Below are 115,343 nucleotides of genomic sequence, written 5' to 3' on the forward strand. Positions count from 1 at the left end.
CGGCGTCCGGGTGAACTCGTGGTCCTCGGTGCGGGACTCCGTCCTCTTCGACGGCGTCCAGGTCGGCCGCAACGCCACGGTGAACAAGGCGATCCTCGACAAGAACGTCGTCGTCGAGCAGGGCGCAACCATCGGCGTCGACCACGAGCACGATCGTGCGCGCGGCTACACCATCACCCCGGGGGGCATCACCGTCGTCCCCAAGGGGAAGACGGTCACGAGGTGACGGCGGGCCCCTCGTCCGCCGGCCTGCGGCCGGTTCCGACCGTCCCCGCCGGGGGCGGCACGGCGCTGCGCGTCACGCTCGTCTCCCCGCGGCCCGTCCCGGAGTCCCTCGTCGCCCACGTCGCGGACCTGCTCGCGGCCCGCGCCGGCGAGGTCGCCTCCACCCACGGCACACTCGGCCCGCTGCGCACGGTCGGCTGGGCCCTCCGCCTCCCCTCCCCCGTCGGCCGCGAGGGGGGTTCGTCGTCGTCGTTGGTCGAGAGTGCGGGTCAGGACGATGTGCACGACGACGAACGACCCGCCGGCGGACCCTCGTCCTTCGCCCGCACGGCGCTCGCGCTGCGCGACGAGATCCGCGGTCCGGCCACGGCCCTCGGCGTCGACGTGGCCGTCACCACCGGCGACCTGGCCGAGGAGGGTCCCGGGCTCGTCCTCACCGACGTCGACTCCACGCTGTTCGCGAACGAGGTCATCGAGCTCGTCGCCGCGCACGCCGGGGTCGAGGCCGAGGTCGCGGCGGTGACCGAGCGGGCGATGCGCGGCGAGCTCGACTTCCGCGAGTCGCTCGACGCGCGGGTCGCCCTGATCGCCGGGCTCGAGGCGGAGCCGGTCCTCGAGGCGGTGCGCGGCGCCGTCGAGCTCTCCCCCGGCGCCGCGGACATGTTCCTGCGCGCGCGGGACGCGGGCGTTCCCACGGGCGTGGTCTCGGGCGGGTTCGTCGAGGTCGTCGGTCCCCTGGTCGAGGATCTCGGCGTACGGTTCGTCGCGGCCAACCGGTTCGAGATCGATGACGGGAGGCTGACCGGGCGCACGATCGGCGACGTCGTGGACCGGACGGCGAAGGCCACGCACGCCCGCGCCTGGACCGCCGAGGCCGGCGTGCCGATGAGCCGGCTGCTCGCCGTCGGCGACGGCGCCAACGACCTCGACCTGCTCGGCGCGGCCGGGCTCGGCGTGGGCTACGGGAGCAGGCCGGTCGTGCGCGAGAACGCCGACGCATTCATCAGCAGCGACCGGCTCGACACCGCGCTCGCGCTGACCGGCGTGGCCGACCCGATCGCCTGACCGAGCCTCTCCGGTCGAGAGTGCGGGTCAGCTCGTCGACTGGTCGAGAGTGCGACTCAGCTCGTCGACTGGTCGAGAGTGCGGCTCAGGCCGAGGGCCGGACGAGTGCCCGCAGGTGGGCGGTCCGCGCGTCCAGGTCGGACCACGTGGTGGGGACGTCGAGCACGCAGGCGGTCGCCGTCGGGACCCCGAGGGAGACCTGGAGGGCGAGGGAGTCCTTGCGGTCGTCGTGCAGGTGGGCGGCGAGCGAGGAGATCGTCGGCTCGTGGCCCACGACGAGCAGCACGCCGGGGTCGCCCTCCGTGTCGCGCACGAGGTCGAGCAGGCCGCGCGCGGCGTACTGGTAGATCTCCGGGACGTCGCGCCGCTCACCGACCTCGACCCCCTCGCGCAGGAGCGTGGCGGTGGAGGCCGCACGCGCCGCGGTCGAGACGAGCGCGACGTCGATCGCCCCCACCTCGGCCGCGAGCAGCGGACCGAGCGCCCGCGCCTGGCGCTCGCCGCGCCCCGAGAGCTCGCGGGAGGCGTCCCCCGCCCGCCCGTGCTGGGCGGCCTTCGCGTGCCTGAGCAGGATGAGCGTCCGGGTCATCACTGACCCATGGCGTGCACGCCGCCGTCCGCGTGCACGATCTCGCCGGTGGTCGAGGGCAGCCACTCCGAGCACAGGGCGACCACGGTGCGCGCGGTCGGCTCGGCGTCGGTGACGTCCCAGCCGAGGGGGGCGCGCTCGTCCCAGGTCGACTCCATCTGGTCGAAGCCGGGGATCGACGTGGCGGCGGTCGTCCGCACGGGGCCGGCGGAGACGAGGTTGACGCGGATGCCGTCCGGCCCGAGGTCCCGGGCGAGGTAGCGGGCGGTCGCCTCGAAGGCGGCCTTGGACACGCCCATCCAGTCGTACACGGGCCACGCGTAGGAGCCGTCGAACGTCAGGCCCACCACGGCGGAGCCCGGCGCCATGAGCGGCTTCGCGGCCACGGCGAGCGACTTGAGCGAGTACGCGGAGACCTCGAGTGCGGTGGCGACGTCCGCCCACTCCGCCTGGAGGAAGTTCCCGCCCATCACCGACTGCGGGGCGAACCCGATCGAGTGGACCACGGCGTCGAGGTGGTCGACGTGCTCGCGCACGCGCGAGTCCAGCGCGGCGAGGTCGTCCGCGTCGGTGACGTCGAGCTGGACGACCGGCGCCTCGGTGGGCAGGCGACGCGACGTGACCTCGGTCAGCCGCATCTGGCGGCCGAAGGACGTGAGCACCACGGTGGCGCCCTGCTCCTGCGCGAGCCGCGCCACGTGGAAGGCGATGGAGTTGTTCTTCAGCACGCCGGTGACGAGCACCGTCTTGCCCTCCAGCAGTCCCATGGGAGTCCTCTTCTCGTTCGGGGGGAGTGACCGCGCGGACGCGGCCGGGGTTCGTGGGGCCGGTGCCCCGTGGTCAGCGGCCCACGGTCAGTGCCCCATGCCGAGTCCGCCGTCGACGGGGATGACCGCGCCGGAGACGTAGCCGGCCGCCGGGGAGGCGAGGAACTCGACGACGCCGGCGACGTCGTCGATGTCCCCGAACCGGCCCGCGGGGATCGCGCCGAGGTAGGTCTCCTGCTGGGCCTCGGGCAGCACCCGGGTCATCTCGGTGTCGATGAATCCCGGGGCCACGACGTTGGCCGTGATCGAGCGCTTGCCGAGCTCGCGGGTGATCGAGCGCGCCATGCCGACGAGCCCGGCCTTGGCGGCCGAGTAGTTGACCTGGCCCGGCCCGCCGTAGAGGCCGATGACCGAGGAGATGAGCACGATCCGACCTCGGCGCAGCCGGATCATCCCCTTGGACGCCCGGCGGGCGATCTTGAAGGCCCCGCCGAGGTTGGTCTGCAGGACCTCGTCGAAGTCCTCGTCGCTCATCCGCATGAGCAGCTGGTCGCGGGTGATCCCGGCGTTGGCCACGACCACCTCGACCGGGCCGTGGGCCTCCTCGGCCGCCGAGAAGGCAGCGTCGACGTCGTCGGTGCTCGCCACGTCGCCCGCCAGGGCGAGCGTGCCCTCGGGGCCGCGGCCGGAGCGGGAGAGCACCGCCACCTTGTCCCCCAGGTCGACGAACCGGCGGGCGATCGCCTCGCCGATCCCCTGGGACGCCCCGGTGACGAGCACGCTGCGGGGTTCGTACGTGTTGCTCGCGGTCACGTCATCTCCTCGATGCTTGCCGTACGCACCCGGGACACGCTAGCCGATGAGCTCCGGGGCTTCGCGCCACCGTCCGGTGCGCGGCCCCGGTCGCGCAGGTGGCAGCCGTGCCCCGGGAGGTCGGCGTAGCCTGGTGGGATGACCAGGGTCCGGCGCGCAGGAGCCGCACCCGCGACCCACTCCTCGGCGCGCGTGCGGGGGCGTCGGCGTGCCGAGCCCGTGACGATCACGGGCGCCGCCCCGTCCCTGCAGGAGGACCTCTCCGGCCGGATGCGCCGCTACTGGCTGCTCATGGGCGTCCGGATCGCGTGCCTCGCCTCGCTCGTCGTCGTCCCCCGCCAGTGGTGGTGGGTGTCCATCGGCCTCGCGCTCGCCGCTCCCCTGCTCGCCGTGCTCGTCGCCAACTCGGGCCGCGAGGGCGGGGGGCCGAGCGCCGGACGCACGGGTCGGGAACTCGTCACGCTCCAGCCCGACGACGACGCAGCCTCGCCGTCCGCCGACGCCCGGCGCGCCCCGACCTATCACGTGCGCCCCGGGGAGTTCCTGCGGTGACCGGCCAGGACATGCCGGGGCCGCGGGGCGTCGGCCGGTGGGCCTTCCTGCGCACCCCCCGCTGGCTGGGGCTCATGGCCGTCAGCGTGCTGGCCGCCCTCACCTGCGTGTGGCTCGGGACCTGGCAGCTCGACCGGCACGAGGAGAAGGTCGAGCGGCGCGACGCCGTCGAGCAGGCCGAGGCCGCCGCGCCGGTACCCGCCGAGGAGCACGTCGGCGACCTGCTCGTCGACGAGTCCGACACCTGGCGGTACGTCACCGTCACCGGCGAGTGGGTCGAGGGCACCACGCTCGGGCTGCGCAACCGGCCGGTCGAGGGCACGCCGGCCGTCCACGTGGTCGACCTGTTCGCCACCGAGCTCGGCGGGCAGGAGGTCGTCCTGCCGGTGGACCGGGGCTGGCTGCCCTCCGAGGTCGACATGACGCCCGCCGACCTGCCGCGCCCGCCGGACGGGGAGGCCACGCTGACGGTGCGGCTGAGGCCGGCGGAGCACGGCTCGACCCGCGAGCCGGCCCCGGGGTGGCTGTACTCGATCGAGGAGGACGCGCTGCGCCGCTCGCTCGCGGCCCTCACCGATCCCGCGCCCGGGGCGATCGCGGTGGCGGACGGGGGTGTCGGCGTCGTCTCGGGGTTCGGGGAGCTCATCGACTCCGAGCCCGCGGCGGCGGACGGCCTCTCCGGGCTCCCGCGGCCGGACGTCTCGCTGCGCAACCACCTCAGCTACGCGTTCCAGTGGTTCGTGTTCGCGATCGGGTCGCTCGCGATCGTGCCGCTGCTGGCGCGCCGCGAGGTCGACGAGGCCGACGAGGAGCTGCTCGCCGGCACGCCCTACGCGCGCGGGGGCGCCCTGTCCGCGCGCGCCGGGAAGAAGGTCTCCGACGCCGAGGAGGAGGACGCCTGGCTCGACGCCGCAGAGTCGGCCGAGGGTGCCGGTGCGGGTGCGGGTGTCACGGCGGACGATCAGGGCGCGAGCCCGGATCAGGACGGGTGCCCGGATCAAACCGCGCAGGCCGGCGGTCAGGCCAGCGTGACGAGCTCGAGGTAGTCGGCCGACCAGAGGTCCTCATCGCCGTCGGGCAGAAGGAGGACCCGCTCGGGGTTGAGCGACTGGACGGCGCCCTCGTCGTGGGTCACCAGCACGACCGCGCCAGTGAAGGTCGCCAGCGCGCCGAGGATCTCCTCGCGCGAGGCCGGGTCGAGGTTGTTCGTGGGCTCGTCGAGCAGCAGCACGTTGGCCGATGAGACGACGAGGACCGCGAGCGCGAGCCGGGTCTTCTCGCCACCGGACAGCACGCCGGCGGGCTTGTCGGCGTCGGACCCGGAGAAGAGGAACGACCCGAGGACCGAGCGGACCTGCGTGTCCGTGAGGTCCGGCGCCGAGCTGCGGAGGTTCTCCACGACCGTGCGGTTCGTGTCGAGGGTCTCGTGCTCCTGCGCGTAGTAGCCGATCTTCAGGCCGTGGCCGGGGATGACCTCGCCGGTGTCCGGCTGCTCCACGCCGCCGAGGATCCGCAGGAGGGTGGTCTTGCCGGCGCCGTTGAGGCCGAGGATGACCACCTTCGAGCCGCGGTCGATCGCGAGGTCCACGCCCGAGAACACCTCGAGCGACCCGTACGACTTCGACAGGTCCTGCGCGGTGAGCGGGGTGCGGCCGCAGGGGGCGGGATCCGGGAAGCGGAGCGCCGCGACACGGTCCTGGACGCGGGTCGCCTCGAGTCCCGAGGTCAGGCGCTCGGCGCGGCGGATCATGTTCTGCGCGGCGACGGCCTTCGTGGCCTTCGCGCGCATCTTGTCCGCCTGCGCCATGAGGGTCGAGGCCTTCTTCTCGGCGTTGGCGCGCTCGCGGCGGCGGCGCTTCTCGTCGACCTCGCGCTGCTTGACGTAGGCGTCCCAGCCGAGGTTGTACGTGTCGAGCTCGCCGCGGTTGGCGTCGAGGTGCCACACGGTGTTGACGGTCTCGCGCAGCAGGTCGACGTCGTGGGAGATGACGACGAAGCCGCCCTGGTAGCTCTTGAGGTGCTCGCGCAGCCAGACGATCGAGTCGTGGTCGAGGTGGTTCGTCGGCTCGTCGAGCAGGAGCGTGTCCGCGCCGGAGAAGAGGATCCGGGCGAGCTCGACGCGGCGGCGCTGACCGCCGGACAGGGTGTGCAGCGGCTGGTCGAGGATGCGGGTCGGCAGCGCGAGTGCCGACGTCATCGCCGCCGCCTCGGACTCCGCGGCCCAGCCGCCGAGGGCCTCGAACTCGGCGTCGAGACGGACGTAGCGCTCGGTGGCCTTCGCGGCCTTGTCCGGGTTCGACAGGTCGCCCATCTCGCGCTCGGCCTTGCGCAGGCGCCCGAGCAGGGTGTCGATGCCGCGGGCGGACAGGACGCGGTCGCGCGCGTGGACGTCGAGGTCGCCGGTGCGCGGGTCCTGCGGGAGGTAGCCGACGGTGCCGGAGCGCGTGAGGTCACCGGTGTGCGCGACGGTCGAGCTCGTGGCGTCGGCCCCGGCGAGGAGCTTGGTCAGCGTGGTCTTGCCGGCGCCGTTGCGTCCGACGAGCCCGATCTTCATGCCGGTGTCGATGCGGAACGTGCCCGAACGGAGCAGCTCGCGGTCGCCGATGGACATGGAGATGTCGCGGGCGGTGATCATGGGGGCCTTTCGTGGGGCGGGCGTGCCGGCGGAGGACATGTGGTGCGCGGTGGGCCGGACGCAGGGCCACCAGCCATCGTAACGGCGGGCGCACGCGATTTCCGGGCGGCACCTGTTCCGTCGAGCACCCTCCGTCGCGTTCGCCGAGATTGCGGTTCGTGCTCGTCGAGATTGCGGTTGGTGCCCGCCGAGATTGCGGTTGGTGCTCGCCGAGATTGGGCGGTTTCAAGTGGTTGTTGCAACGAGTAGGTCGTTGAGTCGTTTCGCTGGAGTCTGCCAGCCCAGTGTCATGCGTGGTCGTGTGTTGAGTTCGCGGGCGACGGCGTCGAGGTCGCGCTGGGCGTAGGTGCGGAAGTCGGTACTCGAGCGGGGAAAGTACTGCCGCAGCAGGCCGTTGGTGTTCTCGTTCGAGCCTCGCTGCCAGGGCGAGTGCGGGTCGCAGAAGAAGACCCGGCAGTCTGTCGCCAGCGTGAAGTGGGCGTGCTTGGCCATCTCAGCGCCCTGATCCCAGGTCAGAGTCGCGGCCAGCTCGGCCGGCAGGCGGCCCATCGTGTCGATCAGCACGTCGATCACCTGCTCGGAGACCCTGCTCTCCGGTAGAGCGCCGAGCATGACGTACCGCGTGGAACGCTCGACCAGGGTGATGATCGCCGACGCGCTACGCGCACCGATGATCAGGTCACCTTCCCAGTGCCCGGGCACGGCCCGGTCTTCGACCTCGGCCGGCCGGGTGCTGATGTTCAGGCCATGGGTCCAGGCCTTGCCCGAGTGTGCCGCCCGCGCGAGGCGGGACTGGGGGCGCCGCCTGGTCCGCCCGGTACGGAGTGCGACCTGGCGTGCGATCTCGCTGCGCAGCCCGCCACGAGCTTGGTAGTAGATCGCTTGGTAGATCGTCTCGTGGGACACCCATCGCTCCGGCCGGTCGGGATACTCCTGACGAAGCCAGTGTGCGATCTGCTGCGGAGACCACCGCTGTTCGAGCTTGTCCCGCACCAGGGGCCATAGCCGGCCGCGACCCGAGGTCACCCCGCGGCGGCGATCGCCGGTCAACTTGCCGGGCCTGGGCCTGCGGGCCCGCTTGTCGGCCCTGCGCTGCGCGTTCCGGCACGAGTACGCCCACCGGTAGGCGCCACCACGACCGGCGGGATTGGCCTGCCGGCGTCCCGCCGGGGAACGCGTCCCGGGTGTGTCCAGGTGAGCGCCCCGGTAGGAGTTATTGCGAGTGACCTCGCGCCACACCGTGGTCCGGTGACGACCGATCCGCTCAGCGATCTGCGGGAACGTCAATCGCTGACCGAACAGCGCCTCGATCTTCGCCCGCTCCTCAAGTGTCAATCTCTTCCCAGCCATCCGTACACCCTCCCAAGGCGCACGTTGCAACAACCGATTGAAACCGCCTTGCGGTTGGGGCCCCAACCGCAATCTCGACGACGAGCTACGCGTGGTGCATGTCTGCGCACGAGCGCTCGCGCGTGGCGGCGGTCTCGAGCTGGATCGTCGCGTGATCGAACGACACGGGGAAGTGCTCGCGCACGCACGCTCGGATCGTCTCGAGGATCTCGGGGGCGTGACCGGAGGCGAAGCAGTGGTCGTCGACCACCACGTGCGCCGAGATCACGGGCATGCCGGTGCCGATCTCGGAGGCGTGCAGGTCGTGCACCTCGCGGACGTGCTCGAGCTCGAGGAGATGAGTCCGCACGTCGTCGAGGTCCACCCCGCGCGGCGTGTACTCGAGCAGCACCCGCCCGGTGTCCCGCACGATCCGCAGCGCGCGCGGCACGATGAGCGCCACGATCACCAGGCCCGCGATCGTGTCGGCCCGCTCGAAGCCGGTGACGCGGATGACGACCGCACCGACGATGACGGCCACCGACCCGAGCGCGTCCGCAAGCACCTCGAGGAACGCGGCCCGCATGTTTCGGTTGGCCTCCCGCCCACCGCCGAGGACCGCGAGGGCGGCGAGGTTCGCGACGAGCCCGACGACGCCGAACACCACCAGCTCGGTGGCCGCGATCTCGGTCGGAGCGGCAAGACGGCGCACCGCCTCGACCGCCGCGTAGACGCCGACGGCGAGCAGGAGCACCGCCTGGCCGAGCGCGGCGATCACCTCGGCGCGGGCGAAGCCCCAGGTCCGCTCGCTCGTCGCGGGTCGGGCCATCATCGTGGCGGCAAGGACGGCGACCACGAGGCCGACCGCGTCCGCCGCGGCGTGCGCCGTGTCGGTGAGCAGGGCGAGGCTGCCGGTGACCGCGCTGCCGACGAGCTGGGCGAGAACGATCCCGACGGTGAGGACGAGGGCGACGATCAGGCGGAGCCGCAGCCTCGGGTCGGCCGACGCCGCGGCCGGGTCGACGCCGTGCGCGTGGCCGTCGTGGCTCACGAGGCCGCCCCGGCGCTCCCCCGGCCCCGCTCGGCGGTGCCGGCGTCGTCGTCGGAGCTCGGTGCCACTATGTCGTCGGGGCTCGGTGCCGCCTCGTCGTCGTGGCTGTGCTGCACCGCGCCGGGGGCGATACCGGCCGCGACGAGCAGCGCGTCCGCCCGCGCGCGCAAGTCGGCGAGCCGCTCCGGGTCGGCGATCGCGAACCACGACGCCCGCCCCTCGGCGCGGACGGTGACGAGCCCGCAGTCGCGCAGGCACGCGAGGTGCTTGCTCACGGTGGACTGGGCGAGGTGCATGTGGTCGACGAGGTCCCGCACGCGGTGCTCGCCGGTGGTCAGGTGGTCGAGGAGGGCGAGTCGCGCGGGCTCGGCGAGCGCGTGGAAGAGCAGGGCGTGCGCACCGGTGGCGCTCGTCGTCGTCGGACCCTCTTCTTTCATCGCCATAAGGCGATGCTAGCGCTTCCAGGCGATGCTGGCGAGGGTTCGAGCCGTGCAGCAGACCCTTCGTCGAGATTGCGGTTGGGGCCCCAACCGCAATCTCGACGAGCACCAACCGCAATCTCGACGCACCGCTCCCCCGCACCACCAATACGGGGCCGACGCCCGCCGACCTCGCTACTGTTCGCTCGGGAGTCGCGCGGCCCCGACGGGGTGGTCCCGCCGGCAGGCGCGCGGCAGCGACCAAGGAGGAGCCGGCATGACGTTCCGGGACTCGGCGAGCGGCAGCGGCGGCAGCGAGGGCGTGCGCAGGCGCGGACGTGGACGCGGCGGCGCCGCGGCCGCGGGCGGTGGCGGGCTGGCCGTCGTCGCGCTGGTCATCTACCTGCTCACGGGGCAGGACCTCGGCGGCCTCATGGGCGGCGGAGGGGGCGGCGGCGGTGCGGCCCCGGCCGAGGAGGAGACGCTCGGCGACTGCACGGGCGCGGACGCGAACACGGACGTCGACTGCCGGATGGTCCTGACCTGGGGCTCGCTGCACGACGTCTGGGCGGTCACCCTTCCCGAGCAGGCCGACCTCGAGCACCGCAACCCCGAGTTCATCCTCTTCCAGGACTCGGTGGGAACGGGCTGCGGGAACGCGACCTCCGCCGTCGGGCCGTTCTACTGCCCGCCCGACGAGAGCGCGTACATCGACACCGGCTTCTTCGACCAGCTCGAGACCCAGCTCGGCGCGGAGAACGCGCCGCTCGCGCAGATGTACATCCTCGCCCACGAGTACGGGCACCACGTGCAGAACGAGACCGGCGTGATGGCCACGGCGAACCGCACGGACACCGGCCCGCAGTCCGACGGCGTGCGGCTCGAGCTGCAGGCCGACTGCTACGCGGGCATCTGGGTCAACCACGCCTCCACCGTCCCGCAGGAGGAGACCGGCGAGCCGATGCTGGTCGAGCCCACCACCGAGGAGATCCAGGACGCGCTCGACGCCGCCTCGGCCGTCGGCGACGACCGGATCCAGTCCGGCGCCGGCCAGGAGGTCAACCCGGAGACGTGGACGCACGGCTCGTCCGAGCAGCGCATGCACTGGTTCACGGTCGGCTACGAGGGCGGCACGATGCAGGACTGCGACACGTTCGCGGTCGGTCAGATCTGAGCGGGCGGCTCACCTCCCGCACCCACCCGCACGACGACGAGGAGCGCCCGCTGATCGGGCGCCCCTCGTTCGTGCGTGCGCGGCTGGTCGCGCGCCTGGCCGTGCCTCGTCACTGCCCCTGGGAGATGACGCAGGAGTCCTCGCCCGGGCCACCGAGGCCGCCGTCGATGAGCAGCAGGCCGCCGGTGGCGTCGGCGCCCGAGGTCGGCTCGTCGAACCAACGCTCGCCCGCTCCGTCGTCGACGCCGAACCGCCACATGCCGCCGTCGGTCGCCGTGGGCTCCACCTCGCCGCCGACGGTGGCCGCGGTGATCCACAGCGACTCGTCCTGGACCGCGCCGCTGACGGAGGTCCCAGGCGCGTCGACGATGCCGACGAGCGTGCCGCCCTCGACATCGAGCACCGCTGCCTGCTCGGCGCCGTTCTCGCCGTGGACGCTGACGACGGCGTAGCCCTCGTCGTACGTGATCCCGCCGGCGACCAGGCCCTCGCCCTCGATCGTCGCGACCTGGCGGGGGTCACCGTCCCGGTCGACGTCGACCGCCTCGACGACGATCCCGACGTCGGTTGCCCGGGTGGTCAGCACGGTCGGGCCGTCGGCCGCCGCGGTCGAGACGCCGCGGTTCCCGGGGGACGAGTACGGCTCCGACATGACCCCGAGGTCGGTCGTCTCTCCGGAGAACGTCGCGTGGTAGAGCGCGCCGTCCTCGGCCTGCGTGACGATGCCGAAGTCCGAGACGCCGACGATGTCCTCGCCGATCGGGCCGTCGGAGGTCGAGGCGACCTCGGTCGCGGCGCCGCCGTTCGGGTCGAGCTGCATGAGGCGGATGCCCTGGTCGCTGCCGGCGGTCCACACGATCGTGTCGGCATTGCTGTCGGGGTGCGCCATCATGTCGAGCGGCTCGGCCAGACCGATGTCGGTCTCCGTCTCGAGCGTGTACTCGACGGGCGTGGCGTTGCCGTCGTGGTCGTGCTCGACCAGCGTGGCGTCGTCGCCCGCCATGCTCCAGGCGTACGGCTGCCCGAGCGGACCGGCGGCGACGACCTCGTTCGTTCGCGCCACCCCGTCCATCGAGCTGTCGGACGCCGGGACCGTCCGGTGGTCCTCGAGCTCGCCGAGCGGGGCCTCCGCCATGTCGAGCTCCTGGGTCCACCCCGGCTCGAGCTCCGCCCCGTCCGGTCCCACCACGGTGATCGGGGGCTCGCCGGTGGCGTCGCTCTGGTCCGCGGGCGCCTCGGCGCCGTCCTCCGGGGCGCCGTCGGTCGGCGCACCGTCCTCCGGGGCGCCCTCCTCCGGGGCCGGCGGCTCGGAGGGCTGGGTGTTCTCCCCGCCGTCGCCCGGCGCGGGTGCGGGCGCGGGCGCCTGCTCCTGCTGGCCGTCGCCGGGAGCGGTCCCGGCCGGGTCGCCGGCGCAGGCGCCGAGCGTGAGCGCCACGGCGGCGAGCAGGCCGGCCCCCCGTGATCGGGCGGACGGTGGTGCGGGCCGTCAGTCGTCGTGTCCTGGTCATGATGTCCCCCTCATGGTCGGTCGCGGCTCGGACGAGCTGCGGCTGATCGGCCGGTCATCGTGGTGATGACCACGTTCTCGACGCTAGGGAAGGGCCGGTGGTCCCCGCAGGCCCGGGACGGGGCAGGTCTGGGGGCGGGAGAACTCCCCCGGCCTCTCTCCTCAGCCGGCCCTCCCACCTGCGCCGACGCACGACGACGAGGGGTACCCGCGGTCCGGGCACCCCTCGTCGGTGCGGTCGTCACTGACCCTGCGAGATGACGCGCGAGCTGTCGCCGAGGCCGCCGAGACCCTCGTCGACGAGCAGCTGCCCACCCGAGGCATCCGCGCCGGAGACCGGCTCGTCGAGCCACATCTCGCCCTCGGCGGTCTCGGGGTCGAGCCGCCACATCGCGCCGGAGGTGGCGGTCGGCTCGACCTCGCCGCCCACGGTGGCCGCGGTCATCCACAGCGAGCCGTCCTGGACGGCGCCGCTGACGGACGCGCCCTGGCCGTCGAAGACGCCGGCAACCTCGCCCGAGGCCACGTCGAGCACCACGGCCCGGTCGGCCTCCTGCTCGTCGTAGACGGTGACCACGGCGTGGCCCTCGTCGAACGTGACGTCGCCGCCGGTCAGGCCCTCGCCTTCGATCGTCGCGATCTCGGTGGGCTCGCCGCCGCTCTCGACGTCGAGCTGCTCGACGACGACGCCGCCCTCGTCCGCCCGGGTCGTGACGACGGTGCTGCCGTCGTACGCCGCGGTGCGCGCCTCGCCGATGCCCGGCAGGCTGACCTCCTCGGCGGAGGCGGCGAGCTCGGTCGTCTCGCCGTCGTAGGTCGAGTGGTGGAGCGAGCCGTCCGCGGACTCGGTGACGACGCCGCCCTCCGAGACTCCGACGATCGTCTCGCCGAGCTCGCCGTCGGCGGTCGACGCGACCTCGGTGGCCACGCCCTCCTCCGGGTCGAGCTGCATGAGGCGCGTGCCCTCGTCGTTGCCGGCCGTCCACAGGACGGTCCCGTCGTTCGGGTCCGGGTGCGCCATCATGTCGAGGGGCGCGGCCTCGCCGATGTCGGTGTCCTCGTCGAGGGTGTAGGCCACCGGCTCCGCCGCGCCGTCGTGGTCGTACTCGACGAGGGTCGCGTCGACCCCCGTGCCCGTCCACGCGTAGCTCTCGGAGCCCGCGCCGACGGTGCGGATGGCGTTCGTGCTCGGCGACCCGTCCTCGGCGGTGTCGGTCGCCGGGATCTCGTCGAACGTGTCGAGCTCGGCCTCGGCGGAGCCCTGAAGTCCGGGACCCATCGTCCAGCCCGGCTCGAGCTCCTCGCCGTCCGGGCCGACGACCGTGAGGCCGCTCGGGTTCGGCGCGTCCGGCCCGTCCTCGGCCGGAGCGGCGGTCTGGTCGGCGGTCGCGGGGCCCGCGGCGCCGAGCGTGATCGCCACGGCGGCCAGCAGGCCGGCCCCGGCGGTCGGCCGGATCGTGGTGGTGTGTGTCCGTCGCGTCGTGGTCATGGTGCTCCCTTCGCTTCGGTCGCGGCGCGCTCGATCTGCGCCACATCTGTGGGTCATCGCCTGGCATCCGTTCGATGACCACGTCTTCGACGCTACGAACCACCGGAGCGTCGATGCAGGTCCGGCAGGGGACAGTTCTGGTGGCGGGAGAACTACCCGCCGATCAGGTCGCGTCGTCGCATCGTCCCTGGTAGGGGGCTCGAGGAGGCTCGACGCGCAGAGATGACGACGCGACGATGGGGCACCGTGCACGCGAACTGCGGGCCCGGACACGACGAGGGGGCGCCCGCCGTGCGGACGCCCCCTCGTGGGTGTGGTGCGGCTGAGCCGCCCGGTGCTACTGGACCTGCTCCAGCGCGCCGGAGATGTCCGTGACGTCCATCCGGGTCGAGCCCTCCGGGTCGTCCCCGGTACCGGGGCCGGTCGAGACCATGGTGCTGCCGTTGAGCTCGACGGTCGTACCGGTCGCCGCGCTGACGGACTCGACGTCACCGGCGAAGGTGTCGTAGAGATACGTGCCCCGAGCGGTCCCGTCGTGGTCGCTGACGCCGATCGCGACGGCTCCGCCCTCGACATCCACGTTGGCCCCGCCGTCCATGACGACCTCCCGCAGTTCCTCCGAGCTGGTGTCGTAGACGTACGCGAGGTCGTTCCCGCCACTCTGCACGGTGAAAGCGATCTGGGCCTCGCCCACGGCGACTGGGTGGTCCGCGACGGCCACGTCCGTCACCTCCCCGCCGGGCAGGTCGACGTCGAGGACCACCTCGGGGTCCTCGGCGTCGGGGCGGTCACCGACCCGCATGATGCTGGTCGTACCCTCGAGGTCGATCGCCGTCCAGACCGTGTGCGCAGCTACGGAGTCGACGTTCGTCGCGGGACCGAGGTCGAGCGGCTCGATGAACATCTCCGAGTCGGCGAGCCACAGGGTCGGACCGCGGTGGTCCTCCATGGGGTACGCCATGAAGGCGACCCGGCCGTCGTGTGCGGCCAGCTCGTCGTCGTGCACCAGCTGCGTTCCCTCGACCGGCACCTCGGACGAGTCGACGAGCGTGCGGGTCTCGCCCGTGCTCGGGTCGTACTCGACGTAGCTCCAGCCCTCCTCCGCCTGGACCGAGTTCACGGGCGAGCGCGTCGACGACGCGAACGTCAGCGTGCCGTCCTCGCCAACCGCCATCGGTCCGCTGGGGTACTGCGACTCCTCGGTGTCGGCGGGCATGTCCACCTGGGTGAACTCGCCGTCAGCACCCGCGGCGATCTCCTCCTCCGACTGCTCACCGGTCGACGGGTCGAACGTGCGCTGCACGAGGGTGGCGTCGCCGGACTGCCCCTCGGGCGGGGTCTGCCACTCGTAGGTGCCGAAGGGATCGTCGGAGGGGGTGATTCCAGTGACAACCGTGTCCGGTCCGCCGGTGACGGCGGAGAAGTGCTGCTCGGGCTGCAGCGCGGGCAGCGAAGGGTCGGCGGTCTGGCTCTCCGAGACGGCGACCGGAGCGCCCTCGCCGTTCGTGAACGTGATGCCGCTCGCCGCAGCGACACCACCGTCGGTCGCGCCTCCTTCCGGCGCGGCGTCCTCGCCCTCGGCGGGTGCGGCATCCTCGCCCTCGGCGGGCGGAGCGGCGTCGCCGGACCCGGCCTCGGGTGCGGTCCCCGCGTCGGGCGCGGCACCGGCGTCCGGCGCTGCCTCGGCGCCGTCCTCGGCACCGGCGACGGGCGGACCGTCGGCCGGCACGTCCTGGCCGGCGCAGGCGCCGAGGCCGAGAACGACGGCGGCGCCGAACGGCAGGACGGCGAGTCGGTTGATGGTCGGTCGGCGGTCGGTCGATCGGATCGTGCGGCTCATGGTGTCCCCCAGTAGGTCGTTGCGCCGGTCCCGGCGCTTGTCCTCGGCCACCTCGCTGATGGCCATGACCACGACGGTAGGAACGGACCTGAGGCGTGCGCAGGCTCACCTCGGGGCAGTTCTGGGGGCGGGACAACTCCCCCGCATCGGCTCCCGGACCTGGCCATACGCCAGGAAACGGCATCTTCGTGCGGCTCCCGCGGGGTGACGCGCGGTCTCGACACAACCGTCGAACGGGCCGGGGGGACCTCGGCCCATCGGCGCGATCTGCGCCCGGGCGGCCGGCCTGCAGGTCCGACACCCTCGGTGGTCGAGAGTGCGGGTCAGCCTCGCCCCGAGTGGTCACGAGTGCGGGTCAGTCTCGCCCCGACGCACAGACGCACAGACGGCGAGCGTCAGGAGGCGGACCACGCGAACCTGGTGTCCCCGTCCTCGCCGCTGCCGAGGGTGGAGAGGAGCGTGGTGCCGGCCGCCCGGAGCCCGGTGTGGCCGCGCCCCTCGTCGTACCCCGTGACCGCGCCGTCGGCGAGATCGATGGCGAACAGCCCGCCACCGGTCGACGCACCACCCGACTCGTCGGACGTGGCCAGGCCGGACCACAGCGCCCCGTCGACGACGACGCTGCTGACGGTGCCCGAGCCGGGGGCGACCGCACCGGTGTAGGTGCCGTCCGTCGTCGAGAGCACGACCGTGCCGAGCGGGTCGCCGGCCGCGCCGTCCACGACGTCGACGCTCGCGTGGTCCCCGCCGGCGGAGACCTGCGCCTGCGGGTCGGCGGCGTCGCTCTCGATCGTTGCCCGGGAGTCCTCGACGAGGATGCCGTCGGGCGAGCTCGAGAGGTCGACCGTCGAGACCTCGACGCCGGCGTCCGTCACCTCCGCGCTGACGAGCGTGGACCCGACGACGTCCCACCCGCCGGGCCCTGCGGTGGCTGGCAGCTCGGTGGGCGTCTCGCCGGTCAGCAGCAGGTACAGGGCGTCGGTGCCGTCCTGGACGACGACGCCCCCGTCGGAGACCCGGAGGCCGCTGGGCTCCTCGATGTCGCCGTCCACCGACGACACGAGCTCGACCGCCGCCCCCGCGTCGGGACCGAGGCTCATCACGCGCCACCCCTCGGAGGAGGTGGCGAGCCAGGCGATCGTGCCGTCGTCGCCCACGTCGGTCAGATGCGCCTCGGCGACGCCGATGTCCGTGTCGTCCTCCAGCGTGTACGGGATCTCCTCGATCGTCCCGTCCTCGTCCTCCCGCACCATCGTGTGGTCCGCGTCCTCGTCCGTGCCGGTGACGTGCCAGGCGACGACGCCGCCGTCGGGTGCGGGGGCGACGTCGGTGCGCCGGGTGTCGTCGTCGACCTCGGACGGCAGCTCCCGGCCGGCGCCGGGCAGCTCGGTGGCGGTGCTCGACCCGAGGCCTGCGACCCACCCCGGGGAGAGCTCCGTGCCCTCCATGTCCGTGACCGTGAGGGGGTCCCAGTCCGGCGGGGCGGACGCGCCGTCGGACGGTGTGTCGATGTTCGCGTCGGCGCTGCCGCTCTCGGCCGGCGCCTCGGCCTCCGCGCTCGGCGCACCGGTCGCCTCGTCCGGCGGCGCGACGGCCTCCGGCTCGGGCTCGGCGTCGGCCGAGTCGTCCGAGGACCCGCACGCCCCGAGCAGGAGGGCAGGGGCCAGGACGAGGGCGAGGGCCGCGGGGCGGCGGGTCGCACGCGCCCGCAGGGACACATCGGTGGTCGTGGTCGTCGTGCGCACGTCGCTCCTCATGGATGGTCCTCCGCCGGTGCCGTGCACAGTGTCGCCCGTCCGGCGCCCCCCGCGCACACCGTGGGCGGGGACGAGGCCCCGGACCGACGACGACGGCTGGCATCCGGACGACAGGACGTCGCCCCCGGACTCTGCGCCGGCAGGAGGTGTTCCTGACCGGGCGTCACCCCACCGGCTCGACCCAGACGAGCGCGGGTCGGGGGTGGACCGGGATCACCTCGTTGGCCACGACGGCGAGGCCGCTGGACTCCAGGCTGTTCGCGGGGAAGTCGGACCGGGCGAGCGGTGTCCCGCCGGCCAGGTCCACGGAGTAGATGCCGGAGGCGGCGGACTCCTCGTCGTCGCCGGCCGCGACCCACAGGTCCTCGCCGGCGACCACACCGCCACCGAGCGGGGAGTCGGCGATCACGCCGCCCACGAACCGGCCGTCGTCCAGGGACAGCACCAGAAGCCCGGAGGAGGAATTGTCGACGGGCGCCCCCGAGACGTCCTCGACCATGAGCACGACATGGTCCTGGGCGACGACGAGGGACATGACAGCCACCGTGTCGGGAAGGTCGAGAGTCGCGATCATGCGCGGCTCGGCGGAGGGGTCGGTGACGTCGAGCGCCGTTACTGCGAGGCCGTCCGTCCCTCCGTCCTGGACCGCGACCACGTGGCCCGATCCGGCGTCCCACGCGCCGGCTGTCGAGAGCTCGAACGGCAGCTCGCTCGGGGTCTCGCCGGGGCGGACGACGTGGCCCCCGACCTCGGGGTCGTAGTCGGCGAGGACGAGCACCCCGTCGGTCAGCCAGATCCGGGTGGCCTCGATCCCCGTGCCCTCGGAGGCGACGAGCTCGGTGGCCGTCTCCGCCCCCGGGTCGAGGGACATCACGCGCCAGGCCCCGGAGTCGTCGGTCGCGCGCGCGAGCCACGCGATCGAGCCGGGCCCACCCGCGGCGTCATCGACCACCGTCTGCTCGGGGTCCGCCACCCCGATGTCGGTCTCCCCGTCGAGCTCGTAGACCAGGTGCTCGGTGCTGCCGTCCGGGAGGTGCCGGAACAGGTTCCACGTGCCCGGGCCGCCGGCCCCCTCGTCCCAGCCGACCACGGTGCCGTCGGGCGCGAGGGCCCGCGAGGCCGGTGCCTCACCCGACCGTCCGCCCGGGACGAGCTCCCAGGCCCCGGGCAGCGGCTCGTCCGCGGCCGCGGCGAGCGGAGCCACCCAGCCCGGCGTCTGCTCGGCGCCGTCCACGTCCAGCACCCGCACCTCGTGCACGTCGCCCCGCACCACGTCGGCCGAGGACCCGTCCGTCGGACCCTCGGAGGCGGAAGCGACCGCGTTTGTGGGTGCCTCGGGCGCCGCGCTCGCCGACCCGGTGGCCGCCTCGTCCTCCGCAGCCGTGGCCGACTCGCTCGGACCCGCCGTGGGCCACGCGGTCGTCCCCGCTCCGTCCCCGTCCTGGTCGTCGGCACCGCCGCAGGCCCCGAGCAGGAGGACAGCGCCGAGGCCGGCCGCCGCCGCTCGCCGGGCACCGCGCGTCCCGCACGCCTCTCGTGCCACGTCGTCGGTAGCCGTCGTCCTGCGCACGTCGCTCCTCGTCGAGATTCGTCAGGTGTCCGCGCATTCTCACCCGGTCCGGGTCGCCGCACACACGATGGAGCGGGGACCCGGACCCTCGGATACCACCCCTCGGGAACGACGACGAGCCGGCACCCGTTCGGGTACCGGCCCGTGCCGCACTCTCGGTGAGTGCCCACCACGATCTCGGTGCGGCTCAACCGCAGTTTCGGCGTGCACCAACCGCAATCTCGGCGTGCACCAACCGCAATCTCGGTGGGCACCAACCGCAATCTCGACGAGAGGGGTCAGACGTTGAAGCCGAGCGCGCGCAGCTGCTCGCGCCCCTCGCCCGTGATCTTGTCCGGGCCCCACGGCGGCAGCCACACCCAGTTGATGCGGTGCTCGGTGACGAGCCCCTCGAGGGCCATCGCGGCCTGGTCCTCGATGACGTCGGTCAGCGGGCAGGCCGCGGACGTCAGGGTCATGTCGATGCTCGCGTGGTTGGACTGGTCCACGGTGATGCCGTAGACGAGGCCGAGGTCGACCACGTTGATGCCGAGCTCGGGGTCGATGACGTCGCGCATCGCCTCCTCGACGTCGGCCGCGAGGGTCGCGGTCGGGCCCGCCGGTGCGGGCGCGGCCATCTCGCCGGTGTAGGTCTGCGCCTCCGGGGTGCCCGGGGCGTCGGTCGTCTCGCTCATGCGTCCTCCTGGGTCAGTGCCTGGGCGAGCGCGTCCCGCAGGGCCATCCAGCCGAGCAGGGCGCACTTGATGCGTGCGTGGAACTTGGCCACCCCGACGAACGCGGTCGCGTCGCCGAGCCGGTCGGATCGTTCGTCGTCGAGGTCCTCGCCCCGGTTGTGCATGAGCTCCCGGAACGTCTCGTGCAGCTCGTCCGCGGTCCGGACGTCCTTCCCCGTGACGAGGTCGGTGAGCACCGAGATCGAGGCCTGCGAGATGGAGCAGCCGTGGCCGTCCCACCCGATCTCCTCAACGACCGGGGCGCCGTCGGTGTTCCCGAGCCGCACGCGCATCGTCACCTGGTCGCCGCAGGTCGGGTTGACCTGGAACGACTCCCCGTCGAAGGGGTCGATGAGCCCGGCGCCGTGGCGCTCGCGCGAGTGGTCGAGGATGACCTGCTGGTAGAGCTGCTCCATCGGTGACGGCATGTCAGCCCCCCAGACCGAAGAACGGACGGACACCGGCGAGGGCCTCCGCGAACGCGGCGACGTCGTCGGCACTGGTGTACGGGCCGGCCGACGCACGCGTGGAGGCGTGGACGCCGAGCCGCCGGTGCAGCGGCTGCGCGCAGTGGTGCCCCACGCGCACGGCCACCCCGGCCGCGTCGAGCACCTGGCCCACGTCGTGGGGGTGCACACCGTCGACGTCGAACGCCACGGTGGCCAGCCGGTCCCGGGCAGAGTCCGGCCCGAGCAGCCGCACGCCCTCGACCCCGCGGACGGCGTCGAGCAGGAGCGTCGCCATCTCGGCCTCGTGGGCGGCGACCGCCTCCATGCCGAGGTCGCCGAGGTACTGGGCGGCCGCGGCCATGCCGATAGCCTGGGCGATCATCTGCGAGCCCGCCTCGAAGCGCGCGGGCGGCGGCATGAAGGTCGTCGTCTCCATCTGGACGATCTCGACCATCGAGCCGCCCGTGAGGAACGGGGGCATCGCGTCGAGGACCTCGCGGCGGCCGTACAGCGCGCCGACCCCGGTGGGGCCGAGCATCTTGTGGCTGGAGAACGCGGCGACGTCCACGCCGAGCGCGGCCAGGTCGACCGGCAGGTGCGGCACGGACTGGCAGGCGTCGAGCACGGTGAACGCGCCGACCTCCTTCGCCCGCGCGAGGATCTGCTCGACCGGGTTGATCGCGCCGGTGACGTTCTGGGCATGCGCGAGCGCGACGACCTTCGTGCGCTCGGTGACGACGTCGAGGGTCGAGAGGTCGATGCGGCCCTCGTCGGTCAGGCCGAGCCAGCGCAGGGTGGCGCCCGTGCGGGCGGCGACCTCCTGCCACGGCACGAGGTTCGCGTGGTGCTCGGCCTCGGTGACGACGATCTCGTCGCCCTCGCGCAGCACGAACCGCTCGGCGCCCGCTCCCCCGCGGCCCGCGGTGGCGTTGATGAACGCGTACGCCACGAGGTTGAGACCCTCCGTGGCGTTCTTCGTCCAGACGATCTCGTCCGCGCGCGCGCCGACGAACGCCGCGACGGTCGCGCGGGCGTTCTCGTAGAGCTGCGTGGACTCGTCGGCGAGCTGGTGCGCGCCCCGGTGGACGGCGGCGTTGGACCGCTCGTAGAAGTGCGTCTCGGCGTCGATGACGACGCTCGGCTTCTGCGCGGTCGCGCCCGAGTCGAGGTAGACGAGCGGGCGGCCGTCGGCGAGCGTGCGGTCGAGGATCGGGAAGTCGGCGCGGACGGCGGTCAGGTCGAAGCCCGGCAGTCCGTCGGCGCGCGCGCCCGCCCCGGCAGCGGTGCTGCCAGGGGCGGGCGCGGCGGCGGTGGTGCTCATCGGATCGGTCAGGCCCCCACCGGGCTGAACCGGTCGTAGCCCTCGGCCTCGAGGCGGTCGGCGAGCTCGCGGCCGCCCTGCTCCGCGACGCGACCGTCGACGAAGACGTGGACGAAGTCCGGGTCGATGTACTTGAGGATCCGCGTGTAGTGCGTGATGAGCAGGATCCCGGAGCCGACGTCGGAGTGGACGGCGTTGACGCCCTCGGACACGACGCGCAGCGCGTCGACGTCGAGGCCGGAGTCCGTCTCGTCGAGGACGGCGAAGCGCGGGCGCAGGAGGCCCATCTGGAGGATCTCGTGCCGCTTCTTCTCACCGCCGGAGAAGCCGTGGTTGACGTCGCGCTGGGCGAACGCCGGGTCCATGCGGAGCTTCTCCATCGCGGAGTTGACGTCCTTGACCCACGTGCGCAGGGCGGGCGCCTCGCCGTCGATCGCGGTCTTCGCGGTGCGCAGGAAGTTCGAGACCGTGACGCCGGGGACCTCGACCGGGTACTGCATGGCGAGGAACATGCCGGCGCGGGCGCGCTCGTCGACGCTCATCTCGAGGATGTTCTCGCCGTCGAGGAGGACCTCGCCGTCGGTCACCGTGTACTTCGGGTGGCCGGCGATCGAGTAGGCGAGCGTGGACTTGCCGGAGCCGTTGGGGCCCATGATCGCGTGGATCTCACCGCTGTTGATGGTGAGGTCGACGCCGCGCAGGATCGGCTTCGGGCCGTCCGTCGTCTCGACGGACACGTGGAGGTTCTTGATCTCCAGGGTGGACATGTGTGCTGTTCCTTTACGTAGCTGGCGGCCGCTCAGGCGGCGTTGACGATGGTGTCGGGGTCGACGAGGACGTCGTCACCCTCGAGCGCGAGGGCGTAGACGGTGACCGGCACGGTGGCGGGCAGGGACGTGGGACGGCCGGTGCGCAGGTCGAAGGCCGACCCGTGCTTCCAGCACTCCAGCGCCCCGTCGAACACCTCGCCGTCGGAGAGCGAGATCCGCTCGTGGGTGCAGATGTCGTCGAGGGCGTGCAGGCTGCCGTCCTCGTCGCGCGCGAGCGCGATGCGCCGCTCGCGGCCGTCCGCCCCGGGGACGGTCACGAGCGTGACGTCCCCGGGTGCGAGGTCGGCCGCGGAGGCGGCGCGGGTCAGGGTCACGCGCTCCTCGCCATGGTGAGGTCGAGCTCGGCCTCGATGGCCCGGGTCAGGCCCTCCTCGACCTCGGGCACGCCGATCTGCTTGATGAGCTCGGCGAAGAAGCCGTGCACCACCAGGCGGCGGGCCTCCTCCTCGGCGATGCCGCGGGCGCGCAGGTAGAAGAGCTGCTCGTCGTCGAACCGGCCGGTCGCCGACGCGTGGCCGGCGCCCTCGATCTCGCCGGTCTCGATCTCGAGGTTCGGCACCGAGTCGGCGCGGGCCCCCTCGGTGAGCACGAGGTTGCGGTTGAGCTCGTAGGTGTCGGTGCCCTCGGCCTCCTTGCGGATGAGGACGTCGCCCACCCACACGGAGTGCGCGCTCTCGCCCTGCAGCGCGCCCTTGTAGGTCGCGTTCGACTTGCACGACGGCACGGCGTGGTCGACGAAGAGGCGGTGCTCCTGGTGCTGGCCCGAGTCCGTGAAGTACAGGCCGAGCAGCTCGAGGTCGCCGCCGGTGCCCTCGAAGCGGGCGGTCGTCGAGACGCGGACGACCTCGCCGCCGAGGGTGACGACGACGTGCTTGACCGTGGCGTCCTTCGCGACCTGGATCGCGTTCTCCGCGAGGTGGATCGCGTCGTCCGCCCACTCCTGGACGGAGACGAGCGTGACGTGCGAGCCCTCGCCGGCATCCAGCGTGATCCGCTCGCCGTACGTGGCAGAGCCCGTGTAGCGGACGACGACGATGGCGCGGGCGTTGGCGCCCACCTCGACGACGACGTTGCCCCACACGAGGTCCGAGACCGACGCTCCGCTGAGGTTGACGATGACCGGCGTGTCGAGCTCGGTGTTCGCCGGGACGGACACGAGCGAGGCGCCGCCGGCGTGCTCGATCGCCGCCGCCGCGGGGCGGTCCCCGGGCAGGATCCGGGTGCGGGAACGGGCGTCCTCGGCCGAGATCTCGGTGAGGGTGACGCCGTCGGGCAGCTCGGTGTCCCACGTGAGGTGGGCGGAGCTCGGCTCCGCGGCGAGGATCTCCTGGAGGGCGTCGACCGGGGTGAAGCGCCACTCCTCCTCGCGCCCGTGGGGCACGGGGAGGTCGGCGAGGTCGAACGAGGCGGCGCGGGCGGCCCGCGAGGACTCGGGGACGACCCCGTGGCTGTGCGCGTCGTCGGCGCGCGCCTGGGAGTGATCGACGATCGGGGTGGTGGCGGTCATCAGCCGACGCTTCCTTCCATCTGCAGCTCGATGAGGCGGTTGAGCTCCAGGGCGTACTCCATGGGCAGCTCACGGGCGATGGGCTCGACGAAGCCGCGGACGATCATCGCCATGGCCTCCGTCTCCTCCATGCCGCGGGACATCAGGTAGAACAGCTGCTCCTCGCTGACCTTGGAGACGGTGGCCTCGTGGCCCATCTCCACGTCGTCGACGCGGACGTCGACGTACGGGTAGGTGTCGGAGCGGGAGATCGTGTCGACGAGCAGCGCGTCGCACAGCACGTTGGACTTGCTGTGGGCGGCGCCCTCGAGCACCTGGACGAGGCCCCGGTAGGACGCGCGGCCGCCGGAGCGGGCCACGGACTTCGAGACGATCGAGCTCGAGGTGTGCGGCGCGAGGTGCACCATCTTCGAGCCGGTGTCCTGGTGCTGGCCCTCGCCGGCGAACGCGATCGAGAGCGTCTCGCCGCGGGCGTGCTCGCCCATGAGGTAGACCGCCGGGTACTTCATCGTCACCTTGGAGCCGATGTTGCCGTCGATCCACTCCATCTGGCCGCCCTGCTCGACCGTGGCGCGCTTGGTGACGAGGTTGTACACGTTGTTCGACCAGTTCTGGATCGTCGTGTACCGGACGCGGGCGTCCTTCTTGACGACGATCTCGACGACCGCGCTGTGCAGCGAGTCGGACTGGTAGATCGGCGCGGTGCAGCCCTCGACGTAGTGCACGTAGGAGCCCTCGTCCGCGATGATGAGCGTCCGCTCGAACTGGCCCATGTTCTCCGTGTTGATGCGGAAGTAGGCCTGGAGCGGGATCTCGACGTGGACGCCCTTGGGGACGTAGACGAACGAGCCGCCCGACCACACGGCGGTGTTGAGCGAGGCGAACTTGTTGTCCCCCGGCGGGATGACGGTGCCGAAGTACTCCTCGAAGATCTCCGGGTGCTCCTTGAGCGCCGTGTCGGTGTCGAGGAACAGGACGCCCTGGGCCTCGAGGTCCTCACGGATCTGGTGGTAGACCACCTCGGACTCGTACTGCGCGGCGACGCCCGCGACGAGGCGCTGCTTCTCCGCCTCCGGGATGCCGAGCCGGTCGTACGTGTTCTTGATGTCCTCCGGGAGGTCCTCCCAGCTCGTCGCCTGCTTCTCGGTCGACCGGACGAAGTACTTGATGTTGTCGAAGTCGATGCCGGACAGGTCCGCGCCCCACTCGGGCATGGGCTTGCGGTCGAAGAGCCGCAGGGCCTTGAGACGCAGCTTGCGCATCCACTCGGACTCGTCCTTCTTGTCCGAGATGTCGCGCACGACCTCCTCGGACAGGCCGCGGCGCGCGGTCGCACCGGCGTCGTCCGAGTCGTGCCATCCGTAGCCGTACTGACCGATCGAGGCGATCGTCTCTTCCTGGGTCAGCTGCTCCCGGGTGGGAGGAGTTGTGGTGGTCATCGATGTCCTTCCGTGCCGACCGATGTCGGGTGGGGGGTCTGACGTGTGGGAAGTGCGAGTGGCACGTGGGTGGTGCACATGTAGCCGCCGCTCGCGAGGGTCGCGAGGCGTTGCACGTGGACGCCGAGGAGGCGGGAGAACGCGCGCGTCTCCGCCTCGCACAGCTGGGGGAACGCCTCGGCCACGTCCTGCACCGGGCAGTGGCCCTGGCACAGCTGGACGGCGATCTCCTTGTCGCCGACCTTGCGGACCGTGGCGGCGTACCCGTCGGCGGTCAGCGCCTCGGCGAGCGCCTGGACGCGTTCCTGACCGGGCGCGGTGCCCTCGAGCTGGGCGGCGTACCGGCGCTCGAGCTCCCCGACCCTGCGGTCGGCGAACTCGTCCGCGGCCTCGGTGCCGACCTTCTCCACGAGGAAGTCGAGGACCTGGCCGGCGAGGTCGGAGTAGGCGTCGGTGAACTCGGCGCGGCCGGCGTCGGTCGCGACGTAGTGCCGGGCGGGACGGCCGCGACGCGGCGTCGTCGTCCCGGGGTTGCGCTGCACCGCGATGAGGCCCTGGGCCTCGAGGGCGCCGATGTGGCGGCGCACGGCGGCCGAGGTGAGCTCGAGCTCCTCGGCCACGTCCGCGGCGCAGACGGGGCCCTGCTCGAGCACGAGGCCGAGGACGCGGTCACGCGTCGAGGTGTCCTCGTTCCCGGTGGTCGGGTGCAGCGGTGGGCTCGCCTGTGTCATGCGTGCCTCCCGTCGGTCGAGATCACCGGCGAGGGGCCCGAGAAGGGGCTCGTCCAGGAGCGGCGGGCTGCCGCCCGAGGTCGCCGATGAATTACACACAGTATGCGTTGCCAAATGGGGGCCGTCCAGGAAGGTTGGCCTAACCTCACACGCCGTCCCGGCGCGGTCCGGCGGGGCTGTGACCAGGGGCACGACGACGAACGGGTCGTCGTCAGGCGTACCCGAGCGCCGCCTTGGCCGACGCGTGCTGGTCGGTGACGACGGGGTCGAGGCCCGGCCGCTCGAGCGCGACCCGGTCCTTCTCCCAGGCCGGGAACTCGCCGGCGAGCACGGCGGCGGCCTGCATGGCGGCGCCGAGTGCCACGTACTCCCCCGGCTCCGGGACCTCGACGGGGACGTCGACGAGCCGGGGCAGCACGTCCCGCACCGCCGCGTTGTCGGCGGCCCCGCCGATGAGCAGCAGCCGGTGGACGGGCACCCCGAGCCGGCTGAGCGCGTCGAGCATGACCACCTGGCTGGCCAGCATCCCCTCGACGGTCGCCCGCGCGAGGTTCGCCGTCGTGAGGTTGTCGAGGGTGAGGCCGTGCAGTGAGCCGCGGGCGTCCGGGAGGTTCGGGGTGCGCTCCCCGGTGAAGTACGGCAGGAGGGCGAGGCCGTCCGCACCGGGCTCGGCGGTGAGCGCGAGGTCGGCCAGCTCGTCGTGGTCGAGGCCGAGGAGTCGGCCGACCACGTCGAGGTCGCGGGCCGCGTTGAGGGTGGCGGCGAGCGGCAGGTGGTCGCCGGTGCAGTCGGCGAAGCTCGCGTGGACGCGTTGCTCGTCCTGGACGGGGCGGTCGGTGCGGGCGTAGACGGTGCCGGACGTGCCGAGCGACATCACGGCGTCGCCCACCTCGAGCTGGAGGGCGAGGCCGGCGGCGGCGTTGTCCCCCGCGCCCACGCCGATCGGCAGGCCCGCGGGGACCCCCGGGATCCCGTCGGCCGTGGTGCCGGCCGTCTCCGTCGGGCCGAGGACCTTCGGCAGGATCGCGCGGTGGCCGAGGGCGAGCTCGAACAGCTCGAAGTCGTAGTCCTCGGTGGTGCCGGACCAGTAGCCGGTGCCGCTGACGTCGGAGCGGTCGGTGGTGAGCGCCTCGAGGTCGGCGTTGCCGGGGCCGAAGCCGCGCAGCCGCCACGTGAGGTAGTCGTGCGGGAGGGCGACGGCGGCCGTGCGCGCGGCGTTCTCCGGCTCGTTGTCCGCCATCCAGCGCACCTTCGTCACCGTGTAGGACGGCAGGAGGGACAGGCCCGTGCGGCGGACCCACTCGTCAGCCCCGAGGTCGGCGTTGAGCGCGTCGACCGCCGTGTGGGAGCGCGTGTCGTTCCACAGCAGCGCGTCGCGGACCACCTCGCCGTTCTCGTCGAGGCACACCATGCCGTGCTGCTGGGCGCCGATCGAGATCGCGGCGACGTCGTCGAGCCCGCCGGCGGACTCGATCGCGGCCAGGAGGGCGTCCCACCAGGCGTTCGGGTCGACCGAGGTGCCGTCCGGGTGCGGGGCGCGGCCCTCGCGGACCACCTCCCCGGTGCCGGCGTCGACGACGAGGACCTTGCAGCTCTGGGTCGATGAGTCGACCCCGGCGACGAGCGTCATGACGGACCTTCCTGGAGGGGCGTGCGGACCCGACCATCGTGGCAGCGCGCCGGGGAGCGCGCACGGGTGGCTCGGGTGGCGGGAGGCTGCCGGGCGGTCCGGGCGGTCCGAGCGGTCCGGGCGGTCCGAGCGGTCCGAGCGGTCCGAGCGCTCGAGCAGGCGGAGCCGGGCACGCCCCGCGCGGCGCGGGCTACCGCACGGGCAGAGCGGTCTCGCCCGACGCGACCTCGCGCGGCCCGTGCAGGCCGAAGCGCATGGCCGGGTCGCCCGGGTCCCAGCTGCTGTCCCGCTGGACGACGTCCCCCATCCAGGCCACCCGGTCGACGAGCTGGTTCCCGACCGTCAGCCGCTCCTGTTCCCACCCGGCGAGCACGCCGGTGACGTCCTCCGTGCCGGACAGCGCCTCGGCGAGGCTCCAGCCGTCCTCCGCGGCCTTGGCGGTCCCCGCGGCGGCGTGCGGGCGTGCGGCGAACGCGGCGTCCCCGATGACGACGACGCGGCCCTCGGCCATGCGGGGCGACCGGACGTCGACGACGCGCTGGATGTACGGCTCCGCGGTCGCCCGGACGAGCTCGGTCGCCGCCGGGGCGAGGACGGCGGCGGCCTCGCGCATCTCGTCGACGTACCGCTGCTGGACGAGCCCCTGCGGGACGGAGACCCCGCCGCGCGAGCCCGTGCTCGACATCATCATCTCGTCGAGCTCCGGCCCGGCGGGGACGTTGCGGTACCAGACGTAGTTCATCAGCCGGGACTCGGACGTGGGCCCGGGGATCGGGTACATGCAGATGTGGGTCTGCGGCGCGAGGGAGTAGCTGAGCGCGTCCCCGAGCAGGTCGAGCGTCCCGGCGGAGAGCTCGTGCTCCGGCACGGTCCCCCGCCAGCCGACGTAGCCGGCGTACTCCATCTCCACCTCGCCGTTGATCCGCCGGCGGCCGACCGACGAGATCCCGTCGGCGAACACGACGAACTCGGCGTGCAGGATGCGCCCGGACGCGCACCGGACCTCGGCCACGTCGTCGTCCTGCGAGAACCCGACGACCACCTCGCCGAGGAGGTACCCGTCGGTGCCGAAGTCGGACAGCAGCGCGCGGTAGAGCGTGGTCCACGAGCTGTAGCTCCAGTCGATCCGCTCCTCGTGCAGCAGGTCGTTCGTCGTCCCGAGGAACCGCAGCCACTCCGTGCGCGTCGAGACGTCGTCGGGGGTCAGCCGGCTGCGCTCGCGGAACCAGCGCAGCATCTCCGGCTGCAGGACGATGCCACCGCCCCGGCCGTCGAGCTGGGACGAGGAGCGTTCGAGGACGGTCACCTCGAACCCGAGGTCCCGCAGCAGCAGGGCCGCGGTGAGGCCGCCGATGGATCCGCCGACGACGACTGCGCGTCGACCCTGGTGGACTGTCATGTCGAGTCTCCTGATTCCGGTTGTCCCGCTCGCGCGGTGCGCGGCGAGGCGAGGGGCCGTCGGTCGGCGCCCCCGGTGAGTTGTGCGTGCGTGCTCGGTGCCGTCAGGCGAGGACGCGCAGGACGTCGAGGACGCGCATGGCGCCGGCGACCTCGAGCAGGACATCTGTGTCGGCGAGCTCGCCGCCGACGATCTCCTCGATGCGCCGGCGACGCTGGTTGACGGTGTTCTTGTGCAGGTAGAGTTCCTCGGCCGCGCGGGCGGCTCCAAGGTTGGTGCGCAGGAGCACCCGGAGGGTGTCGACGAGATGGGCGCCGTTGGCCGCGTCGTACTCGACGAGCGCCCCGACGGTCCGGTCGACGAACTCCTGGAGCGCGACCGTGTCGGCCGTGCGGAGCAGCAGACCGGTCAGCCCGGTGTGGTCGAGGTGGACCGCGGTGCCGCCGCGTCCGTAACGCAGCGCGAGATCCACGGCGCCGGCCGCGGCGACCACCGCGCTCCCGTACTCACCGATGTCGGCGACAGGGCCCACCGTCACCATCGGGGGCGCGCCGGCCCGGTCGCCCGCCCCGAGCAGGCGCCCGAGGTGCTCCTCGATCGCCGCGAGCAGCGCCTCGGCCCGGCCGGGGACGTCCGGCACGAGGACCACGAGGTGGTCGCCCCGGCGGCCGACGAGCGGACGAGGGCCGTCGGCGCCGAGCACGTTCGCGAGGTGGCTCGCGATCCGGTGCACCGGCGGCGCCGCGGGCTCGGCGCCCAGGTGGGTGACGAGGACGGCGTGCGCGAGCGCGAGGTCGTGGCCGAGCCGTCCGGCCCGTTCCCTCAGGGTCGGGCCGTACGCCGCACCGTCGTCGAGGAGCGAGGCGAGCACGTCGGCGGTGTCCCGCCACATCGACTCGGCGACCGCGCGGTGCCGCAGTACCTCGAGCGCCACCATCGTGGCGGCGTGATCGAGCGCCCGTCGATCGAGGTCGCCGAGCTGGTCCGGCCGGCACCCCGCCCAGACCCACGCCACGACGTCGTCCTGGAGCAGGACGGGCGCCCGAAGCAGCTCGACGCCGTCGACCGCCACCGCGGTGGTGCGGTCCCGGTCGCCGTCGAGGAACGACGTCTCCTCACCATCGCTCCACCGCGGGAGCACGAGCGCCTCCGGCAGTGCGGCCCCGTCCTGCTCGGTGGCATGGAGGAGGTCGCCGTCCACGTCCCGGACGGCAACAGGGGCGCCGAGGATCCGCGCGAGCGCCGTCACGACGGCGGCGACCCCGCCACCGCCGAGCGTCTGGGCCGTGAACTGCTCGTGGATCTCCATGGACTGGCGCTGGAGGTCCCGCTGGTGGGTGAGATCCCGGTTGGCCTCGTTGAGGCGGGTGATCGTCCGCTGCTCGCTGCTCCGCAGCTGGGCGGTGGCGATCGCGTTGGCCGCCTGGTCGGCGAGCATCGTGACGAGCCCGATCTCGCGGGAGTCGGCGCGGTGGCGCCGCGAGGTGTAGCAGTTGAGCGTGCCGAGCGGCTCGCCACCCGCGACCAGCGGCACGGCCAGCAGCGAGGCGTACCCCTGCTGCAGGGCCACACCGCCCCAGGGGCGGAACCGCGGGTCGTGCAGCGCGTCCTCGATCTGGTGCGCCGTCCCGGTGAGGAAGGCCTTCGAGGACGGTGAGCCGTGGGCGTCGAGCAGGATCGGGTGCTCGGCGTTGACCGTGGCGACGTACTCGGCCGAGAGCCCGTGCGCCCCCTGGATGAGCAGCGCCGTGCGGTCGCCGGTGGGCAGCGTGACCGCGCAGAAGTCGTAGCCGAGGAGCTCGCAGGCCGTGCGGGCGACCTCGTCGAGCAGGTCCACGACCGACGAGTCACCGTTGAGCGCCGCGCTGATCCGGGCCAGCGCGGGCAGCCACCCTGCCAACGAGGTGTCGCCCGCTCCGAGCTCCGCACCGGCGTCGTGCCCGGTCCCTGCCCGGTCGTGCCCGGCACCGGTCCCGTCGCGGCCGCCGACGATCGCGTCGTGCTCGGCGCCGTCGGAGGCGGGAAGGAGGTCCACCGCGGGCTCGCGGCGCGGACCTCGCTCCCCACCTCCCTCGGGCGCCGACGACGTCACGGCAGGGGCAGCGGGTCGTTCGCGGAGTCGAGGTGCTCGACGGTGGTGAAGACCAGCTCGCCGTCACCGATGTTCTCGATGTCGTGGAGCAGGTACTCGCCGGCGCCGAACACGAAGTGGCGGGTCTCGCCGGCCTCGTAGGAGACGTCGCGCGTGGTCCCGTCGAAGGTGTGCTGCCGGCTCGTCCCGGCGTTGACCGCGGTCCAGAAGTAGTCGAGGACGTGCCGGTGGGCGTGCCAGCGCTCCCCCGGCGCGAGCCGGATCTCCCAGACGCGGACGCGGTCGTTCTCGCTGAGCAGCCGGGAGCCGACCGCGCCGTCGAACGCGCGGTCGTCGAACTCCTGGCGCAGCTCGTCGGACCAGCCGTCGAAGTCCGTGGCGATCAGCTCTCCGGCGAGCGGGAGGTCGTTGAGGAACTCGGTCACGGCGTCAGCACGACCTTGAGCGAGTCGTGCTCGGCCGCGTTGAGGAAGACGTCGTACCCCTTCTCCATCTCGTCCAGCTTCATCCGGTGCGTGATGAGCGGCGTGGCATCCAGCGTGCCGGCCTCGATCGCGCGCATGAGGGCGGGCACGGACAGACCGTTGGGGATGCCCGTGGTCAGGGTGACGATCTTCGACCACAGCGTCTCCATCGGCAGGGAGACCGGGGTCTCGTGGCCGCCGATGTTGGCGATCCGGCCGCCGGGCCGGACGAGGTCGACGGCCAGCTCGAACGGCGCCGGGAAGCCCGCCGCCTCGATCGTGACGTCCGCGCCGAGCCCGTCGGTCAGCTCGTCGACCACGGACTTCGCCTCCTCGGGGGAGGCCACGTGCGAGGCCCCCATCTCGAGCGCCTTCGCGCGCCGCGACTCCACGGGGTCGACGACGACGATGTTCGACGGCGAGAACAGCTTGGCCGTGATGAGCGTGCTCAGACCCACCGGGCCCGAGCCCACGATGACCACGGTGTCGCCGGGCTGCACGTTGCCGCGGAGCACGCCGACCTCGTAGCCGGTGGCGAGGATGTCGGTGAGGAAGAGGACCTGCTCGTCGGTCAGCTCGTCGGGGATCTTGTAGACCGAGGTGTTGGCGAACGGGATCCGCGCGTACTCGGCCTGGAGCCCGTCGATGAGGTGACCGAGCGCCCAGCCTCCGGAGGTGCGGCACTGGCCCACCAGGCCCTCGCGGCACGCCGGGCAGGTCGCGCACGCCGTCACGCACGTGGCGAGGACGCGGTCGCCGGGCTTGACGGCGGTGACCGCCGAGCCGACCTCCTCGACGATGCCGACGCCCTCGTGTCCGAGGACGAGCCCGGCGGGCGTCTCGGGGAACCCGCCCTTGATGATGTGGGAGTCCGACCCGCACACGGTCGTGGCCGTCACCTTGAGCACGAGGTCCGTCGCGTCCTGGATCTGCGGCTTCGGGTGCTCGCACCACTCGATCTTGCCGGGACCGTCGTAGATCAGTGCCTTCATGGGGTGCTCTCCTTCGTCGTCGTTGACACGCTTCGCGTTCCGGAAGTGAACCCGCTCGCCGGTCCCCCATGGAATATCCGGCTAGACACCAAACTACCGCTCACGATGTTCGCCTGAACACCCGCGCACGGCGTGGCCGCAATTGCCGGGACGGGCGGAGCCCGACGGGCGGCCGCGCACCGGCCCGCGCCGCACCCCGAACTACCCTGAGCCGGTGCCACCCACCCCCGCCGCCCTTGAGGTGCGCGACCTGCGCCGCGCGTACGGCGGCCGGGTCGCCGCCGACGGCATCGACCTCACCGCCGCGGCCGGCCAGGTCACCGCGCTGCTCGGCCCCAACGGGGCGGGCAAGACGACGACCGTCGAGTGCTGCGTGGGCCTGCGCCGGCCGGACTCCGGTTCGATCCGCGTGCTCGGCCTCGACCGCGCCGACCCGGCGGCGGCCGGCGAGCTGCGCGAGTCGGTCGGGGTGATGCTGCAGGACGGCGGCCTGCCGATGGCGCCGCGCGCGGGCGACGTCCTCGCGCACGTCACGCGGATGTACGACCATCCCCTCGACCCGCGCGAGCTGCTCGAGCGCCTCGACCTCACCGGCTCCGCGCGTACCCCAGTTCGCCGGCTGTCCGGCGGGCAGCGCCAGCGCCTCGCGCTCGCGTGCGCCGTGGTGGGCCGCCCACGGCTCGTGTTCCTCGACGAGCCGAGCGCCGGGCTCGACCCGCGCTCGCGCCGCGAGACCTGGTCGCTCGTGCGCGAGCTGCGGGCCGACGGCGTCGCGATCGTGCTGACCACCCACCTCATGGACGACGCCGAGCAGCTCGCCGACGAGGTCGTCGTCGTCGATGCCGGGAAGGTCGTCGCCTCGGGCGCGCCGGGCGACCTGGCCGGGCACGCGGTGGTCGACGCCTACGCCCCCGCGAACCGCCCCACCGCGGACTGGGCACGCGACCTCGCCGGGGAGCTCGCCTCGGCCGGGCGGCGCGACCTCGCGGACGCCACCACCGCCCACGACGACGCCGCCCGCGTGCTCCTCTCCCCCGGCACGCGCGGTCCGGACGCGCGTGACGTGGCCGCCGTCGCCTCGGCCGCGGACCTCGTGGCGCGCCGGGTGTCCGGGGTGGCCGGCGCAACCGATGTCGAACGTGCGGGTCTGGAGCCGACCCACGCTAACCCCGCCGGCCACGCGCGCGTCGAGATCGTCGCGGGCAGGCGCACCCTCGAGGACGCGTTCCTCGAGCTCACCGGCCGCTCGCTGCGGACCGACCAGGACCGTCCCGGGTCCGCGGACGAGGCGGCTCCCACCGGCAGCTCGGCCCGTCGTCGTCGGAGGTCCCGATGAGCCCCGCGCTGCGCCGGGCCCTCGCCCAGGCCCGCTTCGACACGATCGGCACGCTGCGCAACGGCGAGCAGCTGCTGCTCACCCTCCTCATGCCGATCGGGGCGCTGATCGGGCTCGTCATCACCGGCATCGTCGACCTCCCGCTCTCCGACTCCGGCCAGGAGCACGGCGCGGCCCTCGGCTCGGCCCTCGCGCTGGCGATCAGCGCCGCGGGTCTGCCGTCGGTGGCGATCGCGCTCGCGTTCGACCGGCGCTGGGGCGTGCTGCGCCAGCTGGCCACCACGCCGCTCGGGCCGCGGGGCCTCCTGGCGGGTCGGGCGGGCGCGGTGCTCGCGCTCGTCGTCGTCCAGGTCGTGCTGCTCACCGCGACCGCACTGGTGGTCGGCTGGCGGCCGGACCTCGGCGCGTGGCCGGTCACCGTGCCCGTCGGCCTGCTGACGGTGCTCCTCGGGACGGCGGCGTTCACCGGCTTCGGCGTCATCGTCGGCGGGACGCTGCGCGCGGAGGCCGTCCTCGCGATCTCCAACACCCTGTGGGTCCTGCTCGCCGCCGGCGGCGGGGTCCTCGCCCCGACGTCGACCTACCCCGACTGGTGGGGCGCGATCGTCTCGGTCACCCCGTCCGGCGCGCTCGGCGAGGCGCTCCGCTCGCTCGCGACGCCGGGCTCCCCCGACTGGCTCTCCGTCGCGATCCTCGCGGCGTGGGCGGTCGTGCTGCCCGTGGTCGCCGCCCGCGTGGTCCGCTGGCAGGAGTGACCCCCGCGGGCTCCCCCAGCTGGTCGAGAGTGCGGGTCAGGCCGGGGTCAGCCGGTCCGTCGGCAGCGCGAGCTCGATCGTCCGCGTGAGGTCGAGGGCCTTGGCCACGTGCGCGGTCATGTCCTCCATCGCTCGCGCGACCACCACGACGTCCCGACGCAGCTCGACGATCCGCACGGCGACCTGCTCGCCGTCGACCTCGAGCCACCAGCTCTCCGCGAGGTAGCCGAGCCCCAGCTCCTCGAGGAGCGTCTCGGCCTCGTCCAGCTCGGACGCCGGGCCGCGGCGTCGGTGGAGGCGGTCGAACGGGACGAACAGTCCGTCGGTGGTCATGCCGAGGTACCCGACGTGCTCGCCGTCGTCGGGCCGGACATGGTCGAAGGAGGTCAGGTCGGACATACCGGGCGGGCCTGTCGGCACGCCGGCCGTCGGGCCGCCCGCGGGGTGCTCGTTCACGCCCTCGACGCTAGCGACGTCACCCCGATCGGCAAGGGAAATCTCCGCCGCCGGACGTACCCTGGGCGGGTGAGCGCAGCGCCCCCCACCGACCAGGCCCCCACGTCGCAGCACGGCGGAGGCGGTCCGGTCCGGCCCTCGCGCCGCGACCTCGTCTCGCCGCTCACGTGGTGGGTCGCGGTCGCCAACCTCGTGTGCCAGATCGGCATCATCGTCACCGGCGGGCTCGTCCGCGTCACCGGCTCCGGCCTGGGCTGCTCGACCTGGCCGATGTGCGAGCCAGGACAGTTCACGCCCGTCTTCCACGAGGAGACGAGCTACCACGCGTTCATCGAGTTCGGGAACCGCACGCTGACCGGCGTGCTCGGCGTCGTCGCGCTCGCGCTGGTCGTCCTCGTGTGGCGCACGGAGCCCACCCGGCGCCGCCCCGACCGTCTCCACGCCCTCGCGCTCGCCCCGCTCGCGGGCGTCATCCTCCAGGCGGTCATCGGCGGCATCACGGTGCTCCTCGACCTGCACCCGGCGGTCGTCGGCCTGCACATGTACGTCTCGCTCGGCCTCGTCGCGTTCTCCACCTACCTGCTGGTCCGCCTCGCGTCGCCGGACACCGAGCCGCGCCCGCTGCTCGACGCACGGACCCGGACGTTCGTCGTCGTGCTCGTGGCTCTGGCCGCCGTCATGACCGTCCTCGGCACGATCGTCACGGGCGCCGGACCGCACTCCGGCGACGACACCCACCCCTACCGCTGGGCCCTCGACCCGCTCGCCATCACCCGCGCGCACGCGTGGACGGTGTACGCGTTCACGGCGGTCCTCGTCGTCGTGCTCCTTCTTCTCCTCCGACGACGACGCGCGCAGCCCGCTCTCGGCCGCGCCGTCACGGCGGCCTGGACGCTCGTCGGCCTCACCGTGGCGGGCGCGGTGACCGGCATCGTCCAGCACAACATGGGGCTTCCCGGCGGGCTCGTCATCCTGCACATGCTCATCGCGGCGCTCGTCGTCGGGGCGACCACGTGGCTGTGGGCCTCGACGGTCGACCGCTGGGCGTCGACAGGGGACCTCGACCTCGGGACCCCGTCGTCCGTGCCCTCGAACGGCCGATAACCTCGACCGCATGACGATCGTCCACGAGGCGTTCCGGGGCGCCGACGGCAGCGCAGGCGTGCTCCTGCGAGCCGACTCGGCCAGCGGCACGCGGTTCCTCACCTGCTTCGTCGAGCCCGGCGACACCCTGTACCGGGTCGCGATCCGGGTGGTCCACCCCGGGCGGCCCGACCAGTGGACGTCGCTCGAGATGGCCGACCACGTGGGCGGCACGATCGCCACGCTCGGCGCCCGCGAGGTCGCGCCCGGGTCGATCCCCAGCTACGCCGACATCCTCGTGGTCGAGGACCTCGTGGCCGCCGGGCAGGACGGCTACGAGTGGAACCGGCTCGACGAGTCGACGCTCGGCACGCTGCACGCCGCGCTCCGCCGCGGCGAGGAGGGTGAGGTGGACGGCCTCGACGGCGCGCCGATCGCCGCCACCCCGTACGTCCTCGAGCTCGAGGGGCAGGCGACGTACTCGTTCTGGGTCGCCGACGGCCAGGTCGTCGTGTCCGACTGGGCCGGCGCGTTCAGCTACCGGGTCGCGGACCTCGACGCCGCGCTCGAGGGGTCGAGCAAGGACGTGGCGACGCACGCCGAGGCCTGGGTCCGCGGGCCCGGCAGTCGCTGAGGCGTCGTCGAACCACGATCAGTAGCCGTGGATCGTCGCCGGCTCCCCCACCGGCATGTCCCAGGCCGACGCGAGCAGGGCCGGCAGCCGGGTCGGGAGGTCGCGGGGGCTGAACAGGGTGCCGCGCCCGGCGGCCTCGGTCATCTCGTCCGCCGACCACCAGCGGATCGTCCGGTTGTCCACCGACACGCGCTCCCGCACGGGGACCTGCGCCATCGTCGCGACGTCGCCGGTCCCGGGCAGCGGCTCCTCCCGCAGCATGGTCGGTCCGCCGGGCCGGGCGACGGCAGCCATTGGCGCCGGCGCAGACTCCGCCACCGGCGCGGGCTCGAAGTGGGGCACACGCACGAGGTAGACCTCGTCGACGACCTCACCGCCGCCGTTCGGTCCGGCCGGCGCGGTGGGCACGTGCTGGATCCAGGCGAGGTCGCGCAGCGCACCCTCGGCGAGGCGCAGCCCGGTCGCGGCATGGAGCGCGCGTCGCAGGACAGGCTCCGGGGCCTCGCCCATGGCGGCGGGCCCGCCCGGAGCCGCCCAGACGGTCCCCGCGCGGCTCTGATCAGCGACGAGAAGGACTCGGCCGGCGCCGTCGACGAGCAGCGCGCGGCACGACCGTTCGTAGGAGAGCTCAGCGTGCATCGTTCGATCATCACCGACGACTCCCACCCCTCGCATCCCCTCGACGGGTGAGGTTTGCCCTCCGGACATCCTCCTGCCCGCGAGTCCGCGGCGACACGCCGACGACGCGACACGCCGAACGCGTTCCGTGCTCCACGACGTCGGCGCGGTCGGCCTCGAGCACCGGACCGATTCCTAGACTGGTCGGGTCCGGCAGCTCGACCGAAGGGGCAGTGTTCCCGTGCGGGTGATCAGCTGGAGCCGCGGCCGGCCCGCCACCGATATCGCCGAACACGCCTCGGCCGACGCCGACCGCGCCCTCGCCGCCGCCCGCTCCCTGCTCGGCCGCGACGACCTGGTCCTCGTGCCGGCCAGGGACCGCACGGCGTCGTCGTTCCGGATCCTCGTCGTCGGGGACACGATCCTCACGTTCCCGTCGCGCGACCTCGAGACCGACTGGCACACAGCGATCGCGCGGCCGCCGGACGACGCGACGGTGCGGGTGGACCTCACCTACGACGACACGGCCGGCCTCGTCGAGCTGACCTACGCCGGCCCCGACGGCGAGCGGTACGTGGTCCTCGACGAGGATGACGACGACGCGGACCTCGAGGACGCCTACGGGATGAGCAGGGGCGCGCCGCTGCCCTTCGAGACACCCGACCTCCACCGGGGCGGCTCACGACCCGGCGAGTTCCTCGCGGCCGCGTCGCACTGGATCTTCGGCCGGCGCGTCGACGACCTCGACCCGCTCGCGTCCGCCGGGCATCACATCCGGATCGGGAACGCCCCGACGACGAGACCCCCGACGACGACGAACGACCCGTCGCCGGAGGGACCGCGCGCTCCCACGACTCCCGAGCGGCCAACGAACACCACGACCACGACTCAACTGCCGAACTCCGCGAAGCGAGCGGCCACCCGCGCCCAGATCGCGATCGCCCGCTGGAGCCCGCTGGTCATCGCCGTCGTGCTCATCGTCGTCGGCGCGATCGGCGGCCTGGTGACCGACGACCTGCCGACCGGCCTGATCCTCGGCGCGGTGCTGGCCGTGCTCATCGGGGTGCCGGCCTGGCTCCTCATGCGCTACCTGCTGCGGCACGAGGAGACAAAGCTCGGCTCCCGTCGGTGACGGGAAGGCCCGCGGCTATCGGTGCTCGGGCGGGAGGCCGGTCAGTGCGCCGTCGGGCGATCCGTCGGTGGACCGGTAGCGCCGCAGCGTCCACGGGGCGTCGGCGGGCCGCAGGTCGGCCCACCCCCGCGCGCGGGAGGTCTCGGCGGCGAGCAGGCCGAGCGTCGTGGCGCCGTTGTGGATCCGGCCGTCGAGGACGGCGGCGACGGCGTCGGCGAGCGGCACCCAGCGCGGCACCATCTCGGACTCCTCGTCCTCGCGCTCGTGGCGCTCTCCCGCGGGCACCTCGGTGAGGTCGCGGGCGAGCAGGACGCGGACGCACTCGTTGGTGGCGCCGGGCGAGAGCAGGACGTCGGCGAGGACGTGCCAGCTGCCGGCGCGCAGGTCGGCCTCCTCTGCGAGCTCGCGGCGACCGGCCTCGACCGGGTCCTCGCCGGGGACGTCGAGCAGCCCGGCGGGGATCTCGTGCAGGAACGCGCGCGAGGCGTGCCGGTACTGGGAGACGAGGAGGACCTCGGGGGCGTCGTCGTCGCCCCGCAGGGCCACGATGGCGACGGCGCCGGGGTGGACGAGGTACTCGCGGCGCACCGTCGGCCCGCCGGGGCTCAGCTCGACGGTGTCCCCGACGATGTCGAAGATCCGGCCCTCGAGCAGGCGGTCGGCCTGGACCACGTGGCGCTGGTCGTCGGCGTCGGCGAGGCGCTCACCGGTCACGCGTCGTCCCCGCCCTGAGCCGCACTCTCGACGGAAGAACCGCCGGCCTCGACCGCACTCTCGACGGGAGACGAGGAGCCACCACCCTGACCCGCACTCTCGACCGAGGAGTCGTCGATCTCGAGGAGCCGGGTGGCGCGCTGCCGCTCGACGGCCGCACCGATGAGCCCGGCGAACAGCGGGTGGGCCCGCGTCGGCCGCGACTTGAACTCCGGGTGCGCCTGGGTGGCCACGTAGTAGGGGTGCTGCTCGCGGTCGAGCTCGACGAACTCCACCAGGTTCCCCTCGGGCAGCGTCCCGGTCACCCGCAGGCCGACGCCCTCGAGACGCTCGCGGTAGGCGTTGTTGACCTCGTAGCGGTGCCGGTGCCGCTCGGAGACCTCGGTCGCGCCGTAGGTCTCGGCCACCACGGACCCCGGGGTCAGCGCGGCCTTGTAGGAACCGAGGCGCATCGTGCCACCCATGTCCCCCTCGGCGCCCTCGACGAACCGCACCTGCTCGTCCATCGTCGCGATGACGGGCTCGTCGGTGCCCGGGTGGAACTCCGTCGAGCTGGCGCCCTCGAGACCGAGCAGCGAGCGGGCCGCCTCGATGACCATGCACTGCAGCCCGAGGCAGATGCCGAGCGTGGGCACCTGGTTCTCGCGCGCCCAGGTCAGCGCACCGAGCTTGCCCTCGATCCCGCGCACGCCGAACCCGCCGGGCACGAGCACGGCGTCGACCCCGGACAGGGCCTCGCGCGCGCCCTCGGGGGTGTCGCACCGGTCGGACTCGACCCAGCGGATGTTCGCGTGGGAGCGGTGCTCGAACGCGCCGGCGCGGATGGCCTCGGTGACGGAGAGGTAGGCGTCGGGCAGGTCGATGTACTTGCCGACGAGGGCCACCTCGACGTCGTGCCGCGGGTGGTTGACCCGGTCGAGGAGGCGGTCCCACTCGGTCCAGTCGACGTCGCGGAACGCGAGGCCGAGGCGCCGCACCACGTAGGCGTCGAGGCCCTCGGAGTGCAGCACGCGGGGGATCTGGTAGATCGAGGGGGCGTCGGGGCACTCGACGACGGCCTCACGGTCGACGTCGCACATCGACGCGATCTTGTTCTTCACGCCCTCGGGCAGCGCGCGGTCCGTGCGGCACACGAGCGCGTCGGGCTGGATACCGATCGAGCGCAGCTCGGCCACAGAGTGCTGGGTGGGCTTGGTCTTCAGCTCGCCGGAGGCCGCGATGTAGGGCACGAGCGAGACGTGGAGGAAGAACACGTGCTCGCGCCCGACGTCCTGGCGCACCTGCCGCGCGGCCTCGAGGAACGGCTGGGACTCGATGTCGCCGACGGTCCCGCCGATCTCGGTGATGATGATGTCCGGCGGCTCGCTGCCGTCGGTGGGCGCGGCCTGCGCACGCATCCGCGCCTTGATCTCGTCGGTGATGTGCGGGATGACCTGCACGGTGTCCCCGAGGTACTCGCCGCGCCGCTCGCGCGCGATGACCTCGGAGTAGACCTGGCCGGTGGTCGCGTTCGCGCGGCCCGAGAGCTCGATGTCGAGGAAGCGCTCGTAGTGGCCGATGTCGAGGTCGGTCTCGGTGCCGTCCTCGGTGACGAACACCTCGCCGTGCTGGAACGGGTTCATCGTGCCCGGGTCCACGTTGATGTACGGGTCGAGCTTCTGCATGACGACCCGCAGGCCGCGCGAGCGCAGCAGCCGGCCGAGCGAGGAGGCCGTGAGGCCCTTGCCGAGGGAGGACACCACCCCACCGGTCACGAAGATCTGCTTGGGGACCGAGGTGCCGGGCAGCGGCCGGTGCGAAGTGGGTGCCACGGGCTTCGAGACTAGCAGCGCGTGCCGGGGCCGTAGGCGGACTCGAGCTGGCGGTACAGGTCACCCTCCGTGGGCAGCTCGCCGGACCGCTCGCGCGCGAGGCCCCGCAGCCGGTTCGCGACGTCGGCGTCGAGAAGAACCTGCCCGACGCCGGAGCTCACCTCGGCCGCGTCGCGGCCGGTCAGGAGGGCTGCTCCCCCGACGACGAGACCCGTCCCCCCGACGTCCGTCGCCACGACGGCGGCGCCCGCGTGCATCGCCTCCCCCAGGGAGATCGGCTGCCCCTCCCACACCGAGGTCGAGACGACGACGTCGGCGGCGGCGAGCAGGTCGGGAATGTCCGACCGGGCGCCGAGGACCCGCACGGGCGCGCCGGCCTCGGTCGCGGCGGCGGAGACCTCGGGGCCGAGCGGTCCGCCGCCGGCGATGCACCACTGGGCGGCGGGCGCGCCGTCCTCCCGCGTGGGCAGGAGGTCCTCGGTGAGCGCGGCGGCGTCGACGAGGAGGTCGAGGCCCTTCTGGGGGGCGAGCCGGGCCACGGCGAGGACGAGGCGCTGGCCGTCGAGCAGGCCGAGGTCGCGGCGGACCTGGTCCGCCGGGGTGGTGGCGGGGCGCGGCTCGGGGGCGGGGATGACGGCGACCTCGACGCACCGGGCGCCGAGGCGGCGGGCGCGGTCGGCGAGGTCGGGGGCGACGGGCAGGACGACGTCGGCGCCGCGCGCGACGACCGCCTCGAGCCCGGCGGCGATCGCGCGGACGCGGGCGGACCCGACGGCGAGGTTGTGCTCGGTGACGACGAGGCGGGGGCGGTCGGGCAGCGAGCGGGTCGCGAGGACGGCGGCGGCGCCGGCGCGCAGGCCGTGGGCGTGGACGACATCGGCGCCCGCGGCGAGGTGCCGCAGCCGGCGCACGGTGGCGGCGTCGGCGGCCGAGGGGCGGTCGCGCAGGTCGATGGTGGCGGTGGGGACGGTGGCGCCCGCGACGACGTCGGCCGGGCCGGCCATGCGGACGTCGTGCCCGGCGCCGGTCAGCACGTCGATCGCCTGGGCCACGTGGCGGGCCACGCCCCCGGTGGTCGTGCCGGTCACCTGGAGGATCCTCATGCGTGTCCCTTCCCTGGGTCGGCGGGGCGGTCCGCCTCGTCATCGGTCGCGGAGGTGCGGGGTTCGTCGTCGCGGGTCTCGTCGTCGTGCGAGGTGGTCGCGTCCCCGCCGGTCCCTCTCCCCCGGCGGCGGAGGAGCTGGAGCGCCTGGCGGTCGGCGACGAGCATGACCCCGACCCAGAGAGCGAGCGCCACGAGGCCGCCCGCGAGGACGGCGAGCACCGCCCGGAGCAGGCCGTCGCCGAGCGCGAGGTCGGTGACCCACCGCCCGGCGAGGCCGGCGAGCGCGGCGCCGAGGACGGCCGTCGCGGCGGTGCGGACGAGCCCGGAGAGGGCCGGGCCGCCGAGTGCGCGGGCGAGGCAGATGGCCGCGAGGACCCCGGCGAGCGTCATGCCGGCGCTCGAGGCCGCGGCGAGGAGCGAGAGGAGGGTGCCGCTCGAGGCGCCGGCGGCGGCGAGGCCCGCAACCACGGTGGCGAGGGCGGTGACGAGCCAGCCGACGAGGGCGGGGATCGTGGCGAGGCGGGCGCGATGGACGGCGTAGAGCGAGCGCTGGGCGTGCAGGAGGAGCGCGAAGCCGGGCAGGCCGAGGGCGAGGACGGTGAGGGTGGGGGTCATGCCCGGCATGTCGAACCGGGCGGAGAAGACGGCGGTGACGGCGGGAGCGACGGCCACGAGCGCGCCCGCGCCGAGCGCCCCGGCGGCGACGACGGCACGCGCCGAGCGGGCGACCACGGGGGCGGCGCGGGCCACGGAGTCGGCGGCGAGCTCGGCGATGCGGGGCGCCATGGCCGTGACGAGCGGGACGGCGAGCACCGCGTACGGCAGGAGGTAGGCGGCCTGCGCGTACTGCCACACGTTGTAGCTGCCGGGCACGGCGGAGGTGGCGCGCAGGACCGCGAGGACGGCGACCTGCTGGGCGAGCAGCGCGGTGAGGCCGGCACCGGCGAGGGCGAGGGCGCGGCGGCGCAGGTCGGCGCCGAGCGCGAGCGTGGGGCGCCACCGCAGGCCGAGGCCGCGCAGGGCGAGGGCGGGCGCGAGGCTCATCGCGAGGACGCCGGCGGTGGTGCCCCAGCCGAGGATCGCGACCATCGTGGGGGCGATCGTCGCGGGGTCGTCGGTGGCGGGGCCGCCGAGCAGCCCGACGGCGCCGTACGTCGCGATGACCACGAGCGAGGAGAGCAGGGGGGCGAGGGCCGGCCAGGCGAACCGGTGGTGGGCCTGCGCGACGCCCGTGAGGACCGTGCCCACCCCGTAGAGCGGCACCTGGACGGCGAAGATCCGCAGGAAGGTGGCGGTGAGGTCGAGGCTCTCGGCCGGGGCGTCGGAGCCGAGGAGGAGCCCGGCGAGCGGGCGGGCGAGGACGGCCACGAGGAGGCCGACCGGCGCGAGGATCGCGATCGTCCAGCTGAGCAGGGCGGACGCCCGGCGGCCGGTCTCGTCGCGCAGGCCTTGGGCGAGGGGCGCGGCGAGGAGCGGGACGACGAGGCCGACGAGCGCCCCGCCGGCCGCGATCTCGAAGAGGACGTTGGGGACGGTGTTGGCCTTGGCGTAGGCGTCGGCGGTGGCCGAGCTGCCGAGGACCCAGGACTGGACGAGCCAGCGCGCGAACCCGGCGGCGCGGGAGGCGAGGGTGAGGACGGCGATGAGGCCGGCGGCGCCGAGCGCCCCGGCGAGGACGGGAGAGCCGGCGGTCGTGCGTCGGGACGCCCCCTCGGGGGCGACGTCCGTCGTCGGAGGGTGGCCGGAGCCCGTGCCCGACGTCGATCCGTCGTCGGCGGGTGCGCGCCCGGTCCGTGGCCCGCCCGGGGGGTCCTCGGTGCCCACGGCTCAGGCCGCGCGGCCCGCGCGGTCGATGGCCCGCAGGACGGGCACGGAGTCGATGACGGCGGTGAACGAGATCCGCTCGGAGGCGAGCGTGAGCCCGACGACGGCGCAGAGCGCGATGCCCCGCAGCGCGGCCGACGGGTCCGCCGCGAGCACGACGCCGACGATCGCGCCGAGCGGGTTGGCCCCGGTGTCGCCGAGCATGTCCCGCGCGGCGAGGTCGGCCGGGAGCGTGGCGCCGATGACGCCGAGCGCGCCGGCGGCGAGGGTGGCGCGGCCGGCGGCCGCGTCAGTGGCCCTGGCGGCTGCGGTGGACCTGGGTGCGGTGGAGCCGGCAGCGTCCGGGCCGAGCACCACGGGCGCGAGAGCGACCGGTGCGAGCGCGATCCCGGCCACCTTGAGCGCGCGGCCGGGCCGCAGGTCGAAGAGGTTGGCGAGGTTGGCGCAGCCGGCCACGAGGGCGGCGTCGGCGAGGCGGCCGATGAGCGGCCGCGGGCCCGGGAGCAGCAGGGCGGCCGCGGACGCCCCCGCGCCGACCACCGCGATCTTCAGCGCCCCGGTCGTCACCTCGCCGCGAGCGAGAGCCCCGAGGTGGCCCGTGAGTCCCTTGGCCCGGCCGGTGGGGACGCCGGTGAGGTCCTCGCCGTGGTCGTCGAGGACGCCGGCCGCCGTTGCGGCTCCCCCGGCCGCAGTGGCGGCGAGCGCGAGGCGCGGGCCGACCGGCGTGCAGGGGGCGAGCAGCGGCCCGATCCCGGTGACGGCCGCCCCCGCGGCGAGCCCGCCGAGCAGGGAGACCGGGTCGCCCGCGTGGTTGGTCCGCGTCCACACGTCCGCGCCGCCGGGCGGGCGACGCTCGAGGAGGCGGCGCGCGGCCGCGGAGACGCCGGCACCAAGAGCTGCGGCACCGAGCGCGACGGCCGCAGCGCGCACCCGGCCACCGGCACCTCCACGCGAACCGACGCCGTCACCGCCGCGACCGCCGCGGCCGGCCACCTGGCCGCCCCGTGCCGAGCTCACGACGTCCCGCCCTGGGACGCGCTCTCGCCGGACCCCCCGGTCGGCGACTCCCCGACGGTCGGAGACTCGGGGTCGACCGCGGACGGCTCCCCGTCGGCCAGCCGCTCGGCCGGCGTGGGCGCCGCGGGAGGCAGGACCGCCTCGGCCCCGTCGTCGAACCCGTACTGCTCGACCACTCCGTCGAGCGTGGCGGCCACCGCGAGCGGCGTGAGGACGGCGGAGGAGACAGAGCCGACCGAGTCGACGGTCGTGGCCCCGGGCGCGAGCGAGAGGTCCTCCCGCAGCACGCCGACGAGGTCACGCGTGGACTCGGCGGACCCGACGAGCACGAGCGGCCCCTCGTCCGCCATCGCGCCGTACGCCTGGAGCGCGGTGATGTGCGCGATGCGCTGCTCGGCGGCCTCGGCCTGGACGTCCGGGGTGCCGTCCTCGTCGGAGTCCTCGGCGGGGTCCCCCTCGGGCTCCGGCTCGGCGCGGGCGCCGACGATGACGAGGATGTCGGCGCGGTCCTCCGGGTCCGTCTGAAGGCTGACGAGGTCGGAGCCGGTGCCGAGGATGCGGTCGAGGATCTCGCCGTCGGCCGCCACGTCGTCGATCGCGCCCGTCTCGTCGTGGCCCACGGTCAGGGCGTCGGCGATCGCGCCGCCGAGCACGGCGACCGGGTCGTCGTCCGGGTCGGCGTCGGGGGCGACCTGCTCGACGAGGTCGATGCGCTCGTCGCCCATCGACGGGGTGGTCAGGGCCTCGGACAGGACGCCCTCGACCACGATGTCGGCGCCGGCGGCGGTGAGCGACTCCTCCACGGCGGTGAAGTCGTCGCCGTTGGCGCCGGGGGTGGACAGCAGGGCGACCCGCCCGCCGTCGAGGGTGCCCTCGACGAGTCGCGGCCCGCCCTGCTCGAGCAGGGTGTTGACCGAGTCGAGGTCGCCCTGCGTCTGGGTCAGCTCCTCGCGCATGGCCTCGCGGTCGGCGCGCAGGTCCTGGACCTGGCCGCGCAGCGTGTCGCCGAGGGCGCCGCCGAGCGGTCCCGCGCCGAGCAGGATGCCCACGGCCAGCGCCATGAACACCGCGATCAGCGAGACCACGTGGAACTTGAAGTCGATCATGCGTCTCCCCCGCTACCGGTCGTGCGCACCGTGCGCGTGCCCACGAGGGCCGAGTTCACCCAGCCCATGCTCACCCGGACCCGAACAGCGAGCGCACCCACGCCACGAGGTCGCCCCAGCGCGTGGCGGCGAGCTCGAGGAACGCCTGGCCCGCCGTCGTGGCGAGCACGGCGGCGCCCAGGGCGAGCAGGCCCGCGAGGACGAGCAGCACGAGGAGCCAGCCGGAGATGCGCGTGCGGTAGAGCCGGGAGACGCCCTTGGCGTCGATGAGCTTGGAGCCCACCCGCAGGCGGGTGAGGAAGGTCGACGCCATGCCGGCGCGCCCCTTGTCGAGGAACTCGTTGAGCGTGTTGTGCGTGCCGACGGCCACGATGACGCTCGCGCCCTTCTCGTCGGCGAGCAGCATGGCGACGTCCTCGGACGTGCCGGTGGCGGGGACCACCACGTGGTCGACCCCGAGCTCCTCGACGCGGGCCTGGCCGGGCGCGCGGCCGTCGCGGTAGGCGTGGACGAGGATCTCCGCGCCGGAGCGCAGCGCCTCGTCGGACACGGAGTCCATGTCCCCGACGATCATGTCGAGCCGCAGCCCGAACTCGAGCACCGCGTCGGCCCCGCCGTCGACCCCCACGATGAGCGGGCGGAACTCCCGCACGTAGGGCCGCAGCATCGCGAGGTCCTCCTTGTAGTGGTACCCGCGCACCACGATGAGGACGTGCCGGCCGTCGAACACGGTGCGCACCGCGGGGATCCCGATGCCGTCGATGATGAGGTCCTGCTCGAGCTCGACGTACTCCATCGTGTTCGTCGCGAACTTCTTCAGCTGCTCGGAGATCCCGGCCCGCGCCCGCCGCTGGTCCTCGGCGATCGTCGCGTCGTCCTGGACCACGCCGCGGCCCACGAGCTCGCCGCCGGAGTGGATCGACCCGTCGGGGTGGACATCGACCTGCGAGCCTTCGGAGAGTTCCATCAGGTGCTCGCCGACGTCGTCGACCAGCACGATGCCGGCCTCGACGAGGATCGACGGCCCCGCGTTGGGGTAGCGCCCGGAGGTGGACTCGGCGGCGTTGAGGACGGCCACGGGGCGGGCGGCCACGAGGGACTCGGCGGCGACCCGGTCGATGTCGACGTGGTCGATGACGGCCACGTCGCCGTGGCGCAGGCGGGACGTCAGGCGCTTCGTGCGGGTGTCCACGCGGGCGGGTCCCGCCACTCCCACGGGGTCGGCGGACGATCGCCGCGCCGGTCGCTGGAAGAGCCTCACCGCGTCATGGTGACACGCCGGCCAGCGAGAGCAGCTCTGCCGCGTGTGCGCGCGCCGCGTCGGAGTCATCCTGACCTGCGAGCATGCGGGCCAGCTCGACGACCCTCGCGTCCCCGTGCGCCCGCACCACGTCGGTGACGCCGTCCTCCCCGCGGGTGACGACGAGGTGGTCGGTGGCGAACGCGGCGACCTGGGCGAGGTGGGTGACGACGACGACCTGGTGGCGCTCGGCGAGCCCCGCGAGGCGGCGGCCGACCTCGACGGCTGCGCGGCCGCCGACCCCGGCGTCGACCTCGTCGAACACGAACGTGCGGGCCTCGCCGCCGGCCTCGGTGGCGAGGCAGACCTCGAGGGCGAGCATGACGCGGGAGAGCTCACCGCCCGACGCCGCCTGGCCGAGCGGGCGGGCGGGCGCGCTCGGGTGGGTGGCCAGGGTGAGGACGACCTCCTCGGCACCGTGCGGGCCGGGCTCGGGAAGCTCCTGCAGGTCGATGCCGAGGCGGGCGCCGGGCATGGCCAGGCCCGTGAGCTCGGCGTCGACGGCGGCGGTCAGCCGCTCGGCGGCTGCCCTCCGGGAGGCGGTGAGCGCGGTGGCGGCGCGCTCGCGGGCGGCCTCCGCCTCGGTGACGGCGGCGGCGAGGGCCTCGGGCTCGGCGGCCGGGCCGTCGATCTGCGCGAGGCGGAGGGCGGCCCGCTCGGCCTGCTCGAGGGCCTCGTCGACTCCCCCGACCCCGAGGTCGCGGATGAGGCGGCCGAGCTCGGCGCGGCGGGCGTGCACGGTGTCGAGCGCAGAGGGGTCGGCGTCGAGCCCGTCGAGGTAGCCGGCGAGCTCGACCGCCGCGTCGTCGAGCAGCGGGCCGACGGCGGCGACCCGCTCGGCGAGCGCGGCCAGGGCCGGGTCGTGGCCGCTCGCGGCGGCCAGGGCGTGGGCGGCCTGGGCGACGAGCGCCGAGGCCCCCGGGGTCGCGCTGTCCTCGTCCCCGGCGACGGCGCCGCGTGCCTCGGTCGCGGCGGTCCGTAAGGCCTCGGCGTGCTCGAGGCGCAGGGAGGCGGCGCGCAGCTCCTCGTCCTCGCCCGGGCTGGGGTCGGCGGCGGCGACGAGCTCGGCGACCCGGGTCAGCGCGGCGATCTCCGCGAGGCGGCGGCCCTCGTCGGCGGTGCGCTCCTCGAGGGCGGCCCGCGCGGCGACGACGGCCGCGTGGGCCTCGGCCGCGGCGGTGACGAGCGCCAGGTGGTCGGCGCCGCCGAAGGTGTCGAGGGCGGCGCGCTGCCGGGCGGGCTCGCGCAGGCGGAGCTGGTCGGCCTGGCCATGGACGGTGACGAGGCCGTCCCCGATGTCGGTGAGCAGGGCGGCGGGCACGGTGCGGCCGCCGGCGTGGGCGCGGGAGCGGCCCTGGGCGGAGACGGTGCGGGCCACAAGGAGGACGTCGTCGTCGAGCTCGGCCCCGGCATCCGCCGCAAGGTCGCGGGCCGGCGCATCGTCGGGGACGGACCACTCCCCCTCGACGACGGCGCGCTCCGCCCCGTGCCGCACGATCGCTGGATCCGCCTTGTGCCCGAGGAGGAGCCGCAGCGAGGAGAGGACCATCGTCTTGCCCGCGCCGGTCTCGCCGGTCAGGGCGGTCAGGCCCGGGCCGAGGTCGAGGTGGGCGCGGGCGATGACGCCGAGGTCCTCGATGCTCACGCGCTCGATCACGGGGCCGCCCCCTGGTCCGGTGCGGCGGGGACGCCGTCCTGATCCGGACTATCGACACCGGGTGAGCCCTCGACACCTGGTAAGCCCTTGCCCGTGTCCTCCTGCTGGGCCGCACTGTCGACACCGGGTGAGCCTTCGACACCGGACGCGCTCGAGCCCTGGTCCTGGGGGGACGCGGTCATGAGTCCGCCGCGCCAGCCGGTGACCGGGAGGTCGAACTTGGCCACGAGCCGCCCGGAGAAGGGCGCCTCGCTCAGCAGCGCGAGGAGTGCCGGTCGCGTGCCGCGGCGGACCTCGATGCGCGAGCCGGGCGGGGCCTCGATCGTGCGCCGCCCGTCGCACCGCACGACGGCCGTCCCGCGCGCCTCGGCGAGGATCTCGACCTCGAGCACGGACTCGCGGCCCACGACCATCGGCCGAGTGAACAAGGCGTGCGCGGCCACGGGCACCACGAGCAGCGCCTCGAGGCCGGGCCAGACGATCGGCCCGCCCGCGGAGAAGGCGTAGGCGGTCGAGCCGGTGGGCGTGGCGAGGACGACGGCGTCGCAGGCGAACGTCGACAGCCCGCGACCGTCGACCCCGAGCGCGGCCTCGACCATCCGGCCCTCGGGCCCCTTCTCGACCGCGGCCTCGTTGAGGGCCCACCCGTGGTGGGTGGCGCCGTCGGGCGTGCGGACCGTGACGTCGACGGTCATGCGCTCCTCGACCAGGTAGTCGCGAGCGACGATGCGGCGCACGACCTCCGGCAGCGCCTCGGGCTCGGCCTCCGCGAGGAAGCCGACGTGACCGAGGTTGACGCCGAGCACGGGCACGCCGTGCGGGCGCGCGAGCTCGGTGCCGGTGAGGATCGACCCGTCGCCGCCGAGGACCACGACGAGCTCGGCCCCCTCGACCATGGTGTCCGGCCGGGGCTCGGCGTCGCTCGCGGGGCTGACGGCGCGCACGGACAGCCCGGCCGAGGTCAGTCCCTCGTGCACGGACGTCGCGGCCGCGTGCGCGTCGGGCCGGGTGGGGTGGTAGAGCAGGACGACCTCGCGCGCGCCGCCGCGGGCGGTCTCGCTGGCCCGGTGCTTGGGGGGTTCCGTCATCGTGCGGCCTCCTTCCCGGCGGGTCCCTCGGCGACGGCGGCGCGCGCGGCCTCGGTCAGCGCGTCGCCGGTGAGGGGCTGCTCCGCGTCGCGGCGCAGCGCGACGAAGTACTCGACGTTCCCGGCCGGCCCGGGCAGGGGGCTCGGGACGATCGCCCACGTGTCGAGGCCGAGGGTCTGCGCGGAGCGCGCGACGTCGACCACGGTGGCCGCCCGCTGCTCCGGGTCCCGGACGACTCCCCCGGTGCCGAGCGCGTCCTTCCCGACCTCGAACTGGGGCTTGACCATGAGCAGGAGATCGGCGTCGTCCGAGGCGGCGCCCGCCAGAGCGGGCAGGACGAGTCCGAGGGAGATGAAGGACAGGTCCCCGACGACGAGGCTCGGCGCCGGTGCGACCGCCGCCGGGTCCAGGGTGCGGACGTTCGTGCGCTCGAGGACGGTGACGCGGTCGTCGGTGCGCAGGGACCAGGCGAGCTGCCCGTACCCGACGTCGACGGCGACGACCTCGGCCGCCCCGCGGCGCAGGAGGACGTCGGTGAAGCCGCCCGTGGACGCGCCGGCGTCGAGGCAGCGCCGCCCGGTCGGGTCGATCGGGGTGCCGCGCGCGGCGAGAGCGTCGAGGGCGCCGACGAGCTTGTGGGCGCCGCGGGAGACGTAGTCGTCGACCTGCTCGCTCTCGCGCACGACGATCGCCTGCGCGGGGTCGACCTGACGTGCCGGCTTGACCACGGATTCGCCGTCGAGCGTGACCCGGTGGGCCACGATGAGCTCTGCGGCGTGCTGGCGCGAGCGGGCGAGCTTGCGGCGGACGAGCTCGGCGTCGATGCGCGTCAGGCGCGCCACCTCAGCCGCCGTCCTGGGCCAGTCGGGCCTGGAGCGTGCCGTGCAGGGCCTCGAGGGCGTCCGCCTGGGCGTCGAGGTCCCGCTCGGCGAGGTCCGCGGGCAGGCGGTCGTCGCCGCGGACGGACGCGGGGGTGGGCCGGGGCTGCTCGCTCATCCGGGCCAGGTTATCGCCGCTCGACCACCAGCTCGGGGACCACCTGTGGATCCAGCGGCGCGCCCGCGTCGGCGGAGGCCCAGGCGGCGGCCGCGAGGGCGCGGTAGCCGTCGAGGCTGACGGTGACCGGCGCGGGGGGCGCGCTGCCTGCGGGCGTGCCGAGCGGGGTGGCGGTGCCGGTCCCGTCGTCGAGGTGGAGGACGCCGTCGGCGACGTGCGCGTGGGCGCTGCCGGCCGTCCAGACGGTCGAGGCGGCGGTGGCCGAGTCGGTGCCGGCCGTGTCAGCGCCATCCGATCCGCCTGCGGTCGACCCCGTGACCTCGGGGTGCGCCACGAGGAGGTCGCGCAGGTCGATCGCGAGGTAGGTGGGTCGCTCGATCGGGTCGGCGAGGACGACGTTGCGCGCGTCGTCGACCCCGGTGAGCACGTGCAGCGACGCCATGCCCGCGGACACGGCGCCGCGGATGTCGGTGTCGAGCCGGTCGCCGAGGATGATCGGCGCGGTGCCGCCGGCGCGGCGGGCGGCCGTCTCGAAGATCTCGGGCTCCGGCTTGCCCGTGGAGATCGGCTGCGAGCCGGACACGCGCGCGACGACGTCGACGAACGCGCCGTTGCCGGGGGCGATCCCACCGGGCTTGGGGATGCTGAAGTCGAGGTTGGTGGCGATGTGGGCCGCGCCCCGCTCGATCGCGTAGCAGGCCTCGGCGAGCGGGCCCCAGGACAGGTTCGGGTCCCAGCCCTGGATGACGGCGACCGGCTCGTCGTCGGCCGCCTCCACGATCCGCATGCCGCGCTCGGCGACCGCGGTGCGCAGCCCGGCGCCGCCGACCACGAGGATCGGCGAGCCCTCCGGGAAGCGCTCCGCGAGCAGGGCCGCGCCGGCCTGGGCGGCGGTGACGACCTCGTCCGGCTCGGTCGCGATGCCGAGCTCGGTGAGGTGATCCGCCACCGTGCCCGGCTCGCGCGAGGCGTTGTTGGTGACGAAGCGGGCGGCCAGCCCGCCTTCGCGCGCCGCGGTGAGCGACTCCGCGGCGTGCTCCACGGGGTCGTCGCCCCGGTAGCAGACGCCGTCGAGGTCGATGAGCGCGACGTCGTGCGCGAGGTGCAGGGGCTGGTCGGATCCGCGAAGAGTCACCGGTCCATCGTGCCTGAACCCCGCTCCTCGTCCGCGGGGCGTTCGTCCTGCGGTCCGTCGCCGCCCAGGTCGAACCCGAGGTCGAGCATCCCCTGCTCCGCCTCAGGCTCGGCCTCAGCGTCGTGCTCGGCCTCAACTACGGGCACATGGTCGGCCTCTGCGTTGACCTCAGAGACCGGCTCGTCCTCAGCGTTCTCCTCGGACGTAGGCACCGACTCGACGTCCGCCTCAGGCTCGGCAACCGGCTCCGAATCGGCCTCGGGCTCACCCAGGCGCCCAGCCTCGGCCTCGGGAACCGGCTCCGAATCGGCCTCAGCGGACTCCTCGGACTCGAGCTCCGGTCCACCGGTGTCCTCGTCGCCCGTAGGCGTGGACGACGACTCCTCGGTCGAGTCCTCGTCCGCGGCAGTCGAGTCACCCTCGGCATCGGGCTCGACGGTCTCCTGCGGCGCCGCCGGGCGCGCCGGCGGCTCGTCGTCGATGTCCTCGGGCTGGAGGTCGATGACATCGAAGGAGTCGCTGGCGTCGTCCGTGGGCACGGTGATGCGGCCTCGGAGCTCGGTGGCCTCGTCGGAGCGCCCGACCTCGTCAAGGCGGTCGGCGATCACGGAGTCCAGACGGGACCTGATCGCCGGGTCCTTGATCGCGTCCAGCTGGACGGTGCGCAGGATGAGGAGTCCTGCCTCGTTCTCGCCGAGGTCCGCGCGCGCCCCCGAGGCGACGATCGCTAGCTCGGCCTTCTCAGCGTCCGAGAGCACGGTCGTGTCGGTCTCCGCGATGACACTCAGTGCCCGCTCGGGCCGGCCGAGGCCGCGCTCGCAGTCGGCCTCCATCACGCGGTGGTCGTCCCGGCCGGCCAGGCGGCGTACGGCGCGCAGCTCCTTGAGGGCCTCCGCGAACCGGCCGGTGGCATACGCGGTGATGGCGACGGCCTCGCGAGCCGTGGCCACGCGGCCCGCACCTCGGCCGGCAGCCTGGGCGTGCTCGTAAGCGCGCTCGGGGTCGTCGTCGAGCAGGACGCCCGCCATCACGAGGTGGCGCGCAACCGTGTCCCCGTTGGTCTTCGAGAGCGTGAGGAGCTCGCGGCGCGCGTCGCGGTCGAGCATCTGCGCGGTGATGTCCTCGGGGATGTCCGGCGCCTGCGGGCCGGCCGCACGACGCTCCTGACCCGGGCGACCGTGGCCGACCTGGCGGTCGTTCCGGTCGTCGCGCCGCCCGCGGTCGAAGGAGCGCTCGCCATCGCGACGGGGTCCCCGGTCACCTCGGTCGCCGTAGGAACGCTCGCCGTCACGCCGGGGCGGTCGGTCGTCCCAGCGGCGGCCGCCACCCTGCGGTCGGTCACCGTCACGACGAGGACCCCGGTCATTGCGATCCCCGTAGGAACGCTCGCCATCGCGACGCGGGGGACGGTCCTCCCATCGACGGCCGCCACCCTGGGGGCGGTCACCGTCTCGACGGGGACCGCGGTCACCACGGTCATTCCGGTCGCCGTAGGAACGATCACCATCGCGACGGGGCGGGCGCTCCTCCCAGCGGCGGCCGCCACCCTGCGGTCGGTCACCGTCACGACGGGGACCCCGGTCACCGCGATCATCACGATTGCCGTAGGAACGATCACCATCGCGACGGGGCGGGCGCTCCTCCCAGCGGCGGCCGCCACCCTGCGGTCGGTCACCGTCCCGGCGAGGACCACGGTCGTTGCGATCCCCGTAGGAACGCTCGCCATCGCGACGAGGCGGGCGATCCTCCCACCGACGACCGCCACCCTCGGGGCGGTCTCCGTCCCGGCGAGGACCACGGTCGTTGCGATCCCCGTAGGAACGCTCGCCGTCACGGCGAGGCGGGCGATCCTCCCACCGACGACCGCCACCCTGCGGACGGTCACCATCACGGCGAGGACCACGGTCATCACGATTGCCGAATGAGCGCTGGTCACCGTCATGACGAGGGGGACGGTCCTCCCACCGGCGGCCACCCCGCTGTGCACCGCCACGTGAGCTCGACTGACGACGCTGGTCGTCGTTCCGTCCGCGCTGCGAACCGTTCGACCGATCGGGTCGGCGGTCGTTGTCGTCTGGGGTCTCGCTCACTCTGTTCTCCTGTCGAAGCTGACGCGGTCCTGCTTCACCAGACACGGCCGGCACTCTCGGGTGGAGCGCTCGACGCCGGATCTCGTCTGCCCGCGAACCCCGAACACTACGGGAGGCGGCACGCGCACAGAAGGACGACCGACGGTGACGCTGGCTCCACATTCGGCCCGCACAGACGCTCTCGTCCTGATCGACGTCAACGTTGGACCACGAAGCACTCCGTGTGACCGACACAAAAGTACGGAGAAACGCGAAAGGCCCCCACCTGGTGGTGGGGGCCTTTCGGTAATGGTGTGTACGGCGGTGTCCTACTCTCCCGCACGGTCTCCCGTGAAGTACCATCGGCGCTGAGGGGCTTAGCTTCCGGGTTCGGAATGGGACCGGGCGTTTCCCCCTCGCTATTGCCGCCGTAACCTGGCGGAACCAATCATCCAGTTATCAACCCACACACACGCAGCCAACCCGCAAGGGGTGTGCTGGTGTCTGGGGGTGGGTGGTTCCAGAACCGTACAGTGGACGCGCAATTGTTGATGTGTTGTGCTCGCTTCTCAACCAGTCACCACACACAGAGTACGTGTGGGGTGTGGTGTTGGAAGTTGTCGGCCAATTAGTACCGGTCAGCTTCACGACTTTCGCCGCTTCCACATCCGGCCTATCAACCCCATGGTCTATAGGGGGCCTTCCCACCCAAAGGTGGTGGAAACCTCATCTTGAAGCAGGCTTCCCGCTTAGATGCTTTCAGCGGTTATCCCTCCCGAACGTAGCCAACCAGCCATGCTCCTGGCGGAACAACTGGCACACCAGAGGTTCGTCCGTCCCGGTCCTCTCGTACTAGGGACAGCCCTTCTCAAGTTTCCTGCGCGCGCAGCGGATAGGGACCGAACTGTCTCACGACGTTCTAAACCCAGCTCGCGTACCGCTTTAATGGGCGAACAGCCCAACCCTTGGGACCTACTCCAGCCCCAGGATGCGACGAGCCGACATCGAGGTGCCAAACCATGCCGTCGATATGGACTCTTGGGCAAGATCAGCCTGTTATCCCCGGGGTACCTTTTATCCGTTGAGCGACGGCGCTTCCACAAGCCACCGCCGGGTCACTAGTTCCGACTTTCGTCCCTGCTCGACATGTCTGTCTCGCAGTCAAGCTCCCTTGTGCACTTGCACTCAACACCTGATTGCCAACCAGGCTGAGGGAACCTTTGAGCGCCTCCGTTACTCTTTAGGAGGCAACCGCCCCAGTTAAACTACCCACCAGGCAATGTCCCTGATCCGGATCACGGACCGAGGTTAGACGCTAGTAACGACCAGAGTGGTATTTCAACGATGACTCCACACACACTGGCGTGCATGCTTCACAGTCTCCCACCTATCCTACACAAGCCGTAACCAACACCAATACCAAGCTATAGTAAAGGTCCCGGGGTCTTTCCGTCCTGCTGCGCGTAACGAGCATCTTTACTCGTAATGCAATTTCGCCGAGTTCATGGTCGAGACAGCGGAGAAGTCGTTACGCCATTCGTGCAGGTCGGAACTTACCCGACAAGGAATTTCGCTACCTTAGGATGGTTATAGTTACCACCGCCGTTTACTGGGGCTTAAATTCTGAGCTTCACCCGTGAGGGTTGACCCGTCCTCTTAACCTTCCAGCACCGGGCAGGCGTCAGTCCGTATACATCGTCTTGCGACTTCGCACGGACCTGTGTTTTTAGTAAACAGTCGCTTCTCCCTGGTCTCTGCGGCCCGCCAGGCTCACACCCGCAAGTGGTGATCACCCATAGGGCCCCCCTTCTCCCGAAGTTACGGGGGCATTTTGCCGAGTTCCTTAACCATGATTATCTCGATCGCCTTAGTATTCTCTACCTGACCACCTGAGTCGGTTTAGGGTACGGGCGGCTAGTCCCTCGCGTCGAGGCTTTTCTTGGCAGCAGAGGATCACCACTTTCCACCATACGGTGTCATCATCCGGCCTGAGGCTATATGAGACACGGATTTACCTGTGTCTCGCCCTGCACCCTTGAACGATCCAAGCCATTAGGATCGCGCGGCTACCTTCCTGCGTCACCCCTGTTAATACGCTTACCTACTACCGGATCGGGTCCCACGCGCCCCACCATCTCGCCCCGAAGGGCAATGACGGTGGTTTGGGTGGTTAGCATCACCGGACTCGGTATGGGCGGTCCTTCGCCGGTCACGGGAATATCAACCCGTTGTCCATCGACTACGCCTGTCGGCCTCGCCTTAGGTCCCGACTAACCCAGGGCGGATTAACCTGGCCCTGGAACCCTTGGTCATTCGGCGGACGGGGTTCTCACCCGTCATTCGCTACTCATGCCTGCATTCTCACTCGCGTAGGATCCACCACTGGGTCACCCCGCAGCTTCACCTCCCACGCGACGCTCCCCTACCCACCACAACCCCTGAACCAAGGCTAGGGACATGCTGTGGTGCCACGGCTTCGGCGGTGTGCTTGAGCCCCGCTACATTGTCGGCGCGGAATCACTTGACCAGTGAGCTATTACGCACTCTTTCAAGGATGGCTGCTTCTAAGCCAACCTCCTGGTTGTCACTGCAACTCCACATCCTTTCCCACTTAGCACACGCTTAGGGGCCTTAGCCGATGATCTGGGCTGTTTCCCTCTCGACTACGAAGCTTATCCCCCGCAGTCTCACTGCCACGCTCACACTTACCGGCATTCGGAGTTTGGCTGACGTCAGTAACCTTGTAGGGCCCATCGGCCATCCAGTAGCTCTACCTCCGGCAAGAAGCACGCAACGCTGCACCTAAATGCATTTCGGGGAGAACCAGCTATCACGAAGTTTGATTGGCCTTTCACCCCTACCCACAGGTCATCCCCTCAGTTTTCAACCTAAGTGGGTTCGGTCCTCCACACGCTCTTACACGTGCTTCAACCTGCCCATGGGTAGATCACTTCGCTTCGGGTCTAGAACGCGCGACTCAATCGCCCTGTTCGGACTCGCTTTCGCTACGGCTTCCCCACACGGGTTAACCTCGCCACACGCCACTAACTCGCAGGCTCATTCTTCAAAAGGCACGCCGTCACCCCAACGATGGAGGCTCCGACGGATTGTAAGCATCCGGTTTCAGGTACTATTTCACTCCCCTCCCGGGGTACTTTTCACCTTTCCCTCACGGTACTAGTCCGCTATCGGTCACCAGGTAGTATTTAGGCTTAGCAAGTGGTCTTGCCAGATTCACACCGGATTTCACGGGCCCGGTGCTACTCGGGAACACACCCACACCACACACGCCACGGTACGCCTACAGGGGTCTCACCCTCTACGCCAGGCCTTCCCAGACCTTTCAGCTCCCACGACACTGCACAGTGCTCCTTCCGGCAGGAAGGAACGGACATGCCCCACAACCCCGCACGCACAACGCCTGCCGGCTATCACGCACGCACGGTTTAGCCTCATCCGCTTTCGCTCGCCACTACTCACGGAATATCTCTTCCTGCGGGTACTGAGATGTTTCACTTCCCCGCGTTCCCTCACACGCCCTATACATTCAGGCGCGCGTGACCACCCATGACGGTGGCCGGGTTCCCCCATTCGGACATCCACGGATCACAGCTCGTTTGCCAGCTCCCCGCGGCTTATCGCAGGCTACAACGTCCTTCATCGGCTCCTGGTGCCAAGGCATCCACCGAATGCTCTTAAAAACTTCCAACCACCACCACACAACCAACATGCGGCAGCTAGTTAAGGAACACAACACTCAACAAAACATACAAAGATGCTCGCGTCCACTGTACAGTTCTCAAACAACCCACCCACACCCACACCCCCACCACCAACAAGGTGACAGTTCGGTGAGCAGAGCACCAGAAACAACCAACCCCACGGTCCCCCCGCCACAAGGGCAGGCGACCCGCAAACGGGGTGGATGGTCTCAGGACCCAACAGCGCGTGACCATCAAAGATGTTCCACCCATGAGCACCACCCACACCCCCAACAGCTGTTGAGCGGACCCGGCCGGCACACTCGGCCAACCAGACAACCCCCTCCACCAGGCAGCTCCCCGCGAAGGGAGGCCGGCGAACTGGGGTTTGTGGGTGCCAGATGCTCCTTAGAAAGGAGGTGATCCAGCCGCACCTTCCGGTACGGCTACCTTGTTACGACTTCGTCCCAATCGCCAGTCCCACCTTCGACAGCTCCCTCCACAAGGGTTGGGCCACCGGCTTCGGGTGTTACCGACTTTCGTGACGTGACGGGCGGTGTGTACAAGGCCCGGGAACGTATTCACCGCAGCGTTGCTGATCTGCGATTACTAGCGACTCCGACTTCATGGGGTCGAGTTGCAGACCCCAATCCGAACTGAGACCGGCTTTCTGGGATTCGCTCCACCTCGCGGTATCGCAGCCCTTTGTACCGGCCATTGTAGCATGCTTGAAGCCCAAGACATAAGGGGCATGATGATTTGACGTCATCCCCACCTTCCTCCGAGTTGACCCCGGCAGTCTCCCATGAGTCCCCACCACTACGTGCTGGCAACACAGGACAAGGGTTGCGCTCGTTGCGGGACTTAACCCAACATCTCACGACACGAGCTGACGACAACCATGCACCACCTGTATACCAGCCTTACGGGGCACCTATCTCTAGATGTTTCCGGTATATGTCAAGCCTTGGTAAGGTTCTTCGCGTTGCATCGAATTAATCAGCATGCTCCGCCGCTTGTGCGGGCCCCCGTCAATTCCTTTGAGTTTTAGCCTTGCGACCGTACTCCCCAGGCGGGGCACTTAGTGCGTTAGCTACGGCGCGGACCCCGTGGAAACAGGCCCCACACCTAGTGCCCAACGTTTACGGCATGGACTACCAGGGTATCTAATCCTGTTCGCTACCCATGCTTTCGCTCCTCAGCGTCAGTAATGGCCCAGAGACCCGCCTTCGCCACCGGTGTTCCTCCTGATATCTGCGCATTTTACCGCTACACCAGGAATTCCAGTCTCCCCTACCACACTCTAGTCTGCCCGTACCCACTGCAGGCGCGGGGTTGAGCCCCGCGTTTTCACAGCAGACGCGACAAACCGCCTACGAGCTCTTTACGCCCAATAATTCCGGACAACGCTTGCGCCCTACGTATTACCGCGGCTGCTGGCACGTAGTTAGCCGGCGCTTCTTCTGCAGGTACCGTCACTTTCGCTTCTTCCCTGCTGAAAGAGGTTTACAACCCGAAGGCCGTCATCCCTCACGCGGCGTCGCTGCATCAGGCTTTCGCCCATTGTGCAATATTCCCCACTGCTGCCTCCCGTAGGAGTCTGGGCCGTGTCTCAGTCCCAGTGTGGCCGGTCACCCTCTCAGGCCGGCTACCCGTCGACGCCTTGGTAGGCCATTACCCCACCAACAAGCTGATAGGCCGCGAGCCCATCCCTCACCGATAAATCTTTCCACCCCCACCCATGCGAGCAGGAGTCATATCCGGTATTAGCCCCGATTTCCCGAGGTTATCCCGAAGTGAAGGGCAGGTTGCTCACGTGTTACTCACCCGTTCGCCACTGATCCACCCAGCAAGCTGAGCTTCACCGTTCGACTTGCATGTGTTAAGCACGCCGCCAGCGTTCGTCCTGAGCCAGGATCAAACTCTCCGTAAAAGTATCGCACCCACGCCAACCACACAGGCCAGACACGGGCGACTATCCATACGAAGACCAACCCAACCCCACAGGGCCAGGCGATCCCAACCAACCCCACCAACCCCAAGGAAAACAAGGGCCAGCAGAGCCAAAAACAAACAAAAACATGAGAACACCACCCACCCGGCCCACCGATCGGCAGACCAGACACGATGACGCCCCCACATACATGGCATCAAAAACAATCACGCACTGTTGAGTTCTCAAACAACCCACCCACAACACACCAACCCAGAACACTCAGTCCCAAGCCAGCCGCATCAGGGCAACTTGACTATCTTAACCACAAGTTCATCCGGCCGTTGACCACTTTCGCGGTTTGTGACCCGACTTACTTCCGGTCCATCCTCCGGGAGTCAGCTGTGCCGACTTTCCTTCTGGATGTCCGCCTTGGCCCGGCGGATCTGGAGGCTGTTGCCCCGTTCGATCCGGTGCCCGGTCCGTGCGGCGAGAAGAAACATTACGCGCGCCGGATCGCGGCGGTCAAGCCAGATCGGGCCCTTTGGAGGTGACCTGCCGCACCGGCCGGTGAGCGGCCGCACGGGGCTCACGGCGCGTCGCTGGTTGCGCCGCGACGGGCCGTATGACGTGTGGCCTGGGACCCCTCCGGCCAGGTGCGACAAGGGACCCCGCCCGACCACAGCCGGTTCGGACGGGGCCCTGTCGGAGGAAGCCGGATCAGTCCCGCTGGGTCTCCACGATCGCCATCGACTTCTTGCCCTTGCGCAGCACCACCACGCCGCCGGCCAGGAGGTCGTCGGCGGTGAGGAGCCGTTCGTCGTCGTCGATCTTGTGGGCGTTGATCGATGCGCCACCGGAGGCGATGGTGCGCCGCGCGGCCCCGCGTCCGGCCTCCAGGCCGGTGGCGACGAGCAGGTCGACCACGCTGGACTCCCCCACCTCGCCCCGCGCGCGGGGCAGCTCGGCGGTGGCGTCGCGCAGGGTGTCGGCGTCGAGCTCGCGCAGGTCGCCCTTGCCGAACACGGCGGCCGAGGCCGCCTGCGCCCGCGCCGTCGCCTCGGGCCCGTGGACGAGCGTGGTGACGTCCTCGGCGAGCACCTTCTGGCCGACGCGCGCGAAGGGCCGCTCCGCCACCTCGGCCTCGAGCGCCTCGATCTCCTCACGCGTGCGGAAGGTGAAGATCTTGAGGAAGCGGACCACGTCGTCGTCGGCGGTGTTGAGCCAGAACTGGTAGAAGGCGTACGGGCTCATCATGTCCGGGGCCAGCCACACGGCGCCGCCCTCGGTCTTGCCGAACTTCGTGCCGTCGGCCTTGGTGATGAGCGGCGTCGTGAGGACGTGGACCGGGGCGCCCTCGACCTTGCGGATGAGGTCGAGGCCGGAGACGAGGTTGCCCCACTGGTCGTTGCCGCCGGTCTGCAGCGTGACGCCGTGGCGGCGGTAGAGCTCGAGGAAGTCCATGCCCTGGAGGAGCTGGTAGCTGAACTCGGTGTAGCTCAGCCCCTCGCTCGAGGCCAGGCGCGTGGCGACGGTGTCCTTCGCGAGCATGGCGGACATGCGGAAGTGCTGGCCGACGTCGCGCAGGAGCTCGATCGCCGTCAGCCCCGCGGTCCACTCCATGTTGTTGACGACGGTCGCAGCGTTGTCCCCCTCGAACGAGAGGAAGCGGGAGACCTGCTCGCGCAGCCGCTCGGTCCACTCGGCCACCGTCTCGGCGGTGTTGAGCTTGCGCTCGCCGCTCATCCGGGGGTCGCCGATCATGCCCGTCGCGCCGCCGACGAGCGCGATCGGGTGGTGCCCGGCGTTCTGCAGGTGGCGCAGGAGCAGGAGCTGGACGAGGTGGCCGTGGTGGAGGGACGCCGCCGTCGGGTCGAAGCCGCAGTAGTAGGAGACCGGTCCGTCGTCGAGGGCCGCGCGCAGCGCGCCTAAGTCGGTGTGCTGGGCGATGAGGCCCCGCCACTGCAGCTCGTCGAGGACGTCGGTCACGACGCGGACTCCTTCATGTCTGTGCGGTGCGCCTGGGCGGCGCGGGCGCCGGGGTCGGCGGCCGTGGTCCATCGTGCCACCCGCGCGCGGACGGGCCCGGTCCCTGCCCGACGCCGGAGCCTCGCCCCGCAGGTCACCCACCTCGGGTCGGGGTGTCCGGCGATGGCGCGGGCGCCTCCCGGGGCGGGCGCCCCGGGAGGTGAGGTGCCTACGCGGGTGCGGGAGTCGGCGTCGGGCGGGAATGGTCGACGAGCCCGGCGTCGGAGTTGAGGTGCTCGGTGCGGAAGCGCCGCTGGTGGTGGGCGAGCAGGACGAGGCCGGCCACGTGGGCGGCGCCGGAGACGAGCAGGACCGGGCCGTAGCCGAAGGTCTCGGCGAGCATGAGCGCGAGCGCCCCGCCCGCGAAGGAGACGAGCATGGCGAACGAGCTGACGGCGGTGAAGTCGGTGCCGGGCGACTCCGCGCGGGCGTAGTCCATGTTGATCGTCCAGATGATCGTCGAGCCCACGGCGTAGGCCGCGAAGAACACCGCGACGACGGCGACGACGTACGGCAGCGGCGCCCACCCGTAGGCCACGGGAAGGAACCCGGCGAGGCCGATGGCGGTCAGTCCCCCGACGACGACGAGACTCCGCTGCCGCCCCATCCGGCGCAGGAGGGGGCCGATGCCCATGCTGACGAGGCCGGCGACGATCCCGCCGAACATCGTCAGCACGGCGGCGACGCGCCCGACGGACCAGCCGGCGTCGATGAGTGCGGGGTTGAGCAGGCCGTACGCGGCGGTGAGCCCGCCCCAGGTGACGGGGACGGCGGCGAGGACCCAGAGCTTCGCGCCGGGCTGGCGCAGGAGGGTCCAGGTGGCCGAGAACGGCACCGGGCGGTCGGGGCGCGGGTGCACGGGCTCGCGCAGTCGCACGACGGCGAGGGTCGGCAGCAGCGTGCACGCCGCGAGGGTGAGGAGGGCGACCTGCCAGCCGGCCACCTCGTAGAGCAGGGCGGTGAGACCGCCGCCGAGGATGTTGCCGACGAAGCTGCCGGAGACCTGGATGCCGTTGACGACCTCGCGCTCGCCGGGGCGGACGAGGCGGACGGCGAGCGCGTCGACGGCGATGTCCTGGGTGGCGCTGGCGAGCACGTAGATGGCCGTGAGCGCGACGAAGAGGGAGTACTGCTCGCCGATGTCGGTGAGGAAGGACATCGCCGCGAGCACCGCCGCGCACGCGGGCTGCAGGACGAGGAGCCACGTGCGGTAGTGGCCGCCGCTCCACGTGGGCCCGATGCGGTCGATGAGCGGCGCCCAGAGGAACTTGATCGCCCACAGCATGCCGAGCGAGGTGAGTACGGCGAGGGAGTCGAGCGAGGCGCCCATCTCCCGCAGGATCGAGGCTGTCCCGTAGAAGAGGAAGCCGATCCCGAGGTACTGGGAGACGTACAGGGCGAGCAGGAGCGGGTACCGCGGGACGCGGAGGTCGTGGACGGTGCCGGTGCCTGACGTGCTGGTCGCTCCGGGGGCGGAGGTCACGGGGTCGGAGGTCACGGGGTCGGAGGTCACGGGGTCAGAGGCGCGCACGGCCGACCTTCCAGTAGCCCGTGAACATGATCGAGCGGCGGTCCATGCCGCGCTCCTTGACGAGGTGCCGGCGCCCGCCGGCGGCCGCTGCGGCCTCGGCACACACCCAGCCGTAGTCGGCGCCGTCGAGGTCGGCGCCCGGAAGGGCGGCGAGCAGGGCGGTGCCGGGGGCGTCGTCGCCACGGACGACGATGGTGATCTCGTCGGCGTCGACCTCGTCGGTCACGAGATCCATCGAGGGCACCTCGAGGATCGCGGTGAAGCGGCGGTCGGGGTCGTCGCGGTGCGCGTCGAGGATGGCGAGCATGGCGGGCAGGGCGGTCTCGTCCGCGAGGAGGACGTGGTGGCCGGCCGCTGGTGCGCTGCCGTAGGGCGCGGTCTGCACGCGCACGCCCACCTCGTCACCGGCGGCGACGCGCTCGATCCAGCGTGAGCCGGGGCCGTCGTGGCCGGTGGCGACGACGTCGACGTCGATCGTTCCCGAGCCGGGCTCCTGCGCGCGGATCGTGTACCAGCGCAGCTCGGGGCGCTCGGCCTCGGGGATCTTGCCCAGCGGGCCGCGCGGCATGAGCGCCGGGGCGGGCAGCCGCAGGGGCTTGCCGACGGGCGGCATGTAGACGCCGATGTACTCGTCCGGGCCCAGGCGCTCGACGGTCGCGAGCTCCGGCGCCGCGATCCGCACGCGCCGGAAGGACGGCGTGAGGTCGACAACCTCCGTGACCGTGGCGGGGAACTCCGGGTAGAAGTCGCGCGAGGGCGAGATCGACATCGTGCGCGAGTAGACGGCGCCGACCGCCGAGAGGGCCGTGCGCTGGAGCACGGGGTACCGCTGGTTCATGAGGTCTCCTTGAGTGAGGCGAGCCTTACCTAACTCGAAGGATGCAGGTTGGGGCAAGTCCGTCCTTGTGCTCGTTGCCGATGGGCGGCTCTCGCGCAGCGCGTGCGGGGTCAGTCCGCCGAGCTCTCGCGCAGCGCGTGCGGGGTCAGTCCGCCGAGCTCTCGCGCAGCGCGTGCGGGGTCAGTCCGCCGAGCTCTCGGTCTGCAGGCCGAACCGCTCGTTCGCCGCCCGGAGGAGCTCCACCAGCTCCCCCCGGTCGATCGCCAGCGGCTGGTCGATCGTCACCCGCTCGCCACGGATCTCGCGCGTCAGGGCCGTGCGGACCACCGGACGTCGGCCGATCCCGAACGCCGGACACGCGATGACCGACGGGTAGCTCGGAGACTCCAGCTGCTTGCCGAACCGGACCGTGGTCACCAGCACGACGTTGCGCCAGGGGACCCGGTGCAAGTCCTGCTTGTCGCCGTCGACCCACCGGAAGAGGGTGAAATCCTCCGGCGTGAGCTCGAGGAGATAGTTGTGCCGCAACCTGCGGGCGTGGACGACGGGGAACACCACGCCGAACACGACGACGAACACCAGTGCGGACATCGCGACGGTGCCTTCTGCTCCCATCAGCAGGACGACGAGGCCGAGCAGCCCGAGGAGCACGCACCCCACGATGCGAACGATGTACGCGCGGTCCCGGCCACGCGGGATCTCCAGCCACCCCTTCGTGGCGATGTGGTCGAGGCGAAGGGCGTTCCGTTCCGCCGTCGACGCGCCGGGAGGGAAGGTCGGCTCGGTCGCTCCGTCCGTGCCGGAGCTCCGCTGTCGCCCGCTCGGTGAGCTCGTCACTTCTGCCTCCCGTGCGTCACGGATCCACCGTACGTCGAGCGCTGCTCGTACCGGCCGTCCCCGGACGCACGATGGGCGGCAGGCGCCCTGAACCGCACTCTCGACACGTCGGCGATGGGCGCTCCGGTCAGCGGGAGCGCGGCTTGCCGGGGCGGTACGCGGAGACGCCCACGCCGCCGGGGACCCAGAATCGCCAGGGGTATTTCTCGCCGTCGCCGCCCTCGCCCGAGACGCCCACGCGCGGGCCGGTCCGGTACTCCGCACGCACGTCGGCGAGCTCGAGCCATAGTCGCCCCGACGGCTGAAGCGGCGCTCCCGAGTCCTCGAGGCTGAGGCCGAGGGCCTGTCCGAGGTTCCCCGGTCCGCGGGCGAGGCCGGCATCGGTCCTGGCCCCGCGGCGTCGGGCGCGTGCGAGGTCGTGGCCCCGCACCACCTCTCCCCCGCGCAGCAGCGCACCCGTGGCGCGGCCGTCCTCGCCGCAGACGAGGTTGAGGCACGTGTGCATGCCGTACGTGAAGTAGACGTACACGTGTCCGGCGGGGCCGAACATCGGGGCGGTGCGCGCCGTCGGGATGCCGGAGCGGGCGTGGGAACCGGGGTCGTCCGGCCCGAGGTAGGCCTCGACCTCGGTCAGCCGGACGGCCACCTCCCCCTCGTCCGAGCGCACGACGACGACGCTCCCCAGCAGCTCCGGCGCCACCTCCGTCGCGGGCCGGGCAAGGAACGCGCGAACCGTGTCGAGCGTGGGCTCGCTCAGGCGTCCTCCTCGTCGGCGGACTCCCCCACCAGGGCGCTGCGCAGCTGGTGGCTCAGCTCGCCCGCGCGGGCCAGCTGCTCGAGCACACGGGCGGGGGCGGTGCCGCCGTGGCCGTCGCGGGCGGCGACGGACCCCTCGGCGGACAGCACCTCGCGCACCTCCGGCGTGAGGTGCTCCGAGACCGAGGCGAGCTCGGCGTCCGTGAGGTCCCACAGCTCCTTGTCCTGCGACTCGGCCACGCGCACGCACCCGCCCGCGATCTCGTGGGCCTCACGGAACGGGACGCGCTGCCGGACGAGCCACTCGGCGATGTCCGTGGCGAGCGAGAAGCCCTGGGGCGCGAGCTCGGCCATCCGGTCGGTGTGGAAGGTCAGGGTGGCGATCTGGCCGGCGACGGCGGGCAGCAGCACCGAGAGGGTGTCGACGGCGTCGAACACCGGCTCCTTGTCCTCCTGCAGGTCCCGGTCGTAGGCCAGCGGCAGTCCCTTGAGCGTGACGAGCAGCGCCGTGAGGTCGCCGATGAGGCGGCCGGCCTTGCCGCGGGTGAGCTCGGCGACGTCGGGGTTCTTCTTCTGCGGCATGATGCTCGACCCCGTGGAGTAGGAGTCGTCGAGGGTGACGAAGCCGAACTCCTTGGTGGCCCACACGATGATCTCCTCGGAGATCCGGGACAGGTCGACGCCGACCATCGCGGTGATCCAGGCGAACTCGGCGACGACGTCACGTGCGGAGGTGGCGTCGAGTGAGTTCTCCTCGGCACCCATGAACCCGAGCTCGACGGCGACGGCGTGCGGGTCGAGGCCGAGCGTGTTGCCGGCGAGCGCCCCGGCACCGTACGGGGACAGGGCGGCACGGACGTCCCAGTCGAGGAGCCGCTCGACGTCGCGCATGATCGGCCACGCGTGGGCGAGCAGGTGGTGCGCGAGGAGGATCGGCTGGGCGTGCTGCATGTGCGTGCGGCCGGGCATGATCGCGTCCGGGTGGGCGGCGGCCTGGTCGACCAGCGCATCGACGACGTCGAGCAGCAGCGAGCCGATGTGGCGCGCCTCCTCGCGCAGGTACCGGCGCACGAGCGTGGCGATCTGGTCGTTGCGCGAACGGCCCGCCCGCAGGCGGCCGCCGAGCTCGCTGCCGGCCCGCTCGATGAGGCCGCGCTCGAGGGCGGTGTGGACGTCCTCGTCGTCGGGATGGGGGGCGAAGTCGCCGGAGACGACGTCGGCCTCGAGCCGGTCGAGGGCAGCCAGCATCCCGGTGAGCTCGTCGGCCGTGAGCAGGTCCGCGGCGGCGAGCGCCCGGGCGTGGGCGCGGGAGCCCGCGATGTCGTGCCGGGCGAGCCGCCAGTCGAAGTGCGTGGAGCGCGAGAGCTCGGTCAGCGCGTCGGCGGGCGCCACGGAGAAGCGGCCGCCCCACAGGCGGAGCTCGGCGGACTCGGGCTGCTCGGTGGACGACTGAGAGGCATCGGTCATGGGGACCATCGTCCCACCGTCGCCGACGCCTCCGCGCAACGGATCACCGCTGCGGAACCCGCGCCCGGCCCGTCATCGGTCGAAAGTGATACCAAGCGGCATCCTCGCTATCAGTTTCGCCGGAACTGAGAGCAAGGGGGTGGAGAGGCAGTGGCCCGCGCCCCCCGTGATCGCGCGATTCAGCGAACTAGCGCGACCGCCCCGCCTGCGAGCGCCGATAGGCCTGTATGACGTTCTCCCGGCGGCGTGCCTGCACGCTCCGTGGCTCCAGGCGCTCCAGGGCAGCCCGCCGATCGCTGTCCTCGCGAAGGCTCTCGATCACCGCCCGCTGGCGGGTCACTGCCTGTGCCTCGCGAGCAGAGGAATAGCCGTTACCCACCATCACGCACCTCCATGGTCCGCTCTGTCGAGGCCGCATCCGAGTCGTGTCTTTCATACCGAACCAGCAGGCTCAGCAGGAGGATCTGTTCCACGTCGACCTCCTCGATGACGTCGGACGATAGCGCCCCTGACTTGGGCACACCATCACCCTCACGGCCCGGGCGAGACCGCCGCGCCTGCGAGCGTCAACAGGCCCAGGCCTGTCACTGCTCGGCGGTGCGCTCGCCTGTTGCTTCCGCAACCGCGCGACGGTAGGCGAGCTCGGCCGTCGTGTCGATGTTGCGTGCAGCGCGCACGGCCCCGACCCCGATGACGGCCCAGCCCACGACTGCCGTGCCGAGGCCGAACACGGTCATCGGATGGAGCCCGGCGATGCGTTCGTCGAGAGCGGCTTCAGCGCCCAGCCCGAGGGCGATCAGCACTACGGCGGGGATGAACAGGACGAACCCGACCATCACGAGGCCCGCCGACGGCATGGGCGGACGCGGCTCCACCACGTACATCGACGGCAGGTCCGCGCGATCGGGAACCGGGGCACCGCCAGGGACGAACTTCCGGGGACGGCCCGAGGTGCTCTCGCTCATCCCTCTCCCCCGGCGAGCTCCCGCGCCAGCGTCTCGACGAACTCCCGCGCCTCGACCTCGGTGGAGCCGTGCGTCCGACGGTGGTGCACGGCGGCGTCGTCGAGCCACCCCATCTGGACGAGCTGGACGAGCCGGGCGTCCTCGGGCGACACGGACGGGTCGAGCACGCCCTTCGACTTCGGCGCGAAGGTCACCTGGATCGGCCCGCCCTCCCGCTCCTTCGGGTCCTCGGGCGGCAGCAGCGGGGTCAGCTTCTCGAGCGTGCGGGTGAGCCGGTCCACCTCCACGCTGAGGTCGCTCACGCTGGTCTCGAGCCGGTACACGCGGTCGAACAGCTCGCGCAGGTCACGCCGCTGGCCCCAGTCCGAGATGCTCATGGCCCGACGGTAGCGGCGCTCCCCCGGCCCACATCTGCCTCGGGGCGGGGAGTTCTCCGCCCGTCACCGCTCCCGGGTCACCGGCGCTTCCACCACCTCCGACGACGAACCCCTGACCCCTCTCGGGCCTCCGGCTTGTCGTCGTCGGGCACCGGCTCCCCGTGCACCGCCGCACCGTCAGCACTGCCTTCACCCGAGCGCCCCTGACGCGCGTCCCGCCATCCCCGGACGATCTCCTCGACGTCGGCCCGCCCGACCGGCAGCACCGGCCCGCTCGGCATGCGGATCCACTCGGCCACGCGGTGGTTGAGCTCGGCGACGCGCTCGCGCACGGCCTCCTCGGTGGGCAGGGTGCGCACGGCCCGCGGCAGCTCGGCGAGCTCCTTGCGCAGGACGAGCACGGGCGGGAGAAGGGCGTCGGAGGGGAGGTTCTCGTCGCGGAGCTTGCGGCGGATCCACCAGTCCTCGTCGGTCTGGTCGATGTCCGGCAGCGGCTTGCCGGTCCCGGGCAGGTTGTCGAACTCGCCGCGCTCCTGCGCCTCGCGGATCAGCTGGTCCACCCAGCTGCCCGTCGGCATCTCGGGCGGCTTGCGCTGCGTCATGCATCCCAGTGTCGCCGGACCCTGCGCGCCGGGTCATCAGCAATTCGACGGACCCGAGGCCCGACCGCGCGGCCACCGATGCGGCAGACTCCCCTGCCATGGACAGCACCGTGCCAGCCGCCCCACCCGTGCCGTACATCGGCTCCGAGGTCGCCCCGCTGAGGGAGGTCATCGTCCACCGCCCGGGCGCGGAGCTCGAGCGCCTGACGCCGGCGACGATGGACGAGCTCCTGTGGGACGACCTGCTGTGGGTCTCGCGCGCCCGCGACGAGCACGACGCGTTCGTCGACGTCCTCACCTCCGCCGGCGTCGTCGTGCACCAGTTGCCCGACCTGCTCACGGCCACCCTCGCCGTGCCCGAGGCCCGCGCGCACGTCCTCGACGCGACGTTCACCCGTGAGCACCTCGGTCCTGCCCTCTCGTCGGCTCTCCGGGAGCACGCGTCCACGCTCGACGACGCCGAGCTCGCCGGCATCCTCGTCGCCGGTCTCACGGGCCGCGAGGTGGCCGAGCGCCTGGGCGGAGTGGACACGCTCCCGCTGCACGTGCGCGGGCCGGAGGCGCTCATCCTCGGGCCGCTGCCCAACCACCTGTTCACGCGCGACGCGTCGTGCTGGGTCTACGACGGCGTGGCCGTCAACTCGATGCGGTACGCGGCGCGGGTGCGCGAGTCGGTGCACTACGAGGCGATCTACCGGTGGCACCCGAGGTTCGCGCCGCTCCGTGCGAACGGGTCGGATCCGGGCACGACGACGACGCCGCCCGAGCGCGGCGCCTTCCAGCGCTGGGCGGCCGGCCCGGCGGAGGGGGCGGCGAACGTCGAGGGCGGTGACGTGCTGGTCGTCGGCGACGGAGCCGTCGTGGTCGGGATGAGCGAGCGCACGACGCCGCAGGGCGTGGAGCACCTGGCCGCCCGGCTGTTCGCGGCCGGGTCGGCGGACCGGGTGCTCGCACTGTCGATGCCGAGCGCGCGCGAGCTCATGCACCTCGACACGGCGATGACGATGGTCGACGAGCGCACGTTCCTGCTCTACGGCGGGCTCGGCGATCTGCCGAGCTTCACCCTCACCTCAGATGGGGCGGGTGGCGTCCGCGTGACCGACCATGCGCCGGAGCGGATGCGCGCGACGCTCGCGGACGTGGTGGGGCGTGACCTGCGGTTCCTCACCCCGGACCTCTACGCGACGACGGCGGCCCGCGAGCAGTGGGACGACGGCTGCAACGCGCTGGCACTCTCCCCCGGCGTGGTCGTCACCTACGACCGGGCGCCCGCGTCGAACGAGCATCTGCGGGCCAACGGCATCGAGGTGATCGAGGTGCCAGGCGGTGAGCTCGGGCGCGGGCGCGGTGGACCGAGGTGCATGAGCTGTCCGGTGGTGCGGGCCGTACCACATGCCGCGCGCACCAGTTGAGCAACACCAGCGCAACATTTGCAGATAACGAGAGCCGAACGGTTTAAGGCCACAATAACCGATCATAACGCACGTCGGAATCGAATCCCTTAAGATCAAACTAGATCATCGCATGAATTGAACTCAATAAACGATTCACCACAGTTCCACCGCAATTGTCCTTGCAATGCTGCCGCACCAGACAGCACACCCGCGCAAACCGTATCAGCAGACACGAGGAGAACCCTTGAAAGTCAGGCGGCGCATAGAACCACCCGCAGATCGCGCAGGTGCCAACTCCGCCAAAATGTTCTACTACAAGAAGTTCAATAAGAGCAAGTTCCGAAAGCGAGTGCGCGAGTTCTGGGAACTCAACATTCCCGACGATTTCGACAATCCGCTTGCGCGGATTTCAGAGGTTGTAAGGTTTGGCGGGACCGCACTCTACCCATTTAGTTGGGACGAGTTCGAGCCAGGAACGACATTCTGGCGAGTCAGGCGAATGGAGTTGCAAGATATCCGAGATTCACTCAGCGCGAATGATCTATGGATGCCACCGCGCAAGTTCGCCGCCGCCGGACGCATGAACCGGCATGGAGAGCCGCTACTTTACACGACAATGGGGTCGCCGAGCGGATCGTTTGCAGAAGCAAGAGTCGCCGAGGGCGACCCGTTCCTGTTGATCCGGTACGAAATATCAAACACGGTTGAGTTGAAGCGAGTCGGAGTGTCGAACCACGACCCCGAACTGCCGAGAACATATCAGATGTTCGAACGAGAGGTAAGCGCATTCTTAAACGATGTCATGTCCATCCGAGAGGACCGATTCGGGCCAGGCGTCTACGCAATCACCGCAGACCTTCTCGAAGCATTATTCAGCCTCGAACTTCAACAGGCAGGCTGGGTTTACAATTCAACTCTCATACCTAACGCGCGAAATGCGGCATTCACTCCGGTCTTCGCGCAAGCGACACTTACACCCACAACCGTCTTTGGCGGCATTTCCGGAACTCAAGGCGACATGAGCCCTGAGATTTCAATTAGGTACGCGGCCCCGGTGACTTACTTGCACGCTAAGCGCGTGCCTATTGCCGACATGCAAGTGAAACATTGGCTACCCATCGAGTCGGCCGTGCGCGAAGCATCTGCAGTATTGGAGTCGCTCATTGATTGGGTGTTCGATTAGCCAGACGCGCGCTTACGCGAGAATCCACACGAGGGAGTCGCGACACCCGAACCGCGAACTCAAGGAAACTGACCAGTCGTTGCCGCCCTCTGCGTAAAGAACTTTGCTTCCGCTCCCGGGTGCCTTGTCCGCATCTACTGGCCTTCCACCACTAAACCGTCGACTACGATCGACGCTCAAGAACAAGAACCACCGCAGGTAGAGAGGCCACCGGATGACGATGGGCGACGACCGCTGGGTCGAGGTGTCCCCGTCGCCGTTCGATCACGAGCGCAAGGGCCTGGAGTACATCCGCGACCTCCTCCCCGACGTCTCTCCTTACCGCGCGTGGTCCAACTTCGAGTTCCGGGACTCCCGCGGCGGCTGGCACGAGGTCGATCTCCTCGTTCTGGGACGTGGCCGTCTACACCTCATCGAGCTCAAGGCCTACACGGGCGTCCTGCAGGGCAACGACCACACGTGGCTCCGTGCCGGCAAGCGGCCCGAGTCCTCCCCGGTCAAGCTCGCCCGCCGCAAGGCTCAGTACCTCGCCTCACGTCTGACCGACGAGCTGTTCGCCCTGGCACGGGAGACCAACGCCCGAGTCGACGACCCGAAGAAGATCGTCCCTTTCGTCCAGCAGTCGGTCTTCCTGCACCACCCGCACCTCGTGAGCGAGCTGAGCGGTCCCGCCGCGACTGACCTGTACGGCTTTGACGGGGCCACGAAGCGCACGAACCTTCCCGGCATCAGCGAGCGCCTGCTCGAGCCCCCGCACAAGGACGTCATCGGCCCCGACCGTGAGGGAGTCCTCGCCACGCTCATCGACCGACTCCGCCCCGCTGTGCGCGCGGAGAAGTCGGCCGGCTCTTGGGTGATCCAGGAGGCGTTGCTCAGTGAGGGTGAGGGCTGGCAGGACTGGCGTGGCTACCACCACCTCGACAAGTCCCAGGACGTGCGAATCCGTTTCCTCACGCTCCCGGCCGGTGCACCGGCTGCGGAGATCAAGCGACTTGAGGCTCTGGCAGGCCACGAGTTCAGCACGATGAGCCGCCTGCACCACGATGGCCTCCTCAGGCCCAAGGACCTCGTCCACGTGGACGGCCTGGGACCAGGTCTCGTCTACCCGTTGGACGCCCGCCTCATCCGCCTCGACCACTGGCTCGCCGCCCACCCGGAGGGTCTGCCCCTGCAGACCCAGCTGCACCTCGTCCGGCAGATCGCGGAGGCCGTCCACTACGCGCACGGCAGCGCAATCGCCCACCGCGACCTGTCACCCGAGGCCATCTGGATCAGGGAGCCGGAGGACTCGTCCGCCCTGCCCAAGGCGCTCGTGGGCGACTGGCGGAGCGCTGGCAGCACTGATCCATCCACCCCGGAGTCGGGCGTCACCCGACTGCACAGCGCCATCGAGGACACCACGACGGCGGACACCCGCCACGTGGGATTCCGCGCTCCTGAGGGGGCATGGCGGGCCGCCGCCACGGACCGCTACCGGCTCGATGTGTTCGGAATAGGCGCACTGGCGTTCTACCTCCTGACCGGCACAGGGCCGGCCACATCGGCTGCTGACTTCCGCGAGCGTCTGCGCACGCAGGGCGGACTCGACCTCAGCCTCGAGGTGCCCGAGGCGTCCGAGGAGCTCCGCAGCCTCGTGCTCGGCACCACCCGCCCGTCACCTACCGAACGCACGCCCGACCTCGCCGCCTTCCTGGCCCACCTGGCCACCGCCGAGCGCACGCCCACCGCGACGACGACGGACCCCGGAGCGGACCCGTTGGACGCGTCCCCCGGGACACTCCTCGGGGAGCGGTACGAGCTCGTCAGCCGCCTCGGCCAGGGCTCGACGGCGGTCGGTCTCCTGGTCCTCGACCGCGGAGAGGACTCCGCTCCGGAGCGGGTCCTCAAGGTGGCGCTCGACGACGCCGCAGCGGCCCGGCTGCGCGACGAGGCCGACGTGCTGCGGATGCTCAAGGACCCGCGGATCGTCGCGCTCGTCGACGGCCCGGTGGAGATCGGGGGCCGCGAGGTCCTCGTCCTGGAGTCGGCCGGGCGCCAGACTCTCGCCGAGTCGCTGCGCGAGCGCGACCGCCTCTCGCTCGACCTCCTCGAGCGGTACGGCAGCGACCTGGTCGAGGCCCTCGGCGTGCTCGACAGGGCCGGAGTCGCCCACCGCGACATCAAGCCCGCGAACCTCGGCATCCGCGCCCGCTCCGGTGGAAACCGCGCGAACCACCTCGTGCTGTTCGACTTCTCACTCACCCGCGCCGCAGCGTCGTCGGTCACCGCGGGCACCCCGCCCTACCTCGACCCGTTCCTCACGGGGGAGCGCGACACGTTCGACTCCGCCGCCGAGCGATACGCCGTCGCAGTTGTCCTCTATGAGATGGCCACCGGGCTGGCGCCGTACTACGGCGACCCCGGCGCACACCCGGGCGTCGTGCCTGACGACGTGACGATCGACCCGGCGCTGTTCGACCCGAGCATCGCCGCACCGATGGCGGCGTTCTTCGCCCGCGCACTCGCCCGTGACGCCGAGCACCGCCACCACACGGCCGGCGCGATGCTCAACGAGTGGCGGGCCGCCTTCCCGGACCGGTCGACAACGGTCCCGGACGACGCCGACGACCTCGCCGCCCGAGCCACTGCGGCCACACCCCTCGCGAAGGCGGGCCTCACCGCTCACGCCCTGTCCGCACTCGAACCGCTGGGGGTGGAGACGGTCGGCGACCTCATCTCGGTCGACGCGGTCAAGCTCAACCACCTCCCCGGCTCTGCAGACATCACGCGCCGCGAGGTCAAGAGCCGGGCGAAGGACTGGCGCGACCGTCTCCTCGAGACCGACACGTCCCCGCGGCCGCGCTCGGGCGGAGCCCTCCCGGCCCCGGTCGACGCGGGCGATGTGCTCATGGAGGCGCTCGGGCGCCGCTCCCCGTCTCGGCGAGCGATGCTGCGGCTCATCCTGGGTATCGCCTCCGACGCCGATGCGTTCGCCACGCACGCCGAGCTCGCCGCTCACCTGCCACCCGCCCACGAGGGGGCGGCGCCACCCACCCCCGCCCGGGCCACGCAGATCCTCGGCGCCATGCAAGACGCCTGGGCCGGGCACACGGCGAGCTTATCGCTCCTCGACTCGCTCGTCGGCCTGGTCCGCACCCGACTGACCGAGGTCGGCGGGGTCGCTACGGTGGACGAGCTCGTCCGCGCGATCCTCGCCGAGACGGCGCCCCGCGGGACAAGCGCACACGCCACCGACGGCGAGGAGCGGCGCCTCGCGGCCGGCCTCCTCCGCATCGCGCTCGACCGGGCACGCCAGCTCGTCCGCGCCGAGACGGGAGACGTACCCCTGCACACGCGCCGGCGCGACGGGCAGGTGATCCTCCTCGCCACGGACCCGGCTCTGCTTGACGCGGCGGAGGAGCTGGGCCGCCTCGCCGACCGGCTCGTGGCAGCCGATGCGCCGACCTCGGCAGTCGTGCCGGCCGCGACCGTCGAACGGGCGCTCGCCCCCGCCATCCAGGGGATCGATGACGTGCCCGAGGAGCTCATCGCCGCTGGCCGCCTCGCCACACTCGGGGCCGGCATCGCTCGGCGCGCCGCGGCGTCGAGTGCAGGAGAGCTCCACCATCGTGACCTCACGCCCGCCGACGCCGTGGCACTCGCACTGCGCGGGACGGCCGCACACCGCAGCCTCACCCCGCACGCCGTGCGTGAGCGCACGCGGGTCCGGTTCCCGAGCCTCCCTCCTCTGCCGGAGCGGCCCGCACTCGATGCGGTCGTCTCCGATGCCGGCCTGGGCCTCACGTACGACACCGAGGCAGGCGCGTACCGCCCCCTCGGGGCCGCGGGGGGCACGACGGGCCTGCACACGAACGCCGCTACTCAAGTCGTGGACGAGCCCGAGTCGGTCTCGGTCGACGGCGTGCCGGGTCAGCGACTGCGTGAATCCGCCGAGCGCCACTCGTTCCTCGCGCTTGCAGTTCCGGCCCACCGGCTCCCTCGCGCCACCCGGGTCCTGACCACACGGTTCGGAGCAGCCGAGCTCGATCTCACCGAGGTCCTCGTCGCCGCCGTTCGCGCCCAGGCGGCGACCGCCGGGATGTCGTGGGCGACGGTCCAGAGCGCGGACGCGGCCGCCGACGGCACCACCCCCGCGCGGGGACTTGCCGCGCTCGTGGCCCGCGCTGTCCCCGAGGTTACGGCCGCGATCGAAGCCGCGGCCTCCGCCGACGGCGACCAACCCGTCCTGCTTACCGGCGTCGCCCCCCTGGCCCGGTACGGCCACCTCGGTGTCCTCGCGCCGTGGACGGACCTGTCGAGGTCTCGTGGTCAGGCCATCTGGCTCGCGCTGCCCCAGCTGCGCGCGGACCGCGGGGCGGTTATTGACGGCCACCCCGTCCCGCTCAACTCCCCCGGCCAGCTCGTCCACCTCGACGCCGAGTGGCTCGCCGCCCACGACCCTCTCGTCCCCGACCGCACCGGAGCCCCCACGTGACCGCAACCCCCGATCTCACCCCGGCGCTGGCCGCCCAGGTCCTCACGCTCGAGGACGACCTGCGTGCACGGCTGGAGGCCGACGCTGCGCTGCTCGCACGGTGGGAGACCGAGCACCGGAACGCGCTCGAGGCGGGCCGCACCGCCGGGGCATGGGAGTCGTTCCGCGACGACCGGATCACCCAGGCCGCCGTGGCGTGGGTGCTCACCACGGTTTTCGTGCGGTTCGTCGAGGACAACGCACTCGTGTCACCGGTGTGGATCGCAGGCCCGCCTGAGCGACGCCAGGAGGCATTCGACGCCCAGCTCGCATACTTCCGCAAGCACCCGGAGCACACCGACCGGGAGTGGCTGCTCCAGGCCGTCGAACACCTCAAGGGTCTGCCGGCAACGGCCGCCCTGGCAGACCCCGAGTCGCCACTGTGGCAGGTCAGTCCTTCGGGTGCCGCCGCGGAACGGCTGCTCGCGTTCTGGCGCGAGCGCGACGACGACGGCGCGCTCGTCCGCGACCTCGCCGACCCCGAGCTATCCACCCGGTTCCTCGGTGACCTCTACCAGGATCTCTCCGCGCACGCGCGCGAGACGTACGCACTCTTGCAGACACCGACGTTCGTCGAGGAGTTCATCCTCGACCAGACGATGGAACCCGCCCTCGCCGAGCGTCCGCTCGAGGGCTTCCGGCTCATCGACCCGACGTGCGGTTCGGGGCACTTCCTGCTGGGCGCGTTCGACCGGCTCGTGGACCGATGGTCCGGTCACGACCCCACGCTCGACCGCGCGGAGGTGGTGCACCGGGCACTGGATGCCGTGCACGGGGTGGACATCAACCCATTCGCGGTAGCGATCGCCCGGTTCCGTCTCACCGTCACCGCACTGAGCAAGCTCGGGCTGTGCTCGCTCGAGAGGGCACCCGACCTCCCGCTGCACCTCGCGGTGGGCGACTCGCTCCTCCACGGCACCACTCAGGACGAGCTCAACCTCGGCCCGTACGACCCAGATGCCGCCCTCAGCGGGTTCGTCTACTCGGTAGAGGACCTCGAAGAGCTCCGCGAGATCCTGCGGCCCGGACGGTACGACGTGGTGGTCGGAAATCCGCCGTACATCACCGTGAAGGACAAGGCGCTCAACGCGGCCTATCGCGCGCGGTACACGACTTGTAAGGGCACGTACGCGATGACGGTGCCGTTCATGGAACGATTCTTCGGACTCGCCCGGCCCGGCGGAGGTGACGCTCCGGCGGGATGGACGGGACAGATCACGTCGAACTCCTTCATGAAGCGCGAGTTCGGCACGAAGGTGATCGAGGACTACCTCGTGACCAAGGACCTGCGACTCGTTGCCGACACGTCGGGCGCCTACATCCCCGGCCACGGTACTCCGACGGTGATCCTCACCGGCCGCAACCAGGCGCCACAGGGAAACACCGTTCGCGCAGTCCTCGGTATCCGCGGCGAACCCGGTCGTCCGGGTGAACCAGAGAACGGCCTCGTGTGGCGCTCCATCGCCGACCACATCGGCGATCCTGGCTACGAGGACGACTGGATCACGGTCACCGACCTCGACCGCGAGGTCCTCGTAATCCATCCCTGGAGTCTGACTGGTGGTGGGGCGGCCACCACCAGCAGCACAATCAGTGAGAAGTCAAACCGCACACTCGATGAACTTCTCGACGGCAAGATTGGATTCGCGAGCTTTCCCGGAGCGGACGACGCGTTCTTCTCCTCTATGCGCGAGCTCACGCGAACGGGAATTGACCAAGTATTTCGGCGAGCCGTCGTAACGGGCGATGTTGTTCGCAACTGGGCAATCGCCGATGGTTCGTCGGCGTTCGTGCCCTACGACAACAATCTTCAACTCATCGAACTCGACACCACGTCCACCTGGTACCGGCGCCAGTGGCCCCTACGCACTACTCTCGGATCCACAACTGGTTTCGGCGGACAGACGAAGAGCGATCTGGGTGAGCCATGGTGGGGCTGGTACCGGTGGGTCCCGGCTCGCTACCGAACACCGCTATCCATTACGTTTGCGTTTGTGGCGACGCACAATCATTTTGTGCTCGATCGCGGCGGGAAGGTGTTTAAGCAGTCCGCGCCGGTGATCAAGCTGCCCGAGGAAGACAGCGAGGACGACCACCTCGCGCTGCTCGGCGTGCTCAACTCCTCGGTCGCCTGCTTCTGGCTCAAGCAGAACAGCCAGAACAAGGCCTCGGCGTTCACACCAAGCGGCATGATGGACCAACCCTGGTCGTGGAACTACGAGTTCACCGGGACCACGCTCAAGGACTACCCACTTCCCGATGTCCTCCCACTGGAGCGCGGTCGCACCCTCGACCGTCTCGCCCAGCAGCTCGCCGTGCAGACGCCGGCCGCCGTCGCTGGACGCGGGACTCCCACGACATCCGCGCTGCAGTCCGCTCATTCTGCGTACGAGCACCTTCGCGGCCGAATGATCGCCGAGCAGGAGGAACTCGACTGGGAAACCTACGGGCTCTACGAACTCGTCGACGCGGACCTCACCTACGCCGGCGACGACCTGCCCCAGCTCAGACTTGGAGAGAGGGCATTCGAGATCGTGCTCGCCCGCCAAGTCGCCGCCGGAGAAGCCCAGACAACGTGGTTCGCGCACGAAAAACAGCGTTCGACCCCGATCACCGAGATTCCCACGCACTGGCCCGAGTCCTACCGCGATCTGGTCCAGCGCCGGATCGACCTCATCGAGTCCGACCGGTCGATCGGGCTGCTCGAGAAGCCGGAGCACAAGCGACGGTGGTCGTCGATCCCGTGGGAGAAGCAACAAGATTCCGCGCTGCAGGACTGGCTCCTCGATTGTCTCGAGGACCGTCGATACTGGTTCGATTCCCAGGGCCGTCCCGCACCGGCGTCCATCGCGCAGCTCGCGGACCGGGTGGCGCGCGACCCGGAGCTAGTCGGCGTCGTCGAGCTATGGACGGGCCGGAAGGACCCCGACCTCACGGACGCCCTGTCCTCTCTCATGGTCGACCAGGCCGTGCCCTACCTCGCTGCGCACCGGCTCAAGGACTCAGGACTCCGCAAGCGCGCAGCCTGGGAGCGAACGTGGGACCTCCAGCGCCGCGAGGACGCGGGCGAGAGCGTCGGCACGATCCCTGTGCCCCCGAAGTACACGAGCGCGGACTTCCGCAAGCAGTCGTGGTGGCAGCACCGCGGCAAGCTTGACGTGCCCAAGGAGCGCTTCATCCTCTACCCCGACGCGGGACGCCCAACCGACCCGACCGCGCTCCTCGGTTGGGCCGGCTGGGACCACGCCGAGCAGTCCCTCGCACTCAGCATCCTCCTCGGCCAGCGCGAGGCCGACGGCGTGACGGACGACAAGCTCACGCCCCTCGTCGCGGGGATCGCCGAGTTGCAACCCTGGGTCGAGCAGTGGCATGCCGATCTTGACCCCACCTACGGCATGTCGATGGCCGAGTTCACCCGCCAGCAGCTCGAGGACCGCCGTCGTCAGGTCGGTGCCACCCTCGCCGACCTCGCAGCCTGGCGTCCCGCCCCCTCCACCCGCGGCCGAAAGCGCAAGTCATGAGCACGTTCCTCTCCCACGTCATCGACATCCCCTCCCGCGCACGTGAGGAGGACTACGTCCTCCGCCTGACGGACAGCGTGGGGGGCGGGGCGTCGACGGCGCTCGACCAGTACGTCGTCACCCCTGCGCTCACCGAGTCGTTCGACCAGGCGCTCGGGCTCGTGGCGGAGGCCATCCGGTCCGACACCTCACGCGGGGCCTTCCTCGCCGGTTCGTTCGGCTCCGGCAAGTCGCACTTCATGGCCGTCCTGCACGCCCTGCTTCGACAGGACCCCGAGGCACGCACGAAGGACGGCCTCCAGCAGGTCGTCGCCCGGCACGACCCCGCGCTCCGGGACCGCAACGTGCTGCCGCTCGCATTCCACCTCCTAGGCGCCGAGTCCCTCGAGCAGGCACTCTACGACGGCTACATCCGCCAGATCCGTGCCCTGCACCCCGACGCCCCACTGCCGGCGGTGCACGAGTCCGACCAGTTGCTCGTCGACGCCGAGACGATGCGCCGCAGCCTCGGCGACGACCAGTTCTTCACCCGGCTCGGTGGTGACGCGGAGGACGCCGGCGAGTGGGGCGCCGTCCTCGGGTCCCAGTCGTGGGACGTCGACCGTTACGACCGGGCACGGGCAGCCACGCCCGACACGGCGGAGCGCCAGGAGCTCGTCTCCGCCCTCGTCTCCGCGTTCTTCTCCTCCTACACCCGGCAGGCCACGTACCTCGACCTCGACACCGGGCTCGCTGCGATCTCGTCCCACGCCGAGTCACTCGGCTACGACGCCGTCGTGCTCTTCCTCGACGAGCTCGTTCTGTGGCTCGCCTTCTCCGTCCAGGACCACGAGTTCTTCCGTCGCGAGAGCCAGAAGCTCACCAAGCTTGTCGAAGCCGGTGCGGGCAGGCGGGCGATCCCACTCGTCTCCTTCGTCGCCCGCCAGATGGACCTGCGCCGCTGGTTCGCTGACTCGGGCGCCTCCGGCGCGGAGCAGGAAGCTCTCGACCGAGCGTTCCGTCACCAGGAGGGCCGCTTCAGCACCATCCAGCTCGGTGACGACAACCTCCCGTACGTCGCCAACCGCCGGTTGCTGCGTCCCACGGATGCCGAGGCCGAGAAGGTGTTGACCGACGCCTTCGAGCGGCTCGACCGCCGCCCCGAGGTGTGGGACGTCCTCCTCGACGGCGTCAACACCGACGAGGCCCACGGTGGGGCGGACGAGGCTGCGTTCCGCCTCACCTACCCATTCTCCCCCGCTCTCGTCTCCACACTCCGGTCTCTCGCCAGCGTCATGCAGCGCGAACGCACCGCACTCAAGGTCATGCAGACCATGCTCGTTGAACGGCGCGACACCCTCACGGTCGACGACGTCATCCCCGTGGGCGACGCGTTCACCCACATCGTGAGCGGCGAGTCCCCCCTCGACCCCCAGTCCGCGGCCCTGTTCCGCTCGGCGCGCGACCTCTACCTCGAGAAGCTCCGCCCACTCATCCTGCGGAACAATCAGCTCCAGCCCAGTGATCTCGAGGCCGCCGAACGCGGCGAGACCGATCTTCCCACCGGTTACCGCGCGGACGACCGCCTTGCCCGCACACTCCTGCTGGCCGCGGTCGCCCCCAAGGTGCCTGCCCTCCGCGACCTCACCGCGTCACGGCTCGCGTCCCTCAACCACGGCTCGATCCTCTCGCCACTGCCCGGCAACGAGCGCAACGTCGTCGCGAGCAAGGTCCGGAACTGGGCGACCACCATCCCCGAGATCAGGGTGAGCGACGACTCTCGGGACCCGGTCGTCACCGTCCAGCTCGTCGACGTCGACTACGAGTCGATCGTGGACAAGGCCAAGGGCGAGGACAACGTCGGTCGTCGTCGGGAGATGGTCAAGGAGCTCCTCACCGAGCTCCTGGGGATCGAGCTCGGCGACGAGGACATGTTCGGTGGCTACCGGCAAGCTGTGACCTGGCGCGGTTCGCGGCGCGAGGTCGACCTCGTCTTCGGCAACGTGCGTGACAGCTCGTGGCTCACCGACCAGAACTTCGTCAATCGCCCCGGTACCTGGCGGCTCGTCATCGACCACCCGTTCGACGAGGAGGGGCGTTCCAGCGCAGAGGACATCGCCCGGCTCGACCGTCTCATGGCCGCCGGTCAGGCACGCCAGACGATCGTCTGGTTGCCCCGGTTCCTCTCCGCGGAGAGGATGCGGGACCTGCGCCGTCTCGTTGTCCTCGACTGGCTGCTCGGTGGCACCACCTCAGAACGGTGGGACAGTCACTCCAACCACCTGTCCGAGACCGAACGCGCCACGTCGAAGGCCATCCTCCAGGGGCAGCACTCCTCCCTCCGGGCAAGTGTCAGCCAAGCACTGCAGGTCGCCTACGGCATCGGTGCGCCCTCTGCAAGCCTGGTGATCGACGACGACGCGCACCAGCGCCTCCTCACCAGCCTTGACCGGTCGTTCGACCCGGGGATGCCGGACGGGGTGACCCTGGCCGACGTGTTTGCCAAGCTGACCGATCAGGCATACACGACGACGTATCCGGCCCACCCTCGGTTCGAGCCTGGCGACAAGGCGGTGACACTGGCTGAGCTGCGCCGCGTTGCCGACTACCTTGCCCGCGCCTCGGCCGACTCCGAGCATCGCGTGCCGCTCGAGGGTGACGTCAGCGGCGTGCGCCGCATCGCCGGCACGCTCGGTGTAGGCACAGCGGCCGAAACGCATTTCCTGTTCGACGACTCACGATTCAGCCCGTGGGGCTCGGAGATCTCCCGCGCCGGCGGTCGTGACGGTGTGTCCGACGACGCCCCGGTCACCGTGGGCACACTCCGCCGGTGGATCGGCGCCGTCACGCCTGCCTACGGGCTTCTCCCCGAAGTCGGGGACGTCGTCATCATCGGATGGGCGCTGCTTCGCCAGCGCGCCTGGTACCAGCACGGAGGCGCGATCGAGCGGCCCCAACCAGGAAAGCTCACCGACTCGATGGAACTCCGCAGTCAGCCCATGCCGACCCCGGAGGCGTGGGCCGGTGCGACACGCGCTGCGGGGTCGCTCCTGGGCATCTCCTCATCGCCTTACCTCACTCCTGACGCGATGGCCCGACTGTCCAGTGCCGTTCGATCCCGTGCACAGGAACTGGCCGAGCCCGCAGCGCGGCTCGCTGATGCACTGTCAGACGCCTACACCAGGCTGAACCTCAGCGGTGAGCGCACGACCGACCGGCTGCGCACCGCCCGCGAAGCAGCTGAGCTCGTGAACGCTCTCAAGGTTCTCAACGGCGTCCCGCTTGTCGAGCGCCTCGCCACGGAGGACAAGAGCGGGAGGGCCGTCATTCTCGGAGCCTCACTGTCCTCCGCGGCCGAGGTCGCCGAAGAGCTCGAGGACTTCCAGTGGTCGGTGACTGAAGGCCTACACGAGGCAACGGATCCGACCGGAGTAGGTATCTGGCAGCACTTCTTGACTGCCCTTGTCGACGACGAGCACGCCATCCGGCTACGGCCGGTCCTCACGGACACTGTCAAGAAGTCCATCAGGTGGCTCGCGTCCCTGGTGCGGAGAACTCCTGCCTCCCAACCGGCTCCTACGCCCTCGCCGGAAGACGTCCCAAAGGGCCCGGGAGACATTGAGCTGCCGCCGATAGACAGAGCGACACGGGACAACTCGGGCGCCGTCGTCGTGCGACGTACTGGAATCAACAAAGATGTGGTTGCCGAACTAACCGCCTTCCTCGAGGCCCACCCGGGGCAGGACGTCGAGATCACCTGGCAGGTTGTCGAGTGACAGCTTCGACCACACCACGGGCGGAGGCACTGCCTGTCGGACGCTCCCTCGTCGTGTCGCTGGTCGAGGACTCCGAGAGTCACGGCTACGGGCCGGACCGGCCCGATTCAGCCTCGGCGATCGGCATCTACGGTGACCCCGCGACAACCGAGGCGATCGACCTCGAGCACCGCGGCACGACCGTGCGTGTCCGGCCGTGCGTATCGACACTCGCCGCATGGGAGGAGCTCCTCGCTCACGACGGCACCGGGTGGCTCGTCCTCGTCACCGACCGGCCCGAGTCCGACCTCGGCTCCGGGGTGCTCTCGCACCTCGTTGGCCACAAGCTACGAACTCCGGATCCGTGGGACGCCGTACGGCAACAGTTCGCCGCCACCGGCATCGACCCGGCGCTCTATGCCGGCGAGCACCAGGCCGATCTCGCACGCGGACTGCTCGAGATCCGTCCCGAGTCCGGGTGGCCCCCCGCGCCGGCCGGCGCGCTCACCCGCTCGCACGTCCTCCACAGCGTCGCACGCATCCACCTTGGGCTACGCCCCCGTGATCTTGACGCGCTCGGCGTCCTCGACTGGTCCACGACGAAGGGACTGACGGCCCAGATCGCCGATCTCCGTGCCAGAGCCGGTGACATCGTCGCTGAAGCGACGCTGCGGTGGATCTCGGCTGGTGCTGGAGCAGCAGCGCCGCTGCTCGATGCGCTGGTTCGGCGCGGCGAGATCTCTGACGCAGTGCCGCTGGGGCTCGTGCTCGACGTGTTGCTCGCTGCCGGCCACGACGGTCGCGCCGGCGTTGCGAAGCTCGAGGAGATGTGGAGCAATGGACGTGCGTCGACGCCCGCAGGCGCCTTGGAGTCACTTGCCGAGACGTCGACGACACTGATGGAGGGCATGGCCAGCCCGGGCGTCACTGACTCTGGTGGCGACGTGGTGCGACGCGCGGAACAGCTCCTCGCCGTGGCGGATAAGCAGCATCTGGCTGGTCATTCGGGCATCCTCCCGAGCGGGCTAAGCGTTCGTGTCGCTGCGCTGGCGGGTGCGATGCGACGTGTGGTGGCAGATCTGTCAGGTCCGACACCCGCCGTCGCCAGCACGTCAAAAGTCTCCGAGGCTATGGAAGCGGCGTGGGAGCTCGTCCGTGCACATCGACTCGCTCGCCGAGGAACAACGCAATCCTCGCGCATGCGGCCGATCGAAGGAGCTGTTCGCCTGGTGCGGTGGCTCGGCCTCGAACGCTCCGACAGAGGTCAGCTGACGGGCGGGTCGAATGCCGCTCTCGCCACGCTGACAAAGCGACAGGCATCAACTGACGCATGGGTGGACTCCGCCGTCAACGACGTTCACGAGGGCACCGCTGACAACGACCTCGGCACGGCATTCAACGAGGTGCTCTCGGCCGTCCGTCAAGTGCGCGACGCACATGACCGAGAGTTTGGAACCGCGGTCGCCGGGGCACACGGAGCAGAAGACCTGCGCGGGTTGGGCGATCCTGAGGTGCAGTTGCTCGAGAACGTCGTCGCGGACGTCGTCGCGCCGATCGCTCGGCAGCACAATGTCCTCCTCCTGGTGCTCGACGGCCTCAGCACCGGGGTGTCGACAGAGATTGTCGGCGACCTGCTGCAGTCCCGGACGTGGATCGAGTTCCTTGTCCCTGGCGCCTCGGCACGGGCATCAGCGCTCGCCGCGCTGCCGTCGCTCACTGAGGTGAGCCGGACGTCGCTCCTGAGCGGGAAGCTCACGCGTGGCGACCAGTCGAACGAGAGGCAGAACTTCGCGCAGTTAGTGGACGCACTGGCTCTCGGGACGACGAGTTTGTTCCACAAGAAGCCGCTCGACACCACACGCGCGGGCTTCGCTGTCGCCGACGACGTTGCATCCGCGATCGACGATCCCGACCAGCGACTCGTAGCGTGCGTTCTCAACACGATCGACGACGCGCTGGACCGCAGCGACCCGGCGGGCACTGCTTGGACCGCAGACGCGGTCAAGCATTTGCAGCCCTTGCTCGACCGGGCGCGTGCGGCAGACCGGATAGTCGTCATCACGGCGGACCACGGGCACGTGGTGGAGCGGCGCGAAGGACGGCAGGTCGCGGCACCGGACTCCTCAAGCTCTCGGTCGCGCGGCACCACGACGGCGGCCGCTGATGGCGAAGTCCTCGTCACCGGGGCGCGGGTGCTGCTGCACGACAGAAGCACAGTGCTCCCGTTCGACGAGCGGCTGCGGTACGGCCCGCTCAAGGCCGGCTACCACGGCGGCGCCAGCCCCGCCGAGGTGGTGGTTCCCCTGGTGGTCCTTGCGCCGGACGAGACCGTCGGCGAGGCGTTCGGTCTGGAGGCAGCACCCGCTCAGGAGCCCGACTGGTGGATGGGACCCGTCGTCGAGAAGACCGTCGAACCTGGGGTGGTGCGAACAGCCAGGAAGTCGCCCGTCCAGGACGGGCCAGATCTGTTCGGCAACGTGCCGGAGCCTGCACCAATGGCACGGCTCGAGCCGCGTCGTCCCGCAGGCAAGGGCTCGCTCGGGACGGCGGTGGTGAAGTCGAAGACGTTCGCCTCGCAGCGTGCTCTCAGTGCGCGGGCCTCCCTGAGTGATGAGCAGGTGTCGGCGGCGATTGATGCCTTGGCGGCAGCTCCGTCGACCCGTACGTCGAGCGACATCCTCGCTCGCGAGATGGCACTGTCACCGGTCCGTGCCCGTGGTGCTGTCTCTCAGCTGCAGAACTTGATTAACGTTGAGGGGTTCCCTGTTCTCCGGACAGAGGGTGCAACGGTGATCCTCGACGTCGACCTCCTGAGAGAACAATTCTCACTGAGTGCTCACCACACAAACCTCCAAATGGGTCAGAATAATGCGCATTAGATCCTTTGAGATTGAGAACTATCGCGGAATCAGGCACGCACATGCCAGCGATCTCGACACAAGACCACTCACGCTTATAACCGGGAAGAACGGCACCGGCAAGAGCCTCATACTCGAGGCGCTTACTGCTGCCTGGTCTGGAAACATCAATCTCCCGGATTTCGTTGGCCCTTACGGGAATCAACTTCGCATCGCTATCGAGTTGACTCTCGACGAACATGAATATGAACTGGTCAATTCGTGGCGAACTGCGCGCGAATTGCCTGAAGTCTCAGCAGCTATATCGCACACCCTCGAAGCAGTCTCCACGAATCGCGAAAGTACGGGCACCTACAGTCCTCGAGACGAAATGGTGACCACGCTCCAGAATCCGCAGTTCTCCAAATCACATCCATTTGCCTCTATTGACCTCCTATCGGCACGCCGGCAACTTTCCACTACCAGCGTAAACACAGTTGACATGTCAATGCTCGATCGCGCGGCAGCAGCCGCTGCACGACGAGACATGTACGACCAAGAAATACGATGGAAGGCGGGTATGCACATGCCTGACATCGGCACCTATCTCACGTCACTCGACTATCGAAACTATGTAGCCGGCCGCTCAGGAATAGAAGTCGAGGACGAGTATTCAAGGTTGAGCGAGATATTTCATGCGGCCACAAGCAAGGAGATTCTTCGCCCCGCCTATGACCCCGACACAACCAAGACCGCCATTAATGTCCGACTCCCCTCCGGCATCACACATGAACTCGAAGATCTCTCGAACGGCGAACGAGAGATGCTCGGAATGCTCTACTATGTCGCGCAGCTATCGGCCCACGGCGGAGTGCTCCTTCTCGATGAACCTGAAAAGCACCTACATCCCTCACTCCAGTCTTCAGTTCTAACTGCCATGTTGTCGGTGGCCAGCCGTGGACAGGCCCTAACTGTCACGCACTCACCGAATCTAATATCCGCAGCACCGTCGGATGCCGTCATCATCGTCCACCCCGCCTGGGGTTCAGCGACGAATCAGGTGCAATCCACAAATAGCGACGACACGAGTGCAGGAGCCCTCGCCGACCTTGGAATTCCGCGACGAGATCTCTTTCAATCATCTTTCCTCCTGGTAGTCGAAGGTCAAGATGACCAACAACGGCTGAAGATGCTACTTCCCGACGTGCTTGCAGACGCAAAGGTTCTGATTGCAGGCGGCAGAAGGGAAGCGCTAAACGTCGCGACATCTCTTCGCAAGCTGGAACCAGGGATCCCTTGGCTGTGCGTGGTCGATCGAGATTATCTAACGGATCAAGAGGTCGCACGGATCGAAGAATCTGGCAATACATTCGTCTGGGGCGCAAGAATGCTCGAGAATCTGCTTCTTGACACCGAACTGCTTGGCCTGGCATTCAAGAGTTCACCCTACTTTACCGCAGATGCTCTCGAAAAGGATCTCCGCTCGTCGGTCAACTCCACGAAAGAAGCAAGCATTACGCAGTTTGTGAGCGCTCGGGTGAATGGCACTGAATATCATGCAGGCGAATCAACTTTCTCTCAAAACTCCGACAAGATTCTGGGCTCGTTAGAGTTCGAGCTCGCTCGGATCCAACATCAGATCAAGCAGTACGAAACAGTGCGGGACTCAGTAGTTGAAGAGATCGCCGAGCGCTGGGACAGGGACTGGAAACTATTTGCCGAGGGAAAGCGCGTACTGAAATCGCTCAACGAGAAATACAAGGTCTACAAGAACGCGCAATCTCTCATCGATAAGCTTATGGTTGAAGCGCGAGAAGACAGTGCACTGATGCCGGCCGAGATTCGACGACTCAAGGAGGAGATTGACGCTACTAAAGCGTCGGTGTCCGCCGCGCAGATAGGGCACGCGCACCCATTGGTCAACCACAAATCGGTAGATTCAATCATTAGGACGTCGAATCCTGAACCAAATCTTAACCGTGCCATGGATGCAGACCCATACATGTGACATGCGTACCCAGACCTGGGTGAGACTCAAATGGCGCTAGCACGAACGGCTTCAACCAGGAGTGCTTTCAGTTTGCAAGCATTAGCAGATCACTGCATCACCAACTCATGATCTCAACCAACTCCATTAGAGTGGGCTCGTGTCCGAGTCACATCTGCTGAGCTCACGGCGTCGCCGCTTGGTCGTCGATGCTCTGCGCCGCGGGACGGTGCCACAGGCGGGGCTGGATGTGCTGGCGGTGGGTCTGGACCACTTCTCAGACGCCCTCAACTCCGAGTTGGATACCGCCGCTGGCGGTGGGGCCGTCTTCAAGGCTGTGCGGGGCGAGTACGGCACGGGCAAGACGTTCTTCGTCCGGCACCTTGCCGAAAGGGCGATCGGACGTGGTTTCGCAGCGGCCGAGGTCCAGATCTCCGAGACCGAGACGCCCCTCCACAAGCTCGAGACCGTCTACCGGCGGGTGACGGAGTCCCTCCGAACCGCCTCCGTCCCGCCAAGCGCCTTCCGGTCGGTTCTCGACTCATGGTTGTTCACCGTGGAGTCCGACGCCTTGGACGCCGACCCGGCGCTTGAGACTGCCGGAGAAGGGGCACTCGCCGAGGCTGTCGACGAGCTGCTCTCTCGCCGACTGGCCGAGGTGTCCACGAAGGCGCCCACATTCGCGATGGCGTTAAGGGGGTATCGCCGCGCAGGATCCGTGGGCGACACCGAGACCGCCGACGGGCTCGCCGCCTGGCTCGGAGGACAACCACACGTGGCAGCCGCAGCCAAACGCTCAGCCGGTGTGCGTCAGGACCTCGACCACTTCGGCGCCATGGGATTCCTCCAGGGACTGCTCACCGTCCTGCGCGACGCCGGCCACCCCGGCCTGCTCCTTGTCCTCGACGAGGTCGAGACGCTGCAGCGCATGCGGTCCGACGTCCGCGACAAGGCACTCAACGCCCTGCGCCAGCTCATCGACGAGGTCGACTCCGGACGCTACCCCGGCCTCTACCTCGTCATCACCGGAACGCCCGCGTTCTACGACGGCCCATCCGGTGTCTCCCGCCTCGCACCCCTCGCCGGGCGTCTGGCCACCGACTTCCAGACCGACGCCCGGTTCGACAACCCGCGAGCCGTTCAGGTGCGCCTGACCGGCTTCGACCGGACGAAGCTCATCGAGCTCGGACTCAGGGTGCGCGACATCTATGCCGAGGGCAGTGGCTCTGCCGACCGCATTGAGGCCCGCGTGGACGAGTCCTACGTGGGCGACCTGGCTGACGCCGTCGCCGGGTCTCTTGGTGGCAAGGTGGGAATCGCGCCCCGCCTGTACCTCAAGAAGCTCGTCGGTGACATTCTCGATCGGGTCGACCAGTTCGAGGACTTCGACCCTCGCCGCGACTACTCGCTCACGGTCGGTGCCGGGGAACTAACCGACGTCGAGGACAACGCCGCACGGCGCGGGCAAGCACCCGCCCCTTCGACGGCGGGCGACATCGAGCTCGACCTGTGAGCGCACGGTGAGTGGTGGGCCGGCACCGGACGGTTTCTCCGCACTGCACCCGGTGATCCAACACCACGTGGTCAACACGCTGGGTTGGCCGTCCCTGCGACCGCTCCAGGAACAGTCGATCGGTCCTCTCATGCGCGGGCACGACGCCCTGCTGCTTGCTCCGACAGCGGGGGGCAAGACCGAGGCTGCCATGTTCCCGTTGCTCAGCCGGGCCGAGCAGGAGAGCTGGCGCGGGGTCTCGGTGCTCTACGTGACGCCGCTGAAGGCACTGATCAACAACCTCGAGCCCCGGCTGGACGGGTACGCCTCGTGGCTTGGCCGGTCGGCCCAGGTCCGCCATGGCGACACCACGCAGGGGGCACGCAAGCGCCAGCTCACCGCACCGCCCGACATCCTGCTGACGACCCCTGAATCGGTAGAGTCGATGCTCGTGTCCGTCTCGGTCGACGCTCACCAGGTGTTCTCCGAGCTGCGTGCCGTGATCGTCGACGAGGTGCACGCCTTCGCAGGCGACGATCGCGGGTGGCACCTCCTGGCCGTCCTCGAACGACTCTCCAGGGTCGCAGGTCGTCCACTCCAGAGAGTCGGGTTGTCTGCCACCGTTGGAAACGCCCCCGAGCTGCTCGCCTGGCTTCAGGGGAGCAACGCGCGCCGAGGGGTCGAGGCATCGGTGGTGGCGCCGTCGTCGGGCATTGCCAACCACTCACACAGTGCCCGCCCCTCCGCTCCCCCGAGCGCCGATCTCGAGCTCGACTACGTGGGAACGGTCGACAACGCGGCAACCGTCGTGGCTGCTTTGCACCACGGCGAGAAGCGGCTGGTATTCACAGACTCGAGGCGCACCGTCGAGGAGATGTCACTGGCACTTCGCGAGCGCAACGTGGAGACGTACGTGTCGCACTCGTCGCTGTCCGTGGACGAACGTCGACGTGCCGAGGAGGCATTCACCGTCGCCCGGGACTGCGTGATCGTCTCGACGTCGACGCTCGAGCTGGGGATCGACGTCGGCGACCTCGACCGCGTGATCCAGGTCGGCGCACCCAGCACCGTCGCCTCCCTCCTCCAGCGGCTCGGGAGAACCGGGCGACGGGCCGGGACCAGCAGGAACATGATCTTCCTCGAGACCGACGATCAGGCGTTCCTGCGGGCCGCCGGTCTCCTGCTGCTGTGGTCGGAGGGGTTCGTCGAGCCGGTCGTCGCGCCGCCCGTGCCGCGCCACATCCTGGCGCAGCAGCTGATCGGTATCGCGCTGCAGGAGGGCCGTGTCGGTGAGGAGGTGTGGCCGGAGTGGCTCGGAAAGCTCCGGCTCGCACCCGCGGACGATGTGTCGGAGATCGTCCAGTGGCTGCTCGACGAGGAGCACCTGGACCTCGACGGCGGGATGCTGTTCGTCGGACCCGAGGCGGAGCGCCGGTACGGGAAAGTGCACTTCCGTGACCTCATGGCCGTGTTCACGGCCGACCCCGAGTTCCTCGTGCTCCACGGCCGGAACGAGATCGGTTCCGTCGACCCCACGGTGCTCACACGGAAGGTGGAGGGACCGCGCCGAGTGACCCTGGGAGGCCGCGCCTGGCTCATCTCGCACATCGACTGGACGCGGCGCGTCGCCTTCGTCGAGCCGTCGGATCACGGAGCAGATCCGCGATGGCTCGGAACCTCGCAGCCGTACTCATTCGAGCTGGCACAGGCCATCCGGCGCATCCTGCTGGGAAATGAACCCGAGGGGGTGTCACTCACGGGCCGCGCCCGACGGCGACTCGACGCGCTGCGCGCCGAGTACTCGGGGCGCGTCGATCTGGAACGGACAGTGGTTCGCAAGGGTGAGACTCGCACGCGATGGTGGACCTGGGCGGGCTCACGGGCGAATGCCGTCCTGGCCGCGTGTCTCGACGCGATCGACGGCGAGATCCTCGGCGACACGATGTCGTTCGACAACTTCCAGATCGCTCTTCGCAGTGACGTGACGGCATTTCGGGTGTCGGAGGCGATGGTGGAAGCCCGTCGGGAGTTCGGCGACGACCTCCGCGGTGCGTTGCCGATCGTCGACGAGCGGGCGGTTCGCCAGCTGAAGTTCGCCGAGATGCTGCCGCCGAGCCTTGCCACGGCGACACTCGCTGCGCGCGGAGCTGATCATGTGGGTGCAGCGCAAGTTCAATCCGCCATCCAGGGCGACTCAATGACGGAAGGGCATCGATGACGAGCCATACGGAAACTGCTGAGGTGACCCCAGATCGAGAGACGCCCGCCTACCTGCTGACGAACAATCCCAAGTACCAGCAGCTCTTGGATGAGGAGATCGATCAGTACCTCTCGGAAATCAGTGCTGGTCGCCGCGTCGTTGACAGATGGTCAACCGGCTTGAGCAAGAAGATCCGCAAGGGAGACCGCGTCTACCTTCTCCGCCAGGGAGTCGAACCGCGGGGCATCATCGCCAGCGGCACAGCCGAGCGGGACGTGTATCAGGACAAGGACTGGCGGGGCGGACGGAAGCTCATCAACTACGTCGACGTCGTCTGGGACACGTTCCTCGACCAGCTGCATCCTCTCCCGACCAAGGAACTCATTCGCATTGCCCCTCACACGTCCTGGAGGCCACAGGCGTCCGGCACCTCGATCAACGCAGCGGACATCGAGGCCGTCGATGTCACGTGGCAGACGCATGTCGCCAAGGTTCTTTCACCGGGAAGCGGCATCCGTGGAGCGCAGGACCCGCGAATCCGCTCGGGGAAAGAGAGCGACCACGGCAAGGACGGCGGGGCGGAGAAGCGGAACGACGACACCACGAAGCGGGGCACCTCCCAAGGCCGTCGTGTTGACCCAGTGAAGAAGAAGCTGACGGAGGACCTCGCGCAGCAACGATTGACCGAGCACTTCAAGAACGAGGGTTGGACGGTCGAGGACGTTCGCACGACGAAGCCCTATGACGCGTTAGCCACGAAAGACGGGCGCAAGCTGTATCTCGAGGCCAAGGGCACCGTGACCGCCGGCCAATCGGTAGATGTCACGCCGAACGAGGTCAAGTTCGCCCGCAACCACCCCGGCCAGTGCGTGTTGGGCATCCTCTCCGGAGTCACCTTCGCCACGGACGATTCCATCGATCCGGGTAGCGGGAAGTTGGAGATCTTCGACTGGAATCCCGACGCGGGAACGCTGATCCCCACGGGATATTCATTCACTCCCCACCGTGTGACTCACACAGCACACCCCGACCTCCGGCCGTAGGCTCCCACCACCTGCCGTCGACCTCTCGAAGGGCGTCATCGATGACCGAGACCAGACAGACCAAGGTGTTCGAGTGGAGCGAGGTCGAGCCCGCACTCGTCCGGGAGATGCTCCGAGCCGCCTACACGGAACTCGCAGACCCTGGCGACGTCTCGAAGCTCGGCACGCTGGCCGACGACAAGCTCCACAAGCAGGCGCACAGGACCTTCGGCCGGCCACCCGCCACGCGGTTCCGAGCCAACACCTCCCCCGTCACGCGCGTGCTGCGCGACGTCTGGCTGCCCACCGCGGACGAGCACATCCTCGAAAAGCTGACCGAGGCCCTCAACAACTACGACCCACTGTCCACACGAGCGCAGCGACTGGACCTGCTGCTCAAGCGCAGGTTCACGACCTCGTACACGAAGCTCCTGTGGGGGCAGTTCATCTCCGCGCACAAGGCGAGCCGCACGACGCCGAAAAAGGGGAGGAAGTCGCCGAAGCTCACCTTCGGCCCGCCCGCCAAGCTCCAGGGCAAGGGCCTCCCGCCTCGCTACTCCACCCCATACCCGCACCAGACCGAGGCCATGGCGGCGCTCGACCGCCTGCGTGACTCCGAGGGCGAGCGATCGGGACTCATGGTGATCCCCACGGGCGGCGGGAAGACGGCCACGATGGTGAAGTGGCTGATGACGGAGATGCGCCGGCGACCCGATCTGCGGGTGCTCTGGATCGCGGACCAGCGCGAGCTCATCGGTCAAGCGGTTCGTGAGTTCCAGGCACTGGCCGCCGAGGAGCCGACGGACTTCACCCGCGTGATCCGCAACGTGCACGGGCAGGCCGGGATCGAGGCGGGCTTCGCCGACGCGAGCACGGACGTCATCTGCACCACCCGGCAGACCCTCGTAACCGGTTCGTTCGACACGAAGATGCGGATCGTCGACCACTTCCTCACCCGTCCGGTGGTTGTCGTCGTCGACGAGGCGCATCACGCGGTCTCCCCCACCTACCAGCGCGTCCTCGCGCACGTGCGCGAGACGAGCACGGACATGATGCTCGTCGGGCTCACCGCCACCCCGTGGCCGGCCGGCGCCGGGCAAGCGAAGCTCCTTCGGGAGACGTTCGCGGAGGGACTCGTCGAGGTCACCACGGGCGAGCTGGTCGACAAGGGGCTTCTTGCCCGACCCGTCATGCACGACGTGGCAACACCTGACCAGATCGACGTGAGCCCCGAGGACGTCGACCGCATCGTCAAGGGTGCCGAGCTCCCGCCGCACGTCCTCCGCCAGCTCAACCGCGAGTCACGCAACGCGCTCATCGTCCGCACGTGGCTCGATCGACGACTCGAGTGGGGCAAGACCCTCGTCTTCGCCTGCGACATCGCCCACGCGGAGTCCCTGGCGGCCACCTTCCGCGCCGCCCACGTCCGCACCCACATGGTGCACAGCGGGATCGACGACGACTCACGCGAGGTCATCGAGGACTTCCGCACGTCTCCGGACCCCGGTGTCCTCATCTCGGTCGGCATGCTCCTCGAGGGTGTCGACATCCCGTCGGCCCGCACCGCGTTCCTCTGTCGTCCGACGGCGAGCCACGTCGTCATGCGCCAGATGATCGGGCGGATCCTGCGTGGCCCGAGCGCCGGCGGTGACCCGGACGCCCACGTCGTCGACTTCGTCGACGACTGGTCGATCCCGTTCGGTGTCGTCGGCCCAGTCAACATCCCCGACGTCGCCGGACGGGTTGCACAGGACGAGCTCGACGGGAGCGAGACCACCCTGCCCCCGATCCTCGACGACGACGGGGTGGAGATCGGCGAGGACCTCATCCGTCGCATCGCCCTCGTCATGACCGAACGGGTCCAGGAGTACGGTCTGACGGCGACCCTGACGGGTGCTCGTCTCGTGGGGTACTACCACCTCGACATCCGGCGGATCGCCGTGTTCGACCACGCCAGGTACGTGTGGGAGGACGCCGCCGACTGGTCGCTGACCACCGGGACGAAGGCGGTCGCCAGTGTCCAGGCCCTGTTCGAGGACGTACCGCCGCCGAGTCCGTCGACCGACGAGGTGCAGGCATTCGTCGGCTACTGCCGCTCGCACGGTGCTCCCCCTCCTCTCGTTCCGCTCGACGCCGACGTCGACGTCCGCATGACGGCGCGCGCCCTTATCGACGCACCACCGATGTCCGAGCACGACCGGATCGAGTTCCTGCGCACGAGGTACGACAGCTCGCTCGCCCGCGCGATCTACCCGACGTTCCAGACGTTCTACGAGGCCGTCACGCAGGCGAATCTCGAGCTGCTCGACGTGGTTCCGGGAGGCGCGACGCCGGAGTCGGTCGACCTGCCCAGGACGACGGCTGGCACGCCGATCGCTCGCGATCCCGACCGTGATCTCCAGGCGTTGTTCGAGGCGACGGTCGAGACGGGCCGCGAGCTCCTCGCCCATGAGCGGGGCTACGAGGGACGGCTCGACAAGCAGGCCCTGCCCTCCATCCGATGGACGACGTCAGTGGCGTCGACGTTCTGGGGCACGTGGAACTGGCGACGGTCGACCAAGGCGAAGGGAAAGCCGGTGATCAACATCAACCAGTCGCTGCAGGCGCCGGTCGAGCAGGTCTCCGACGGTGTCCTCATGGATCTCATCTGGCACGAGCTGTGCCACCACCTCACGCCCGGCCGGGGGCACGACGCCGAGTTCCGCCGCCTCGAGCACCTGTGGCCCGAGCACATCGAGCGCAGCCACGAGCTCCAGACCCTTCCCGAGCACTACTCAGGACTGTTCCGGAACGCCTGACAAACCCCCGTCGGCCGCCGGTCGTAGAGCGCTCGGCGGCCGACTGATCGCGGGCGGATCCGCGGTTGCTAAGTCCCGATCCAACACTCTCAGAACAGTGTCCGCGATCACCCGGATCCGCACGATTCCGCGCCTGATCCACCCATCTCGATGTCAGTGGTCGTCGATAGATTTGGGGTCATCGGGACGGCGCGCTGGACGCCTCCCGAGACCCTCGAGACTCGGAGGCCACGAGTGCTGCCCACATCCACTTCCACGCGCGTGAGGCGCGTGTGCACCGACGGGCCGTCGGCATGACCGGCAAGCTCCTCACGTCCGCCGGGGCGTCCTTCTCGCTCATCCCCGTCCCGGACCTCACGCTCGTCAATTCGCCGACACCACCGGACTCCCTGCTCGTCGACGTCGAGCTGGTGTCGCCCGACCGCTTCGTCCGCTACCTCGGACGCCGCATCGACACGACCTTCCTTCTCGAGCTGGCCGACATGTACCTCTCCGCGGCCGAGGTCGAGAACCCCGAGGAGCTCGACCACAACGTCGGCGACGAGGACTGCCGACTGGTGGTCGAGGTCGAGGACTCGAGCCCGTTCGACGTGACGCTCAAGATCAGCATCGACCCCGACATCGAGGGCGACGCCTACGAGTTCGACGCGGTCATGTTCGACGTCACCCGGGCCGCCCTCATCACCGCCGCCCACGAGTACGAGAACTGGCACAAGATCGTCACCCAGAGGAGCACCCGATGAGCTATCTCGGCACACACCTCGACCTGGAGCCCGGCGCCCGCGTCACCGGCATCTCCGTCGGCCCGTCGAGCGACGCCCTGTACGAGCACCAGGCCCGGTTCTTCCTCCACCGGATCCGGATCCCCGGTGGGCGCGACGGGGCCGACGTCGCGGGAGCGCTCGCCCGGTTCCTGCCCTCGGCCGTCGCCACCATGTCCGGCGTCGAGCCCGACGGCGGTGCGTGGTGCGCCGTCGTCCAGTACGTGCCCGAGGTCGGCCTCGCCCGCCTCGCTCGCCAGTCCCCGACAACTCCACGCGTCCGGGTTGCGCGGAACATCGCGCGCGCCGGTCTCGAGCGGGCCCAGGACCTCACCGGAACCCGGGGCGAGGTCCTCGAGCACGTCTTCACGGACATCGAGGCCCGCAAGGCGTTCCGTGCCGAGGGGGCCGAGGACGACGACTGGGACGCGATCTCCCTCCTGATCGCCCTCCTCTACGAGCTCCCCACCGAGGTCGACCTCAACTGGCTCGACGACGAGATCTCGGACCCGGCGCTCGACGGCCGCGAGCTCCACGCGCACCGCCTCACCGAGCTCTCGCGGTTGCTCGGTGACTGGGCCGTCACCAACCACGGGACGGTCGCCTGACCCTCGGTCGCGCCTCAGCGACCCCCCGCCGGCGGGCCCGACCCGTCGGCACCACGCACCACCCACCCCACATGAAAGGGACGGACATGGCAGTCATCAATGTCGACGGTCTCGCTGCGCGCAGCATCGAGCCCGAGCGAGCGACCGTGCACCTGACGGTGTCGGTCGACGGCAAGGACCGCGCGGAGGTCGTCAGCGACGCCGGCAAGGCGCACGCCTCGGTGGTCTCCGCCGTCGAGACCCTCGTCGGAACCGGTGAGGTCACGACCTGGTCCGCGGACAACCTCCGCATCGACACCACGGTCGACTGGGTCGAGAAGGGCACCGGCAAGAACCGCGAGAGCCTGCCGGTGGAGCGACACCGTGCGCGCAGCTCCGTCCGTGTGAGCTTCCAGGACCTCACCGCCCTCGGAACGTTCGCGGCCGAGGTCGGCGCCGTGCAGCACGTGCGCCTGAACGACATCAGCTGGTCGCTGACGAAGGAGACGCGGCTCGCCGTCATGCGGGAGATCCGCACCGAGGCCGCGATCGACGCGCGCGAGCGGGCCGTCGCCTTCGCCGACGCTCTCGAGCTCGGGCCGGTCACGCTCTCGGAGCTGACCGAGGGCACGTTCCGCTACGAGGGCGGCCGGCGCCGGCAGCGCCCCCGCGGCATGAGCATGGACCTCATGATGTCCCAGCCGTCCGGTGACACCGACGAGCCGGACGACGACCGGTTCGACCTCCGTCCTTCGACAATCACCGTCTCGACCGAGGTCAGCGCGGTCTTCGCCACCGACTGAGGCGCTTCTCCCCCACTGGCGCCGTCGAGCGCCCGGCCGGCTTCGCGCATGCGACCCATCCCTGTGCTCGACGGCGGTCAACGAGCCGCTGCACGCCGCGACCCATGGACGCACGGCACGCCGAGTTCCACAACGCTCTGCTTGCGCAAGTCGCCCCCTCACTGGCACGATCACCTCACGTGCTGACACCTCGTCAGCAACAGATCGCCGATCCTCCGAAGGGGCCCTGCCCATGAGCGTCGCCCTGTCCGAGCTGCTGCGCTCCGCCACCGCCGAGGAGCACACGCACGCCGAGACGCGCACCTTCGTCACCGACCTCATGGGCGGCGCGCTCGGACGCGACGCCTACATCGACCTCGCGCGCCAGCACCACGCGATCTACACCGCCCTCGAGGCGGCCGGCCGGCGGCTCGCAGACCACCCCGTCGCCGGGGAGTTCGTGCGCGACGAGCTGCTCCGCGTCCCCTCGATCGCCGCCGACCTGCACCTCCTCGCGGGTCCCGACTGGGCCGACCTCGACGTCCTCCCCGTGACCCACGAGTACGTGGCCCGCCTCGAGGCGATCGACGACGCCCCCACCTACCTCGCCCACGCCTACACCCGCTACCTCGGCGACCTCTCCGGCGGCCAGGTCATCGCGCGCATGCTCCAGCGCCACTACGGCATGACGCCCGACGAGCTGACCTTCTACACGTTCACCGACATCCCCAAGCCGAAGCCCTACAAGGACGCCTGGCGCGCGGCCATGGACGCGGCCGACCTCACCGAGGCCGAGCGCGAGCGCTGCGCCGCCGAGGCCAAGTACGCCTTCGACCTCAACGCCGCGGTGTTCGTCGCCCTCGGAGAACGACCGCGGGCTCAGACCGTCGCCGAAGCGACCGCCTGAGCCCGGGATCGTCCCGATGCCAGCCGACTACTCGGCCGGCTCGACGAAGATCTCGTCGTAGTTCGGCTCCTCCGAGATCATCCCCTGCTCCACGGCGGCCGCGGCGAACGCCCGCACGCTGTCCTGGTCGAGCCCCGGCACGTAGGTCGCGAGGTTCGCGCCGGCCACGAGCTCGGGGTCGAGGTCGAGCTGCTCGGCGATGACGCGACGCACCTCGTCGGGGTTGTCGGTCGCGTACTGGTTGGCCTGATCCATCGCCCGCTGGAAACCGGCAACCACCTCGGGGTTGGCCTCGGCGAACGCGCCGGAGGTGATGTAGTACCCGAGCTGGGTCTCCGGGAACGACTCGACGAAGTTCGAGCTGAGGTTGACGAAGTCGTGGCTCTCGGAGATCGAGCGGTGCGGCTCGACCGACCAGATCGCGTCGACGTCCCCGCGCTCGAGTGCCGCCGGCATGTCGGAGTAGTTCATCGGCGTGAACTCGAGCGACGCCCCGTCCACGCCCTGCTGCTCGAGGGCGGTGATGATCGTCAGGTCACCGAGGTTGTTGACGGAGTTGACGGCGATGTTCGCGCCCTCGAGGTCCGCCGCGGTCTCGAACCCGCTGTCCGGCAGCACGAAGATCCCCGAGGTGTCCGCCTCCGGGTCCGAGCCCGTGCCGCAGCAGTTGGACACGAACTGGACGTCGAGGCCCTGGTCGATCGCCTGGAGGTCGCTGACCACGTTGGCGTAGCCGATCGGGCTCTCCTGGTTGACCACCGAGGGGACGATGGCCGAGCCGGCCTCCGCGATCTGCACGGTGACGTCGAGGCCCTCCTCCTCGAAGAAGCCCTCCTCCACACCGAGGTGCAGCGGGCCGGCGTCCATCGTCGTGATCTGCATGACCGTCAGCTCGACGAGGCCCTCCTCGTTCTCGGCCACCTCCTCTCCCCCGCCACCACACGCGGCGAGGGTGAGGGCGGAGGCGGCGAACGCTGCGGCGGCGACGAGGCGCCGGGGGGTACTGGTCATCAGGGGTCCTTCGTCTGGATGGGTCGTGCAACAGGTCGTGCGGGTCGAACAGTCAGGTCGTGCAGTCGGGTCGCGCGACGGGCTGGTCGCCCGCCGCGGCGCGGATCAGATCGTGTACTCGGGATCCGGCTGCGGGGCGGTGACGAGCTCGCGGATCTCGGAGAACACGCGCGCCCGCAGCTCGGCGAACCGCGGCAGCGCCTTGGTGCGGATCTGGTCGCGGTCGGCCGGCAGGTCGATGTCGACGATCGTCCCGATGCGGCTCGGCGACTTCGTCATCACCGCCACGCGGTCGGAGAGGTAGACGGACTCGTCCACGTCGTGGGTGACGAAGACGACCGTCATCTCGGACTCGGCCCGCAGCGTGAGGACGAGGTCCTCGAGGTCGGCGCGGGTCTGGGCGTCCACGGACGCGAACGGCTCGTCCATGATGAGCACCTTCGGCCGGTAGGCGAGAGCGCGGGCGATGGCCACGCGCTGCTGCATGCCGCCGGAGAGCTGCCAGGGGTGCTTCCTGCCCACGCCCTCGAGCCCCACCTCGGCCAGTGCCCGCTCCACCCGCTCGGCGCGCTCCGCCTTGCCCACGCCGCGCGCCTTGAGCGGCAGCCCCACGTTGGACGCCACCGTGAACCACGGGAACAGCGAGCGGGAGTAGTCCTGGAGGACCACGGCGAACTCGTCGGGCACGGAGGTGACGGCCCGGCCGTCGAACTCCACGGTCCCCGAGGTGGCGGGCTGGAGGCCGGCGAGGCAGCGCAGGAGCGTCGTCTTGCCGGCGCCGGACGGGCCGACGATCGACAGGAACTCGCCGTCGGCCACGTCGAGCGTGATGTCGGCGAGCGCCTGGAACGCGGTCGGGCCGTCGCCGTAGGTCTTGGTGAGCTTCTCGATGCGGAGCATGTCGGCTTTCTGGGGGTCGGGAGGTGGGGCGGACGGGGACGGGATCGGGTGCCGGGTCGGTGGTGGCCGTTCGTCGTCGTGCGTCAGTCGGCCTGGTCGTAGTGCCAGCGCAGGGAACGACGCTCGAGCGCCGCGAACGCCAGGTTGAGGAGCACCCCGAGCGTGCCGAGGATGACGATCGCGCCCCACACGGCGGCGAGGTTGAACGAGCTCTGGGCGGTCATGAGGATGTGGCCGATCCCCAGGTTCGTCCCCGTCATCTCGCTGGTCACCACGAGGATGAGGCCGAGCGGGATCGCCACGCGGATCCCGGACGCGGCCCGGGGTGCGATCGCGGGCACGACGACGAAGAGCTGCCGGAACGGACCGCGGATGTTGAAGCTGCGGGTCGTGTCGTGCAGCTGGGACGGCAGGGCGCGGCAGGCGTCGACCACGTTGAGCAGGATCGGGAAGAAGCAGCCGAGCGCGATGATGAAGATCTTCATCTCGGTGCCGATGCCGAACAGGACCATGGCGAACGGGACGAGCGCGGTGGCCGGGATGGCGCGGACGAACTCGAACGTGGGCGAGATGGCCCGGTCGACGATCCGCACCTGCCCCACGAGCAGCCCGATCCCGATGCCGGCCACGATGGCGATGCCGAGCCCGGCGAACAGGTTGATGAGCGAGGACACGAGGTGCTCGGTGCCCGGGCCGGTCAGCCAGTAGTCCACGACGCCGGTGAGGACGTCGGGCATCGGCGGGTAGTAGATGTTCGTCGACGAGGCGGAGGTGGCCCACCAGATCGCGAGGGCGAGGACGGCGCCGAGCACCTTGAGCAGGTTGAGGCGGGTCGCGCGGCTCATCGGGTCCCCTTCCGCACGGACGGGTGCCAGGAGATCGCGCGGTCCCCCACCCACCGGATGGCGGCGTTGAGGACGAGCCCCACGATGCCGATGACGACGATGTAGGCGTACATGCGCGCGAGCTCGCCGCCGGAGCGGGCGAGGTTGAGGCCCTGCCCGAGCCCGGGCACGCCGATGAGGATCTCGGTGGTCACCACGATGACGAGCGCCATCGCCGACGCGATCCGCACGCCCGTGATGAGCTGCGGCAGCATCGAGGGCAGGTAGACCCAGGCGATGCGCTGCCGGCCGTTGAGTCCGAACGCGGCCGCGGTCTCCCGCGCGACCGGGTCGACGGAGCGGGCCGAGTCGATCGCCGCGACGAGCATCTGCCAGAACGCGGCGAACGAGGCGAGGAAGACCTCCCCGGTGCGGCCGCCGCCGATGAGGAGGATGACGAGCGGGATGAGCGCGATCGACGGCAGGGGGCGCAGGAACTCCACCAGCGGCGTGGTGAGCGCCCGGAGCGACTCGACGGAGCCGAGGAGGATACCGACCAGCGTGCCGAGCACCGCGGCGATCCCGAGGGACATCGCCCACCCGGTGACGGTGGAGCCGATGTGCCCCCACAGGGTGGCGCCGCCGAGGAGCGTGACGAGCTCGCCCCCGATCTCGGTGGGCGGGGGCAGGTAGTCGGACGGGATCGCCCCGGTCACCGCGAGGACCTGCAGGAGGGCGAGAAGGAGCACGACGACGCCGAGCGGCAGCAGCACGTCGCCCGCTCGGCGGACGCGCAGCCGGCTCCGGACCCGGGCGGGGGCGACGCTCACGAGGCCGCTCCGTCCGCGCGCGGCGACGTGCTCGCTCGCGCACTCGGCGCGAACCGCTCGGCCGCCGGGTCGTCCGGGCTCCCCGCCTGGTCGTCCAGGGCTGCCGCGAGCTCGAGGGCGCGGCGCTCGAGGAGGTGGCGGTCCACCTTGTTCGTGCCGGACAGCGGGAGCTCGTCGACCACGTGGACGCGCCGCGGGTGGGCGAAGGGCTCGAGGTGGTCGAGCGTGTGGCGGCGCAGCTCGTCCTCGCCGGTGGTGGCGCCGTCGGTGAGTACGACGAACGCGACCGGCTTGGCGCCCTTGATCTCGTCGGGCACGGGCACGACGGCGGCGTGCAGCACGGCCGGGTGCGCCTCGAGGACCTGCTCGACGGCGCGCGGGTATACGTTCTCGCCGCCCGAGGAGAACATGTCGTCCTCGCGGCCGGCGAAGAAGTAGTAGCCGTCGTCGTCGACCTCGAAGACGTCCTTCGAGTGGTAGAAGCCGTCCGCGGTCAGCGGGCTGGGGACGTCGGGGCGCTCGTGGTAGCCGCTCATGAGGGCCGGGCAGCGGATCTCGAGGACGCCGCGGCGCGGGTCGACGCTCCCGTCGGCTCCGACGAGCCGCAGCTCGACGTGCGGGGAGGCGAGGCCGACGCTGCCTGTCGGCGTCGGGCGGCCCGGGTCCTCCGTGAAGGCGACCGGGCCGGACTCGGTGGTCCCGTAGCCGAAGCGGACGTGGGCGCGCGGGAAGAGGGTGGCGATGGCGGACAGGAGGTCGTCGCTCGCGGGCGCGGAGCCGACGAACACGAAGGCGACGGAGGTGAGGTCGAGGGAGTCGACGAGGTCGTGCTCGCGCAGGAGGAGGGCGAACATCGGGGGCACGCCGGTCACGCGGGTCACGCGCTCGTCGGCGCTGACCTGGAGGAACGCGCGGGCGTCGAAGGCCTCGAGGAGGACCACGGTAGAGCCGGCGGCGAGGACGCCCTGGACGTTGGCGAGCGCGTTCATGTGGTACAGCGGCGCGGCCACGAGGGCGCGGTCGCCGACCGCTCCCCCGCCGGACCCCATCCCGACGGCGATGACCCACAGGTGGCTGGCGTGCGAGAGGACGACGCCCTTGGGGCGGCCCGTCGAGCCGGAGGTGTAGAGGATCATGCCGGGCTCGGCGGTGTCGACTGTGCGGCGCGGGGCGCGGGCGATGGGCTCGGTGCGACCCGTAGGGGCGGCGCCGTCGAGGACGGAGTCGAGCGGGGCGATCGTCACGCCGGCGGGGACGTCGGTGACGGACGCCGGGTCGTCGGCCAGCAGGAGGTCGGCGCCGGAGTTGTCGAGGACGTAGCGCACGCCGTCGGCGGGCAGGCGGTGGCTGACCGGTACGGGGACGAGGCCGGCGCGCTGGGCGGCGTAGAAGGCCACGAGCCAGGCGCCGGAGTTGAGGCCGAGGATCGCGATGCGCGCGCCGGGGGCGTGGCCGGCGGCGAGGCGGTCGGCCTGGGCCTCGATCGCCCGCTCGAGGTCGGCGTACGTCCACCGCGTGGTGACGCCGGCGCGGACCTCGACGAGGGCCTCGGCCTCCGGGTGGTCGGTCGCGACGGCGGCCCCGAGGTTGTCGTACTGGGCGGTCATGCGGGGGTGTGCTCCTGGTGGGAGGTGTCGGGCCCGGTGGGCTCGGAGGTGGTGCCGGACCGGCCGGCCTCCTGCTGGTCGGCCTGCTGGTGCGCGGCGGCGCGGCGGGCGTCGGCGGCGGCGCGGCCCTGCTCGGCCACGGCCGAGAGGAATGACCCGCGGCCGACGGCGAGGAGGCGCCCGTCGGCGTCGTGGACCTCGGCCTCGGCGTGGCTGACCTGCCGGCCGGGGCGGATCGCGCGGCCGGTCACCCGCAGGAGCCCGGGCTGGGCGGCGCGGAGGTAGTTGACGGAGAGGTCGATGGTGGGCACGCCGGTGCCCAGCGCCCCGACGAGCGCCCAGTCCGCCGCGAGGTCGAGCAGCGTGGCGAGGATGCCGCCGTGGACGTACCCGGCGTCGACGTCCGCGATGAACTCCTCGCGGGCCTCGACCTCGATGACGACGCTGCTGCGCGTCACGTCGACCACGCGCAGACCGAGCCAGCGGTGGTACGGGCTGCGCAGGAGCTCGGCCTCGACCTCGGCGGCCGTGAGGAGGGGCAGCTGCTCGCGGGGGCTCATGCGGTCGCCGGCGTGGTCGCGGCCGCGGGCTCCTGGTTGGCCTGCGTGCCGGCGGCGGACTCCTGGCCGCTCTCGAGCCACGGGTCGACGACGACCTTCCCGACCACCCCGCGGTCCCGCACCTTCGCGAGGCCCTCGGCGGCGCGGTCGAGCGGCAGCACCTCGTCGACGACGGGGGCGAGCTTCCCGGCGGCGACGTCGTCGAGGAGGGCGACGAAGTCCTCCCGGCCGAACCCGTTGGAGCCGATGATCTGGAGCTCGAAGGTCCAGATGTAGCGCAGGTCCTCGACCGGGTCGAAGCCGGCGGTGGCGCCGCAGACGAGGATCCGGCCGCCGAGCGCCGTGCTCTTGAGCGTGGGCTTCCAGGTGTCGCCGCCGGTGAAGTTGACGATGACGTCGAAGCCGGTGTCGGAGGTGAAGCGGTTCGGCTTGCCGAGGTGCTCCTTGGTCCAGGCGTAGAAGTCCTGCTCCTTGTAGTTGATGACGTCGTCGGCGCCGAGCTCGCGCATGCGCTGCGCCTTCTCCTCGGACCCGACGGCGGCCACCACCCAGGCGCCGAGCTGCTTGGCGAGGAGGACGGCGGCGGTGCCGACGCCGCCCGACGCCCCGAGGACGAGCACGCGGTCGCCGGCGCTCACCTTGCCCTTGCCGACGACCATGCGGTGGGCGGTGCCGTAGGCGACGGGCAGGGCGGCGGCCTGCTCGAACGTCACGGCGTCGGGGATCGCGATGAGCTGCTCGGCGGCGACGAGGGCGTACTGGGCGAGGCCGCCGTCGACCATCTCGCCCATGAGCTCGCCGGTCTCGCGCAGCGGGTTGACGAGCACGCGGTCGCCGACGTTCCAGCCGGTCACTCCCTCGCCGAGCTCGGAGACCTCACCCACGACGTCGAGACCCGGCACGATCGGCATCGGCACGGTAATCCCGGGCATGCCCTTGACCGTGAAGATGTCGTGGTAGTTGAGCGAGGTGGCGCGGACCTTGACGACCGCGAAGCCGGGCGTCGCCTGGGGGCGGGGGTGGTTCTCCTCCAGGGTGAGGCCGTCGATCTCGCCGTGCTCGTGCAGGACGACTGCCCGCATGGTCTCCGTCATGGTCCTCTTCTCGTGGGTCGTGCTGGTGGTGGTGCTGGTTCGCGTGGTGCTGGTGGTCAGAACGTGAGCTCGCCGGCCGGGCCGCGGACGGTGAGGCCGAGGGCTCGCGCCGCTCCGCCTGGCGCTGCCGGCTCCCCCGCCGCGACCTCGAGGTCGGTGCCGAGGGCCGCGAGGACGCGTCGGTAGGTCTCCGGCTCCGGGTGGCTCGCGGTGAAGGAGACGAGCTCGAGCCGGGCGGCGGTGCTGGCCGCGGGCGAGGTGGTGCTCCCCCAGTCGATGAGGAACGGCACGATGCCGGTCGGCTCGGAGACGGGCCGCGTGAGTCGCCACTCGAGGAGCTCGCCGGACTCGGTGCGGCGGGAGCCGTCGTACGGGGCGCCGGGGTCGATGCCGACGTCGGCCGCGCGGGTCCGGGCGGCGTCGAGATCGCCGGGGTGGATCGCCCAGGTGGAGACGGAGGTGGTGGTGACGTCGTCGAGCCCGAAGGGTCGCCCCGAGGTGACGTCGGTGTTGGCCTCGTCGACGCCGAGCAGCTCGAGGTAGGTGTCGCCGCCGAAGGAGACGAGGTAGTTGCGCGTGCCGAACCGGGGGTGTGCGCCGCCAGGCTCCGGGGCGACTCCGGTGGTGCGCTCGACGAGCCCGACCGCGGCGGCGAGGTCAGGCGTCGTGACGACGACGTGGTCGAGGTCGCGTGGCGCGCTCAACGAGATCCCTCCGGGGGCGTGTGGGTCGTTCGCACGCCGAGGGGACCTCGGGTGCTCATCGACGCTAACGCCGCCGACGGCCCGGTCCATTCCACGACCGCCGTTGGCTCACACCGTGAGACAGCCGACCTCCCGGGCTTTCCCCTCGTCGTCGAGATTGCGGTTTGTCGTCGTCGAGATTGCGGTTGGGGCCCTAACCGCAATCTCGACGAACGCGACGTGCGGCCCTCACCCGCACGATCGACACCCAATGCAGGGTCAGGAGAAGGCGATGCCGCCGTCGACGACCAGGCTCTGCCCCGTGATGAAGCCCGCCGACTCGGAGGCGAGGAACAGCGCCGCCCCGACGAGGTCCTCGGGAACCTCCGCCCGCTTGATCGCGCGCTGCGCGACGACCTTGGGGAGGTAGGCGGGGTCATTGACGGCGAGGGTCGCCTCGGACTCGACAAGACCGGGGACGACGACGTTGACGGTGATGCCGTCGTCGCCGAGCTCCTTGGCCAGCGAACGGGTGATGGCGTGGACGGCGCCCTTGGAGGCCACGTAGTGGGCGTTGAAGGGGACGCCGTGGACGGTGGTGGAGCCGATGTTGATGATCCGGCCGCGGCCGCTCGCGCGCAGGAGCGGGTGGAGGGCCTTGATGGTCAGCCAGGTGCCGGTGGCGTTGACCCGCAGGACGCGGTCCCACTCCTCCAGCGTGATGTCGTCGAACGACTTCTTCGAGCCGATGCCCATGTAGTAGCTCGCGTTGTTGAGCAGGACGTCGACGTGGCCGAGGTGGTGCTCGCAGTGCGCGGCGAGGTCGGCGACGGAGTCCGGGTCGCCGACGTCAGTCGGGTGGAACGTGACGTCGTGGCCGTCGGCGCGGAGGCGCTCGGCGAGCTCTGGGCCCGGCTCGCGGTGGCCCGCGATGACGACGCGCGCCCCCGCTCGGGCGAACGCCTCGACGAAGGTGGCGCCGATGCCGCGGGCGCCGCCGGTGATGACGGCGGTGGTGCCGGGAGTGACCGTCGGGCTCGGGAAGGATGCGGTGTCGCGGGTCTGCGCGGACTCGTGCGCCGGGGGTGGGGTCTGGGAGGTCACCGGAGCGAGGGTACGTGAGGCCTTGGCGCGTGCCCGGCCTCTGCCGTTGCACGCGATTTCGTCGTACGGTTCGTCCTATGAGAACTCTGACGATCCGCACTGACTCGGAGGTTGAACGAGCGCTCGAGGCGCTCACCCGCGACGGAGCCTCCCGATCCGACGCTGCGCGCTCAGCGATCCTGGCCGCGGAGCGGGCCGACCGGCGAGCCCGGCTCCGTGCGGAGGCCGAGTCTCTGCGCAACGATCCCGACGACGTGGCCGAGTCGCGCGCGCTCGCCGCCGACATGGACGCGCTCCGTGCGTGGTGACATCTACCGGCTCAGGGCGCCGAAGGACTCACGCGGTCATGAGCAGGGCGGCGCACGGCTCGCCGTCGTCGTGCAGTCCGACGACCTCCCGCTGTCGACGTGGCTGGTCGCACCCACATCGACGGGCCGACGACCGGCCTCGTTCCGCCCGGAGGTCAGGGTTCTCGGCTCCACGACCCGAGTGATGCTGGAGCAGATGACCGTCGTCGACCCGGAGGTACGGCTCGGCGAATTCGTCGGAAGGCTCGACACAGCCGAGCTGCACGCCGTCGACGAGGCGCTGCTCCTGGTGCTCGGCCTGGACTGAATGCCGCGATGCCGGCCCTACGACCGCGCCCGCCCTGGTCACTCAGTCAACGTTCCACACCTCACCCACGCCCGACCGCCTTACTCGCTCCGCGCCCGTAGCACCGTCGCCGCGACACCCAGCACGGCGGCGATCCCGAGCCCGATCGCGAACAACGTCAGGAAGTCTCCCCGGTCCGCGAAGACCGCTCCGAGCGCCGTTCCGGCCGCGCTCCCGAGGAACAGCGACGAGGCGAAGAGGCTGACGGTCGTCGCCCGCGCGTCCGGGGCGACCTCGGTGGCCCACTTCTGCAACGTGGAGTGCATGAACGCCCACGCGCCCGCGATGAGGACGCACGCGACGAGCACACCTCCCGTGCCAGGGTCGAGGACGAGCCCGACGAACGCGCCGACGCCGCAGGTCCCCCCGACAGCGACGAGCCGCGCCTGCGACAGCCTGCCGGAGACCGCCTTGACGATCCGCGTAGCCACGATGACGGCGAGCCCGTAGGCCGCGGTGACGATCCCGGACAGGGTGGCGCTCATCCCCTGGCTCTGCAGCACCGTCGGCAGGAAGTTGAGGACGCCGAGCAGCACGACCCCTTCGACGAACGCGAGGGCGAAGACGACGAGCGCCCACCGGTTGCCGATCACCCGCACCAGCGCCGACCCGATCGAGAGTCGCTCGCCCTGCACAGGAACCTCCGGCAGACGTGCCATGAGCACGACGACGACGAGCACCACCACCGCCGGTATCCCGAATGCCAGCCGCCAGCTCGCGAGATCGGCCAGGGCGGCACCCCCGAGCGTGGCCGCGGCCATCCCGACGGCCGTCATCATCATGATGTCCGTCAGCGGGCCGTGGCGTCGGGCCACAGGGACGGTGTCCCCCACGTAGATCAGAGCGCCAGGGACGATGGCCGCGTAGGCACCACCGGCCACGAGCCTCGTCACCGTCAACGTGATCACGCCCGGCGCGAGAGCCGTGGCGATACCCGCCGCCGCGGCGATGAGCAGCGCGAGGCGCATGGTGCGCACGCGCCCGAGCCGATCGGAGACCATGCCCCACACGATCTGCATGAGCCCGTAGCCCACGAGGTACACAGACGCGATGACCCCGGCATCCGTCAACGAGATGCCGAGGTCATCGGCGATCGCCAGCAGCAGCGGCGCGATCACGAGCCGGTCGAACGAGCTGCAGAAGACGGCGAGGTGCAGGAGCCGCAACGACGGCTCCCTGGTCATGGCACTCACCTTGCCAGGTCGGATCTCGACAGGTCCGTCAGGACCGAGCACGACGACGACGGAGCACGCGTCCAGGCCGACGCCTCGCCTCCCGCGGGTCGCCGCATGCCGGAGGACGACACCGTGGAGTGCTCGGGGCCGACCGGACGCATCCTGCTGGGCGGGCCCTGCGGCCGGAGCCGTGTCCAGCCGCAGGCACTCGCGCTAGAGCACCCGGAGGAAGACCGGGGTGCCCGCGACCCAGCGGTTCGGGCCCTCGCGGGTGCCCATGCCGGGGTTCCAGGCGCCGATGTTCTGGCCGTTGCCCGTGTAGATCGCCACGTGGCCGGGCCACCAGATGAGGTCGCCCGGACGCGCCTGGCTCGCCGGCACCTGCTCGAAGTGGGCGAACGCGCCCCACGCCGTGGTGCGCGGCAGGGTGACGCCGAACTGCCCGTAGACGTACCCGGCGAAGCCGATGCAGTCCCAGCCACCCGGCGTGGTCCCGCCCCAGACGTACGGCGACCCGGTGTACTGGCGTGCCACCGAGACGACGGCGTCGCCGCGCCACGCTGGAGCGGCCGCCGGGGGCGGGGTGGGCTCGGGCGCAGGAGCGGGGGCCGGCGGAGCAGGTGCAGGAGCCGGCACGGGCGCCGGGGCCGGCGCGGGAGCAGGCTCAGGTGCCGGCGCAGGCCGCGGGGCGGGAGCGGGCTCCGGCTCAGGGGCGGGAGCTGGTGCAGGGCGCGGGGCGGGCTCCGGCTCGGGCTCGGGCTCGGGCTCGGGCTCGGGCTCGGGCTCGGGCTCGGGCTCGGGTGCAGGCTCCGGCGCGGGAACCGGCTCCGCCGCAGGCTCTGCCGCGGGAGTCGGCTCAGGCTCGGGCTCCGGAGCGGGTTCCGGCTCCGGGGTCGGCTCAGGCTCAGGCTCGGGGGTCGGCTCGGGCTCCGGCGTCGGCTCGGGCTCCGGCGTCGGCTCGGGAGTCGGCTCAGGCTCGACCACCGGCTCGGGCTCAGGTGCAGGCTCAACCACCGGCTCGGGCTCCGGCGCAGGCTCGGGAGTCGGCTCAGGCTCCACGACCGGCTCGGGCTCCGCCACCTGCACGGGCTCGGGCTCGACGACCGGCTCCGGCTCCGGCTCTGCGAGCGGGCCCCGGTCGATCGCAAACGTGCTGCGTCCGTCGGCGCGGATCCCGACGACGATCGGGTCGCCCGCCTGCCCGTAGTGGAAGACGTGGTCGGCGGCACCGTGGTCGCGGGCGTTACGCACGTACATGGCGTTGCCGCGGCGGACGGTCACGGAGACGGAGCCGTCGCCGTCCCAGTCGCCGACGAACAGGGCGTCGCCCTGGGCACCCGGCTCCATCGTCGTCGTGCGCGTCTCGTCGGCACCGGACAGCGGAGCGGCCGGCTCGTTCGAGGGCCAGGCGGCCATCGCGCGGGTCGGCGTGAGCGGCCGCGTGGACTCGGGGCCGAAGGTGAAGGCACTCGTCGTCGTCGATCCGAAGGTGAAGGCGCTCGACGCCGCGATCGGCCCGTGCATGGCGATCCGCGCGAACTGCTCCCCCTGGGGCGTCGTTCCCACGTTGCCGTCCGTGCCGTACGCGGCCGAGCTGGCCACGCACGCGATCGCCAGGCCCATGCCCGCACCTGCGGGCAGCCATCTCGTCAGACGCACAGTTCTCTCCTCGTTCGCGCTCAGGCCCCCCAGCCCCGTCCCACCTGCGTCGCTGCACGCGAGTTGTGGTGGCTGTCCCCGGCACGATGGCCGTGTTACTCGTGAGACTAGAGATAAAAAGAGTGCATTAGAGTGACTCGAGTGAAATGAGACGTACATCTCATCGAGACACGGTCGCCACCGAACCGTGACTCGGTCACGACGGTGCTACCAACACGGCCGCCGTTCGTCGTCGTGGGCCGTTCATCGCCTCGTCACCGGCGATTGAGCCGGTGTTCGACCTGGTCAGACATGGTGCGTGCGATCACGCCAGATCACGGCTGATCACACATCCATCCCAGGGGGACCACCATGCGCACGACCACTCGTCGGATCTCGACCGCCGTCGCCACCGCCGCCCTCGCGGCAGCCGTCACGGCTCCCGCCTTCGCGGCCCAGACCGACTCGCTCGAGTCGATCGCCCACCGCGGCGACAAGGAGCACCACCCGGACAACAGCGTCGCGGGCATCCGGAGCGCCGTGGACAAGGGCGCCGACCTCGTCGAGATCGACGTCATCTACAACCCGGACGGCGACACGTTCTTCCTCAACCACGACAACAGGTGCAGCGGCCCCGGCGGCTCGGCCACCATCGACCGGGACGCCTACGAGGTCGTGACCGAGCGGTGCGCGCTACCCGAGCTCGACGACGTCCTGGCCACGTACGGGAGCGAGGGCTACCTGTCGTTCGTCGTCGAGTACAAGTCGACGTCGCGGACCACCACGGAGTCGGCCGACGACCTCGTCGAGACGATCGAGGCGGCCGGCGCGATCGACGACATGTGGGTCTCGTCCCTCGACGACGACCTCCTCGCCGCCGTCCGGGACACCGGCACCGACATCTCGCTCATGCGGGTGCGTGGCTACAGCGGGCCGATCAACGTGGGCGACGCCTGGCTGCGCGAGACCGCCGAGCTCGGCTACGACGCCGCGAACGTCAACATCGGCGCCTGGACCCGCGCGAAGGCCGACCTCGCCGAGTCCCTCGGGCTGGAGACGGTCGGCTGGGCGTGGCCGACCGCGAGCGAGGGCGACAACACCACCGCGATCGAGTACGACCTCGACATGTTCATGACCGACCGGCTCGACGACCTGCACGCCCAGCTCGGCCGCTGAGCGATCGCGGGCTGGCCGGCCCGCCGAGCTCATCCGCACGAACCACCCATCCCCGACACCGCCCTGACTAGCACCAACGGGTGAACGGCCGCGTCGTCGGCCGTTCACCCGCGGGGCGGTCGACGGCCATCGGCCGGTCACTCGCGTTCCGCACGATGTCGGTCGGCGTCACGCCGGTCCCCCAGGCGCCGGTCCCGAGCCGCCGGTCCCTCCGACCGCCTTTCCCCTCCCCTGTGTTCTCCCCACCACCTCGTCAAGGAGCTTCATCTTGCGAACCACCCTGCGTGTCAGCGCCGTTGCGGGCGCCCTCCTCCTCACCGCCGCGTGCGGAGGTGGCGGGTCCGACGACGGGTCGGGCGGCGACGGCGGGTCCTCGGACGACATCGTCATCAGCTACAACACCCCCGCCGAGTGGGCGAACTGGGGCGGCGTGCTCGAGGCGTTCACCGAGGAGACCGGCATCGAGGCGCCGAACGACCCGAAGAACTCGGGCCAGACGCTTGCCGCGCTCGAGGCCGAGGCCGCCGCGCCGGCCGCCGACGTCGCCTACTACGGCATCGTCTTCGGCTACCAGGCCTCCGACGCCGGCCTCGTGACGAGCTACGAGCCCGAGGGGTTCGACGAGATCCCCGAGAACCTCCGCGACGAGGACGGCGAGTGGTTCACCGTCCACCAGGGCGCCGTGGCGTTCATCGTCAACACCGACGAGCTCGGCGACGTGCCCGTGCCGCAGAGCTGGGAGGACCTGACCGACCCGCAGTACGAGGGCATGGTCGGCTACCTCGACCCGACCCAGGCGGCCGTCGGCTACTCGGTCCTCACGGCGGCCAACCTCGCCCTCGGCGGCACGCTCGACGACCCGACCCCGGGCCTCGAGTGGGCGTCCGCGATGGCGGACAACGGAGTCGTCAACCCGGCCCAGACGGCCACGGCCTCCGTGCAGCAGGGCGAGATCCCCATCCTCATCGACGCCGACTTCAACGGCCACCAGCTCGCGGCGGCCGGCGACCCGATCGAGGTCGTCTACCCCGAGGAGGGCTCGCTCGCGATCCCCTACGTCATGAGCCTCGTGGCCGAGGCCCCGCACGAGTCCGCCGGCCAGGCCCTGCTCGACTACTCCCTCAGCGACGAGGCCCAGGCACTGTTCGCTGAGAGCTACCTGCGCCCGGTGCGCGACGTCGAGATCCCCGAGGAGATCGCCGAGGTCTTCCCCGAGAACTACGACGAGCTCGTGACGATCCCGGACTTCGAGGAGATGCAGACCGTCCAGGAGGACGTCCTCGCGCAGTTCGAGTCCGAGGTTCAGTGATCTCTCGGTCCATCGACGGGAGCCGCCGCAGCCCGGCGGCGGCCCTCGTCGCACCGATCGTCCTCGTCCTGCTCGTCCTCCTCGTCTGGCCGATGATCCTGCTCGTCGTGCGCAGCACGGGGGCGGAGGCGGGCGGCTGGAGCCTCGACCGGTACGGCGAGGTGCTGACGAGCAGCCGCTACCTCGAGTCGCTCCTGTTCACCGCCGGGATCGCCGTGGCCTCCACCGTGCTGGCCCTGGTCATCTGCGTGCCGGCGGCCCTGTACCTCGAGCGCGACCGCTCCCGCGCGGGCCGGCTCCTCGCGACGGCGATGACCATCCCCCTCAGCTTGCCCGGGATCGTCATCGGCTTCTTCGTCATCCTGCTCGTGGGCAACACCGGCGTGATCCCCAAGCTCTTCGAGGCGGCGACCGGGGAGCGGGCGCTCCAGATCGCCTACACGTGGGTGGGACTGCTCATCGCCTACCTCTACTTCCAGATCCCGCGCGTGGTGCTCGTGGTGCGCGGCGCGGCCGGGGCCGTCCGTCCGGAGACGATCGAGGCCGCCCGCTCGCTCGGGGCGTCCACCGCGACCATCTACCTCCGCGTCATCCTGCCCGCGCTCCGGCCGGCGATGGCGAGCTCGGCCGCGCTGGCCCTCGCGACCGGGTTCGGCGCGTTCGGCACGGCCGCCACCCTGAGCCGCGACCTCAACGTGCTGCCCGTCGAGATCGCCTCGGCGTTCACGGACGGCTTCCAGCCCGAGCTCGCGGCCACCCTGTCCGTGCTCCTCGCGCTCCTGACCACGGTGATCCTCGTCGGCGTCGGGAACCTCGGGGACGTCAAGGTGAGGAGGAGCGCGCCATGAGCGAGGCGACCACCCCTGCCGGGGTCACGACGACGAACGGCGCACCCGGGCTCTCCGCGGCACCGGACGCTCAGGGAACCCCGGACACCCCCGGGCCGACGACGACGAGCCGGCGCGCGCGGTCCGCCACCCCGCTCCGGCACGACGGCGTCACCCGGGTCGGCCAGGTCCTCGCGATCGTCGCCGCCCTGGTCACCACGCTGCCGATCCCCCTCGTCCTGCTCGTCGCGCTGAGCCGCAGCTGGCGCGAGGGTCCGCTCGGGGGCCTCACCCTCGAGTGGATCGTCGAGGCGTGGGACGACATGGCCGGCAACATCGGCGTGAGCGTGAGCGTGGCGCTGCTCGTGCTCGTCATCGACATGGCCATCGGCCTGCCGGCGGCCTGGGCCATCGCCCGCTACCGGTTCCCGGGCCGGTCGCTGCTCCGGGCCGTGACCAACGTGCCGATCGCCGTGCCGGGCATCGCGCTCGGCCTCGGCCTCATCCTCGCCTACCCGCTGCTGCGCCCCTCGGGAGTGCTGATGATCGGCGGGCACGTGCTCTACACACTGCCGTTCCTCCTCAGCGCGCTCACCCCCGCGATGGCCAGCCCCGCCCTGCGCCTGCAGGAGTCGGTCGCCGAGTCGCTCGGCGCCGGCCCCGTCCGCCGCTTCCTCACGGTGACCCTGCCCGCGTCCCGGGGCGCGCTGCTGGCGGCCACCCTGCTCGTCCTCACCCTGTCCTTCGGAGAGTTCAACGTGTCGTTCTTCCTGTTCACGCCGCTGCAGCAGCCGGTCCCGGTCGTGCTGTACGACGGCTACCTCACCGGCCGCCTCGAGGCCGCCGCCGCCGCGACGGTCCTCTTCCTCGTGCTCGTGGTCCCCGCGGCCCTCGCGCTCGAGCGGCTCGGCGGCGCGAAGATGGGCCAGGCATGAGCGTGACGACGACACCCACGACACCCGGCACGACGTCGACACCCACCGCCCAGGACGCCGCCGCCCTCACCTGCCGCG

General features: G+C 71.0%; 93 protein-coding genes and 3 rRNA genes (2 of these 96 running past the window's edge). 33 read left to right on the forward strand and 63 right to left on the reverse strand.

What is annotated here, in order from left to right; all coding sequences use genetic code 11:
• On the forward strand, window positions 1-226 hold the end of the coding sequence (gene glgC / locus AC24FB_RS01035; RefSeq protein ID WP_425715803.1) for a glucose-1-phosphate adenylyltransferase. It extends 1,016 nt beyond the left edge of the window; only the last 226 of its 1,242 coding nucleotides appear in the window; the start codon falls outside the window, past its left edge; the stop codon is at window positions 224-226.
• The gene (gene serB / locus AC24FB_RS01040) at window positions 223-1,290 is read left to right on the forward strand and encodes a phosphoserine phosphatase SerB (RefSeq protein ID WP_425715804.1); all 1,068 of its coding nucleotides are present in this window, start codon (window positions 223-225) and stop codon (window positions 1,288-1,290) included. Before glgC ends, serB begins: the two co-directional genes overlap by 4 nt.
• Before the next feature lie 85 nt (window positions 1,291-1,375).
• Here the strand turns inward: serB and AC24FB_RS01045 are convergent, their stop codons facing one another.
• The 3 genes from AC24FB_RS01045 to fabG all read right to left on the reverse strand — a co-directional run bounded on the left by AC24FB_RS01045 (window position 1,376) and on the right by fabG (window position 3,459).
• Window positions 1,376-1,879 carry a SixA phosphatase family protein gene (locus AC24FB_RS01045; protein WP_425715805.1) on the reverse strand — a complete coding sequence of 168 codons (504 nt, stop codon included), beginning with the start codon at window positions 1,877-1,879 and terminating at the stop codon, window positions 1,376-1,378.
• A complete protein-coding gene (gene fabI / locus AC24FB_RS01050) occupies window positions 1,879-2,646 on the reverse strand; it encodes an enoyl-ACP reductase FabI (RefSeq protein ID WP_425715806.1) in 768 nt (255 codons plus the stop codon). The genes AC24FB_RS01045 and fabI overlap by 1 nt, the downstream gene beginning before the upstream one ends.
• Window positions 2,647-2,733: 87 nt before the next feature.
• The gene (fabG, locus tag AC24FB_RS01055) at window positions 2,734-3,459 is read right to left on the reverse strand and encodes a 3-oxoacyl-ACP reductase FabG (RefSeq protein ID WP_425715808.1); all 726 of its coding nucleotides are present in this window, start codon (window positions 3,457-3,459) and stop codon (window positions 2,734-2,736) included.
• 138 nt (window positions 3,460-3,597) lie between these two features.
• Between fabG and AC24FB_RS01060 the strand changes: the two genes are divergently transcribed.
• Together AC24FB_RS01060 and AC24FB_RS01065 are read left to right on the forward strand one after the other, a co-directional pair.
• Window positions 3,598-4,011, forward strand: a complete 414-nt coding sequence (locus AC24FB_RS01060) for a DUF3099 domain-containing protein (RefSeq protein WP_425715809.1) — start codon at window positions 3,598-3,600, stop codon at window positions 4,009-4,011.
• Window positions 4,008-5,057, forward strand: coding sequence for an SURF1 family protein (locus AC24FB_RS01065; RefSeq protein WP_425715811.1), 1,050 nt, complete (start codon window positions 4,008-4,010; stop codon window positions 5,055-5,057). Before AC24FB_RS01060 ends, AC24FB_RS01065 begins: the two co-directional genes overlap by 4 nt.
• Here the strand turns inward: AC24FB_RS01065 and AC24FB_RS01070 are convergent.
• The 4 genes from AC24FB_RS01070 to AC24FB_RS01085 form a co-directional block, all read right to left on the reverse strand.
• Entirely contained in the window at window positions 5,030-6,646 is a 1,617-nt protein-coding gene (locus tag AC24FB_RS01070; RefSeq protein WP_425715812.1) for an ABC-F family ATP-binding cassette domain-containing protein, read from the reverse strand. The two genes, AC24FB_RS01065 and AC24FB_RS01070, sit on opposite strands and share 28 nt — an antisense overlap.
• Before the next feature lie 225 nt (window positions 6,647-6,871).
• Window positions 6,872-7,996, reverse strand: coding sequence for an IS30 family transposase (locus tag AC24FB_RS01075; RefSeq protein ID WP_487560220.1), 1,125 nt, complete (start codon window positions 7,994-7,996; stop codon window positions 6,872-6,874).
• 85 nt (window positions 7,997-8,081) lie between these two features.
• Window positions 8,082-9,026: a cation diffusion facilitator family transporter gene (locus AC24FB_RS01080; RefSeq protein WP_425715719.1), complete on the reverse strand. Its 945-nt coding sequence runs from the start codon at window positions 9,024-9,026 to the stop codon at window positions 8,082-8,084.
• The gene (locus AC24FB_RS01085; RefSeq protein ID WP_425715720.1) at window positions 9,023-9,469 is read right to left on the reverse strand and encodes an ArsR/SmtB family transcription factor; all 447 of its coding nucleotides are present in this window, start codon (window positions 9,467-9,469) and stop codon (window positions 9,023-9,025) included. Before AC24FB_RS01085 ends, AC24FB_RS01080 begins: the two co-directional genes overlap by 4 nt.
• A 253-nt stretch (window positions 9,470-9,722) precedes the next feature.
• Here AC24FB_RS01085 and ypfJ point away from each other — a divergent pair, with 253 nt between their 5' ends.
• Entirely contained in the window at window positions 9,723-10,619 is an 897-nt protein-coding gene (gene ypfJ, locus AC24FB_RS01090; protein ID WP_425715721.1) for a KPN_02809 family neutral zinc metallopeptidase, read from the forward strand.
• Window positions 10,620-10,728: 109 nt separating this feature from the next.
• On the opposite strand, the gene AC24FB_RS01095 is transcribed toward ypfJ, so the two are convergent.
• The 18 genes from AC24FB_RS01095 to AC24FB_RS01180 form a co-directional block, all read right to left on the reverse strand.
• Window positions 10,729-12,054, reverse strand: coding sequence for a hypothetical protein (locus tag AC24FB_RS01095; RefSeq protein ID WP_425715722.1), 1,326 nt, complete (start codon window positions 12,052-12,054; stop codon window positions 10,729-10,731).
• 313 nt (window positions 12,055-12,367) lie between these two features.
• Window positions 12,368-13,615: a hypothetical protein gene (locus AC24FB_RS01100; RefSeq protein WP_425715723.1), complete on the reverse strand. Its 1,248-nt coding sequence runs from the start codon at window positions 13,613-13,615 to the stop codon at window positions 12,368-12,370.
• Between the two features lie 337 nt (window positions 13,616-13,952).
• Window positions 13,953-15,521 carry a hypothetical protein gene (locus AC24FB_RS01105; RefSeq protein ID WP_425715724.1) on the reverse strand — a complete coding sequence of 523 codons (1,569 nt, stop codon included), beginning with the start codon at window positions 15,519-15,521 and terminating at the stop codon, window positions 13,953-13,955.
• Between the two features lie 329 nt (window positions 15,522-15,850).
• Window positions 15,851-17,212, reverse strand: a complete 1,362-nt coding sequence (locus tag AC24FB_RS01110) for a hypothetical protein (RefSeq protein WP_425715726.1) — start codon at window positions 17,210-17,212, stop codon at window positions 15,851-15,853.
• 163 nt (window positions 17,213-17,375) lie between these two features.
• Complete coding sequence (locus AC24FB_RS01115; RefSeq protein ID WP_425715727.1) at window positions 17,376-18,782, reverse strand: hypothetical protein; 1,407 nt, start codon at window positions 18,780-18,782, stop codon at window positions 17,376-17,378.
• A gap of 278 nt (window positions 18,783-19,060) precedes the next feature.
• Window positions 19,061-19,456, reverse strand: a complete 396-nt coding sequence (locus AC24FB_RS01120) for a metal-sulfur cluster assembly factor (RefSeq protein ID WP_463654235.1) — start codon at window positions 19,454-19,456, stop codon at window positions 19,061-19,063.
• Window positions 19,453-19,923, reverse strand: coding sequence for a Fe-S cluster assembly sulfur transfer protein SufU (sufU, locus tag AC24FB_RS01125; protein WP_425715728.1), 471 nt, complete (start codon window positions 19,921-19,923; stop codon window positions 19,453-19,455). Before sufU ends, AC24FB_RS01120 begins: the two co-directional genes overlap by 4 nt.
• Window position 19,924: 1 nt before the next feature.
• A complete protein-coding gene (locus AC24FB_RS01130) occupies window positions 19,925-21,265 on the reverse strand; it encodes a SufS family cysteine desulfurase (protein WP_425715729.1) in 1,341 nt (446 codons plus the stop codon).
• 8 nt (window positions 21,266-21,273) lie between these two features.
• On the reverse strand, window positions 21,274-22,032 hold the full coding sequence (sufC, locus tag AC24FB_RS01135; protein ID WP_425715730.1) for a Fe-S cluster assembly ATPase SufC: 759 nt from the start codon (window positions 22,030-22,032) through the stop codon (window positions 21,274-21,276).
• Between the two features lie 32 nt (window positions 22,033-22,064).
• Window positions 22,065-22,409 (reverse strand): non-heme iron oxygenase ferredoxin subunit, encoded by a 345-nt coding sequence (locus AC24FB_RS01140; RefSeq protein WP_425715731.1) that lies wholly within the window; start codon window positions 22,407-22,409, stop codon window positions 22,065-22,067.
• Window positions 22,406-23,602 carry a Fe-S cluster assembly protein SufD gene (gene sufD / locus AC24FB_RS01145; protein WP_425715732.1) on the reverse strand — a complete coding sequence of 399 codons (1,197 nt, stop codon included), beginning with the start codon at window positions 23,600-23,602 and terminating at the stop codon, window positions 22,406-22,408. The genes AC24FB_RS01140 and sufD overlap by 4 nt, the downstream gene beginning before the upstream one ends.
• A complete protein-coding gene (sufB, locus tag AC24FB_RS01150) occupies window positions 23,602-25,041 on the reverse strand; it encodes a Fe-S cluster assembly protein SufB (protein ID WP_425715733.1) in 1,440 nt (479 codons plus the stop codon). The genes sufD and sufB overlap by 1 nt, the downstream gene beginning before the upstream one ends.
• Window positions 25,038-25,772 carry a helix-turn-helix transcriptional regulator gene (locus AC24FB_RS01155; RefSeq protein WP_425715734.1) on the reverse strand — a complete coding sequence of 245 codons (735 nt, stop codon included), beginning with the start codon at window positions 25,770-25,772 and terminating at the stop codon, window positions 25,038-25,040. The genes sufB and AC24FB_RS01155 overlap by 4 nt, the downstream gene beginning before the upstream one ends.
• Before the next feature lie 211 nt (window positions 25,773-25,983).
• A complete protein-coding gene (gene xylB, locus AC24FB_RS01160) occupies window positions 25,984-27,402 on the reverse strand; it encodes a xylulokinase (RefSeq protein ID WP_425715735.1) in 1,419 nt (472 codons plus the stop codon).
• Between the two features lie 190 nt (window positions 27,403-27,592).
• Window positions 27,593-28,801 carry an FAD binding domain-containing protein gene (locus AC24FB_RS01165; protein WP_425715736.1) on the reverse strand — a complete coding sequence of 403 codons (1,209 nt, stop codon included), beginning with the start codon at window positions 28,799-28,801 and terminating at the stop codon, window positions 27,593-27,595.
• 103 nt (window positions 28,802-28,904) lie between these two features.
• A complete protein-coding gene (locus AC24FB_RS01170; RefSeq protein WP_425715737.1) occupies window positions 28,905-30,836 on the reverse strand; it encodes a helix-turn-helix domain-containing protein in 1,932 nt (643 codons plus the stop codon).
• 53 nt (window positions 30,837-30,889) lie between these two features.
• A complete protein-coding gene (locus AC24FB_RS01175; protein ID WP_425715738.1) occupies window positions 30,890-31,318 on the reverse strand; it encodes a cupin domain-containing protein in 429 nt (142 codons plus the stop codon).
• Window positions 31,315-32,349 (reverse strand): alcohol dehydrogenase catalytic domain-containing protein, encoded by a 1,035-nt coding sequence (locus AC24FB_RS01180; RefSeq protein WP_425715739.1) that lies wholly within the window; start codon window positions 32,347-32,349, stop codon window positions 31,315-31,317. Before AC24FB_RS01180 ends, AC24FB_RS01175 begins: the two co-directional genes overlap by 4 nt.
• A 214-nt stretch (window positions 32,350-32,563) precedes the next feature.
• Between AC24FB_RS01180 and AC24FB_RS01185 the strand changes: the two genes are divergently transcribed.
• On the forward strand, window positions 32,564-33,685 hold the full coding sequence (locus AC24FB_RS01185; RefSeq protein ID WP_425715741.1) for an ABC transporter ATP-binding protein: 1,122 nt from the start codon (window positions 32,564-32,566) through the stop codon (window positions 33,683-33,685).
• On the forward strand, window positions 33,682-34,440 hold the full coding sequence (locus AC24FB_RS01190; RefSeq protein ID WP_425715742.1) for an ABC transporter permease: 759 nt from the start codon (window positions 33,682-33,684) through the stop codon (window positions 34,438-34,440). The genes AC24FB_RS01185 and AC24FB_RS01190 overlap by 4 nt, the downstream gene beginning before the upstream one ends.
• Window positions 34,441-34,476: 36 nt before the next feature.
• Here the strand turns inward: AC24FB_RS01190 and AC24FB_RS01195 are convergent, their stop codons facing one another.
• A complete protein-coding gene (locus AC24FB_RS01195) occupies window positions 34,477-34,896 on the reverse strand; it encodes a serine/threonine protein phosphatase (protein WP_425715743.1) in 420 nt (139 codons plus the stop codon).
• Between the two features lie 69 nt (window positions 34,897-34,965).
• Here AC24FB_RS01195 and AC24FB_RS01200 point away from each other — a divergent pair, with 69 nt between their 5' ends.
• Entirely contained in the window at window positions 34,966-36,000 is a 1,035-nt protein-coding gene (locus AC24FB_RS01200; protein ID WP_425715744.1) for a COX15/CtaA family protein, read from the forward strand.
• 10 nt (window positions 36,001-36,010) lie between these two features.
• On the forward strand, window positions 36,011-36,613 hold the full coding sequence (locus tag AC24FB_RS01205; protein WP_425715745.1) for a hypothetical protein: 603 nt from the start codon (window positions 36,011-36,013) through the stop codon (window positions 36,611-36,613).
• Window positions 36,614-36,631: 18 nt separating this feature from the next.
• On the opposite strand, the gene AC24FB_RS01210 is transcribed toward AC24FB_RS01205, so the two are convergent.
• Window positions 36,632-37,252, reverse strand: a complete 621-nt coding sequence (locus tag AC24FB_RS01210) for an NUDIX hydrolase (RefSeq protein ID WP_425715746.1) — start codon at window positions 37,250-37,252, stop codon at window positions 36,632-36,634.
• 226 nt (window positions 37,253-37,478) lie between these two features.
• Between AC24FB_RS01210 and AC24FB_RS01215 the strand changes: the two genes are divergently transcribed.
• Entirely contained in the window at window positions 37,479-38,363 is an 885-nt protein-coding gene (locus AC24FB_RS01215; protein WP_425715747.1) for a hypothetical protein, read from the forward strand.
• A gap of 15 nt (window positions 38,364-38,378) precedes the next feature.
• Here the strand turns inward: AC24FB_RS01215 and AC24FB_RS01220 are convergent, their stop codons facing one another.
• The 13 genes from AC24FB_RS01220 to AC24FB_RS01280 form a co-directional block, all read right to left on the reverse strand.
• Complete coding sequence (locus tag AC24FB_RS01220) at window positions 38,379-39,077, reverse strand: NUDIX domain-containing protein (RefSeq protein WP_425715748.1); 699 nt, start codon at window positions 39,075-39,077, stop codon at window positions 38,379-38,381.
• Window positions 39,074-40,888, reverse strand: a complete 1,815-nt coding sequence (gene pyrG, locus AC24FB_RS01225) for a CTP synthase (RefSeq protein ID WP_425715749.1) — start codon at window positions 40,886-40,888, stop codon at window positions 39,074-39,076. The genes AC24FB_RS01220 and pyrG overlap by 4 nt, the downstream gene beginning before the upstream one ends.
• 11 nt (window positions 40,889-40,899) lie before the next feature.
• The gene (locus tag AC24FB_RS01230; RefSeq protein ID WP_425715750.1) at window positions 40,900-41,991 is read right to left on the reverse strand and encodes a glycosyltransferase family 4 protein; all 1,092 of its coding nucleotides are present in this window, start codon (window positions 41,989-41,991) and stop codon (window positions 40,900-40,902) included.
• Window positions 41,988-43,817, reverse strand: coding sequence for a murein biosynthesis integral membrane protein MurJ (gene murJ / locus AC24FB_RS01235; protein WP_425715751.1), 1,830 nt, complete (start codon window positions 43,815-43,817; stop codon window positions 41,988-41,990). Before murJ ends, AC24FB_RS01230 begins: the two co-directional genes overlap by 4 nt.
• A gap of 3 nt (window positions 43,818-43,820) precedes the next feature.
• Entirely contained in the window at window positions 43,821-44,747 is a 927-nt protein-coding gene (locus tag AC24FB_RS01240) for a hypothetical protein (protein WP_425715752.1), read from the reverse strand.
• An 83-nt stretch (window positions 44,748-44,830) separates the two neighbouring features.
• Complete coding sequence (locus AC24FB_RS01245) at window positions 44,831-45,940, reverse strand: copper transporter (RefSeq protein WP_425715754.1); 1,110 nt, start codon at window positions 45,938-45,940, stop codon at window positions 44,831-44,833.
• 70 nt (window positions 45,941-46,010) lie between these two features.
• Window positions 46,011-47,201 carry a putative cytokinetic ring protein SteA gene (gene steA / locus AC24FB_RS01250; protein WP_425715755.1) on the reverse strand — a complete coding sequence of 397 codons (1,191 nt, stop codon included), beginning with the start codon at window positions 47,199-47,201 and terminating at the stop codon, window positions 46,011-46,013.
• A 4-nt stretch (window positions 47,202-47,205) separates the two neighbouring features.
• Window positions 47,206-48,885, reverse strand: coding sequence for a DNA repair protein RecN (gene recN / locus AC24FB_RS01255; RefSeq protein WP_425715756.1), 1,680 nt, complete (start codon window positions 48,883-48,885; stop codon window positions 47,206-47,208).
• 8 nt (window positions 48,886-48,893) lie between these two features.
• Window positions 48,894-49,985: an NAD kinase gene (locus tag AC24FB_RS01260; RefSeq protein WP_425715757.1), complete on the reverse strand. Its 1,092-nt coding sequence runs from the start codon at window positions 49,983-49,985 to the stop codon at window positions 48,894-48,896.
• Window positions 49,982-50,827 carry a TlyA family RNA methyltransferase gene (locus tag AC24FB_RS01265; protein WP_425715758.1) on the reverse strand — a complete coding sequence of 282 codons (846 nt, stop codon included), beginning with the start codon at window positions 50,825-50,827 and terminating at the stop codon, window positions 49,982-49,984. The genes AC24FB_RS01260 and AC24FB_RS01265 overlap by 4 nt, the downstream gene beginning before the upstream one ends.
• 1 nt (window position 50,828) lies before the next feature.
• Complete coding sequence (locus tag AC24FB_RS01270; RefSeq protein WP_425715759.1) at window positions 50,829-50,981, reverse strand: hypothetical protein; 153 nt, start codon at window positions 50,979-50,981, stop codon at window positions 50,829-50,831.
• Between the two features lie 10 nt (window positions 50,982-50,991).
• Window positions 50,992-52,116, reverse strand: a complete 1,125-nt coding sequence (locus AC24FB_RS01275) for an HAD-IIA family hydrolase (RefSeq protein ID WP_425715760.1) — start codon at window positions 52,114-52,116, stop codon at window positions 50,992-50,994.
• Window positions 52,113-53,222, reverse strand: coding sequence for a hypothetical protein (locus tag AC24FB_RS01280; RefSeq protein ID WP_425715761.1), 1,110 nt, complete (start codon window positions 53,220-53,222; stop codon window positions 52,113-52,115). Before AC24FB_RS01280 ends, AC24FB_RS01275 begins: the two co-directional genes overlap by 4 nt.
• Window positions 53,223-53,294: 72 nt before the next feature.
• Between AC24FB_RS01280 and AC24FB_RS01285 the strand changes: the two genes are divergently transcribed.
• Window positions 53,295-54,041, forward strand: a complete 747-nt coding sequence (locus tag AC24FB_RS01285) for a hypothetical protein (RefSeq protein WP_425715762.1) — start codon at window positions 53,295-53,297, stop codon at window positions 54,039-54,041.
• A 460-nt stretch (window positions 54,042-54,501) separates the two neighbouring features.
• On the opposite strand, the gene rrf is transcribed toward AC24FB_RS01285, so the two are convergent.
• From rrf to AC24FB_RS01345, 12 genes are all read right to left on the reverse strand, one after another.
• A 5S ribosomal RNA gene (gene rrf, locus AC24FB_RS01290) occupies window positions 54,502-54,618 on the reverse strand.
• A gap of 175 nt (window positions 54,619-54,793) precedes the next feature.
• Window positions 54,794-57,894: ribosomal RNA gene (locus AC24FB_RS01295) — 23S ribosomal RNA — on the reverse strand.
• A gap of 404 nt (window positions 57,895-58,298) precedes the next feature.
• Window positions 58,299-59,819: ribosomal RNA gene (locus AC24FB_RS01300) — 16S ribosomal RNA — on the reverse strand.
• The 16S, 23S and 5S rRNA genes sit together here, the layout of an rRNA operon.
• A 720-nt stretch (window positions 59,820-60,539) precedes the next feature.
• Complete coding sequence (tyrS, locus tag AC24FB_RS01305; RefSeq protein WP_425713185.1) at window positions 60,540-61,808, reverse strand: tyrosine--tRNA ligase; 1,269 nt, start codon at window positions 61,806-61,808, stop codon at window positions 60,540-60,542.
• Between the two features lie 208 nt (window positions 61,809-62,016).
• A complete protein-coding gene (locus AC24FB_RS01310) occupies window positions 62,017-63,378 on the reverse strand; it encodes an MFS transporter (RefSeq protein WP_425713184.1) in 1,362 nt (453 codons plus the stop codon).
• Complete coding sequence (locus tag AC24FB_RS01315) at window positions 63,365-64,216, reverse strand: siderophore-interacting protein (RefSeq protein ID WP_425713183.1); 852 nt, start codon at window positions 64,214-64,216, stop codon at window positions 63,365-63,367. The genes AC24FB_RS01310 and AC24FB_RS01315 overlap by 14 nt, the downstream gene beginning before the upstream one ends.
• Window positions 64,217-64,396: 180 nt before the next feature.
• Complete coding sequence (locus tag AC24FB_RS01320; RefSeq protein WP_425713182.1) at window positions 64,397-65,053, reverse strand: hypothetical protein; 657 nt, start codon at window positions 65,051-65,053, stop codon at window positions 64,397-64,399.
• A gap of 127 nt (window positions 65,054-65,180) precedes the next feature.
• On the reverse strand, window positions 65,181-65,753 hold the full coding sequence (locus tag AC24FB_RS01325) for a DNA-3-methyladenine glycosylase (RefSeq protein ID WP_487560676.1): 573 nt from the start codon (window positions 65,751-65,753) through the stop codon (window positions 65,181-65,183).
• Between the two features lie 53 nt (window positions 65,754-65,806).
• Window positions 65,807-67,276 (reverse strand): argininosuccinate lyase, encoded by a 1,470-nt coding sequence (argH, locus tag AC24FB_RS01330; RefSeq protein WP_425713181.1) that lies wholly within the window; start codon window positions 67,274-67,276, stop codon window positions 65,807-65,809.
• A 584-nt stretch (window positions 67,277-67,860) separates the two neighbouring features.
• On the reverse strand, window positions 67,861-68,241 hold the full coding sequence (locus AC24FB_RS01335; protein WP_425713180.1) for a hypothetical protein: 381 nt from the start codon (window positions 68,239-68,241) through the stop codon (window positions 67,861-67,863).
• Entirely contained in the window at window positions 68,238-68,618 is a 381-nt protein-coding gene (locus tag AC24FB_RS01340) for a hypothetical protein (protein ID WP_425713179.1), read from the reverse strand. Before AC24FB_RS01340 ends, AC24FB_RS01335 begins: the two co-directional genes overlap by 4 nt.
• A 77-nt stretch (window positions 68,619-68,695) precedes the next feature.
• A complete protein-coding gene (locus AC24FB_RS01345; protein ID WP_425713178.1) occupies window positions 68,696-69,220 on the reverse strand; it encodes a DnaJ family domain-containing protein in 525 nt (174 codons plus the stop codon).
• Window positions 69,221-69,318: 98 nt separating this feature from the next.
• Here AC24FB_RS01345 and AC24FB_RS01350 point away from each other — a divergent pair, with 98 nt between their 5' ends.
• From AC24FB_RS01350 to AC24FB_RS01420, 15 genes are all read left to right on the forward strand, one after another.
• Window positions 69,319-70,632, forward strand: a complete 1,314-nt coding sequence (locus AC24FB_RS01350; RefSeq protein ID WP_425713177.1) for an arginine deiminase — start codon at window positions 69,319-69,321, stop codon at window positions 70,630-70,632.
• A 286-nt stretch (window positions 70,633-70,918) separates the two neighbouring features.
• A complete protein-coding gene (locus AC24FB_RS01355; RefSeq protein ID WP_425713176.1) occupies window positions 70,919-71,797 on the forward strand; it encodes an RES family NAD+ phosphorylase in 879 nt (292 codons plus the stop codon).
• A gap of 214 nt (window positions 71,798-72,011) precedes the next feature.
• Window positions 72,012-76,271, forward strand: a complete 4,260-nt coding sequence (gene pglW / locus AC24FB_RS01360; protein WP_425713175.1) for a BREX system serine/threonine kinase PglW — start codon at window positions 72,012-72,014, stop codon at window positions 76,269-76,271.
• Complete coding sequence (gene pglX, locus AC24FB_RS01365; RefSeq protein ID WP_425713174.1) at window positions 76,268-79,831, forward strand: BREX-2 system adenine-specific DNA-methyltransferase PglX; 3,564 nt, start codon at window positions 76,268-76,270, stop codon at window positions 79,829-79,831. Before pglW ends, pglX begins: the two co-directional genes overlap by 4 nt.
• Complete coding sequence (locus AC24FB_RS01370) at window positions 79,828-83,586, forward strand: DUF6079 family protein (protein ID WP_425713173.1); 3,759 nt, start codon at window positions 79,828-79,830, stop codon at window positions 83,584-83,586. Before pglX ends, AC24FB_RS01370 begins: the two co-directional genes overlap by 4 nt.
• Window positions 83,587-83,639: 53 nt before the next feature.
• Entirely contained in the window at window positions 83,640-86,444 is a 2,805-nt protein-coding gene (gene pglZ / locus AC24FB_RS01375) for a BREX-2 system phosphatase PglZ (protein WP_425713172.1), read from the forward strand.
• Window positions 86,398-88,410 (forward strand): ATP-dependent nuclease, encoded by a 2,013-nt coding sequence (locus AC24FB_RS01380; RefSeq protein ID WP_487560684.1) that lies wholly within the window; start codon window positions 86,398-86,400, stop codon window positions 88,408-88,410. The genes pglZ and AC24FB_RS01380 overlap by 47 nt, the downstream gene beginning before the upstream one ends.
• Before the next feature lie 139 nt (window positions 88,411-88,549).
• Complete coding sequence (brxD, locus tag AC24FB_RS01385; protein WP_425713170.1) at window positions 88,550-89,902, forward strand: BREX system ATP-binding protein BrxD; 1,353 nt, start codon at window positions 88,550-88,552, stop codon at window positions 89,900-89,902.
• A gap of 67 nt (window positions 89,903-89,969) precedes the next feature.
• Window positions 89,970-92,099, forward strand: a complete 2,130-nt coding sequence (locus AC24FB_RS01390) for a DEAD/DEAH box helicase (protein ID WP_487560689.1) — start codon at window positions 89,970-89,972, stop codon at window positions 92,097-92,099.
• Complete coding sequence (locus AC24FB_RS01395; protein ID WP_425713168.1) at window positions 92,096-93,124, forward strand: protein NO VEIN domain-containing protein; 1,029 nt, start codon at window positions 92,096-92,098, stop codon at window positions 93,122-93,124. The genes AC24FB_RS01390 and AC24FB_RS01395 overlap by 4 nt, the downstream gene beginning before the upstream one ends.
• Before the next feature lie 41 nt (window positions 93,125-93,165).
• A complete protein-coding gene (locus AC24FB_RS01400) occupies window positions 93,166-95,901 on the forward strand; it encodes a DEAD/DEAH box helicase (RefSeq protein ID WP_425713167.1) in 2,736 nt (911 codons plus the stop codon).
• 293 nt (window positions 95,902-96,194) lie between these two features.
• Window positions 96,195-96,644, forward strand: a complete 450-nt coding sequence (locus tag AC24FB_RS01405; RefSeq protein ID WP_425713166.1) for a hypothetical protein — start codon at window positions 96,195-96,197, stop codon at window positions 96,642-96,644.
• Window positions 96,641-97,270 carry a hypothetical protein gene (locus AC24FB_RS01410; protein ID WP_425713165.1) on the forward strand — a complete coding sequence of 210 codons (630 nt, stop codon included), beginning with the start codon at window positions 96,641-96,643 and terminating at the stop codon, window positions 97,268-97,270. Before AC24FB_RS01405 ends, AC24FB_RS01410 begins: the two co-directional genes overlap by 4 nt.
• 86 nt (window positions 97,271-97,356) lie before the next feature.
• Complete coding sequence (locus tag AC24FB_RS01415; RefSeq protein WP_425713164.1) at window positions 97,357-98,052, forward strand: SIMPL domain-containing protein; 696 nt, start codon at window positions 97,357-97,359, stop codon at window positions 98,050-98,052.
• A gap of 232 nt (window positions 98,053-98,284) precedes the next feature.
• Window positions 98,285-98,938: a biliverdin-producing heme oxygenase gene (locus AC24FB_RS01420; RefSeq protein WP_425713163.1), complete on the forward strand. Its 654-nt coding sequence runs from the start codon at window positions 98,285-98,287 to the stop codon at window positions 98,936-98,938.
• 27 nt (window positions 98,939-98,965) lie between these two features.
• Here AC24FB_RS01420 and AC24FB_RS01425 read toward each other — a convergent pair whose 3' ends face one another.
• The 9 genes from AC24FB_RS01425 to AC24FB_RS01465 form a co-directional block, all read right to left on the reverse strand.
• Window positions 98,966-99,949, reverse strand: coding sequence for an ABC transporter substrate-binding protein (locus AC24FB_RS01425; protein ID WP_425713162.1), 984 nt, complete (start codon window positions 99,947-99,949; stop codon window positions 98,966-98,968).
• A 105-nt stretch (window positions 99,950-100,054) separates the two neighbouring features.
• Complete coding sequence (locus tag AC24FB_RS01430; RefSeq protein WP_425713161.1) at window positions 100,055-100,849, reverse strand: ABC transporter ATP-binding protein; 795 nt, start codon at window positions 100,847-100,849, stop codon at window positions 100,055-100,057.
• Window positions 100,850-100,932: 83 nt separating this feature from the next.
• Window positions 100,933-101,694, reverse strand: a complete 762-nt coding sequence (locus AC24FB_RS01435; RefSeq protein WP_425713160.1) for an ABC transporter permease — start codon at window positions 101,692-101,694, stop codon at window positions 100,933-100,935.
• A complete protein-coding gene (locus AC24FB_RS01440; protein WP_425713159.1) occupies window positions 101,691-102,503 on the reverse strand; it encodes an ABC transporter permease in 813 nt (270 codons plus the stop codon). The genes AC24FB_RS01435 and AC24FB_RS01440 overlap by 4 nt, the downstream gene beginning before the upstream one ends.
• Window positions 102,500-104,110 carry a class I adenylate-forming enzyme family protein gene (locus AC24FB_RS01445; protein WP_425713158.1) on the reverse strand — a complete coding sequence of 537 codons (1,611 nt, stop codon included), beginning with the start codon at window positions 104,108-104,110 and terminating at the stop codon, window positions 102,500-102,502. The genes AC24FB_RS01440 and AC24FB_RS01445 overlap by 4 nt, the downstream gene beginning before the upstream one ends.
• Window positions 104,107-104,670: a PaaI family thioesterase gene (locus AC24FB_RS01450; RefSeq protein ID WP_425713157.1), complete on the reverse strand. Its 564-nt coding sequence runs from the start codon at window positions 104,668-104,670 to the stop codon at window positions 104,107-104,109. Before AC24FB_RS01450 ends, AC24FB_RS01445 begins: the two co-directional genes overlap by 4 nt.
• A complete protein-coding gene (locus AC24FB_RS01455; protein WP_425713156.1) occupies window positions 104,667-105,764 on the reverse strand; it encodes a zinc-binding dehydrogenase in 1,098 nt (365 codons plus the stop codon). Before AC24FB_RS01455 ends, AC24FB_RS01450 begins: the two co-directional genes overlap by 4 nt.
• Before the next feature lie 56 nt (window positions 105,765-105,820).
• Complete coding sequence (locus AC24FB_RS01460; RefSeq protein WP_425713155.1) at window positions 105,821-106,468, reverse strand: VOC family protein; 648 nt, start codon at window positions 106,466-106,468, stop codon at window positions 105,821-105,823.
• Window positions 106,469-106,726: 258 nt separating this feature from the next.
• A complete protein-coding gene (locus AC24FB_RS01465) occupies window positions 106,727-107,551 on the reverse strand; it encodes an SDR family NAD(P)-dependent oxidoreductase (RefSeq protein WP_425713154.1) in 825 nt (274 codons plus the stop codon).
• A gap of 77 nt (window positions 107,552-107,628) precedes the next feature.
• On the opposite strand from AC24FB_RS01465, the gene AC24FB_RS01470 reads away from it, so the two are divergent.
• Together AC24FB_RS01470 and AC24FB_RS01475 are read left to right on the forward strand one after the other, a co-directional pair.
• Complete coding sequence (locus AC24FB_RS01470; RefSeq protein ID WP_425713195.1) at window positions 107,629-107,859, forward strand: hypothetical protein; 231 nt, start codon at window positions 107,629-107,631, stop codon at window positions 107,857-107,859.
• On the forward strand, window positions 107,849-108,166 hold the full coding sequence (locus AC24FB_RS01475) for a type II toxin-antitoxin system PemK/MazF family toxin (RefSeq protein WP_463654120.1): 318 nt from the start codon (window positions 107,849-107,851) through the stop codon (window positions 108,164-108,166). The genes AC24FB_RS01470 and AC24FB_RS01475 overlap by 11 nt, the downstream gene beginning before the upstream one ends.
• An 80-nt stretch (window positions 108,167-108,246) precedes the next feature.
• Here AC24FB_RS01475 and AC24FB_RS01480 read toward each other — a convergent pair whose 3' ends face one another.
• Together AC24FB_RS01480 and AC24FB_RS01485 are read right to left on the reverse strand one after the other, a co-directional pair.
• Complete coding sequence (locus AC24FB_RS01480; RefSeq protein WP_425713152.1) at window positions 108,247-109,389, reverse strand: MFS transporter; 1,143 nt, start codon at window positions 109,387-109,389, stop codon at window positions 108,247-108,249.
• Window positions 109,390-109,593: 204 nt separating this feature from the next.
• Window positions 109,594-111,039 carry a C40 family peptidase gene (locus AC24FB_RS01485; RefSeq protein ID WP_425713151.1) on the reverse strand — a complete coding sequence of 482 codons (1,446 nt, stop codon included), beginning with the start codon at window positions 111,037-111,039 and terminating at the stop codon, window positions 109,594-109,596.
• A 351-nt stretch (window positions 111,040-111,390) separates the two neighbouring features.
• Here AC24FB_RS01485 and AC24FB_RS01490 point away from each other — a divergent pair, with 351 nt between their 5' ends.
• From AC24FB_RS01490 to AC24FB_RS01510, 5 genes are all read left to right on the forward strand, one after another.
• Window positions 111,391-112,194 (forward strand): glycerophosphodiester phosphodiesterase, encoded by an 804-nt coding sequence (locus tag AC24FB_RS01490; RefSeq protein ID WP_425713150.1) that lies wholly within the window; start codon window positions 111,391-111,393, stop codon window positions 112,192-112,194.
• Between the two features lie 268 nt (window positions 112,195-112,462).
• Window positions 112,463-113,503: an extracellular solute-binding protein gene (locus AC24FB_RS01495; protein WP_425713149.1), complete on the forward strand. Its 1,041-nt coding sequence runs from the start codon at window positions 112,463-112,465 to the stop codon at window positions 113,501-113,503.
• Window positions 113,500-114,351 carry an ABC transporter permease gene (locus tag AC24FB_RS01500; protein WP_425713148.1) on the forward strand — a complete coding sequence of 284 codons (852 nt, stop codon included), beginning with the start codon at window positions 113,500-113,502 and terminating at the stop codon, window positions 114,349-114,351. The genes AC24FB_RS01495 and AC24FB_RS01500 overlap by 4 nt, the downstream gene beginning before the upstream one ends.
• On the forward strand, window positions 114,348-115,265 hold the full coding sequence (locus AC24FB_RS01505) for an ABC transporter permease (protein WP_425713147.1): 918 nt from the start codon (window positions 114,348-114,350) through the stop codon (window positions 115,263-115,265). The genes AC24FB_RS01500 and AC24FB_RS01505 overlap by 4 nt, the downstream gene beginning before the upstream one ends.
• Window positions 115,262-115,343: the 5' end (the start) of an ABC transporter ATP-binding protein gene (locus AC24FB_RS01510; protein WP_425713146.1), read on the forward strand. Its footprint extends 1,061 nt past the window's final position; 82 of the gene's 1,143 nt are visible here — the first part of the coding sequence; its start codon is at window positions 115,262-115,264; the stop codon falls past the right edge of the window. The genes AC24FB_RS01505 and AC24FB_RS01510 overlap by 4 nt, the downstream gene beginning before the upstream one ends.

It is taken from the genome of Georgenia sp. Z1344 (assembly GCF_057652375.1).

Excerpts from the sequence above, each read along its gene's own strand:
- AC24FB_RS01045 (WP_425715805.1), bottom strand. The coding sequence starts at position 1,879 with ATGACCCGGACGCTCATCCTGCTCAGGCACGCGAAGGCCGCCCAGCAC.
- fabI (WP_425715806.1), bottom strand. The coding sequence starts at position 2,646 with ATGGGACTGCTGGAGGGCAAGACGGTGCTCGTCACCGGCGTGCTGAAG.
- AC24FB_RS01060 (WP_425715809.1), top strand. The coding sequence starts at position 3,598 with ATGACCAGGGTCCGGCGCGCAGGAGCCGCACCCGCGACCCACTCCTCG.
- AC24FB_RS01070 (WP_425715812.1), bottom strand. The coding sequence starts at position 6,646 with ATGATCACCGCCCGCGACATCTCCATGTCCATCGGCGACCGCGAGCTG.
- AC24FB_RS01075 (WP_487560220.1), bottom strand. The coding sequence starts at position 7,996 with ATGGCTGGGAAGAGATTGACACTTGAGGAGCGGGCGAAGATCGAGGCG.
- AC24FB_RS01085 (WP_425715720.1), bottom strand. The coding sequence starts at position 9,469 with ATGGCGATGAAAGAAGAGGGTCCGACGACGACGAGCGCCACCGGTGCG.
- ypfJ (WP_425715721.1), top strand. The coding sequence starts at position 9,723 with ATGACGTTCCGGGACTCGGCGAGCGGCAGCGGCGGCAGCGAGGGCGTG.
- AC24FB_RS01100 (WP_425715723.1), bottom strand. The coding sequence starts at position 13,615 with ATGACCACGACGCGACGGACACACACCACCACGATCCGGCCGACCGCC.
- AC24FB_RS01105 (WP_425715724.1), bottom strand. The coding sequence starts at position 15,521 with ATGGCCATCAGCGAGGTGGCCGAGGACAAGCGCCGGGACCGGCGCAAC.
- AC24FB_RS01110 (WP_425715726.1), bottom strand. The coding sequence starts at position 17,212 with ATGAGGAGCGACGTGCGCACGACGACCACGACCACCGATGTGTCCCTG.
- AC24FB_RS01120 (WP_463654235.1), bottom strand. The coding sequence starts at position 19,456 with ATGAGCGAGACGACCGACGCCCCGGGCACCCCGGAGGCGCAGACCTAC.
- sufU (WP_425715728.1), bottom strand. The coding sequence starts at position 19,923 with ATGCCGTCACCGATGGAGCAGCTCTACCAGCAGGTCATCCTCGACCAC.
- AC24FB_RS01130 (WP_425715729.1), bottom strand. The coding sequence starts at position 21,265 with ATGAGCACCACCGCCGCCGCGCCCGCCCCTGGCAGCACCGCTGCCGGG.
- sufC (WP_425715730.1), bottom strand. The coding sequence starts at position 22,032 with ATGTCCACCCTGGAGATCAAGAACCTCCACGTGTCCGTCGAGACGACG.
- sufD (WP_425715732.1), bottom strand. The coding sequence starts at position 23,602 with ATGACCGCCACCACCCCGATCGTCGATCACTCCCAGGCGCGCGCCGAC.
- sufB (WP_425715733.1), bottom strand. The coding sequence starts at position 25,041 with ATGACCACCACAACTCCTCCCACCCGGGAGCAGCTGACCCAGGAAGAG.
- AC24FB_RS01155 (WP_425715734.1), bottom strand. The coding sequence starts at position 25,772 with ATGACACAGGCGAGCCCACCGCTGCACCCGACCACCGGGAACGAGGAC.
- xylB (WP_425715735.1), bottom strand. The coding sequence starts at position 27,402 with ATGACGCTCGTCGCCGGGGTCGACTCATCGACCCAGAGCTGCAAGGTC.
- AC24FB_RS01165 (WP_425715736.1), bottom strand. The coding sequence starts at position 28,801 with ATGACAGTCCACCAGGGTCGACGCGCAGTCGTCGTCGGCGGATCCATC.
- AC24FB_RS01180 (WP_425715739.1), bottom strand. The coding sequence starts at position 32,349 with ATGAAGGCACTGATCTACGACGGTCCCGGCAAGATCGAGTGGTGCGAG.
- AC24FB_RS01190 (WP_425715742.1), top strand. The coding sequence starts at position 33,682 with ATGAGCCCCGCGCTGCGCCGGGCCCTCGCCCAGGCCCGCTTCGACACG.
- AC24FB_RS01205 (WP_425715745.1), top strand. The coding sequence starts at position 36,011 with ATGACGATCGTCCACGAGGCGTTCCGGGGCGCCGACGGCAGCGCAGGC.
- AC24FB_RS01210 (WP_425715746.1), bottom strand. The coding sequence starts at position 37,252 with ATGCACGCTGAGCTCTCCTACGAACGGTCGTGCCGCGCGCTGCTCGTC.
- AC24FB_RS01230 (WP_425715750.1), bottom strand. The coding sequence starts at position 41,991 with ATGAGGATCCTCCAGGTGACCGGCACGACCACCGGGGGCGTGGCCCGC.
- AC24FB_RS01245 (WP_425715754.1), bottom strand. The coding sequence starts at position 45,940 with ATGATCGACTTCAAGTTCCACGTGGTCTCGCTGATCGCGGTGTTCATG.
- AC24FB_RS01260 (WP_425715757.1), bottom strand. The coding sequence starts at position 49,985 with ATGACGGAACCCCCCAAGCACCGGGCCAGCGAGACCGCCCGCGGCGGC.
- AC24FB_RS01270 (WP_425715759.1), bottom strand. The coding sequence starts at position 50,981 with ATGAGCGAGCAGCCCCGGCCCACCCCCGCGTCCGTCCGCGGCGACGAC.
- AC24FB_RS01280 (WP_425715761.1), bottom strand. The coding sequence starts at position 53,222 with ATGCTCGACCGCGACGCGCGCCGCGAGCTCCTCACGCTCTCGAAGACC.
- AC24FB_RS01315 (WP_425713183.1), bottom strand. The coding sequence starts at position 64,216 with ATGAACCAGCGGTACCCCGTGCTCCAGCGCACGGCCCTCTCGGCGGTC.
- argH (WP_425713181.1), bottom strand. The coding sequence starts at position 67,276 with ATGACCGATGCCTCTCAGTCGTCCACCGAGCAGCCCGAGTCCGCCGAG.
- AC24FB_RS01335 (WP_425713180.1), bottom strand. The coding sequence starts at position 68,241 with ATGAGCGAGAGCACCTCGGGCCGTCCCCGGAAGTTCGTCCCTGGCGGT.
- AC24FB_RS01340 (WP_425713179.1), bottom strand. The coding sequence starts at position 68,618 with ATGAGCATCTCGGACTGGGGCCAGCGGCGTGACCTGCGCGAGCTGTTC.
- AC24FB_RS01345 (WP_425713178.1), bottom strand. The coding sequence starts at position 69,220 with ATGACGCAGCGCAAGCCGCCCGAGATGCCGACGGGCAGCTGGGTGGAC.
- AC24FB_RS01350 (WP_425713177.1), top strand. The coding sequence starts at position 69,319 with ATGGACAGCACCGTGCCAGCCGCCCCACCCGTGCCGTACATCGGCTCC.
- AC24FB_RS01355 (WP_425713176.1), top strand. The coding sequence starts at position 70,919 with ATGTTCTACTACAAGAAGTTCAATAAGAGCAAGTTCCGAAAGCGAGTG.
- pglW (WP_425713175.1), top strand. The coding sequence starts at position 72,012 with ATGACGATGGGCGACGACCGCTGGGTCGAGGTGTCCCCGTCGCCGTTC.
- AC24FB_RS01370 (WP_425713173.1), top strand. The coding sequence starts at position 79,828 with ATGAGCACGTTCCTCTCCCACGTCATCGACATCCCCTCCCGCGCACGT.
- AC24FB_RS01395 (WP_425713168.1), top strand. The coding sequence starts at position 92,096 with ATGACGAGCCATACGGAAACTGCTGAGGTGACCCCAGATCGAGAGACG.
- AC24FB_RS01400 (WP_425713167.1), top strand. The coding sequence starts at position 93,166 with ATGACCGAGACCAGACAGACCAAGGTGTTCGAGTGGAGCGAGGTCGAG.
- AC24FB_RS01405 (WP_425713166.1), top strand. The coding sequence starts at position 96,195 with ATGACCGGCAAGCTCCTCACGTCCGCCGGGGCGTCCTTCTCGCTCATC.
- AC24FB_RS01410 (WP_425713165.1), top strand. The coding sequence starts at position 96,641 with ATGAGCTATCTCGGCACACACCTCGACCTGGAGCCCGGCGCCCGCGTC.
- AC24FB_RS01415 (WP_425713164.1), top strand. The coding sequence starts at position 97,357 with ATGGCAGTCATCAATGTCGACGGTCTCGCTGCGCGCAGCATCGAGCCC.
- AC24FB_RS01420 (WP_425713163.1), top strand. The coding sequence starts at position 98,285 with ATGAGCGTCGCCCTGTCCGAGCTGCTGCGCTCCGCCACCGCCGAGGAG.
- AC24FB_RS01425 (WP_425713162.1), bottom strand. The coding sequence starts at position 99,949 with ATGACCAGTACCCCCCGGCGCCTCGTCGCCGCCGCAGCGTTCGCCGCC.
- AC24FB_RS01430 (WP_425713161.1), bottom strand. The coding sequence starts at position 100,849 with ATGCTCCGCATCGAGAAGCTCACCAAGACCTACGGCGACGGCCCGACC.
- AC24FB_RS01435 (WP_425713160.1), bottom strand. The coding sequence starts at position 101,694 with ATGAGCCGCGCGACCCGCCTCAACCTGCTCAAGGTGCTCGGCGCCGTC.
- AC24FB_RS01445 (WP_425713158.1), bottom strand. The coding sequence starts at position 104,110 with ATGACCGCCCAGTACGACAACCTCGGGGCCGCCGTCGCGACCGACCAC.
- AC24FB_RS01450 (WP_425713157.1), bottom strand. The coding sequence starts at position 104,670 with ATGAGCCCCCGCGAGCAGCTGCCCCTCCTCACGGCCGCCGAGGTCGAG.
- AC24FB_RS01455 (WP_425713156.1), bottom strand. The coding sequence starts at position 105,764 with ATGACGGAGACCATGCGGGCAGTCGTCCTGCACGAGCACGGCGAGATC.
- AC24FB_RS01470 (WP_425713195.1), top strand. The coding sequence starts at position 107,629 with ATGAGAACTCTGACGATCCGCACTGACTCGGAGGTTGAACGAGCGCTC.
- AC24FB_RS01480 (WP_425713152.1), bottom strand. The coding sequence starts at position 109,389 with ATGACCAGGGAGCCGTCGTTGCGGCTCCTGCACCTCGCCGTCTTCTGC.
- AC24FB_RS01490 (WP_425713150.1), top strand. The coding sequence starts at position 111,391 with ATGCGCACGACCACTCGTCGGATCTCGACCGCCGTCGCCACCGCCGCC.
- AC24FB_RS01505 (WP_425713147.1), top strand. The coding sequence starts at position 114,348 with ATGAGCGAGGCGACCACCCCTGCCGGGGTCACGACGACGAACGGCGCA.